The following is a 112931-nucleotide window of genomic DNA, read 5'->3' on the forward strand; positions in this document are numbered from 1 at the left end:
GAAGCACCAGTGCCCGATCGACATCCACCTCCATGAGGCAGGAGATCTCGGCGCCTTCACCATGGAACTGATGTTCGAGCGCATCCGCGTCAACGGCATGCAGGGCAAGGTTGCGATCAGCCACGCCTTTGCACTCGGCATGAACGACTATCTGCGCGTCGGCCAGCTGATCGAACAGATCGCCGAACTCGACGTGGCGATCCTGACCACGGGTGCGCCGTCGGCCACCGTGCCGTCGATCATGCGCCTCAAGCAGGCAGGCGTCCGCGTCGGCGCCGGCTGCGACGGCATCCGCGACACCTGGGGCCCCTGGGGCCAGCCCGACATGCTCGACCGCGCCAAGGTGGTCGGCATGAAGAACGGCCTGCGCTCGGACATCGAGCTGGCGCATGTGTTGCACGTCGTCTCGCAGGGCGGCGCGGATGTCATGCGCATCGAGGGCTACGGCCTCGCCGAAGGCTGCAACGCAGACCTGACCCTGCTGACCGGCGAGACGCTGGCCCACGCCGTGGTCGATGTCGCGCCGCGCCCGCTGGTCGTCAAGGGCGGTCGCGTCACCGCGCGCAACGGCCAGGCCACGGTGGAAATGCCATGACGAGACAGGTTCTCGACACGCTCGAACTCGGCAAGCGTCCCGAAGGGCGCACGCTCATCACCGCCGCCTGGGTGCTCGGTCACCGCGATGGTGGCCACCGGCTGATCCCCAATGGCCAGGTCGTCATCGGCGGTGGCGAGGTGATCTATGTCGGTACCGATTTTGCCGGCGAGGTCGCCCGCCGCATCGATTTCGGCAATGCACTTGTCAGCCCCGGCCTCATCGATCTCGATGCGCTGTCGGATCTCGACACGACCACCCTGGGCATCGACCACCATCCGGGTTGGGCCAAGGGCCGTGTCTGGCCGCGCCACTACGTCGAAGCCGGCCCCTACGAGATGTATTCGCAGGAGGAGTTGGCCTTCCAGAAGCGTTTTGCCTTCGGCCAGCTGCTGCTGAACGGTATCACCACGGCTGCGCCCATCGCCTCGCTGTTCTATCGCGAGTGGGGCGAGACGGTTGCCGAGTTCGACGCGGCGGCCGATGCGGCCGGAGAGCTTGGCCTGCGCGTCTATCTCAGCCCGGCCTATCGCGCCGGCGGCATGGTGCTTGAAGAACCGGGCCGCATGGAAGCGGTGTTCGACGAGAAGCGCGGCCTCGCCGGACTGCGCGACGCCGTCGACTTCATCGGGCGGCAGAACGGTCGCCATGGCGACCTGGTGCGCGGCCTGCTGGCGCCGGACCGTGTCGAGACCTGCACCGAGGAGCTGCTGCGCCAGACGCAAGCCGCGGCTGCAGAACTCGGTTGCAAGATCCGCCTGCACATGGCGCAGGGCTCGATGGAAGTCGACACCGTGCGCAAGCTGCATGGTGCGACAGCACCTGTCTGGCTGGCACGCGCCGGTCTGCTCAACGACCGTCTGATCGCGCCGCATGCCACCAACGCCACCGAGGAAGACCTCGGTCTCTATGCCGAGAACGGTGTGTCGATCGTGCATTGCCCGCTGGTTTCGGCCCGTGGCGGCAGCACGCTCAACTCGTTCTCCAAGTGCAAGGAAAGTGGCATCAACATCGCGATGGGCACCGACACGACGCCTGCCGACATGCTGATGAACCTGCTTGTCGGCCTGATCGCCTGCCGCATCAACGACCGGGCTCCGGACCGTGTCCGGAGTGCCGATCTGTTCGACGCAGCGACACTCGGCGGCGCCAAGGCGCTGGGCCGCGACGACCTCGGCAAGCTGATGTCAGGCGCGCGCGCCGACATCGCCGTGTTTGGCCTCGACGACGCGGTCATGGCGCCGTCTATCGATCCGATCACCACGCTGGTAACCGGCGGATCGGGCAAGGTCACCCAGGCCGTGTTCGTCGACGGGCGCCTGTCGATGCGCTTCGGCGAGGTTGCCGGCATCGACATGAAGGCCGCGCGCCAGCTTGCGCAGCGCCAGTTCGACGGTCTCATCGCCAAGTATCCGGAACGCAGCTGGGGCAACCCGCCTGTTTCGGAGATCTTCCCGCCCAGCTATCCGATAGAGGTCAACGACAATGGCTGAAGCCGAGAAGGCAGTGCTTGAAGTACGCAACCTCAAGGTCGAGTTTCCCGGCCGCCGCGGGGTTGCCACCGCGCTCTCCGACGTGAACCTGTCGATCCGACCCGGCGAGATCCTCGGCGTCGTCGGCGAGTCCGGTGCCGGCAAGTCGATGACGGGCCTGGCGATCCAGGGCCTGCTCGAGCGGCCGGGCCGCATCGCCGAAGGCGAGATATGGCTTGGCGATCGCCGCATCGACCAGCTCAACGACCGCGAGATGGAGACGATCCGCGGCCGCGAGATCGGTGCGATCTTCCAGGACCCGCTGACTTCGCTCAACCCGTTGTTCACCGTCGGTGCACAGCTGACCGAAACCATCCGTCAGCATCTCGGCATGGGCAAGGCCGAGGCCAGGGCACGGGCGATCTCGCTGCTCAAGGATGTCGGCATTCCTTCGCCGGAGGATCGCTTCGGCCAGTATCCGCACCAGTTTTCGGGCGGCATGCGACAGCGCGTGGTGATTGCGCTTGCGCTGGCCGCCTCGCCCAAGCTGATCATCGCCGATGAGCCGACCACCGCGCTCGACGTGTCCATCCAGGCGCAGATTACCTCGCTGCTGCGCAAGTTGTGCAAGGAGAAGCAGACGGCGGTGATGCTGGTGACGCACGACATGGGCGTCATTGCCGAGACCGCCGACCGCATTGCGGTGATGTATGCCGGTCGCCTCGTCGAGATCGGACCTGTCGCCGAGGTGCTGCATGCGCCCAAGCACCCCTACACGCGGGGGCTGATGGCTTCGATCCCCGCACTCGGCGCGCGCGTCAAGCAGCTGAATCAGATCGACGGCTCGATGCCGCGGCTCGATGCCATTCCCGATGGCTGCGCCTTCAACCCGCGCTGCAAGGACGCCGGGCCACGCTGCTCGCGTGAACGGCCGGGTCTTGTGACTGCGGGCAACGGGGCAAGCGCTTGCTGGATAAATGCAGGAGGAACCGCATGACCGCGATGACTTCACACAAGACCTCGGCGCTGAGCGTCAACGGGCTGGTCAAGACGTTCGACGTGTCGGCGCCGTGGCTGAACCGCGTGGTCGAGCGCAAGCCGCGCCAGTACCTGCAGGCGGTCAACGACATCAGCTTCGAGGTGCCGTTGGGCGGTTGCCTCAGCCTGGTCGGCGAAAGCGGTTGCGGCAAGTCGACGGTCGCCCGCCTGGTGACGGGCCTCTACCGGGCCAATGGCGGCGAGATGCGCTTCGCTCCCGGCGAGGACGGCAAGCCGCTGGCGGCCCAGATGATCTTCCAGGACCCCTACGCCTCGCTCAACCCGCGCTGGCGGGTGAAGAACATCATCGCCGAGCCGATCCGCGAGCTCAAGCTCAGGAACACGGCGGCGGAGATCGAAGAGCGCGTGGTGGAGCTGTTGATGACCGTCGGCCTATCGGCGTCGGACGGCGACAAGTTCCCGCACGAATTCTCCGGCGGCCAGCGCCAGCGTATCTCGATCGCGCGTGCGCTTGCCGGCGAGCCGCGCTTTCTGGTCTGCGACGAGCCGACATCGGCACTCGACGTCTCGGTGCAGGCGCAGGTGCTGAACCTCATGCGCAAGTTGCAGGACGAATTCGGCCTGACCTATTTGTTCATCAGCCACGACATGAGCGTGGTCAGGCACATGTCCGACCGCATTGCGGTCATGTATCTCGGCCGCATCGTCGAAGAGGGGGAGACGGAGGCACTGTTTGCCAAGCCGCGCCATCCCTACACGCAGCTGCTGCTCGAGACGATCCCGAACGTCAAGGATCCGCACCGGGATCGCGTCGTTGCAGGTGGCGAGGTGCCAAGCCCGCTCAAGCCACCGTCGGGCTGTCCGTTCCATCCGCGATGCCCGATGGCCACCGCGCGCTGCTCGTCCGAGCTCCCGGCGGTGCGCACGCTCGCGGGTGGAACGCGCGTGGCATGTCACCTCGTGACCGATGAATGACGATGAGGGATGCGGTTTACGCCAAGGCGGCCTTGAGGTCATGCGACATGTCGCGGACCTCCCTGAGGTCCAGCTCGGACTCGACATGGTCGAGATGATGTTGCATCAGCCGAGAGGCCTTTTCGACATCGCCGGCGGCAATGGCCTCGACGATTTCGTCATGTTCGTCCGGCCCGCAATTGAAGCGCGCGGTGTTGCGATACACGGCGGTGATCAGCGAGGTGCGCGAGATCAGGTCGCGCATCATGCCGAAGAGGAAGTCCGATCCGGAGAGCTCGGCGAGCAGGAGGTGAAAGCCACCGGACAGCTTGATGATGTCGGTGGTGGCGTCGTTGGCGTTTGCGACCCTTTCGCGCGCGACATGGCTGCGCAACCTGACGACGTCGGCCTTCGACCGCGACGTGCAGATACGCTCGATGACGCAGCGCTCAACCGATCGGCGCACGAAGAACACCTCCCGGGCCTCGTCGACGGATGGCTGGCACACGAAAGCGCCGCGATTGGGGATGATGGTGACAAGCCCTTCGCGCTCGAGCGCGGTCAATGCCTGGCGAATGCGCGCGCGGCTGACGTCGAAGATTTCGGCCAGTTGGCCTTCCTTGAGCTGGACGCCCGGACGCAGCCGCCGCTCGGCAATAGAAAGCCATACTTTTTCGACGATCTGCTGTGTCGAAACGCTTGCTTGTTCGGTCATGAAGCGCTGCCTCCTGCGATGGCCGACATTCGTCATGGACACTTAAAAGTCAACATTCCAATAAATTACCCGAACCCCACTTTGCGGACAATCCAGCATAAAATTGTGTACCAGGCGGTTCGGGTTTGAGAGGGCATATGGAGTTCGATTTCACAAGGCTGGAGATGGAAAGCCGCTATCGCCTGCTGACCAATTTCATTGGTCCGCGGCCGATTGCGCTCGTCACCACCCGCACGGCCACGGGGCGCAGCAATGCAGCCCCGATGAGCTTCTTCAACGTATTCTCGCATGAGCCGCCGATCGTCGTGCTGGGTATCCAGCCGCGTCTTTCCGGCGAGGACAAGGACACGGTGGTCAATATCAGGCGGAGCGGCGAGTTCGTGGTCAATATGGTCGACATGGCCCTGTCGCAGCAGATGCTCGTCTGCGGCCTGGGCTTCGAAAGCGATGTCGACGAACTTGAAATGGCAGGGCTGCCCACCGCTCGCGGCGCCCAGATCGACGTCGACTACGTGACCAACGCACCATGCGCATTCGAATGCCGCGTCGAGCGGCTGATCGAATATCCACGCCGCCTGCTCGTGCTGGGGGAAGTCGTGCACATGCATGTGCGCCGCGACTGCCTCGACGAGGCGGGACGGTATGTAAACCCCGAAGTCTACCAGCCGATCGCCCGGCTTCACGCAGACAACTACATCACCTCCGACCGCCAGTTCGTGCTGAAGGCACCGACGATCGCGGATGTGCTCAAGGCAAACGAACGCGGCGAGTAGGATCCAGCAAAGTGCATATCCGCCTGATCAATCCAAATTCGACCGCTTCCATGACCAACCAGGCGCTGGAAAGCGCGCTGCGTGTTGCCAATGCGGCGACGCATGTGAGCGCCGTCAACCCGACCAGGACGCCGGTCAGCATCGAAGGCAGCGCCGACGAGGCGCTGGCGGTGCCGGACATGCTGTCGGAAATCCGCAAGGGCGAGCGCGAGGGCGTCGACGCCTATGTGATCGCCTGCTTCGACGATCCGGGCCTGCATGCCGCCCGCGAAGTCGCCAAGGGGCCGGTCATCGGCATCTGCCAGGCAGCCGTGCAGGTGGCGATGACCATCAGCCGCCGCTTCTCCGTCGTCACCACGCTGCCGCGTTCGGTGCCGATCATCGAGGACATTGTCCAGGCCTACGGCGCCGGACATCATTGCCGCGCCGTGCATGCCATCGACCTGCCGGTGCTCGGGCTCGAGGAAGACCCTGAGACGGCCGAGCGGCTGCTGGTCGAGACGATCGAGCGGGCAAAGCTGTACGATCGCGCCGAGGCGATCATCCTCGGCTGCGCCGGCATGTCGAGCCTGTGCGATCGTCTGGCCAAGGCAACGGGCGTGCCGGTCATCGACGGCGTCACCGCCGCGCTGAAGATCGCAGAGGCGCTTGTCGGCGCCGGCTATGTCACGTCGAAGGTCAACGCCTATGATTTCCCGCGCCAGAAGGGACCGGCGCCTGCCGATGTCGATCTGCAGTTGAGAGCGGCGAACAGCTAGTACCGGAAACGACAAAGGGGCCGCCAGGCCCCTTTTGCGTTTGGCGGAGGATGGCTGCCTGCTTCGGCAGGCGGCCATGGATGCCTGCTTACAGAACCGGTGGCGCCGGTGGCACCACCGCTTCCTCGAAGGTGCGATAGAGCTTGCCCCAGGCGGGGTCGTGCATGTGTGCCTTAAGGCCTGCCCGTTCGACAAGAGCCTGCGCCTCGCGCTCGCCGAAATCGAGCGCCTGTTCCATGTCGGTGGTCAGCACCTTGCCGCCTTCCATCAGGATCTTGCCGTCGACGATGACGGTGTCGACGTCGCTGCCGAGAACCTGCTGGACCAGCCGGTGAACGACCATCCAGTTCGGCGTCAGATGCGGCTGGCGCATGTTGATGATGGCGATATCGGCCTTCTTGCCGACCTCCAGCGAGCCGATCTCGTGGTCCATGCCGAGTGCTCTCGCGGCGTCGATGGTGATCATCTCGAACATCTTGCCCGGCGGCAGCAAATAGCGGTCGTGATTGTGCAGCAGGTGCTGCGTGTACTGGGCAAGCCGCGCCATTTGGAACATGTCGAAGTGGCGGCTCGGCGAGACGCCATCGGAGGTGACGGCAACCGGCACACCCTTGGAGATCATGTCGAGGATCGGCGTCGAGCGGCCGGGTGGGGCGTGCGTGACGAAGGTGCCGGTCTCGGCAAGAATGTCGACCTCTTCATGTGATATGCCCCAGCAGTGCTGCAGGTGGACGTCGGGTCCGAGGATGGCGTTTTCCTTGTCCTGGAAGGCCATGCGGATCTGGCCGGCGAAGGCGTCGGAGTGGATACGAACGCCCCATTTGCGGGCGGTTTCGCGCACGCGGCGGGCCTGCATGCGGTCATTGTCGGTGAGCTTGACCGCCCGGTCCGGTGTGCTGGCGTTGGACGGATCGAGCGACGGCACGATGGTGAAGGGCGTCAGGAACACCTTGATGCGTCCATCGGCGCTGCCGTTCAGCTGCTGGATCGTTGCCTCTGCGCCCTCGATCATCTGCTCGAAGGAGATGTGTCGGCGTTCCGGCTTGCCGCTTTCCCAGCGTGTGACCGGATGCGGCCAGGGCAGGCCGGCCGGGCCGACGCAGATGATCTCGCGCAGGCCGATCTCGCCGTAGGCCTTGGCATGGTTGCTGGCAAAGACCGGATCGTCGCTACGCGGCATCGACGCGATGATGCTGACACCTGTCGTGACGCCGGCGCGCAGGCGCTCGAGGCCCGATACCAGGCCGTCGGCATACCAATAGTCGCGCGTCATGTAGTGGTAGTAGGTCGGGGTGACGATCTGCATCCACATCGAGTTTGTGTCTGCTGCGATGCTGCGGATCAGCACGTGTCCGGCATGGCCGTGGGCGTCGATGAGACCGGGGATGATCAGCTTGCCACGGCAGTCGACAGCCTTCTTGTCCTGATGCCGTGGTTCGAGCTCGCTCGCCGAACCAATGTCGACAATCCTGTCATCCCTGATCGCGATTGCGCCGTCTTCGATGATGCGTCGATCGGGGTCGACGGTGACGATGGTTCCGTGCAGCAACAGCAGATCGCTCATGCGGTTTTTCCTCCATTTCCGCTGGCCGCCGGCCTTCTGGCAGCCCCGTCGGCTGGCTCGACGCCGCATGGCGTCAGCGTCACCCGACGTAATTTTGCTACCGATTCAGCGAAATTGCGTCAACAAGATTGTTGACAATCCTGTCGATCAGATCGATGGTGGGTTCCAGTAAGCGCGATCCTTGGGAGGTAAAATGTCTCGCTTTAAGAAACTCATTCTCGGTGCCGTTGCAGCAATCGCCATCGCGGCACCGGCCAGTGCCGAAACCCTGCGTTGGGGCGGCCGCGCCGATATCTATTCGCTCGATCCTGATTCGATCGCGTCGACGTTCAACTTGTCGTTCCTCAACCACATCTATGAGGGCCTGGTTCGCTACGACGCCAACTTCAAGATCGAGCCGGCGCTGGCGACCAAGTGGGAGCTGATCGACAACAAGGTCTGGCGCTTCACCCTGCGCCAGGGCGTCAAGTTCCACAACGGTGCCGACTTCACCGCGGACGACGTGATCGCCTCGCTCAACCGCGTCACCGATCCGGCCTCGCCGCTACGCGGCAACATCCCGCTCTACGTCAGCAGCAAGAAGGTCGATGACCACACGGTCGACATCGAGGTCTCGGCGCCGACGTCGCTGTTCCTCAACGACATGACGAACATCTTCATGTTCAGCGGCAAGTGGCTGAAGGACAACAACACGGAGAAGCCGACCGCCGTCGACACCAAGACGGAAGGCTTCGCCACCCACAACACCAACGGCACGGGCCCCTTCAAGCTCGAAAGCCGCGTCGCCGACAGCAAGACCGTGCTGCTGGTCAACGATCTCTGGTGGGATGAGAAGAAGCACAATCTCGACCGCATCGAATACATGCCGATCGCCTCGCCGGCGACCCGTGTCGCAGCACTGCTGTCGGGCGAAGTCGACCTCGTCGACTCCGCGCCGATCCAGGATTTGCCGCGTCTCGAAAGCACGCCCGGCCTGACGGTGCTGAAGAAGCAGGAGTTCCGCACGGTCTTCCTCGGCTTCAACCGCAAGGAGAAGCTGGAAGACGGTCGTCCCAGCCCGTTTAACGACGTGCGTGTACGTCAGGCCGTCGAGGCTGCGATCGACCGCGACCTGATCAACGCCAAGGTGATGCGCGGCCTCGCCCGGCCGTCCGGCTCGCTGATCGCGCCTGAGATCGCAGGCTATGCCAAGTCGCTCGACACCTACAGCAAGGCCGATCCGGAACGCGCCAAGGCGCTGCTCAAGGAAGCCGGCCAGGAAGGCCTGAAGTTCACCTACATGTGCTCCAACGACGAGAGCATCAACGAGGAGGACTTCTGCGCCGGCATCGCCAATATGCTGAAGCGCGCCGGCTTCGACGTCTCGATCGACATTGCGCCGCGCGCCGTCCAATCGCCGAAGCGCACGCAGGGCAAGGCCGACATGTTCAACCTGAGCTGGGCCAACGAGCCGACGCTCGACGCCTACTCGATCCTAGCCCAAGTGCTGTCGACCAAGAACGACAAGGTCGGCGTCTCGAACTATGGCGGATGGTCGTATCCGGAGCTGGACAAGCTGGTTGCGCAGGCCGTGCAGGAACCTGATGTCGCCAAGCGCCTGGCGCTGGAAGAAGCAGCCCTCAAGATCGCCAAGGACGACACGATCCTCGTTCCGCTGCACCAGCAGCCGATCGCCTGGGCGACGCAGGCCAAGGTCAAGAGCGTCGACTTCCGCTCGGACAACAAGCCGCGCCACTGGCTGACGCAGATGGCCGGCGACTAAGCCCAGCCAAACCGTAACTCCCAAGAAGACCTGGGCGCTTCATCCTGAAAGGTGAAGCGCCCTTTCTTTGGCAGCGCCCGCTCGCCGGCAGGCGCGACGACTTCAGATTGGATTGGCGATGACACGTCCCGAAGAGCTGACCCTTGGCCAGCGGCCGGCCGGCCGTACCCTCATGACCGCCGACTGGCTGCTTGCCTATGACGGCGAAGGGCATCGCCTGGTGCCGCGCGGAGAGCTGGTGGTCGAAGGGGGCGAGGTCATCTTCGCCGGCCGCCGCTTCGATGGCGAGGTGGCGAGACGCATCGACTTCGGCGCAGCCCTGATCAGCCCCGGCCTGATCGACCTCGATGCGCTGTCCGACATCGACACCTATGTGCTCGTCCACGACAACCAGCCTGGATGGGCCAAGGGCCGCATCTGGCCGCGCTCCTATGTCGAGCGTGGACCCTACGAGATGTATTCGCCCGAGGAATTGGCCTTCCAGAAGAAGTTCGCCTTCGGCCTGTCCTTGCTCAACGGCGTCACGTCGGCAGCTCCTATTGCCTCGCTCTACTATCGCGAATGGGGCGAGACGGCAGCCGAATTCGATGCGGCAGCGGACGCGGCCGGTGACCTCGGTCTTCGCGTGTTTCTCAGCCCCGCCTACCGCTCGGGCGGCATGGTGCTGGAGGCGCCGGGCAAGATCGTGCCTGACTTCGACGAGGCACGAGGGCTGGCCGGTCTCGACGATGCGATAGCCTTCATCGAGCGCCAGCACGGCCGGTATGGCGGGCTGGTCAACGGCATGCTCGCGCCCGACCGGGTCGAGACCTGCACGCTCGAAGTCCTGCAGCGGACGATGGCTGCGGCGCGTGATCTCGATTGCCGGGTGCGGCTGCATATGGCCCAGGGCAAGCTCGAGCTCGACACCATGCACAAGCTGCATGGCGTGTCTGGGCCGCGCTGGATGGGCGATCATGGCCTGTTGAGCGAGCGACTGATCACCCCGCACGGCACCCATGCCTCGCTCGACGACCTGAAGCTCTATGCCGAAAACGGCGTCTCCATCGCGCACTCGCCACTGGTGTCGGCGCGCATGGGCAGCACGCTGAACTCCTTCGCCTCCTGCCGGAAGCTCGGCATCAACATCGGCATGGCAACCGACACGGCACCGCAGGACATCCTGATGAACCTGCTGATGGGACTTGTCGGATGCCGGATCAGCGAGAAGGCATCCGACGCCGTTCTCAGCAAGGATCTCTACGATGCCGCCACGCTGGGCGGCGCCAAGGCGCTGGGCCGAACCGATATCGGTCGGCTTGCCGCCGGCACCAAGGCCGACATCGCGATCTTCCGCCTCGACGACCCCTACATGACGCCAACTGTCGATCCGATCACCACACTGGTTCTCGGCGGCTCGGGCAAGGTCACGCAGGCGGTGTTCGTCGACGGACGCCTGTCGATGTTCGAGGGCAAGCTCGCAGGTTTCGATATACGTGCCGCCCGCGAACGCGCCCAGCAGCAGTTCGAAGGGCTGATCGCCAAGTATCCCGACAGAAGCTTTGAGCATCCGCCGGTGTCGGAGATCTTCGCGCCGAGCTATCCAATCCTGAATTGAGCAGGACGGGGCAGTCGGCTGATGCCCGCGCCAGGCGGCTTGCGAATTGTGCTGATCAGCCTTGGATGATGGCGTTGGTCGCGCTGGCGCGCAGGCCCAGCATGGCAGACATCCAGTCGACAAGTTCCTTGACCGGGCCGGTCTGCTCCCAGGAGTAAATGGAGACGGCAATCGGTGGTTCGGTGCCGAACGGCGCGTAAGTCTTGACCCGTCTTCCGGGGGTGGTTGCGACGGGTAGCAGGGTGATGCCAAAGCCAGCCTCGACAGCCACAAGAATGTTCAGAAGGCTGCTGCTCGAGAAGGCGACATACCAGCGGCGGCGTTCCCGTTCGATGCGCTCGAACATCTGGTCGCGGTACAGGCCGCCCGGTGAGAAGACCACCAGCGGCATTGGGTCCGGCCAGTCGCGATCGGAATCGACCGCCTCGAGCCACGCCATGGGCTCGGGGAAGGACGCGCGCGCATCCGCGCTCGGGGCGGGCTCCTTGACCACGGCGATGTCGAACTCGCCATCCCGGTAGCGCCGGGTCAGGTCGCGGCTCAGCCCTGATGTCACGTCCATCCTGATCTCGCGGCGTCCTTGCGCGAACTCCCGGAACAAGGCCGCCATCGGGCCGTCGAAGATGTCTTCTGCCAATCCAATGCGAATGGCCGTCAAGCCTGCAGGATCGCCCAGCGCGGCCTGAGCCTCCTGCTGAAGCGTGAGGATGCGGCGGGCATAGCCTTGCAGGCGCTCGCCCGAGGCGGTGGCGCTGATCGGTCTTGCTTCCCGATCAATCAGCGCATGGCCAACAGTCTCCTCCAGCCTGGCGAGCTGCTGGCTGATCGTCGATTGCGTCAGGTGCAGCTGCTCTGCGGCACGGGTGAAGCTGCCCGTGTCGAGGATGCCGATGAAGGCGCGGAGAAGGCGGGGATCGAGCACGTGCTGCCCATTCTCTTCGAATTGAATTTCCGAATGGATATCATCCATCTATTTAATTTTCAAATGCTCTAATTTGAAGCTACTGAGAATTGCTGACTGCTAACGCCTTAGCCATCTCGGACAGATTGGACTGCATGACCAGAGCACGCTCCGACACAGGTCATTTCCGGGTTCGCGCCACGCCTGCCCGCCGTGTCCCTAAGACCACTGCCGAGACCGTAAGCCGATCGTAGCGCAAACCCCTGACCGACGTGCGGCCGGAGGAGGCCCACGGTTTATCGGTTGCAACAGACGGAGGAGAAATAGCAATGTCATACCCTTGGAAGCATCGCGTCCGGATGGCCATCGGTGCAGCGGCAGCGAGCCTGACTCTGCTCGGTGGTGCCGCCTACAGCCCGGCTGGCGCCACGGAGGCCGGGTTCAAGCCGGACGCCCCGCTGGCCAAGCTTGTGCCTGAGAAGTATCGCGAAAAGGGCGTGTTGGTGATTGCCACCCAGCCCGACTTCGAGCCCGCGAACTTCACTCCGATCGGCGAGTCCGCCATCAAGGGCTACAATGTCGACCTCATGGAGGCGATGGCAGCAAAGCTCGGCCTGCCGGTCCAGTGGGACAAGGTGCCCTTCGACCAGATCCTTATCGGCATGCAGAGCAAGAAGTTCGATGCAGCGATCGCGGGCATGACCGACCGCAAGAACCGCCAGGAAAAGGTCGACTTCATCGACTACCAGCTGGCCGGCTCGGTGTTCATGATCGCCAAGGGCAATCCGAAGGGGATAACGGGTGCGGTAAACGGCGGCTGCGGCATCACGATCGGTGACGTCAAGGGCAGCGACGCGCAGCGTCTGGTCGACCTGATGGCCGCGGCATGCACTGCCGAAGGCAAGGAACCGACGAAGCTCGTCTCCTACCCCAACAGCAGCGACAAGAACCTTGCCCTCACCTCCGGCCGCATCGATGCGATGATCTGGCCTGACCTGGCCGTGTCCGTCTTGATGCGCGAGACCGGCGATGTGCTCGACTCCCTGCCGATCGAGTTCGAGCCGAAGGTCTATCTCGGGATGACCTTCAACAAGGAGGAGAGCGCGCTGCGTGACGGCTTCGTCGCGGCACTCAAGGCCATCCATGAAGACGGCACCTATGACAAGATCCTTGCCGACTGGAAGGTCGAAGTCATCAAACTCGAAGACTACGGGGTCAATCTGGCGAAGGACTGACTCTCATGTCGCACCTCAATTTCGAGGGCTCTGAGCAAAGCGAAGTCAGCCCGGTCGTCGCGCACTATGTGCGGCGGCCGGGCGAAGAGCCCGCAACGCAATCTGCGCCTGTGCGCGCCAAGCAACGCATGAAATACGGGCAGATCGTCTCCGCCCTGATTGTCGCGGCACTGCTGTCGATGTTCACGGTTTCCCAGGCCGGCAATCCGAACATGGAGTGGGGCGTGGCTGCTCAATTCATGTTCCATCCGGTCATTCTCGGCGGCGTCGGGGTGACGATCCAGCTGTCCGTGCTCGCGATGCTGATCTCCATCGTGCTCGCCTTTGTCATCGCCTTGATGATGCAGAGCCAGAACAAGGTCGCGAGCGTCATCGGGCGTGGGTATGTCTGGTTCTTCCGCGGCGTTCCGATGCTGGTGCAGGTGCTGCTCTGGTACAATCTCGCGGTGCTGTTCCCGACGATCTTCGGGTACAGCACGAACAGCCTCATCTCAGGATTTTCCGCCGGTCTGATCGCGCTGTCGCTGGCCGAGTCCGGCTACATGGCTGAGGTGATCCGCGGCGGCATGCTGTCGGTGCCGGCCGGACAGATCGATGCGGGAATGAGCCTCGGACTGACCCGCGGCGAGGCGCTTCGCAAGATCGTCCTGCCGCAGAGCATTCGCGTGATCATCCCGCCGACGGGCAACCAGTTCATCGGCATGCTCAAGGCGACGTCGCTGGTCTCCGTCATCGGCGGCAGCGACCTGCTCACCAGGGCACAACTAGTCTATGGCCAGAACTTCAAGATCCTGCCGCTGCTGATCGTCGCGGTGCTCTGGTACCTGCTCCTGGTCACCGTCGCCAGCATCGGCCAGCACTTCCTGGAAAAGCACTTCAATGTGAGCCAGCCGGGGTCGCGCCAGGCGCGCCGGAAGAAGCAACGTCCGACGACCACAAATGTGACCGTCGCCGTGAGCGGAGGGACGGCGTGATGGGTGCGACAAACACGATGCTCAAGGTCGAGGGCGTCAACAAGTGGCTCGGCGAAAACCATGTCCTGCGGGGCGTCGACATCCAGGTCCGCAAGGGCGAGATCGTCTGCGTCCTGGGGCCATCCGGCTCGGGCAAGAGCACGCTGCTGCGCTGCATCAACCACCTTGACCCTGTCGATGGTGGTCTGATCGAGGTGGCGGGCGAACGCATCGGCTACGAGCTTCGCGGCGGCGTGCTCTACGAACAGCATGAGCGCGCCGTCGCCAAGGCGCGCCAGCATATCGGCATGGTGTTCCAGCACTTCAATCTCTTCGGCAACATGACCGCCCTGGAGAATGTCGTCTACGGCCCGGTGCAGATCCTGAAGCGCCCGCGCAAGGAGAGCATCGACAAGGCCGAGAAGCTGCTTGCGCTTGTCGGGATGTCCGAGCGGGCCGATGCCTATCCGAGCCAGCTGTCGGGTGGCCAGCAGCAGCGCGTGGCCATCGCCCGGGCGCTGGCGATGGAACCGCGTCTGATGATGTTCGATGAACCGACCAGCGCACTCGACCCCGAGCTTGTAGGCGAGGTGCTCACCACCATGCGAAAGGTGGCCGAAGAAGGCATGACGATGCTGGTCGTCACGCACGAGATCGGCTTCGCCCGCGAGGTTGCCGACCGGGTGGTGTTCATGGACCAGGGCCGCGTTCTCGAGGACGGGCCGGCGCGCGATGTGCTCGACAACCCAAGGCATGAACGGACCGCGGCATTCCTGCGTCGCGTCCGCTGAGTTTCGGTCCGACCGCGACCGTATGACGACAATTCAAGGACCAACATGATGAAAGACAAGAGTTACGCGCTGTCCAACGTGCGCCCGTGGGGCGCCGAGCCGGTGGACATCCTGATCGAGGGTGACCGGATTGCCGGCATACGCCCGGCCTCGAAGGCGGAAGCCGGCGACGTCGACGGCAACGGCCTGCTTGCCATGCCTGGCTTCGTCAACACCCATGCTCATGTCGACAAGAGCTGGTGGGGCAAGCCCTGGGTCGGCTACACCTACTCCGACCGCCCGACCGTCGAAGGCTGGATCGCCAACGAGCGCGCCCAGCGCGACAAGTATGGCGTTCCGAATGCTGCGTCCTCGGCCGCCGTGCTGCGCCAGTTCGTGCGCAACGGCACGACGGCAACTCGCACGCATGTCGACGTCGACCTGGGCGTCGGGTTGCGTGGGCTGGAGTGCGTCGAGGCGGCAAAGGCCGAGCTCGGCGATGCCATCCAGGTCGAGACCGTCGCTTTCCCGCAGGACGGCGTGCTGCGCCGCCCCGGCGTGATGCAGCTGCTCGACGAGGCGGCAAAGGCGGGCGCGGACAATATTGGCGGCCTCGACCCTGGTACCATCGACGGCAATGTCGAGGCTGTGCTGGACGGGCTCTTCGACATCGCCGTGAAGCGCAACGTCGGGCTCGACTTCCACCTGCACGAGTTCGGCTCGCTCGGCGTCTACGAGTTTCGTCAGGTCATGCGTCGCACGATCGATGCCGGCCTGCAGGGTCGCGTCACCATCTCGCACGGCTTCGTGCTCGGCACGCTGCCCCAGAACGTCCAGGAGGAGATCGTCGAGAAGCTCGCGGAAGCGGGTGTTTCATGGACGACGGTTGCCATGGGCGGTACGGCGCCGCTTCCCTGGCAGCAGATGCGGCAACGTTCCGTGCCTCTCGGGCTAGGCACCGACGGCACCCGCGATTTGTGGTCGCCCTTCGGCGATGGCGACATGCTGCGCGTCGCGCATCAGTTCGCACGGTTGAGCGGTCTGCGCCATGACGACAAACTCCTTGCTGCCGTGGAACTGGCAACCAAGGGCGGCGCGCATTTTGTCGGACGCGACGTGCATGACCTGGTCGCGGGTTCGCGCGCCGATATCGTGCTGGTCGATGCCGAAAACGTCTCCGATGCGCTGATCCGTTGCCCCCCGCGCAAGCTGGTCATTTCGGGCGGACGCATCGTCGCCCGCGACGGCGACGTGCTGGTCTGAGCCCCTCGCACTCCGAAATGACCAGAACAGGCCGCGTCAGCTTCCCCAGAGGGCTGCGCGGCCTCGGCTCGTGAAAGTCCGGCAAGTCGGCAATGCCTTCTCGATGTAGGGGCATTGACACTGCCGGTACTTCGCGAATTACCTGCGCGAGCTGAACTTCTTTCGCCAGAGCTGGCACTGCCACGCCAAACAGGGAGCGAGCATCGTGCTTGAGCTACAGGCTGACATCATCCGGACCCTTGGCGTGGCTTCGGTCTTCGACGCCGATGCGGAGACTGAACGGCGCATCACGTTTCTGGCTGACTATCTCAGGGCATCCGCGATGCGCGCCTATGTCCTCGGGATCAGCGGCGGTGTCGACTCCCTGACTGCTGCGATGCTGGCGCAAGCCGCCGTCCGGCGCCTGCGCGACCACGGTCATGAGGCGCAATTCATCGCCGTTCGCCTGCCCTATGGCATCCAGGCTGATGAGGCCGATGCCCAGACTGCGCTCGATGCGATCGGCCCGGACCGCACGGTGACGATCAACATCAAGCCGGCGGCGGACGCCATGTTGGCGGACGTCCGTCGTGATTCAGGTGACCTCTTCGAGCCGGCCCGGCTGGACTTTCACCTGGGCAACATCAAGGCTCGCCAGCGCATGATTGCGCAATATGCACTGGCGGGTGCCGTGCGCGGCCTGGTGATCGGGACCGACCATGCGGCAGAGGCGCTGATGGGGTTCTTCACCAAGTTCGGCGACGGTGCTGCCGATATCACGCCACTTCAAGGTCTCACGAAGCGGCGCGTTCGGGCGATCGCCGCGCATCTTGGCGCACCGCAGACACTGATCGAAAAGGTGCCTACTGCAGACCTCGAAAACGATGCGCCGCTGCGGCCCGACGAAGAGGTGTATGGCGTGACATACGACAACATCGACGACTTTTTGGAAGGCAAATCGATTGCCGAACCGGCCCGCCACCGGATCCTCGCGATGCATCTGGCGACAGCGCACAAACGTGCCTTGCCGGTCGCGCCGGAATAAGCGCTTGCCGACCCCATTCTTTGTTGAATGCGCTGTTGGTGGTGCTTGTGGCTAGCGGCCAAAAGCATGCTGCAGATCCATCCTCCGAACCGTGCTTCCGGGCGTCACCGGAAGGCAATGCGCTGTCAAACTAGGCAGCCGCAGAGGGACTGGATCGATATGGTTCGATCGGCTCCATGACCTCGCCGTAACGGCTGGGATCGAAACGGAAATAGACGCGCGCGCTTGCGGTTACGAGCATGGCGTGCATGACCCAGCCGGTCGCGAAACTCCCAGTAAAACCATGCATCAGTGCCATGGCGTAAGGTCCCAGCGCCGCGATCAGGAACCCGCCCCCTTGCATGGCCGCGGCAAGTGCGCCCGCCTGATCTGGGCGGGGCAGATGGTCGAGGGCGGTTACCATGGCGAGCGCGAAGCTGCCGCCGAGGCCCACGCCACAGAGTGCGACCCATAACCAGGCGCAGGGTGCTGGAACACATGCCAGGCCCAGGAAGCCTATGATCTGGACGGCGGCCGTAAACAAGAGCCAGGGTCGCCGATCGTTTGCGCCGCGGGCCAGGAAAGGCAGGCCGAAGGCCGAGACCGCCTGGCACAGTGCCATGATGGCTACCAGGTTGCTGCTTTGCGAATTCGTCCAGCCCTGGGCCTGGTAGTAGGGTGCAAGCCAGGCCACCATCGACGAGTAGCCGCTGTTGACCAGCCCGAACGCCGCGATCAGTGCCCAGGTGCGCGGGCGCAGCAGAAGCAGCCTTGTCATCGGCCTGGCAGGTCCCGTCGCTTTCGCATTGGCGAGGACGCGGCAGGCGGCCAGCAACGCCACGAAAACGGGCGCCGCCAGCCAGGCGAGAGCCGCCCGCCAGCTGTATCCTGCATTTGCCAACGCAGGCATCAGCCGCGCGCCAACCGCGCCGCCGGCCATGATCATGGCCGAATACAGTCCGGTGACCGTCGGTACGCTTGCAGGGAAGCGAGCTTTGATGATCCCGGGAAACACGGCCTGGACGAAGGCGACGCCCGCACCGCACAGAATGGCCGTCAGGATCATCGTAGCGTCATTGAAGGCGACGAACCGCAGCAAGGACCCCGCCATCAGCAAGGCGAGTGCTGCCAGCAACCCTTGCCGTGTTCCGACCATGGCCTGAATGGCCGGCGCGACAAAGGCACCGATGCCCATGAGCGCCATCGGCAGCAAAGTGAGCAACGAGATGCCGGCATATCCCATGCCCGTGTCTTCGACGATGGACGGGAGCAGGGTGGCTGGTGCGGTGATGAAGGGTCGTAGATTGACGCCGATCATTACGACGAGGGCGAGCATCGTCCATCGTTGGTTTGTCCACGCAGTCTTGGTCTTGTCCATTTGCGTGGGCTATCCCTCGGCAGCCGAACGTGCCGTCCTGGAGCGGTAGAGGTCGTCGGCGTGTTGATCAGCATCTCGACGATCCTGGCATGCCGTTCGCTGCCACAGGATGATCGCCACATAGGCTGACGGTTAGCCGTTGTGCGCCGCATGCGCCAATTAGATGTTTTCATGGCCAACATGCGCACTCCCAATGGCAGGCATGACCACGCCGCACGACTGGAGCGGGACCATGGGGCGAGGAGATCGAACTTACGGGAAAATCCGCTGTGGTGTGCGGTTCGTTGCGAACGGGTCTCACTCGATGATCTCGCGGCCAGCGCCAAGTTCTCGTCGATTTTCCACGGCGAATTGTTGAGGCTATGCAGAAGTTTACGTTGTATTTGCTTACCAATATGAACAGGGATTTCGGGAACTTCGAAACCTGTGCAGGGGGCTGATGAGTCTGCGGCGGCGCTGCCTCCCGTAGCCGGTGACGGTTGACTTTGGCACCGAGGAGGAAGTCTCGTATGGCTTGTCCGACGCTGCTCGCCGGCGGCCGGGCACCGAGCACTCCTGCCGCCGCCACTGAGAAAGCAGCCTCTGCGGAGCCCGTACGGTATGGCCTAGCGCCGACACACTTTCTGAAGGTTTGTGACGGCCGATGGACCCACCGGCCGTCGGGGGGGCAGTTAGGCAAGCGGATGATGGATCGCGAAGTTCTTGACCTGCTGGTAGGCGCTAAGCGCCTCGAGACCCTTTTCACGGCCGAAGCCCGACAGCTTGAAGCCGCCAAAGGGAAATTCGACATCCAGGCCGACGCCGAAGGCGTTGATCCACACCTGGCCGACACGCAGCTTCTCGCCGACGCCGAGGGCCTTGTTGATGTTGGTGGTGTGGATGCCGGCGACAAGACCAAAGGGCGAGTCATTGGCACCGGCAACGGCTTCTTCAGCGGTGTCGAACGGAATGACGGTCAGGATCGGCCCGAAGATTTCCTCACGTGCGATCTGGGTGCTGTTGTTGGCTCCTATAACCAGGCCCGGCCTGACGAAGGCGCCCTCGGCGAGTGAAGCCGATTTCGGCAGGTCGGCGCCGAGCAGCAGTTCGCCGTCCTTGCGGGCGATGTCATAATAGCGCTCGACATCGCTCTTGTGCGCCCTGCTTATCAGCGGCCCCATGTCCGGATCGTCGACGCCGGCGCCGAGCGTCATCGCGCTGATGCGGGCATGCAGCTTGTCGACGACGCGGTCGTGGATCGAGCGCTCGACGAACAGCCGGGTTCCGGCGTTGCAGACCTGGCCGCAATGGGTAAGGAAGCCGCCGGCGACGATCGGCAGCGACTTGTCGAGATCGGCGTCGGCAAACAGGATCTGCGGTGACTTGCCGCCGAGTTCCATGTTGCAGGGGATGGCGTGCGAGGCGGCCGCGACCAGTACGCGCTCGCCGGTCGGCACGGAGCCGGTGAAGGTAATCTGGTCGACCCCTTTGTGGCGGGCGAGCAGGTCGCCGGCAACGGAACCGCGGCCGTTGACCAGATTGACCAGGCCCTCGGGCAGGCCGGCCTCCTGGCATATCTTCATGAACTCATAGGCCGTGACGGGCGTGTCGGCCGACGGCTTGATGATGACGGCACAGCCGGCGGCAAGCGCCGGCGCAACCCCGCGGGCGATGAGTTGGAAGGGGTAGTTCCACGGAATGATGTGGAGGCTGACGCCGATCGCCTCCTTGACTGTCCAGTCCGACCAGTCGGGCCCAAGCGGGATCGAGCTGCCATGCAGCTTGTCGGCGGCACCTCCATAGAATTCGAAGAAGCGGGCCGAGCAGTCGACCTCCCAATAGGAGTCGCGCAGGGGCTTGCCGCTGTCGATGCTTTCCTTGCGGGCGATCTCGTCGCGCCGCTGCAGCATCAACTCGCCGATGCGGTGCAGGATGCGACCACGCTCGAACGGACGCATGCGCCGCCAGGGTCCATTGTCGAATGCCGCGCGCGCCGCGGCGACTGCCATGTCGACTTCAACTGCTCCGGCACGTGCGAACTCGGCGACCAGCACGCCCGTTGCCGGGTCGAAAGACTGGCCGACGCCGTCGGAGCCTTCGTTGAGAACCTTATTGCCGACGACGATTGGAATGAAGGCGCGGTCAGTCACGTGAATCTCCATGGGTTGGGCATTCTGCTTGCTGCCGGATTGGCAACTTTTCCATCGTCGTTGTATGCAAAATAAAAAAGATTGTCTACAGTAATTGACAACGTGTTTACACGCTGGTAGCCAGAATTCATCGAAAGACGGGAGTGAGGGGCCAAATGGAGCTTGGTTTGAAAGGTAAGCGCGCGCTGGTTACAGCCGCTTCCCGCGGGCTTGGCAGAGCCTCTGCCCTGGCGCTGGCCGCCGAGGGTGCGTGGGTTGCCGTCGCGGGACGCAACACCGAAGCGATGCAGGATCTTGTGCGCGAACTGCTTGATGCGGGTGCAGCCGATGCAATTGCGGTCAAGATGGACCTGACGGACCGTACGACGCTCAAGCCGGCGGTCGACGAGGTGGTGGCCAATTTCGGTGGCCTCGACATTTTTGTCGGCAATACCGGCGGTCCTGCTGCCGGACCATTCCTCAGCGTTTCACGCGATGGATGGGAGCAGGCGCTGAACGAGAGCCTTCTGCCGCTTGTCGAGCTCTCTCACGCGGTGCTGCCGCACATGCAGGCCGGCGGCTGGGGCCGCATCATCTTCATTACGACGGTCGGCGTGAAGGTGGTCCAGCCCAACATGGTTCTGTCGGACTCGGTGCGCCTGGCTGTGGTCGGCCTGGCCAAGTCGCTGTCCATCGAGTTCGCCCATGAAGGCATCATGGTGAACTGCCTCTGTCCGGGGCCGTTTGCCACCGACCGCATGGAGTATCTGATCCAGTCGAGCATGGATCGAGACGGTCTGGACCGTAAGGCGGCGGAAGCGCTGTGGCTTGAAGAAGTGCCGGTCGGCAAGTTCGGCGACCCCAATGATTTCGGCGCGATTGTCGCCACGCTCGCCTCCGAGCGGGCCGGTTTCATTACCGGCACGGCCATCGCCCTCGACGGAGGAAAATCTCGTGCTTACTAAGAACCAGTCCGCCAAGAGCGCAACCATGGACGGCGGTGCAGCCGTCGTCGCCTGGCTCAAGGCCGTCGGCGTGCAGAACATCTTTTCCGTTTCGGGCGGGCCGATCAATTCGGTTTATCGTGCCTGTGCGCATCAGGGGCTTCCGCTCATCCATGCCCGCCACGAGGCCGCAGCCTGCTTTATGGCCGAGGCCCAGTCGCGGGTCACCGGCAAGGCCGGTGCTGCGGTCGTCACGCTCGGACCCGGCGTTACCAATGCGGTTACGCCAGGGCTCGTCGCCATGCTCGCCGGCACGCCGGTCATCATCGTCGGAGCCCAGGCCGGTACCAAGTCGGCCGAACGTGGCGCCGGAATGGCCTATGATGTCCTGCCGATCATGAAGGGGGTCACCAAATGGGCTGCGCGCTGCACCGATCCGAACCGGCTGCAGGAATATCTCGACATTGCCTGGCGCAAGATGTGGGCCGGTCGGCCCGGTCCTGTGTTCCTCGAGGTGCCGACAGACATTCTGTCGACTCCGCTGAGCACCGAGGTGGCGAGCGCCTGTCCGCCGATGCCCGGCATTGCCGGCGTGCCCGCACGTGATGCCGACGCAGCGCGCACCCTGCTGGCGCAGGCCAAGAGACCGCTGCTTGTCCTTGGCGATGAATTGTTCTGGGACCGCACCGATCGGATCACGGAAGTGGTCGAAAAGCACGGCCTCGCATTCGCCACGATGCGGCTTGCACGCGGCATCGTCGATGAGCGGCACCCCAGGTGGATGGGACCTGCCTACGCGCCTTGCAATGCAACGGTGCGAAGGGCGATGAAGGAAGCCGACTGCATTTTGCTGCTCGGCCATCATTTCGAATTCGATCTCGAATTCGGCGACACGGTTGGCCAGGACGCCCGCATCATTCAGGTCTGTTCCGACCAGGAACTGCTGCATCGCAACAAGCAGGCCGATATCGCCATTGCCGCATCGCCTGCAGCCTTTCTCGACGTCGTTGCCGAGATGTCACCTTTGCAGATCGATCGGCTCTGGAACGACGGCCTGGTCACGGCCTGGCAGAGCGAGCGCGAAAGCCAGTTGGGCGAGGGCGATGCCACAGGCATTCACCCGGTCGCTGCGATAGATGCGGTAAGTGCTGCTGCGCCCGACAATGCGATCTTCGTCACCTCGCATGGCAATATCGACTTCTGGGCGGATGCGCGGCTGCGTGTTCCGGCAGTGGGCCGTTATCTCCGCGCCGGCCAGTCCGGAGCCCTTGGGGCCGAGGTTCCCTATGGCGCGGGCGCGTGCTTTGCCGATCCGGATGCGCCGGTAATCGTGTTCGTCGGCGATGGTGGCGTTGGATTCCACATTTCGGAACTCGATACCGCCGAACGCTACGGTCGGGCATTCATCATTGTCGTGCTCGACGATGAGATGTGGGGGGCGATCGCCCTGCCACAGGAACAGAGCTTCGGTGAAACCTACGAGATGAACCTGCCGCGTCGCGACTGGGCAAAGGTTGCCGTGGGACTGGGCGGGCGAGGCTATTTTGCCCGCGATGCCGATGCCATCCAGAAGGCCCTTGCCGACGCCATTGCCAGCGGCAAGCCGGCGCTGATCCAGGTGCCGGTGCGCAGCGTCATCAGCCCTTACATGGCCTACATCTCGTAGCCGTTGTTCACGAAGATATCTGGAGAGACAGCATGAACATATGGAAGAACTCTGCGGCCACGGGCATCACCCCGCCCAATCACTTTGGTGGCCTCAATGTGCTCGACATCGTGCCCTTCAAAGGCAACAATTTCTGCATCCAGCTTTCGAAAGCTCCGAAGGGTGGCGGCGGCGATCTTCATCATCACGACGACTGGGCGCAGGCGTTCTACATGGTGAAGGGCGAGATGACCTTCGACACGGGCAAGGAACGTTTCACGCTCAAGCCGGGCGAGTCCGTCCTGTTCGAGCCGGGCGACCCGCACTACACGGTCAATGAGGCGGATGAGCAGGCGGAATACCTGGTCATCACAATTCAGCAGTAAGCCTGAGCGGGATCGGTGGCGGAAAGCTTGCATCGCGTCCGCCAAGGATGCATCTAACGTCAGATGCGGCAGGTCTGGGAGTAAACGGTGAGCGAAGTCATGGATGACGAGAGGGAAACCAGGCTGTCTGCGGATAACCTGATCCGCCTTCTTGAAGATGACATTCTCAACAGCGTGCTGAAGCCGGGCGACCGGCTGGACGAGCAGTCGCTTGCACGCCGCTTTGAGGTTTCGCGCACCCCGGTGCGGGAAGCGCTTCGACATCTCGCCTCAAGCGGCCTCGTCGACATCCGCAAGAACCAGGGTGCGACGGTCAAGCGGCTTACCACCGCCGAGCTGATCGAGATGTTCCAGATCATGGCGGAGTATGAGGGGCTTTCGGCCCGTCTTTCCGCCCGCCGGATGACGCGCGACGAGCTCACCGAAATGCGCAAATGGCACGACGAGTGCGCAGCGAGAGCCGAAAAGGAAGACCACGATGGCTTCTATGAAGCCAACAACCTCTTCCATGACACGATCTTCCGCGGTTCGCGCAACGTCTTCCTGCAGGTCGAGAGCCGCAAGCTGCGCAACCGGCTCAATGTCTATCGGCGTCACATCACGACGCCGCGCAAGATGGCGAAGTCCGTCATCGAGCATCGGGGTATCGTCGATGCGATCGTGGCGGGCGACGAAGAACTGGCACACAGCCTGATGCGCCAGCACGTCGATCTGCTGGCAGGCGCGGCTGCCGATGTGCTGCTCGCACTTGAGACCGAAAATCTAGAATAGACCCGGCCAAACCGGTTGGACGACGACGTCGCTTGCGGCGCGCGGAGACGCGCGCGCTGGCTCCTGGAGAGCATTGCCCAAAGGTCCGGCGCCAGATGTGCCCGGCAGAGCAAATGAGGTTCGCAATGAAGTTAGTCGAGAATCGCTCCGCCAAGCGGAACATGCCCCTCAGCGCAACGGAAGCTGCGATTGCTGGCGTTGGCGCTCCCGCGATCGTCCGTGAATTTCTTCCCGCCTTTCCCATCTATGCGCCGACACCGCTGGAGAGCCTTCCTGGTCTCGCTGCGACCCTGGGCATCGCATCTGTCGATCTCAAGGACGAAGGCCACCGCTATGGCCTGTACAGCTTCAAGGCGCTCGGCGGCGCCTATGCCGTCGCCCGCCTGGTTCGTGACCATGCAGCGCGGGTTCTCGGTCGTGATGTCGAACCGGCCGAGTTGCTCTCCGAAGCGGTCAAGCAGGTCGCAGCCGACCTCACCGTGTGTTGCGCCACCGATGGCAACCATGGCCGCTCCGTTGCGGCCGGCGCCCAGATGTTCGGCTGCCGGTGCGTAATCTTCCTGCACAGCGGGGTTTCCGTCGGGCGCGAAAAGGCCATTGCAGGCTTTGGAGCCGAGATCCGGCGGACCGATGGCAATTATGACCAGTCCGTCGCAGAAGCGAGCGAAACGGCGAACCGCGAAGGCTGGACGACGGTCTCCGATTTTGCCTGGGAGGGCTACACCGAAATCCCCGGCATGGTCATGCAGGGTTACACCTTGATGCTGGGCGAGATCTCCGCCCAGGCAAGGCAGCCTTACACGCACGTCTTCATTCAGGGGGGCGTCGGTGGTCTTGCAGCGGTCGTTGCCGGATATTTTCTGGACCGGGACGGGGCGTCGCGCCCGAAACTCATCGTCGTCGAGCCCGACAAGGCGGCCTGCCTGCAGATGAGTGCCGCCGCCGGCAAGCGGATGTCGATCGAAGCCGGTGACGCCACCGTGATGGCGATGCTCGAATGTTATGAGCCGTCGCTGACAGCCTGGGAAATTCTCGAAAAGAGTGCCGACTATTACCTCGATGTCGGTGATGGCGCGGCCGTCGATGCGTTGAGAAAGCTTGCCCGTCCCGTCGCCAACGACCCAGCGCTACGCATTGGCGAATCCGGCGTTGCAGGCCTTGCAGGACTGATCGCCGCTGCTGGCGACCCATCGATGCGTGCCACGCTCGGTCTCGACGCCGGCTCGCATATCCTTTTGATCGGCACCGAAGGTGCAACAGATCCGGAGCTCTATGAAGCGCTTCTGCATGGGGCGGCGACACCGGCATTTCACGCCCATGCTGCGGCCTTGTGAGGGACGTCGATGAGCGATCTGTTTGCAACTGATGTTGTTGACGCCGATGTGCGCGGCCGGGCTGCTGCCCGTTTCAGGCAAGCTGGCGTCAAGCTGCCGAAACTATCCGAACTGGCGCGGCCGGAGACCATCGACCCGACGGCTCTCGCTGCACTGGCCGGTATCGAACCGGATGCCGCCGACCCGCTCAACCTCTTTCGCGTTCACTGGCACAATGGGCCTGACCGGAGCGGACAGACTGAAACACCGTGCCATATCATATTGCCTGAAGCACTGACGGGCGTGCGCGCCAGGATCGTCGTTGCGGTCGGCGATCGCTTTCCGATGATTGCGGCACACAAGGTGCTGGCGGCATATGGCTGTCTGGTGCCTCGGTTGGTCACCGGACAATTCGATCTCGACAACCAGCGCGCGGTGTGGCCATCGACAGGCAATTATTGCCGCGGCGGGGTTGCGATATCGACGATCCTTGGGGCGCGCAGTGTTGCCGTGCTGCCGGAAGGAATGAGCCCCGAGCGGTTCCGCTGGTTGGAAAAATGGACCGCCGACCCGCGCGACATCCTGCGTACGCCAGGCAGCGAAAGCAACCTCAAGGAAATCTACGACGCCTGCCACGAACTGGCAAAGGATGCGCGCAACGTCATCCTCAACCAGTTCAGCGAATATGGGAACTACATCGCGCACCGCGCGGTGACCGGACTGGCGCTGGAGCGGGTCTTCAACGCCGTCAATACAAACGGCAAGCTCAGGGCGCGGGCGTTCGTCGCCGCGTCCGGCTCCTCCGGTACGCTTGCAGCAGGTGACCATCTCAAGGAACGCCTGGGCTGTCAGATCGCTGCCGTGGAAGCCACCGAGTGCCCAACGCTGCTCAACAATGGCTATGGCGAGCACAACATCCAGGGCATCGGCGACAAACATGTGCCGCTGATCCACAATGTCTTCAATACGGACTATGTCATCGGGGTATCCGAGCGTTCTCCCGATAGCCTCAACCTGCTTTTCAACCATCCGGCAGGGCGTGCGTATCTGCGCAATCACAAAGGTCTGTCGGACGAGACGATCGGCAGCTTCACCCATCTTGGCCTGTCATCGATCGCCAACATCGTGGCGGCAATCAAGCTGGCCAGATATCTGGATCTTGGTCCCGAAGACGTCGTCCTGACGGTCGCCACCGATGGTGCTGCGATGTACGAATCCCAGCTCGGCAAGGTCCTGGATGCTTCGTTCGGAGGCGTGTTCGATGCGCTGTCGGCAGCGGAAGTGTTCGGCGAGCATTTGGCGGGCGTGCGGACCGATGCAATGCTCGAGCTGACGCGGCTTGATCGCGAGCGCATCTTCAATCTCGGCTACTACACCTGGGTGGAACAGCAGGGCGTGTCGCTCGAAGATTTTTCTCGCCGGCGAAAACAGTCTTTCTGGGACGGCCTGATGGCCATGGTTCCGGTGTGGGACGGGCTCATCGCTGAGTTCAACGCCGCAGCTGCCTGAGGCTGCGGTCGAAGCTGAGTGAAGCGGAAAAGGCCGGCGGATTGCTCCGCCGGCCTTTTTGTTGGCCTCTACTTTGGCAGGGCGGCGGCCTCAGGCGCCCCCGCGAAGATGCTGCGAGAGCTTCCATATCGCATTGGTGTTCAGCGGTGTCGAAGAGACGCCGACGTCCAGCGCATTGGCCACCGCATTGGCGATGGCCGCCGCAGGGCCAATCGCTCCGCCTTCTCCCAGGCCCTTGGCACCCAGCGGTGTCAGCGGGGTAGGGGTCTCGATATGATGAACCTCGATGTTGGGGATTTCAGGCGCCAGCGGCATCAGGTAGTCGGCAAAGCTGGTGGTCAGGGGCTGGCATTCGGCATCGTAAATGAAATGCTCGAACATGGCCGAGCCGATGCCCTGGACAACGCCGCCACGTACCTGGCCGTCAACCACCAGCGGGTTGAGGATGGTGCCGCAGTCCTCGACCACGACAAACCGCCGCAACTTCATCTTGCCGGTCGCGATGTCGATTTCGACAACGGCGGCATGCACCGCATTCGAATAGGTGCCGTCCCTGGGGCCATCCTGGCGTTGCTCGGCTTCAAGACCCGGCTGCAAGCCCTCGGGAAGCTGATCGACGTTGCGCAGCGCTGCCCGCGCGAGCTTGCGGATGGCAATGAAACGTTGTTCGGCATCGCGGACATAGGCATTGCCGTTTGACAGTTCGATCTCATCCGGCTTGGCCTGAAGCAGGTGGGCGGCGATGGCTTTCAGCTTGGCGGCGAGCTTGAGCGAGGCAAGATGGACGGCACCGCCACCCAGAGCCCCACCGCGGCTACCCCAGGTGCCTACGGAATAGGGCGTGGTCAACGTGTCGCCGTGGCGGACATAGACGTTCTCCGGGTTCACCCCGAGCGCATCGGCGGCAACCTGGGCCATCGTCGTTTCGAGACCCTGACCATGGTTTTGCAGTCCGAGGTCGATCGTGACCTCGCCGTCTGGCGACATCTCGACCCGGGCAGCGATATAGCCGGTCTCGATCGGCACGCGGCGCCGGGTGAAATCGGGCGTGCCATGCGCCGTCTGCTCGATGAAGCAGGCGATGCCGACGCCCACGCGCTTGGTGCTGGAACCGCGCGACGTCGCAGCTTCGGTCACGTCCTCGGCCAACAGCGCCTGCATCTGCTCGAGCGATTGCGCGTAGGAGCCTTCGTCGTAGCTGAAGCCAAGCACGTTCTTGTAGGGAAACTGCCGGATGATGTTTTTTAGCCGGAAGGCAAATGGGTCCATGCCCAGTTCCTTGGCGATGTCGTCCATCAGGCGCTCCTGGGAGAACACCGCCGAGGGGCGTGCGACGCCGCGATAGGTGCCGATCGCGCATTTGTTGGTCGCGACCGCGCGGAATGTCGCCTCGTAGGCCTGGAAGTCATAAGGGCCAGGCAGGACCTTGCCGACCATACCGGGTTCGCCCGCAGAGGTGAACGGAAAGGTCGAATAGGCGCCGTTGTCTACAGTGATATCCGCCTTGAGGCCGAGCAGCCGGCCATCGACCGAGACATATGCCTCAAGTGTGTGTTGATGGTCGCGGGCATGGATGCTTGCAATCAGGTGTTCGCGGCGGTCTTCGATCCATTTGACCGGACGTCCGGTCTTCATGGCGAGCCAGGCGACCAGGACCTCGTCGCCGAACACCTGGCCCTTGACCCCGAAGCCACCGCCAACATCGGGCGCGACGACACGGATACGAGATTCCGGCAGGTCCAGTTCCTCGGAGATGTAGGTGCGTACCAGGTGCGGCATCTGGGTTGACGACCAGACTGTGAGCACGCGGTCGGCATGGTCGTAGCTGGCGACGACGCCCCGGCATTCCATCGGCACGCCAGCCTGGCGCTGGGTGCTGTAGGTGCGCTTGATGATGTGGGCGGCCGCGGCCCTTGCCGCTTCGAGATCGCCGCCCTTCATCTGCCGTTGGACGATGATGTTGCCGGCCCAGCCGTCGAACAGCGGCGGAAGCGAGGGGTCTTGCGCCTGTGCCATGGTGCCTATGACGGGCAGGGTCTGGTAATCGACGAAGACGAGTTCGGCTGCATCCTCGGCCTTGTAGGCATCCTCGGCCAGGACCACGGCGACCGGTTCGCCGACGAAACGCACCTTGCGCTCAGCCAGCAGGGGCTGCTCGGAATACTGCATTTCGGGATAGTCCTGGTGCGCCTTCATCGACAGCCCGGCGGTATCCTTGCCGGTAAACACCCAGGTCGCATAGTCGAGATCGGCCAGCGCCGAGGTATCTATCTCGACGATGTTGGCATGTGCCGTGTCTGCGCGAACGAATGAGAGGTGGAGCATGTCGGGCAAGCGGATGTCGTCGACGTAGCGCGCCGAGCCGGACAGCAGGCGTGTATCCTCGAAGCGCTGGACGCGGGCGCCGATATGTTTGGGACGATCAGCCATCATTTCACATTCCTCCGCCAAGGCCCAGATTGACCGCCTTGCGGACGGCCGCGACGATGCCGTGATACCCGGTGCAGCGGCAGATGTTGCCGCTCATGGCTTCGCGGATCTCTTCATCGCCGGGCAGGCGCTTCTGCTCGACCATCTCTTCGACGAACGGCACCAGCGTCATGATGAACCCAGGGGTACAGTAGCCACATTGCAGGCCGTGCTCGCTGCGGAAAGCCTGCTGAAGCGCGTGTTCCGCTGTCGGCCCGCCAATGCTCTCGACGGTCCGGATCGCTGAGCCGTCGCACTGAGCGGCGAAGGTGAGGCACGAAAGCCGCGGTGTCCCGTCGAGATGCACTGTGCAGCAGCCGCAGGCACCGTGGGCACAGCCAATATGGACGCCTGACAGGCCGAATTCCTGGCGCAGGACATCCGCAAGCAGGCGTCTGGGTTCGACGCTCAGCGTCTTGGTTTTTCCGTTCACTTCCAGGGTTATGTCGATCATGATTTGTCCAGCGCTCTGGTGCAGGCCGCCTCGATGGCGCGGTGCGTGAGTTCGGCGATCAGGCCACGGCGATAGTCTGCTGAGGCAATGTGGTCGTCGACCGGGTCGATCGAGGCGGCGAAGATGCGACCAGCCTCGGCAGCGGGCGGATCTGCGAGGGACTTGCCGACGAGGAAGTCTTCCACGTCCGGCGCCCGCATGGGGAACAGGTCCGCGCCACAGCAGACCATGGCTGCCCGAACGACCTTGCCGCCGCCATGCTCCAGCGAGATTCCGATCGATGCCGTTGCGAAGTCGCCGCTGCGTTCGCCCAGTTCGATGAAACTGCCGGTCGATGACGCCGGCGGAATCGGAAACTCTACCGCTACCACCATTTCACCCGGTTCGAGCGCGGTCACATAGGCGCTCAGGAAGAACTCCTGTGCCTTGATGCGTCGCTCGCCCGTGACCGAGCGAGCGACGATATCGGCATCGTAGAGCACCGAGACGGCCGGCAGCTCGGCGGTTGGGTCGGCATGGGAAATGCTGCCACCGATCGAACCGTTTCGCCGGATCGTCGGATGGCCGATGTAGTGGACTGCGTCGAGAAAGGCGGGAAAGTGCCGCGCGATCCAGGGATCGTCGAAATAGGCAATGTGCCGGGTCAACGCGCCTATCCGCAGGACGGGCCCGACGATTTCGATCGCATCGAGCGGCAGGCGATTGATGTCGACAAGATGGCCAGGCCGCGCCAACCGGAAATTCATCATCGGCACAAGGCTTTGGCCACCGGCGATCGGCCGACCGTTCTCGCCGAATTCGCCCAGCAACTCGAGCGCGTGCTCGAGTGAGGTCGCGCGGTGATACTCGAATGACGCTGGCCTCATCAGTTCCCTCTTAACAAAGGGGGAGAATCCTGACGGAGTCTCCACCCGAACCCATCAATACGGTCTCGGCCGCCTGTCAGCAAACTAAGCGAGGCCTCAGTTGTATGCAATGAAAAAAAGATTGTAGACAACTATGAGGATTCCGCATTATGCTGAGTCATCGCCGACTGGGAGGAAACCTGTGGGCGGCGAAGGTCGACGAGTTCAGCGCAGCCAGCGTCGAGCGCGAGCTGCCAAGGGAGGGAACACAATGTCTGCAATGCGAAGCTATGCGCCGAACTGGGGGAGCGTAGCAGCCCTTGGTTTTGCGCTGCTCGGCGGAACCGCCGCGCACGCCAATGAAACTGTCACCTTGAAGATGGTCGGCGCTTGGGCACCAGAAGTGTCGCCTTACGCAGCCGTTGGCCACAAGTTCAAGGATCTCGTCAATGAGCTGTCCGGCGGCAAGATTGTCGTTCAATACATGGGGGCGGAAGATGTCCTGCCGCCTTTCGACCAGCCTGAAGCGCTCGTAAACGGCGTATTCGACATCTGGTATGGCGCACCCAATTATTGGGCTGGCATCGTTCCCGGCGGCTATGTCACCGAGCTGTCGAAATTCCAGGTGGCCGACAAGGGGCCCGGCAGCGACCTCTATGACTTCATGGTCAAGATGTACGGCAACCACGGCGTCCGCTATCTCGGCCACGCGGCCGGTGATCCCGGTGTTGGCTCGCACTTCTTGATTGCGCAGAAAGAGATCGCTGGGCTCGACGATCTTGCCGGCATGAAGCTGCGCGTGCCGCCGCTGACCCGCTACTTCGTTCAGTCGGCCAAAGCTGAATCCATCACGCTGCCGCCATCAGAGATCTTTCTTGCCATGGATCGGGGCACTGTCAACGGCTTCACATGGCCGATCGCCGACGGGTTCGCAAATTACGGTTGGCAGAGCGTCAGTAAGTATCTCATTGAGCAGCCCATGTATCGCAGTGGTGTCGGCCTCGACATGAACCTCGACAAGTGGAACAGCCTATCGCCCGAGAACCAGGAGGTTGTGCTTAAGGCCGTGGCTGGCACCCAGGAATGGACGCGCGGCTGGTTCGCCGAGAAGCAGACCGAGCAGCTCGCCAAGATGAAGGAAGGCGGCATGACGCAGCTCGAGCTTCCCGCCGACAAGAAGGAAGCCTGGACCCACCTGGCCCAGGAATCGCTTTGGACCTACCTCCAAGGTGTGATGCCTGCGGAGGAATTCGCTGAGGCGGAAAAGCTTCTGGAACGCCAGAAGTAACGCATAACACGCAGCTCCGCGACAATCCCGCGGAACTGCGTTCACCTTGCCTGCGGCGAATCAGTTCGCACGGCTGTGCTGGCCGGGCACCATTTCCAGGCGCTATCTTCAGGCGCCATCGTCTGGACCCGCTAACAAGCCCTCGTCTGCGACGAGGCGCCGGCAACCGAGCCGGTACGAGAAAGGCAATCAGGACAAGGTTATGGGCAAGCTTGAACGCTCACTCGATTTCATACTCAATCTGTTCGGCTTCATTGCCAGCGCGCTATTGGTCCTGATGATGCTCGCTACCGTTCTTAAGGTGGTGCTCAGGGCGTTGTTCAATCATGGCATCCTCGGCATCGACCAGATCAGCGGCACGATGATGGTTTACATCACCTTCCTTGGCGCAGCCTGGGTGCTGCGCCGAGATGGCCATGTTGCGGTCGACATCGTCACCAGCAATCTGCGCCCCACCACCCAGCGGGTCGTGATGTTCGTGAGTTCGCTGATCGGCAGTGCCGTGTGCTTCGTCATCACCTACTTCGCGACCAAGGCCGTCATACTGTCGCTGCAACGTGGCATCGTCGTCGCGGCCGAACTGGAGATCCCGCGTGCGGTCAATCTCATCGTCATTCCCATCGGCTGTTTCCTTCTCGGCGTCGAGTTCCTCAGGCGCGCTGCCCGCTTCTACCGAGGCGAAGCCGTGTTTTCCGATACCCCGCGTCTGGAGGCCTGATCGCCATGATTTGGTGGCAATTTCTTCTGCTGTTCTTTGCCGGTCTAGGCGTGCTGATGGTCATCGGCCTGCCGGTCGCAATCGCCTTCCTGCTCGTTAACCTTGCCGGCGTCTTCTACCTCTGGGGCGGCGTCTCGGGCTTCAACCAGCTTATATTGAGCATTGATAGCTCCATCTCTACTTTTGTGCTCGTGCCCGTTCCCATGTTCATCCTGATGGGCTCGATCATGTTCCATTCAGGCATTGCTCAGCGGATGATCGAGGTTCTCGACCAATGGCTCGGCTTCGTAGCGGGCCGCCTTTCGGTCTTGGCCATCGCCGCCGGGGCGCTGCTCGGCACGCTGACGGGCATGGCCATGGGCTCGGTGGCGATGCTTGGTTCGACACTGACGCCCGAGATGGAGCGACGTGGCTACGCCAAGTCGATGTCGATCGGTCCGATCCTGGCCAGCGGCGGGCTGGCGATCCTCATCCCGCCCAGCACGCTTGCTATCATCCTGGCAAGCCTCGGCGGCTTCTCCGTAGCCAAGATCCTGATCGGCATCATCGTGCCGGGCATCCTGCTCGCCGTCCTGTGCATCGGATACATCGTCATCAGGGCAACGCTGCAGCCGGAGGTCGCCCCGTCCTACCAGGTGACGCGCGTGCCGATCACCCAGCGTCTCAACGATGCAGCCCTCTACCTGGTGCCGCCAATCTGCATTGTCTTCATGATCATCGGCCTGATCTTCTTCGGAACCGCGACGCCGACGGAAGCGGCGGCAATCGGCACCTTCCTCACCTTTGTCCTGGCGATGATTTACAGGAAGCTGAACTGGCAGGTGCTTGTTAAGGGCGTCAGCTCGGCGATGCAGCTTTCGGTGATGATTCTGATCATCCTTACGGGCTCAGCCGCGTTCAGCCAGCTCCTGAGCTTCTCCGGTGCTACGAGCGCCATCACCAATCTTGCCGGCGACATGCCCGTGCATCCGCTGCTGTTGCTTATCATGATGCAACTGATCGTGATGTTCCTCGGCATGTTCATCGAGCAGACTTCGATCGTCCTGGTGACCATCCCGATCTTTCTGCCGATCGTCCATCAGATGGGATGGGACCCGATCTGGTTCGGCATCATCATGATGGTCAATCTGGAGATGGCGACGATCACCCCGCCCTTTGGCCTGTCGCTCTTCGTCATGAAGGGGATTGCGCCGCGAAACACGACAATGGGCGACATCTACCGGGCCGCAATTCCATTCATCATCATCAACATGATCCTGATGGGACTGATGATCGCGATGCCCGACCTCGTTCTCTGGCTCCCCAATCAGATGAAATGACCGCTTGCCGCGCGGCGCCTCTGCGGCGTGCGGCTCCCCCTTTTTTGCCACAACCGACATTATTGGAGTTGAAATTGACCAGTCAACGACAGGCCATCCTGGACACGATCGACAAGAACCGTGACAAAGCCGTCCAGTTCCTCCAGAAAATGGTTGCGATCCCGAGCGTGACCGGTGACGAGGCCGCTATCCAGGCGTTCGTCGCCGACTACATGAACGGCATCGGCCTCGATGTCGACATGTGGGAGACCAACTGGGAAGAGCTGAAGAAACACCCCGGCTATCGGCCTGTCGATCGGGGCTATGAAGGCCGCCCCAACATCGTTGGCACGCGGAAGGGCAGTGGTGGTGGCCGTTCGTTGCTGCTCAACGGCCACACCGACGTTATCCCTGTCGGAAATGGCGAAGGCTGGAGCGACAATCCGTGGTCGGCGTCGATCAAGGATGGCCGCATCTATGGTCGCGGCTCCTGCGATATGAAAAGCGGCGTAGCGAGCCATATCCTCGCCGTCGAATTCCTGAAGGAGGCGGGTGTCGAACTCAAGGGTGACGTCTACATCAACGTCGTCATCGACGAGGAGGTCAGCGGTCACGGCACGCTCGATACCGTTATCCGAGGCTACAAGGCTGACGCCGGCATTTCAGGCGAGACGAGTGACCTCGCGGTTCAGCCTGCATGTATTGGCCGCATCTGGTTTCAGATCGACGTGCAGGGCAAGCCGGCGGGCATCCAGCAACGCTATCTCGGCATCAGTGCCATCGACCTCGGCAACAAGATCGTCAAGGCAGTTCAGGACCTCGAAGATCATCGCGTCGCGACCGTCAAGCATCCGCTCTATCCCAGCGCGATCGACTCGTTGCCTTGCATCATCGGCAGCTTCCAGGCGGGCAATTATCCGAGCGCCTTCCCGGCGAGTGCGGTGCTCAAAGGCAGCATCGGAACCGTACCGGGCGAGGATCATGAAGGTGTCAAGCAGAGCCTCGTCGACAAGATCGCCAAGGTAGCGGCGGAAGATGAGTGGATGCGCGAGCACCCGCCGGTCGTGCGTTTCGTCGGCTATGACGCCGAAGCCTCGGAAATCCCGAGAGATCACGCCATCGTCGACCTGGTGTCGAGGAACTTCACCGAGTTGACCGGTCGCAAGCCTGAAATCAGCGGACGCCAGGGGGCTGCCGATACCCGCTTCCTCAACAGCTATGGCGAGACGCCGACGGTGATCTTCGGGCCCGGCTCGACAGCGGTCATGCATGCCAATGACGAGTATGTCTCGATCGAAGACTACCTGACCGCCATCAAGGTGATGGCGCTCTGTATCTACGACTGGTGTGGCGCGCGCGACTGACGCCCCCGTGCCCGCGCCGATTTGCGGGCTTCAATGGATAGCTGATCCCGCAATGGGATCAGCCAGTCCCTCGGTTGGCGGTGTCGCGTCATCAGCGACCTTTTGCCCGCGTTGCGGGGGTGGGCTGGCGAAAGATTCCGCCCGGCGAAAATGCCTCGCGCAGATATTCGGCGAAGGCCTTCACGGCCGGACGCATCGTCTGCCGGCGAAGGCGCAGGCTCATCACATGGACGGGCGGCAGCGTCTCGCGGATCGGCACGACCGCGATCTTCGAACCGTCATAGCCGATCGTCGTGCCGGGCACGGCATTGTGGATGGTGAAGCCGTGGCCGTGACCGACCAGGCCTCTGATCAATTCGTAGGATCGCGAGCGGTAGACAACGCGCGGCTCGACCTTGCATGTCAGGAACAGGTTGAAGAAATACTCGCGCGAATGCGGCAGATCGAGCAGGATGAACGGCTCGGCGGCCAGTTCCTTGAGGCTTACGCTTTCACGCCCGGCCAGCGGATGGTCGCCCGCCACCAGCAGATAGGGTGGCAGCTCCGCCAAACGCTCGCCCAACACCTCGTCGGGCAGGGCGTAGGCGTAGGAAAGCGCGAGCTCCAGCCGACCCGAAAGCAGGCCGTCGACAATGTCCTGCTGGTTGCCTTCCTCGAGGTTGACGGCGATCCCCGGGAGGCGCTGGGAGAAGCCACTGAGCAGTGCCGGCATGAAGCGGGTAGCCAGGGTCATGAACGAGCCGATGGTGATTTCACCGGCTTCGCCATCGGCCAGCGATTGCATGCTGCGCTGAAAGTCGCGCGCATGGCTAAGCAACAGCCGAGCCTCGCTGACCAGCTTCCGTCCGGCGACTGTGAGCGTCATGCCGCGGGCGTGATGGCGCACGAATATCTGGGCACCGAGCTCAGCCTCCGCGTGGGCGATTGCGGCGGAAATCGTCGGCTGCGACACGTTCAGCCCCTTGGCAGCATCCGTGACACTACCGAGTTCGGCAGTGGCGACGATGTAGCCCAGATTGCGCAACGAGAAGTGCATAGGGAAAACCTATCTTGTTGGCCGATTAAAAGTATTATCTCTAATCGACCGAGCATGTTCAAGTCGTCGTCAGAAAGGTCGCGCCAAGGCGGACTGCTCGCAGAGGCAGCCGCAGGGGCCAAACGACGGGATGCATTCGCATCGCCCCTCAAGGGAACGGGGGCGACGAATTAGAAGCTGACAAACGCTGAGCGTTTTTCGCGGGAATCGCCGCGAATCCGTCCGCTGTCTTGCGGGGGCTTCGCGGTGTCCAAACAACAAATGGGAGAAAGACACATGATAAGGAAATTGAGCGTCGTCGCTGCAGCAGCGATTGCCGTCGTATTGGGATCCGGCTTGGCCGCCAGCGCGCAGACGAAGCTGCGCCTGGCGGTGGAAACGACGGGCCGCGACCCCACCAACGTCATGCTCGGGACGTTCCGCGATGAGCTCAAGGTGCTGGCCGGCGACGACGTTGCCATGGACTACTTCGAGGGCGGCGCGCTTGGCGACGAAGGAGCACTCGCCGAGTTGATCCGGGCCGGCCAGGTTGAGATCGTTTCCATGGGATCCGACATCGTGTCGCTCGACAGCAAGTTCGCCGTCTTCGACATGCCCTTCATGTTTCCCGACAAATCCAAGGCGCGAGCCGCGATGGATGGCGAGCTTGGGGAAATGCTCGCGACGTCGCTGCGCGAAACCACGGGCCTTCAAGTCATCGGCTACGGTGAACTCGGCTTCCGGGTGATCAGCAACAACGTTCGTCCGATCAACAAGCCGGAAGACCTGCGGGGGCTGAAGCTGCGAACCCCCAGCAATCAGGGACGCATCCTCGCTTTCCAGACGCTCGGCGCCGCGCCGACGCCCATGCCGCTCGGTGAAGCCTACGTCGCCTTGCGCCAGGGCGCGCTCGACGGACAGGAAAATCCGATGTCGGTCATCAAGGAGTTTTCGCTGTTCGAAGTGCAGAAGTACGTTTCGATCACCAACCATGTCTACACGCCGATCACCCTGACGATGAACGGGCGGGCCTGGGATGCGCTGACGCCGGAATTGCAGGCCAAGCTGAAGCAGGCTGCCAAGAAGGCAGGCGAGGCGACCCGCGTGCAATCGGACGAGAGTGACGCCAAACTCATCGACGAGTTTAAGGCGGCCGGAGTCGAGGTCAACATGGTCGACGCTGCAGCCTTCGCCGCAGCCGCGGCACCGATCGCTGAGAAGCTGGCTTCGGTCGTAACTCCTGAATTCATGGCCAAGGCGCTGGAGATGACGAAGTGAGCGTTGGAAGCGTGAAACCGAACGATCCCCGCCCGGCGTTCCGTTACGATGGTGACGGCTACAAGGCGCGGATCGGCCTGATCTTCATGGCCTCGAGCGTGGTCATGGAAGCTGAAATGTGGGCAATGGCAGCCGAAGGTGTCGCTGTCCACACCGCGCGCATCAAGCTCCCCAAAGTGACCGTCGAGGGCATCCAGGAGATGATGAACGCACCACAGCTCGAGGAGGCCGCGCGCCTCCTCGGTTCGGCGCCGATCGATGTTTTATGTTTTGGCGGAACCAGCGCATCCTTCCTCCATGGAACGGCCTATGACGTCGCGCTCAGCAGGAAGCTGGCCGCCTGGGCTCCTGGGCCGAAGATCACAACTGCCTCTACCGCGACGCTCGCCGCGCTGGCAGCGGTGAGGGCCGGAAAGGTGGCCCTGGTCACGCCATACGTGGATGGCGTCCACGCGCGTGCCATCCGCTTCCTCGAAGAAAACGGCCACAAGGTCGTGAGCAGCCGCAACCTAGGCATCGATAAGGACCAGGCGTTGGCCGAGGTTCCGTTGGAACAGATCTACGATCTCGTGCGCGAGACCGATCATCCCGACGCGACCGCCGTGTTCATCAGTTGCACCAACTTCCGCTCGGCGGGAGCTATCGAGGCACTGGAGACAGCCCTGGGCAAACCGGTCGTGTCGGCCGTGCAGGCGTCGTTCTGGCATTGCCTCGAGGTGCTCGACGTCAACGGTGCAAAGCCGGGATACGGATCGTTGTTCGCCCGCCGGATGGCCTCCCCGAAAGCATCAGGTGCTGCATGACCCCAGTTGCTCCTGCACAATTGGACCATGGAGAGATGGACGAGTTGCCGGCGTTTCGGAACAAGCTTGTCGCGGCCTTGAACTGGATGCTCGAAACGCTCGCCATGCTGGTGATGGCTGGACTGGCGTCTCTGGTGTTTCTCAATGCTTTCAGTCGATACGCGCTCTCGACACCGCTGCCCTGGGCAGAGGAAATCGCCATCAACCTGATGGTCTGGCTGACCGCCCTGGGCATCATGATGGCCGGCATGCGGCAGTCCCTGATCTGCTGCGACATCGTCACCGGTCGGCTGTCGACAGGTCGCTTGCGCTTGGTTGCCGGCTTCTGCGCGGTTCTGGGTTCGGCAGCCATGTTCTACTGTGCGTGGCTGGCCTGGCAGTACCTCATGATCTTCGGAAGCGATGCTTCGCCGGTGCTGCGCCTGCCGAAGGGTATCGTGATCGCGGGGCTGTTCTTCGCGCTGCTCGGACTGGCCACGACCCTTCTGGTCCCCCTATTCAAACGGAAGTGACCTTGTCATGCTTTTCCTTGCACTCGCAGTGATATTAACGCTTTGCGTCTTGGCGCTGATGGGCATGCCCATCATCGTCGCGCTCGCATCCTCCGTTATCGTCTTCCTGATGGTGAGTGGTGGCTGGGAGCTTTCCTTGCCCCAGCAAGTTCTGTCGGGCATCAGCGACTACGTGTTGATTACATTGCCGCTGTTCATCCTGGCCGGTGGCATAATGAATGCCAGCGGCATCGCCGACAGGCTATTCGACCTCGCCGCGGCGATTTTTGGTTGGATGCGTGGCGGCCTAGCCCATGTCGACATTGCAGTGAGCGTGATGTTCGGAGGCATGATCGGAACCTCGGTCGCCGATCTGGCAGGCAGCGCGTCCGTGATCATCCCGAAGATGAAGAAGAACGGCTATCCGGGTCCATTCGCGGCCGCGCTTTCGGCGACCTCATCGGGCATTGGAATCCTGGTCCCGCCCAGCTCGCCGATGATCCTCTATTCCGCCGTGACGGGGACTTCCTTGGGGGCACTGTTCCTTGCCGGTCTGGTGCCGGGCCTCGTGCTAGCAGGAACGCTGATGCTGACCGTGGCCATCCTTGCCCGCAAGAATGACTGGAAGCCGATGCAGTGCTTTGCCTGGCACGAAGTGATGCGAACGGGCAAGCGCGCCCTTTTGCCAATGGGACTTCCCGGACTGATCCTCGGCGGGTTGGTGTTCGGTATCCTGACGCCATCGGAAGCCGGTGCGTTCGCTGTCGCCTATGCCCTGCTCTTGTCCATGGCCGTCTACAAGACTTTGACGTTCAGGGACCTGCGCACTGTCCTGGTGGAGGCGACGGTGCTCACGGGTGAAGTCATGCTGGTCGTGGGCTTTTCGGTGGCGCTCGGCTGGGCTCTGTCAGAGGCGAGGGTACCCGTCGCTCTGGCCGACCTGATGCAGACGCTGTTCCCGTTTGAATCGACCGTTCCGCAGATCATGCTCATGCTGTTGCTGGCACTCATCGCGGGTATGGTCCTCGATCCGCTGATACCCATGATCATGCCTATCCTGTTGCCTTCGCTGATGGCTCTCGACATCGACCTCGTGCATTTCGGTGTTCTGATGGTGGTTACGGTGGTGCTTGGACAAGTGACACCACCAGTTGCCTTGGCGCTGATCGTGGCGGCCCGCATTGGCAAGGAAGACGTCATCGCGACGTTCAGGGCAAACACGCCCTTCTTGATCGCGATGTTCCTGTTCCTCCTGCTGCTGATCTTTGTCCCCTCGATCGCTACCTGGCTTCCCAACCTGGTGATGTAGCGCAAGTCTCCACCCGCCGGCGGGTCCGGCGGGTGCTCCTCTCCTCGAAACGCCAGGCTGCCGTGCCCGCTTGCGGGAACGTGAGCCTTGGCATCAGCAAAGACTGGTGAACTCATGTCCGCATCTACAATCGTCCAATCGACCGATTCCAAAGCGGGGCAGGACTTGGGCGCGCTTCTGTTCTATTCGGAGTTCGACGACCCGGTGGAATGGGCGCGAGTCCTCAAAGCCGAGCTACCGTCGCTGGATTTCCGCATCTATCCGGATGTCGGCAACCCAGACGAAATCCGCACTGTTCTGGCTTGGCAACCGTTTCCCGGGTTCTTCGAGCCATTCAACAACCTGTCGCTCGTCATCAATCTCGGCGCTGGCATCGACTCCCTTGCCGAGCGCTCAGACCTGCCCGATGTGCCGATCTCGCGGCTTTCGGATTCGGGCATGATGGCGCTCATGCGAAGCTATGTGCTGTTTTCTGTTATCCGTTACGCCCGCGATTTTCATGAGTTCGAAACCGCAAAGCGCCTCGGCGAATGGCGCTACATTCACCCACGGGCCTTACACCGCATCAAGGTTGGCGTGCTCGGGCTTGGGCATCTCGGTGCCGCTGTCGCTTCCGCGCTGGCTGACGCGGGCTTCGACGTGAGAGGCTGGGATCAGGCAGAGAAACAGATATCAGGGGTTACCTGCTACTCCGGCGCAGAGATGGCTTCATTCCTGGCCGAGGTCGAAATTCTGGTCAACATGTTGCCCCTTACCGGCTCGACCCGCCATCTGATCGGCAAGGCCGCTTTCGACGCCTTGCCAAGAGGCGCTAAGTTCATCAATGCCTCGCGCGGTTTGGTTGTCGATGAGCCGGCTCTGGTCGCTGCTCTCCAGTCCGGGCAGATTGGTGGTGCTACGCTCGATGTATTCTGGACCGAGCCGCTTCCGAAGCATCACCCGTTCTGGGCGATGGAGAATGTTCTGGTTACGCCGCACCTGGCGAGTATCACTGTGCCGGAGGCGGCCGCGCGCGATGTGGCCGAAAGCATCCGCCGCGTGGCGGCAGGGAGCAAGCCGCTGCATCTCACGAAGCCAGCCAGAGGCTACTAGTTAGCGATATGCGGTCAAGCGGACCACACGAGAGCGAGGGCAAATGGGAGAGGACGTCTCGCGCCGTCTTGGCGAAATGGGATGACGCCAGTGCCCTTGATACGGTCTCGGAAGCAGGTTGGCCGCACTAGAGGCGACGCTGCTGCTTTCACTGCATGTAGGCATTCTCATTTATGTTGTAGACAATGTGATTTGTATTGCATACATTCCTTCGGCGAGGTGCGGTGACCGTCTGTTGCCGTCTCTATCCAAATCATCGAAAAGGAGCCGACATGTCCCTCATTATTGAAGGCGAAGAGCGCATTCCCGCACCGATAGCCACGGTGTGGCGAGGCCTCAACGATCCCGAGATGCTGAAGGCATCGATTCCTGGCTGCGAAGCGCTGGAGAAGACATCAGACGATCGCATGAAGGCGACAGTCGTACTGAAGATCGGGCCTATCAAGGCGAGCTTCGCCGGCGAGGTGACGCTGTCCAACATCGATGCACCGAAGTTCTACACGATCTCCGGTGAAGGTAAGGGCGGTATCGCGGGTTTTGCCAAAGGCGGTGCGGACGTCACGTTGACCGAAGATGGTCCAGGCGTGACGCTGCTGACCTACAAGGCAAGCGCTGACGTCGGCGGCAAGGTAGCACAATTGGGCAGCCGGCTGATCGTCTCCACATCGAAGAAGCTAGCGGCGGAGTTCTTCTCGACATTCAACAAGTTGGTGTCGGGCGCAGCAGCAACTTAGTTCAGGTAGCTCCCTACTAAGATTGCATGGCGATCCGCCCGCGCAGCGCTTGCTCGGAGGGTTATGGGCAGCACCGAAGGGCGTCTTCCGGCTTATCCCTTCGTTCTTCCTTCTGAGCAGCGGTGCCGCGAACGAGCATGGATGCCGTGTTGGCCCTGAAGAGGCTGGTGGATGGAACCTTTTTTGTCGGCCAGTGCGCCAGCGGACGTCGAACTCACTCCGGCCCTGCTGATAGGCTTTGCGCAGCAGCTAAGTGTTTAGTCCCGGCATTTGATGGGTTGGATTAACCGGAAACCGTTTTGGCTCCTTTTCCCAGATTTTGCAGATGAACTCATAGGGTGTGAGGCCCTTGTGGGTCTTGAGCCTGCGCGCGAAGGTGTAGGCTGAGATGAAGTCGGCGAGGTGGCGACGCAGTTGATCGTGGTCGTCATAATGGAAGCGCTTGACGGTTGCCTCCTTGATGGTTCGGTTCATCCGCTCGACCTGGCCATTGGTCCAAGGATGGTTGATCTTTGTGAGCCGGTGCTTGATGCCATGCTTGTCGCAAATGTCATCGAAGACGTGCTGAGGGGCGTGCTGATCGCAGGTCCGATTGGTGAACTGGATGCCGTAGCACCTGCGGAAGGAAGATTGGGCTGTCGCCGAGACGTCGGTGCGCGCAGCTCTTCGCTGCAGGCGCGCACCGGCTGAGGCGGTCATGGCCGGTCAGAGTGTCTCTAGGATGTGTCTGTTCACAACCCATTCTGGAGCGACTGACCATGACCAAACTGGAATCTACACCCGCCGCTGCAGTGCTGGTAGCGATCGATATCGCCAAGGTGCGCAACGAAGTGCTCATCGAAGCCTCTGGTCACAGACGCCGGCGGCGGCTGACAGTTCTCAATTCCCGTTCAGAACATGACCGGCTCATAGAAGCCTTGCAGGCATATGGCCGTCCGGTGATCTGCGGCTTCGAAGCGACCGGCAACTACCATCGCCCGCTTGCATGGCGCCTCGGCGAGGCTGGCTTCGAGTTGCGTCTGGTGTCATCGCTGGCCCTCGCGCGGACACGCGAAGCACTGCACAACAGCTGGGACAAGAACGATCCGAAGGATGCGCAGGTGATCCTGCACATGCTCAGGCTCCACACAACACAAGCGTTCCATGATCCGCTGCGCGCGGGCATCAATGACATGCAGGAACTGTCGAAGACGCACGAGGCGGTGGCAAAAGCCAAAACCGAGATCCAGCACCGCATCCTGACGCATTACCTGCCGCTGTATTTTCCGGAGATCGATCGTTTCCGTGGGAACAGTCGCAGCGATTGGTTCTTTGCCTTCCTCGATGCCTTTCCGACGCCGGCCAGCGTCACGGGGCTGACAAAGGAGGAGTTCGTCGAGGCGGCTTGGGATGTCGTCGGCCGTAAGGTGAGCAAGACACAGCTCCTCATGGACATCTACGAGACAGCGCGGACCTCAATCGGTTTACCTCTACCCCTTGATGCCCCCGCCATTCGCATGTTCCGTATGGTCGTGGCCGAAGCGCGCAGCCTGATCAGGCAACGCAATGAGATCGAGATGCAGGCTGATGAACTGCTGCGGCACAGTCAGGATTACCAGCTCCTGCGGCAGATCCCTGGCATTGGCCCCATCAATGCGCTGACGATTATTGCCGAGGCTGGCGATCTGCGCCGCTTTCGGCACCATCGTCAGTTTCTGAAGTTCTGCGGGCTGGACCTGTCGACGCAGCAGTCCGGTCAATACCGTGGGCACACCCGGCTCTCGAAGTTTGGCAATGCTAGGCTGCGACGAACGCTCTGGATCGCCGGGCAAGTGGCCATCCGTCAGCGCGAGAATGGCTTCAGGCACAAGTTCGAACGCTACATCGCACGCGATCGCGACAATCCCGATCTGCGCCGCAAGGCGATGACCGCAATTACCGCCAAGATGGCGCGCGTCGTGCACGCCGTCATCAAGAGCGGTTCCGACTACCGGCCCTTCGTCGAGGGGCGGGTGCCAGGTGGAAGAACCTCTGTCAGCTAGGGCCGTGAGGGCATCTTTGCGATGACCCTGTAGATAATGTTCGGGTCTTCCACCTGGATCAGTAGCTCGTGTTGAGGACGGTGAGGGCCGCCGCCAGGCGTACCCTGTGTTTGCTATGGACGAGACCTTTTCCTTTGCCAGTGGAAGCCGCCTGGTTCGAACACCCAGCTTGACGAGCGCCATGCAGCAAGAGCATGCTGGCGCACAGAGAGACTTTGACTGTCCCCTTCAATTCCTTCCGCTCTTAGGACGTTGTCGGTTAGAACGATGTGGATGGCATAGGGCACGGCCGCAATCAGATCCTGAAGGAACTGGACCATCAACATCTTGCCCGCCGTCTCGTGCAATTGCGCATAGGCGAACTTGGACGTTCGATCTATGGCAACGAAGAGACGCAGCGGGGGGCAGGCGAGCACCTCGCCTCCTGAGGACGGGATTTTGGTGAATTCCGCTGGTGGAGCTGAGGAGGATCGAACTCCTGACCTCGTCATTGCGAACGACGCGCTCTCCCAGCTGAGCTACAGCCCCGTCCAGCGGATGGCCGCATTTATTGGCGCTCGAAGCCGTCTGTCAAGCGAGCAGTTGACGTAGGGGCGAAATCACATTCCGGCAGGTGCGGCAGTCGCGGAACGCACGGTCTGTCAGGCGGGACTTGCCGCTCAGGCGTGCAATGGCTAAATGTCGGCAATTCATTGGAGATCGGCATGCTCGCCCTCATTCAGACCATCGTTCTGGCCCTCGACCTCTACTGGTGGATCATCATCGCCTCGGCGATCTTCTCCTGGCTCTATGCTTTCAACGTGGTCAACCCGCGCAACCAGGTGGTCGGCACCATCGGCAATATGCTGTTCCGGCTGACCGAGCCGGCGCTACGGCCGATCCGTCGCCTGATGCCAGACCTTGGCGGCATCGACATTTCGCCGATCGTGCTTCTGCTTGCGCTGTTCTTCGTCAGGCAGTTCATCCTCACCACGGTGGCTCCGCTCGTCATCTGACCTTTGGTGGTGGCCAGCTTCTTCAAGGAGCGTGATGACGGCGTCGAGCTTTATGTCAGGCTGACGCCGCGTTCCTCGAAGGATGCTGTCGAAGGTGTTGAGCAGGCGGCCGACGAACGCTGCCATCTCGCGGCGCGGGTGCGCGCCGTGCCAGAAAAAGGCAAGGCCAACGCAGCGCTTGAGAAGCTGCTCGCAGCCGAGTTGGGCATTCCGAGAAACTCCATAAAAGTGGTCGCCGGCGCAACCTCGCGACTGAAGACCATTCGCGTGGCAGGCAACACAGGCGAACTGGCCAAGCTCATGATGGAGCTCGCCAGGCGCTGAGCCCGCGCTCTGGATAACGTGGCTCGGGCGCGACATACTCCGGTTGCATGCGCGCAGGATGTTGCGGGCATCGCAGGTTCGGAGGGGAGCGCGGAATGCGGAAGCTTGTATTTGCCTTGGCCCTTGCCATGCCGTTGCACCAGGCCGTGGCGGAAGAGATCTCGAGCGCCTATGTCGAGACCAACACCGAGGCGGACTGCGTGCTCTTCGACAAGGCCGGCGCAGATGACGGCGACTATGCCAACATGGTTTGTCCGGGATATCGCGGCTATCCGGTGCTGATGTTTTCAGCCGATCTCAGGGAATCGGTGTTCTACGGTTTCCCGCCCGCCGATTTCGTCGACATCCCGTGGCAGAGCTTCGAGACGTTCAACAGAAGTGCCGGCAAGGCCGAGTGGCGCATTTCGAGCCATGACGGCAAGGTGGTCCCGTTCGCCACCATCCGCCGCTGGTACGTCCAGGCGGAACCTGCCGAGGGCGACAAGGAAATCGAGGTGCTGGTGGTGGCGAAGGTCGGGCAGCCGGGCAAGGCCGATGGCTGCGTCGTTGGGCTGGTGTTGGCGACCGGTGAACCCAAGGCCAATGAGCTGGCGCGCAAGATCGCCGACGAACAGGCTCGCGATTTTGCCTGCGGCTCGGACGAGAGGGTGCTCGTCGGCGATCCGATGCCGGTGTTCTATTCTGAAGGCAAGACAAAGAATTGAGGCGCGGCCGGCACTGCCGAACCGCGCCCGGTATTCACTGACCTTGAAACAGAAGCCTCAGGCCTTCAGCGCCTTGGCGCGTTCGATCGCCTCGACGATCATCTTCTTGGCGTAGGCCGCATCGTGCCAGCCGCCGATCTTGACCCACTTGCCGGGCTCGAGATCCTTGTAATGGCCGAAGAAGTGCTCGATCTGCTGCAGCGTGATCTCGGGCAGGTCGGTGTGGTTGAAGACGTTCTCGTAGCGGCGGGTCAGCTTGGGCGACGGAACGGCGATAACCTTTTCGTCCTGGCCGGCATTGTCTTCCATGACCAGCACGCCGATCGGGCGCACGTTGATGACGCAGCCGGGAATGAGCTGGCGGGTGTTGCAGACCAGCACGTCGATCGGGTCGCCGTCGCCGGAAAGGGTGTGCGGCACGAAGCCGTAGTTACCCGGATAGTGCATCGGGGTGTAGAGGAAGCGGTCGACGACGAGCGTGCCGGCTTCCTTGTCCATCTCGTACTTGATCGGCTGGCCGCCGACAGGCACTTCGACGATCACGTTGACGTCTTCAGGCGGATTCTTGCCGATCGAAATCGCATCGATGCGCATGGGGAAGCTCCAGAATTAAAGGTGCCTCCCGATAAACGCCTTGGGCCGCGTGTGCAATGCAATATTGATGTCAGGAGACTGCGACGAAAGGCTTGCTTTCCGGATCACTCCCAGACGAAAGCGACCTTCTTCAGCGCCTTGTGGTCGAAAACCTCGACGCCCTCGGCGATGTCGCGGCCGCCGGCACCGGAATAGAAGGCGAGCGCGTTGTCGTTCTCCTCGAGCGCCCAGACCACCATGCCCTTGAGGCCGTGGTCGGCGAGGCGCTGGCGGGCGGCGGCGAAAAGGCGGCTGCCGAGGCCGATGCCCTGGCATTCGGGGCGGAGGTAGAGTTCGTAGATCTCGCCCTGCTGCTTGAGTTCACGGGCGCGGTTGCGGCCGAGCGTGGCATAACCGGCAATCTTGCCGCCGATCTCGATCACCAGAACGGTTGCGGCGCGGCGGATGGCGTTGGCCCACCATTCGCCGCCGCGGCGGTTGATCATGGTGGTCAGCGCACGATGCGGGATGATGCCTGAATAGGCGCCGCGCCAGGCCTCGTGATGCACCTCGGCGATGGCATCCGCGTCGCGGGGCTCGGCTTTCCTGATGTCGATCGTCAGCGTGTTCATAGTTTCTTAACCATAAACCGCGCCGCGACAGTTGCAAAGAGTCCGCACGCAGCCGGAATGGCGTTTCATATGATCCGGATCGAGGATCAGGTGCAGGTGTGTCCAAATGGACTCACCAGGGCTATGCGGTCAGATCTCGACGAGGTGGTCGTCGAGTTCGTTGACGTCGGCTGAGGACACCGGGAAATGCCGGGCTAGCAGGGTGCCGACCGTGGCGATGGCCGCAACGAAACCGTCGGCGAGACGGTTGGCACGCGCTTCCGCGGTGAGGTCGCGGACGATGCCGTCCCAGGCATCCTGCGGAACCTTGGCGTGGATGCCGGCGTCGGCGACGACCTCGACATAACGTTCGGCCAGCGACACGAAGATCAGCACGCCGGTGCGTGCGGTGGTGAGATGCACGTTGCGGGCAAAGAACTGCCTGAGCGCGTTGGCGTGGGCGGCGCGGTAGAGCAGGCCGCGCGGGATGAGCCGGATGCGCAGGCCAGGCAGCCACCACAACAGCGCGCAGGCAGCCGCCGCCGCCAGCAGCTGAACGATGACGAAATGCGGCAGCCGGACGGCGACCCACCAGTGTTCGAGCGCGAAGGCGGCGGCGAGGCTGACCAGCAGGATGCCCGTGATGACGGCGAAGGCCGCGGCAAAGAAGTAGCCATCGCTGCGGTGGGCGACGACGCAGTAGATCTCGCCCGAGGTCTGGGCTTCGGCGGCGCGGATGGCCGCGGCGATGCGTCCGTGATCGCTGGGGGGGAGCGTGGTCTGGGTCATGTCGTTCTACCAGCTCCCCGATGAACCGCCGCCGCCGGAGGACCCGCCCCCGCCGGAAAATCCGCCGCCACCGCCGCCCGACGACCAGCCTCCGCCGCCGCTACCCGAGGACCAGCCGCCGCCTGATGACGACGAGCCGGAGCGCTGGTTGTAATTGAAGGTCATGCCGAGCCACTCGTAGCGGCCGGGTCCGAGCCTGCGGCCATACATGCGCGGCAGGATGGCCATGGCCATGCCGCCAAAGAAAAGAGTCGCCCAAAGCGCTATGAAGACGAAAAAGATGATGTCGTCTTCGCTCCAGCCGGCAACGCCGGTCTGCTCATTGCGCTTGGCGCGTGCCTCGAGTTCGGCGCCATCGCCCTCGACGACCATGACGATGTCGTCGACCGCCTTGGAAATGCCGCCCGAAAAATCGCCGGCGCGGAAGGCCGGCACCATGGTGTTCTCGATGATCAGCTTGGTGTGCAGGTCGGTGAGCACACCTTCCAGGCCGTAACCCACTTCGATGCGCATGCGCCGGTCGTTGGGCGCCACGATCAGCAGCACGCCATTGTCCTCGCCGGCCTGGCCGAGCTTCCAGGCGCGGAACAGGCGGTTGGCATAGGGCTCGATCTCCTCGCCGTCGAGGCTGGGGATGGTGGCGACGACGATCTGGTCGGAGGATTTCTGCTCGAAGGCCGCGAGTTTCTGGACCAGCTCGGCTTCGGTGGCGGCGTCGATGATGCCGGCGTCGTCGACGACACGGCCGGTGAGGATGGGCAGTTCGGCGGCGAGGACGGGAGCCGCAAACAACAGCAGAAGCAATGCGAGAAGGGCAGGGACGTGCTTGTGCACCCGCCTCTGGCCTGCCGGCCATCTTCCCAGCAAGGGGGGAGATTGGCAGCGTCGGCCGGCATGCTGGACGTTCGATATGTGCAATGAGCGCAGCCTGCGCGGCCAGCTGATCTCCCCCCTTGTGGGGGAGATGGCCGGCAGGCCAGAGGGGGGGGTGCAGGCGCCTGCGCTCAAGGTCATTTCCGCCACTTCATTGGGCGCGTGACGCCGTCATTACCCGCCCTGGCCGGTGCCGAAATTCACCTTGGGCGCCTCGAGCTTATCTTCGGCGACGGTGAAGTTCTGGAACGGCTGGTTGCGGAACCAGAGCGTGTTCCAGATCATGGCGGGGAAGGTCTTGAGCGAGGTGTTGTAGATGCGAACGGTCTCGATGTAGTCGCGGCGGGCGACGGCGATGCGGTTTTCGGTGCCTTCGAGCTGGGCCTGCAAAGCGAGGAAGTTCTGGTTGGCCTTGAGGTCGGGGTAGTTCTCGACAACCGCGAGCAGGCGTGACAGCGCGCTGGTCAGGCCGGCCTGGTTGTCCTGGAAAGCCTTGAAGGCGTTGGGGTCGGTCAGCGTTTCCGGCGTCACCGTCACCTGGGTTGCCTTGGCGCGGGCCTCGACGACGCCTTCGAGCGTGTCCTTCTCATGCGAGGCATAACCCTTCACCGTCTCGACCAGGTTGGGGATGAGGTCGGCGCGGCGCTGGTACTGGTTCAGCACTTCGCTCCATGCCGCCTTCGCCTGCTCTTCCTGGGTCGGGATGGTGTTGTAGCCACAGGCCGACAGCAACGGCATGACGATCGCCAGAACAACGAAAGCCGGAAGCAGACGGAAAGCAGGAAGTGCCGGCGAAGCTTGCATGCGCATCTGTTTGTCCTCGACAAAGCAACTGATCCGACAGCATTATCACAAACGCGCCCGGAGAAAACCGGCGTTCGATTTGGCGATGATGCCAGGAGTTTTTGACGATGGCGTCACCGAGAGACAGCGACGGCGAGAAGGAATCGCGCCGCATTCTCGACCGCATAGCACGCGAGAGCGACCCTGGCGGCGCGTCGTTCGTGGCGCGCAAGGCCAGCGAAATGCGCAATCATCTCGGCGCCGCCGACGTCGACAAGGCCGATCCGATCGAGCACATCGGCACGCGCATCGGCCGCATCCTCGGTTTTCTCCTGACCATCGGCCTCGTTCTGTGGCTGATCAATTATCTGGTTCGAGGCGGATAGTGGTGACAGGCAGTGAGGATGAGGGGCCGGCGCAATCTCGCCGCATCCTCAAACGGCTGTCGCGTGAGAGCGACCATGGCGGACGTTCGTTTGTCGCACGCCACAGATATGCTGCGAAAGAAGAAGGCGAGACGCCCAATGGCCTCTACATGCTGCTGGGTGCTGTGTTGGCTATCGCGCTTTTCTTCTGGTTGTTGTCTTACATTGCACTGGTGAAAATCTGATGAGCACTGAACAGTCCGGAGCGCCACGCGCGGTCATCGTCGTGTCGAGCCATGTCGCGCGCGGGTCGGTGGGCAACCGCGCGGCGGTGTTTGCGCTGGAGACGCTCGGCCACCCGGTCTGGGCCGTACCGACGGTGATCTTGCCGTGGCATCCCGGCCATGGCCGCGCGACGCGCATCGTGCCGCCGACAGAACAATTCGCCGCCTTCATGGCCGATCTTGAACGGGCGCCATGGCTCGGCGAAGTCGCTGCGGTGCTGTCGGGTTATCTCGGCGAGCCAGGCCAGGTGGAAGCTGTGGCCTCGCTGGTCGAAACGGTGAAGGTGAGAAATCCGAAGGCGCTCTATGTTTGCGATCCCGTCATCGGCGACAAGGGTGGGCTCTATGTCGCCGAGACGCTGGCCGCGGGCATTCGCGACAGGTTGCTGCCCTTGGCCGATATCGCCACGCCCAATCGCTATGAGCTCGAATGGCTGGCGGGTGCCAAGGCCGACGACATGCGTTCGACAATGGCGACTGCCCTCGGGCTCGGGCCGGCAACGATGCTGGTCACCTCGGCGCCGGCGATGATGGCCAACGGCACGGGCAATTTGCTGGTCACCCAGACGCAGGCGCTGCTGGCCGAGCACCGCACGGTCGAGCGCCCGCCGAACGGGCTCGGCGACCTGAGTGCTGCCGTCTTTCTGGCGCGACTGCTGGCCGGGCACACGCCATCCAAGGCGCTGCAGTCGACCACGGCCGCCGTCTACGAGATCCTGGCGCGCACGTCGAAGCGCGGCGGCGACGAGCTGCAGCTCGAAACCGATGCGCAAAGCCTGTCGCATCCGATGGCGATGGTCGAGCTGCGCACGCTCATCCATCCCTCGCGGAGCCGGAAACCCGGCCAGGATTCTGGGGCGTGACGGTTGCCGGCGTCGACGGCTGCAAGGCCGGATGGGTCGCGGTGATCCGCGACGACGCCGGAACGAGAGCTCAGGTGTTCGGCAGCTTCGACGCGCTGTTGGCGGCAATTCCAGACGATGCGGTGGTGGCGGTCGACATGCCGATTGGCCTGCCTGACTTCACCACCAAGGGTGGTCGTGGTCCCGAGATGCTGGTGCGGCCTTTGCTCGGTCAGCGGCAATCGAGCGTGTTTTCGATCCCGTCGCGCGCGGCAGTCCATGCCGAGGCGGCCGAGTTCACCGACCTCGAGGCCTGGTACGCCGCGCATCGCCGGTCGAGCGAGGTCGCTATGAGGACCTCTGAGCCGCCACGCGGCGTCTCGATCCAGGCCTTCGGCATATTTTCCAAGATACGGGAGATCGACGCGCTGATGATCTCGAGGCCGGAGCTGCGTGAGCGCGTGATCGAATCCCATCCCGAAGTGGCGTTCTGGCGGCTGAATGGCGGGCAGGCGATGAGACTGCCGAAGAAGATCAAGGGTCGCGTCAATCCCGACGGCATGGCGGAGCGGAAAACGCTTCTGGCGCGCGTCGGCCATGGCCGCGGCTTTCTCGACCAGCCTGCGCCGCGCGGTGCGGCTGCTGACGACTTCCTCGATGCCTGCGCGATGATGCTGATCGCCGAGCGGCACCGTCGCGGCGAGACCATGAGCTTTCCGTCGCCGCCCGGGCGCGATATCAATGGCATTCCGGTCGCGATCTGGGTTTAATGCTCTCGTCCGACAATTCTCCTGTCCGACAGGGAGGCGTGCGATGTTGCCCGTTCGTACGATTGCAGCAGTCCTGGCGCTGCTGGTGGCTGCCGGCGCCGTGGCGCAGGAGAGCATCGTCGACCGTTGGTATCAGGCGCTGCTCAAGGCGGATGGTCCGACCTTGTCGCAACTGTTGGCCGACAATGCGACGATACGGCTCGACGATATTGGCGTGACCCAGAGCAAGGCGGAGTTCATCGCCTCGATGGATGAATGGCAGGTTGCCGTGAAAGGCGCCAAGATCCGCCACAAGATCGAAGCGGAAATGGGCGAAACGACCGTGGTGCGTACCTGCTACGACTTCCCCAACAATGACATGACGACGCGCGAGACATTTACCGCCAGGAACGGCCTCATCGTCGCCAACACGCAGATGACGATCGGCGAGAATTGCGACGGCTTCTAGGGCGTTTCCGCTTTTCGTCGGTTGCGGAAGCTCTCTGTCTCCATGTCCTGCGCAATTCCGGACGGAAAACTGCTGCTGCTCTAGCCCTGCTTCAGCCGTGCCATCAGCGACGGCTCCGGCAGACGGCGCCAGATCAGCCATGACAGGATGGCAAGGAGGCCCATGATCGGGATCACGGTGGCGAGCGCATTGACCGGGTCACCCATCAATGCCGCCGCTGCACCGCCAACCATTCCCGCGCCCATCTGGAAGAAGCCCATCATGGCGGATGCCGCCCCGGCATTTTCGGGGAAGGGCGCCATCGCCGCCGTCATCATCGCCGGCGAGATCATGGCGATGCCGAAGGCGTAGATGCCGACCGGAACCATGACCAGCAGGAAGCTGGGTTCATAGGTCCTGAGCAGGATGGCCATGGCGATCGATCCGATGGCAACGAAAACCAGGCCGACGGGCACCATCCTTGCTGCGCCGAAACGCTTCATGAAGATGCGCATGACGATCGCGCCGGCCATGAAATTGGCGGTCTGCATCAGCATGCCGACGCCGAACTGGGTGGGCGTGAGGCCGACACGCTCCATCAGAATGAAGGCCAGCACGGTCGCTTGGGTGTAGATCGCGCCGGTCGTGCCGGCGATGACCAGGCAGCAGAGCACGAAATAGGGGCTGCGGAAGAGCGAGCCGTAGGAGGCAACGAGGGCTTTCGGCCTGATGCGGCTGAGGTCGCGCGTCACCGTTTCGCGCAGGGCAAAGATCGCCACCAGCATGACGACGACGCCGAGCAGCACCATCACCACGAAGATGGCATGCCAGCCGAACAACTCCATGGTCAGGCCGCCGAGGGTTGGCGCGATGGCCGGGCCGAGGGCCAAAAGGATGCCGATCATGTTCATGATGCGGGCGGAGCGTTCGTGGGTGAAGACGTCGCGAACGACGGCACGCGCCACCGAAACACCGACGGCGGCGCCGACGCCCTGCAGGAAGCGCGCGACGACGAGCGTTTCGATGTTCGGCGCCATCAGCGCCAGAACGCTTGCGGCAAGATAGATCGCCATGAAGGCGAGCGTGATCGGGCGGCGGCCAAAACCGTCGGAGAGCGGGCCACAGACGAGCTGGGCAAAGGCAAAACCGCCGAAATAGAGCGACAGCGTCATCTTGACTGCAGCTTCGGTGGTGCCGAAGGCCTGGACGATCTCGGGCATGGCCGGCGTGAACAGCGCCAGCGAGATCGGGCCGATGGCAACCATCAGGCCGCCGATCAGCGACACCCGGCGCTCGCTCATGATCGGTGCGGTTTCCACAAGGTCCAGCGCCTGGCTGATATCGGTGCGCATGTTCATGCCGCCGTGTCCTCGCCCGATAGCGCTTCGGTGCGCGTGGCGAGCAGGTTGGTGCGGGCTGCCCGCAGTGAAACGAGAAGGCGCTGCCAGTCGTCCGGATCGATGCCAAGCGCTGCCTCGCTTCGGATCGCGGCGGCGATCGGCTCGATCTGCCTGACGACGGTGGACCCGGCTTCGGTGAGGGTGACCAGCTTGGCACGGCGATCGGCCGGATCGGGCTGGCGCTCGACGAAACCCTTGGCTTCTAGCCGGTCGACAAGACCGCTCAGGGTCATCGCTTCGACACCCAGCCGCTCGGCCAATGCCGTCTGCCTGATCGGACCGGTGCGGCTGACATTGAGCAGCGCCCGGCCCTCGCCGGTGGTCAGGCCGAGGCCGGCTTCAGTGGTGCGGCGGTCCATCTCGGCGCGGATGATGCGCGAGAGATCGTTGACGATGAAGCCGAAAGTGTCGGTTTCCGGACTGGCAGGCATTTTAGTAAGTAATCCTTATTATATGGGTTACTTAGTTTACGTGAGGCGACGAGTCAATGCGGTTGCGCAGTTACCGGTCCGGCCCTACATCGAGGCTGTCCGAACCGAATGCCAATCGAGGAAGCCATTCATGTCCGCCAGCCAGAACATCGATCTCGCGCGTCATCCGCTGACCCATTGGACCGGGCCGCTCGGCCTGCCGGATTTCACCAGGATCGAGGACAGCGATTTCGGGCCGGTGTTTGATGCAGCGCTTGCCGCGCACGCCGCCGAGATCGATGCGATTGCCGCCAATGCGGAACAAGCGACGGTCGCCAACACGCTTGAAGCAATGGAGCTCGCAGGTGATGCGCTCGACCGCGTGTCCTCGATCTTCTGGTGCCGCGCCGGTGCCCACACCAATGACGCGATCCAGGCGATGGAGCGTGAGATCTCGCCGAAGATGGCTCGCCATTTCTCGGCGATCTCGATGAACGAGAAGCTGTTTGCACGCATAGACGATCTCTACTCCCGCCGCGCTTCGCTCGGCCTAGACCCTGAGACGCTGAGGGTGCTGGAAAAAACCTGGAAAGGCTTCGTCCGTTCGGGTGCCAAGCTCGACCCGGTGGGCAAGAAGCGGCTTGCCGCTATCCAGGAAGAGCTTGCCTCGCTTGGCGCCAAGTTCGGCCAGAACGTTCTGGCCGACGAGAGGGAATGGGTGCTGTTTCTCGACGAAGGCGATCTCGACGGCCTGCCGGAATTTGTCCGTGGTGCGATGGGCCAGGCTGCCGAGGCGCGCGGCGAGACGGGTAAGTACGCCGTCACCTTGTCACGCTCGATCTATGAGCCGTTCACGACGTTCTCCGAGCGGCGTGACCTGCGCGAAAAGGCATTCAAGGCCTTTGCGGGACGCGGCGAAACAGGTGGCGAGACCGACAATGCCAGCATTGTGCGCGATACGCTCAGCCTGCGCGCCGAAAAGGCCAGGCTGCTCGGCTATGACAGCTATGCGGCGCTGAAGCTCGACGACACCATGGCAAAGACCCCCAAGGCGGTGATGGAGCTGCTCGAGCCGGTGTGGAACAAGGCGCGCGAGAAGGCCGCCGCCGACGAGACCGAACTGCAGCGCCTTGCAGCGGCCGCCGGCAGCAACGACAAGCTCGCCGCCTGGGACTGGCGCTTCTATCAGGAGAAGCTGCGGGCGGAGAAATACGCCTTCGACGAGGCCGAGCTGAAGCCCTACCTCCAGCTCGAGAACGTCATCAAGGCCTGCTTCGATGTCGCGACGCGGTTGTTCGGCATCACCTTCAAGGAAGTGCCCGATGTTGCCGCCTGGCATCCCGATGCCAGGGTGTTCGAGGTGTTCAACGCCGACGGCAGCACGCGCGGGCTCTTCCTCGCCGACTATTTTGCCCGCCAGTCGAAGCGTTCGGGTGCCTGGATGAGTGCGCTGCAGTCAGGCTACAGGCTGGGCAAGGGCTCGACGCCGATCATCTACAACATCATGAACTCCGCCAAGCCGAAGGCCGGCGAGCCGGCGCTGCTGTCGCTCGACGAGGCCAAGACGCTGTTCCATGAATTTGGCCACGCTTTGCATGGCATGCTGACCGATGTCACCTGGCCGTCAGTGGCGGGCACCTCGGTCAGCCGCGACTTCGTCGAATTGCCGTCGCAACTCTACGAACACTGGCTGACGGTGCCGGCGGTGCTGGAAAAGCATGCGCTGCACTACAAGACCGGCAAGCCGATGCCCAAGGCTCTGCTCGACAAGATGCTGGCTGCCAAGACTTTCGGCGCCGGCTTTGCCACCGTCGAGTTCGCTTCGTCGGCGCTTGTCGACATGGCCTATCATGCCCGGCCGGACGCACCGACGGAGCCCGCCGCCTTCGAAGCCGAGACACTGGAAAAGCTCGGCATGCCGGATGCGATCGTCATGCGTCACCGTACGCCGCATTTCCTGCATGTGTTCTCGGGCGAGGGCTATTCGGCCGGCTACTACTCCTACATGTGGTCGGAAGTGCTCGACGCCGACGCCTTCGCCGCCTTCGAGGAAACCGGCGACGCCTTCAATCCCGGCATGGCCGAGAAGCTGCGCAAGCACATCTATGCGGCAGGCGGTTCGGCCGATCCGGAAGAACTCTACAAGGCCTTCCGCGGCAAGTTGCCGTCGCCGGAGGCGATGATGGAAAAGCGCGGCCTCGTCTAGGCCGCGGACGGGCAGGCCGATGGAACTACCGGCAGCATTGCGGGCGGCGGTCGACCGGGCGCTGGAAGGCGTGCCGCTTGGCGAGTTGCAGCGGGCTGCCGACACCTTGTCGAGCCGCTATCGCGCCGAGTTGCGCGATGGAAAACTGCATCTGTCGGACGAGATGTTCGCCAACGCCTATCTGGCGACGCGGCTGCCGGCGACATTTGCGGCCGTCAGGGCGAGTCTCGAAAGTGCCGCCGAGCTGATGCCTGACTTTGCGCCGAAAAGCCTGCTCGACGTCGGTGCCGGTCCAGGCACGGCACTTTGGGCGGCTTCGGACTGCTGGCCGAGCATCGATTCCGCGACGATGCTCGAGGCAAGCCAGGCGATCCGTAAGGTTGGCCTTGCGTTGTCGGCGCATTCGGGCGTTGCGCATGTGGATTGGCGCGTGGCGGATGCCGCCAAGAGCTTCGAGGCCGACAAGGCCGATCTGGTGACGCTGGCCTATGTGCTGGACGAGTTGTCGCCGGCCGAGGGGCTCGCGTTGGTCGAGCGCCTGTGGGCTGCCACCGATGGCCTGCTTGTCGTGGTCGAGCCCGGCACGCCGGCCGGCTGGCAGCGCATGATGGCGGTGCGACAGCGCCTCATCGATCTCGGCGCACATCTGACTGCACCTTGTCCGCATGCCGACGCCTGCCCGATCGTCGAGCCCGACTGGTGCCATTTTTCGCGCCGCGTGGCGCGCTCGCGGCTGCATCGGCTGACCAAGCGTGGCGAGGTGCCGTGGGAAGACGAGAAGTACATTTTCCTGGCCGCGTCGCGCATGCCGGCTGAACCATTCCGCGCCCGGGTCTTGGCGCCGGCGCGCGGCGGATCGGGCAAGGTCCAGCTCAAACTGTGCCTGGAAAATGGCTCGATCGAGGAAAAGCTCTTGACCAAGCGCGATGGCGAGCTGTTCAGGTCGGCACGACGGGCCGACTGGGGCGACTTCTTGTAGGCTTACCGGCGGGCAGAAAATCGGCCGATTTGCCTGCCCCCCTTTCGCATTTGCGAAAAAAGCTGTATGAGCCCGGCCACACGAAACGCGGCGCGTCGACAGGCAGTGCCCGCAACGCTCCCGAGTAGACATATGAACCTCCGCAATATCGCGATCATCGCGCACGTCGACCATGGCAAGACCACGCTCGTCGACCAGCTTCTCAAGCAATCCGGCTCGTTCCGTGAAAACCAGCGCGTCGCCGAGCGCGCGATGGATTCGAACGATCTCGAAAAGGAACGCGGCATCACCATCCTGGCCAAGGCGACTTCGGTCGACTGGAAGGACACCCGCATCAACATCGTCGACACCCCTGGCCACGCCGATTTCGGCGGCGAGGTCGAACGCATCCTGTCGATGGTCGACAGCGCGATTGTTCTGGTCGACGCTGCCGAAGGCCCGATGCCGCAGACCAAGTTCGTGGTCGGCAAGGCGCTCAAGGTCGGCCTGAAGCCGATCGTCGTCATCAACAAGATCGACCGTCCTGATGGCCGCCATCAGGAAGTCATCAACGAGGTGTTCGACCTGTTCGCAGCCCTCGACGCCACCGACGAACAGCTCGACTTCCCGATCCTCTACGGTTCGGGCCGCGATGGCTGGGTTTCCGAGAATCCGGAAGGCCCGAAGGACCAGGGCCTGGCGCCGCTGTTCGACCTCGTGCTCAAGCACGTACCGGCACCGACGGTTCACCCCGGCCCGTTCCGCATGATCGGCACCATTCTCGAGGCGAACCCGTTCCTCGGTCGCATCATCACCGGCCGCATCGAATCCGGCACGCTGAAGTCCAACCAGCCGGTCAAGGTGCTGCACCATGACGGTTCGCTGCTGGAAACCGGCCGCGTCTCCAAGATCCTCGCCTTTCGTGGTCTCGAGCGTCAGCCGATCGAAGAAGCGCAGGCAGGCGACATCGTTGCCATCGCCGGCCTTTCCAAGGGAACCGTCGCCGACACCTTCTGCGACCCGGCCGTGACCGAGCCGCTGCATGCGCAGCCGATCGATCCGCCGACCGTCACCATGTCCTTCATCGTCAACGACTCGCCGCTGGCCGGCACCGAAGGTGACAAGGTCACCAGCCGCGTCATCCGCGACCGTCTGCTCAAGGAAGCCGAAGGCAACGTCGCCCTCAAGATCGAGGAATCGGCCGACAAGGATTCGTTCTACGTCTCCGGCCGTGGCGAATTGCAGCTGGCCGTGCTGATCGAAACGATGCGCCGCGAGGGCTTCGAGCTTGCCGTGTCGCGTCCGCGTGTCGTCATGCAGAAGGACGAGAACGGCGACCTGCTCGAGCCCGTCGAAGAAGTCGTCATCGACGTTGATGAAGAGCATGCCGGCGTCGTCGTCCAGAAGATGTCGGAGCGCAAGGCCGAGATGGTCGAGTTGCGTCCTTCAGGCGGCAACCGCCAGCGTCTGGTGTTCCATGCGCCGACGCGCGGCCTGATCGGCTACCAGTCGGAACTGCTCACCGATACGCGTGGCACGGCTGTCATGAACCGCCTGTTCCACTCCTACCAGGGCTACAAGGGCGAGCTGCCCGGTCGCACCAACGGCGTTCTGATCTCCAATGATCAGGGTGAGTCGGTTGCATTCGCCATGTGGAACCTGGAAGACCGCGGCCCGATGGTCATCGACGCCGGCGTGAAGGTCTACCAGGGCATGATCATCGGTATCCACAGCCGCGACAACGACCTCGAGGTCAACGTGCTGAAGGGCAAGAAGCTGACCAATATCCGCGCCGCCGGCAAGGATGAAGCAGTGCGCCTGACGCCGCCGATCCGCATGACGCTCGAGCGCGCGCTCGCCTGGATCCAGGACGACGAACTGGTCGAAGTGACGCCGAAGACCATCCGCCTGCGCAAGCTCTATCTCGACCCGAACGAGCGCAAGCGCTTCGAGAAGTCGTCGAAGACCGCCGGCGCGGCATAAGCCACGCGGCACAAATCAAGAGGGCGTCTCCAATGGAGGCGCCCTTTTTGCTTTGGGGCGTGGGTGCGACCCCGACTACATCTCGATGATGGGTGCGACTTCCACCGAACCACCGGCGTGGAGGATAGGGCAGCCCTTGGCGATGCGCGCGGCGTCGGCGGGATCCTTGGCGTCGAACACCGAATAGCCGCTGACCGGATTGGCGCCGCCGTCATTGGTAACAGCGCCGTTGGCGGCAACCGTCTGAGACTTGCCGACCGGATTGCCGCCATCGACGACGGCAGCGCCCAAGCCGGCAAACCAGTCCATCCAGGCCTTCATCACCTTGGCGCCTTCTTCCTCCGATTGCGGCATGGCGCCGCCGTGATAGACGAAGAGAAACTTGGCCATGACATCTCCTCCGTGGCGTGCCGAGGTGCCGGCCACCCGACATCGTGCCGGCGCGCGAGCTATTCATTTGCCTGTAGGCTGTCCTGGACAACCTGCTTTCCTGTCCGATCTCGCAAAGTTGATGGCATAGGCGCCTGGTTCGTCTGGCGGTTGCAAGTTGCGGCGCATGCCGTAAGGTTCCGCGACCAGCCATTCGGGGATGACGATGGAACCGACTTCGCTTCTGATCTTTGCCGGTGCTCTGCTTGTTGCCGCCGGTTCGCCCGGGCCTTCCATTGCAGCACTGGTGGCACGGGTCATCTCGAAGGGCTTTCGTGACGTGTTGCCGTTCCTGGCGGCGATGTGGATCGGCGAGGCGATCTGGCTTTCGCTGGCGGTGTTTGGCCTCGCCTTCGTGGCGCAGTCCTTTCACATGGCCTTCGTCGTGGTGAAGTGGGCTGGCGTCGCCTATCTCGTCTACCTCGCCTGGAAAATGTGGACGGCCCCCGTCGACACGCGCGAAGGCGAGATGCCGAGCCAGGATTCTCCGCTCAAGCTTTTCGCTGCCGGCATGGCCGTGACGCTCGGCAATCCCAAGATCATGATGTTCTATCTGGCGCTGTTGCCGACGATCATCGACCTGGCTTCGGTGAGCGTCGTCGGCTGGCTGGAACTGACGCTGACGATGGCGGCGGTGTTGATCGCCATCGACCTCGCCTGGGTGTTCGCAGCAGCACAGGCGCGCAAGCTTTTGCGGAGCAAGCGGGCGATGCAGATTGCGAATCGGGTGAGCGCCACGACCATGGCGGGTGCGGCCGCGGCGATTGCCGCGAGGTAAAAGGCCAAAGTTTTGTCAGGCCGGGTGCGCGACGAGCCTTGGGGACGCTGCGTCAGCCTATTTTGCAGGCAATTTCTGCCTGCCCGATAGGCGTTTTTGCCTACCTTCCGTCAAACCTTTGTCGCTAAAGGCAGGCCATCTGCTACGATAATCGCAAAAGCATGTGACGGGACGGGAGAAACTAGCGTCATGGCCGCATCTGTGAAGTCTAAGGCGAAATCCGCCAAGACTGCATCCGCCTCCAAATCCTCCAACAGACCTCCCCAGCTGCACGAATTGCTGCTCGCCCGAGCGCCGGCCGAGGACGTGGCCGATTACGAGCCGGGCATGCTGGAGCGCGCAGCACAGCTCGCCGAGCAGGCCGTGCTCAAGCACCGCAAAGGTTCTTCGGTCATCGACATCGAGACCGACGGCAGCGTCGTCCGTCATGACCGGCCGGTCACTGTCGTCACCGTCGTCAACGACAACATGCCGTTCCTGTTCGATTCGGTGCTCGGCGAGATCACCGAAGCCGCCGGCGAGCCGGTGCTTGTCACCCACCCGGTCATCCACGTGCGCCATGGCCGCACCGGCGTCGACGAGATCCTGAGCGATGGCGGCCACAAGGGCGAGGAGGCGGCCGACAAGGTCAGCGTCATTCACGTCCACATCCCGCCGCTCGGCAAGGATGCCGCCGAAGCGTTGCGCGAGCGGCTGAAGAAGCTGCTTGGACAGGTGCGCGCCGCCGTCACCGACTGGAAGCCGATGCTGGCCAGGCTCGACCAGGCGATCTCGGAATTCCGCTATGCGCCGATCCCGCTCGACAAGAACGCGGTGACCGAGGCGATCGCCTTCCTCGAATGGCTGCGCGACGACAATTTCACCTTCCTCGGCATGCGCGAATTCAAATATTCGGGCGGCGAAAAGAGTGGCGTACTGGAACGCTCCGACAAGCCGGGCCTCGGCATCCTCGCCGACCCCGACGTTCTGGTGCTGCGCCGCGACACCATCGACGCGACGTCGACGACACCCGAAATCCGCGCCTTTCTGCATGGCCCGGATCCGCTGATCGTCACCAAGGCCAATGCCAAGTCGGCGGTGCACCGCCGCGCCTATCTCGACTACATCGGCATCAAGACCTACGACGCCAAGGGGCAGCTGTCGGGCGAACTGCGCATCGTCGGCCTGTTCACCTCGACCGCCTACACGCGCTCGGTGATGAAGATTCCCTATCTGCGCTCCAAGGCCGAAACCGTGGTGCAGAAGTCGGGCTTCGACCCTGCCGACCATTCCGGCAAGGCGCTGATCAACGTGCTTGAATCCTATCCGCGCGACGAGCTGTTCCAGGTCGCCGTGCCGACACTGCGCAAGCATTCCGAGGCCATCCTCGGCCTGATCGAACGGCCGCGCGTGCGTGCGCTGGTGCGTGTCGACCAGTTCGATCGCTTTGTCTCGATCCTCGTCTTCGTGCCGCGCGACCGCTACGATTCGGTGGTGCGCGAGAAGATCGGCGCCTATCTCAAGTCCGTGTTCGAAGGCCGCCTGTCGGCCTATTACCCGGCCTTCCCCGAGGGCGGGCTAGCGCGCGTCCATTTCATCATCGGCCGCTCCGGCGGCAAGACGCCCAAGGTCGAGCAGACGGCCATCGAGGCGGCAATCCGCGATATGGTGCGGACCTGGGAGGACGGCTTGCGCGAGGCTTCAGCCGAGGCCGGCTCATCCGCATCTTTCGTCAGGCTCGCCAGCCACTTCCCGCAGGACTACCAGAACAGCTTCTCGCCGGCGGCAGCCCTCGTCGATGCCGAGCGCATCGCCTCGATCGGCGCATCCAACCCGATCGTCATCGACTGCTATCGCGACACCGGCCAGGCGCCCACACAGGCCTCGCTGAAGATCTATCACCACGGCGCGCCGGTGGCGCTGTCGCGGCGCGTGCCATTGCTCGAGAACATGGGCTTCCGCGTCATCAGCGAGCGCACATTCGAACTGGGCGAGAAGGGCGAAGACCAGATCTTCATCCATGACATGGAGCTGGAGAACGCCTACGGCCAGCCGATCGACCTCGCCGACAGTGGCGCGCTGTTCGAAGAGGTGTTCCTGTCGGTCTGGAACGGCGACGCCGACAATGACGGCTACAACGCGCTGGCGCAGACGGCAGGTCTCGGCTCCAACGAGATTCTTATCCTGCGTGCCTATGGCCGCTACCTGCAGCAGGCCGGCATTCCACAGAGCCAGGATTTCATCGCGGCAGCGCTGAACCGCTATCCCGATATCGCGCGCGGCCTGCACGCGCTTTTCCTCGCCCGGCTCGATCCGGCACAGGAACAGGACGGCCTGGTCACCGCCAAGCACCTCAAGGCCAAGATCAAGGACGCGCTCGAGGCGGTCCCCAATATTGACGACGACACCATCATCCGGCGCTACGTCAACCTGATCGAGGCGTCGCTCAGGACCAACCACTTCGTGGCGGGTAAGAAGGAACGTGGCCAATCGCTGGCGATCAAGCTCGACTCGCGCAGCGTCGAAGGCCTGGCAGAGCCGCGGCCGTGGCGCGAGATCTTCGTTTATGGTTCGGAGGTCGAGGGGCTGCATCTGCGCTTCGGCGCGGTGGCGCGCGGCGGCCTGCGCTGGTCTGACCGTGCCCAGGACTATCGCACCGAGGTGCTTGGCCTGGTCAAGGCGCAGCAGGTCAAGAATGCCGTCATCGTGCCTGTCGGCGCCAAGGGCGGCTTCTTCCCCAAGCGCCTGCCCGTGGGCGGCAGCCGCGACGCGGTGTTCGAGGCCGGCAAGGCTGCTTACGTCAATTTCGTCTCCAGCCTGCTGTCGATCACCGACAATCTCGACGGCGACAAGGTGGTGCCGCCGGTGGGTGTTGTCCGCCGCGATATGGACGATCCCTATTTCGTCGTTGCCGCCGACAAGGGCACGGCGACCTTCTCCGACACGGCCAACGGCATCAGCGAGAAGCACGGCTTCTGGCTCGACGACGCCTTCGCCTCGGGCGGCTCGGCCGGCTACGACCACAAGAAGATGGGCATCACGGCGCGTGGCGCCTGGGAAGCGGTCAAACGGCACTTCCGCGAGATGAACCGCGACATCCAGACGACGCCGTTCACCGTCGTCGGCGTCGGCGACATGTCGGGCGACGTCTTCGGCAACGGCATGCTGTTGTCCGAGCAAACGAAGCTGATCGCCGCCTTCGACCACCGCGACATCTTCATCGATCCCGAGCCCGATATGGCCGCGTCCTTTGCCGAGCGCAAGCGGATGTTCGACCTGCCGCGTTCGAGCTGGCAGGACTATGACAAGTCCAAGCTGTCGGCAGGCGGCGTGATCGTTTCGCGCGCCCAGAAGTCGGTGACGCTGCCGCATGCGGCGGCAACGGCGATCGGGCTCGCCAAGACGACGGCATCGCCGACCGAGATCATGAACGCCATCCTGCGGGCGCAGGTCGACCTGTTGTGGTTCGGCGGCATCGGCACCTATGTCAGGGCGACCGGCGAATCCAACCAGGAAGTCGGTGACCGCGCCAACGACGCGATCCGCGTCACCGCCACCGACCTCAGGGTCAAGGTGATCGGCGAGGGTGCCAATCTCGGCGCAACCCAACGGGCGCGCATCGAGTTCGGTCTCAAGGGCGGGCGCTGCAACTCGGACGCCATCGACAATTCGGGCGGCGTCAATTCGTCCGACGTCGAGGTCAACATCAAGATCGCGCTGGCTTCGGCGATGCGCAAGGGCACGCTGCAGCGACCGGCACGCAACAAGTTTCTCGCCGAAATGACCGAGGAGGTTGCCGGGCTGGTGCTGGCCAACAACTACGAGCAGACGCTGGCGCTGTCGGTCGCGGCCAAGCGCGGTATTCAGGACATCGCGCATCAGGGCCGCTTCATGAGCGCGCTCGAGGCGCGCGGACTGCTCGACCGCGCCGTCGAGAACCTGCCATGGCCGCCTGCTCTGGCCGAACGCCAGACGCGTGGCGAGCCGCTGACCCGGGCCGAGCTTGGCGTGCTGCTCGCCTATGCCAAGATCGTGCTGTTCTCCGACATCGTCGCCAGCGACGTGCCCGACGAAGCCCATTTCGAACGTGATCTGCTCGGCTACTTCCCCGAGCGCATGGCCAAGAAATATGCCGCCGAGATCGGTGGTCACCGGCTGCGCCGCGAGATCATCGCGCGTGTCGTCGCCAATGATCTCGTCAATCGTGGTGGGCCATCCTTCGTCAACCGGCTGCAGGAGGCCAGCGGCCGTTCGGCGGCCGATGTGGTGCGGGCTTTTGCCGTCGTGCGCGATGGCTTTGCTCTGCCGGCGCTCTATCGCGAGATCGACGCGCTCGACAATGTCGTCGACGGCACGCTGCAGCTCGACCTGTATCAGGCGGTCAGCCGGCTGATCTTCGGTACCAGCGGCTGGTATCTGCGCAACGAGCACAGCGACGCGCCATTGGCGAGCCGCATCGCCGAGCTGCAGGAAGCACGCGCAGCACTGGAGCCGAAGTTCTCAGGCATGCTGCCTGCCTTCACACGCGAGCGCATCGAAAACCGCAAGGCTGGCTTTGCCGCCGCCGGTGCGCCGGAGAAACTGGCCGAGCGGCTGTCGCTGCTCGAGGCAGGCGAACTGGTGCCCGACATCGCCCTGGTGGCCAAGACCGCCAAGGCCGACATCCTGGCAGCGGCGAAGGCGTTCTTCGGCGTCAGCGAGGCGTTCCGCATTCCGCGGATCGAGGATGCAACGCATGCGATCGCCACCTCCGACTATTATGAGGGGCTGGCGCTGTCGCGTGCATCCGACACCATCGGTGCAGCGCGACGCGGCATCGCGGTTGCGGCATTGACCGGTTTCGGCAAGGCTGCCGATCCGGTCGCGGCATGGCTCGACGCCGGCGGCGACAGGACCAACCGCACCCGCGACAGGCTGCAGGCCCTGACGGAGGGTGGCGACATCACCGTGTCGCGCCTGACGGTGGCGGCCGGCCTGATGAGCGACCTGTCGGGCCGCTGAGCCCAATGCGATGATGCCTGCCACTGAAATCGTGGCAGGCATTTTCCTCAAGGACCACGCAAGCGAACTGCGCTATAGCTCCAGACGACGCGCTGATGCGGCGCGCGCGGAGGGATGATGGCTGACACGATGGTGGTTCAACGCACGCCTCGGCGTGGCGTCTGGGGATGGATGTTTTTCGACTGGGCGGCGCAGCCGTTCTTCACCGTGGTCACCACCTTCATCTTCGGTCCCTATTTCGTCTCGCGCATGGCGACCGATCCGGCCATGGGCCAGGCAGCCTGGGGTTACGGCATCGCCGCAGCCGGTTTCGTCATCGCCATCCTGTCGCCGGTGCTTGGCTCGATCGCCGACCAGACCGGCCCGCGCAAGCCATGGATCGCATTCTTTGCCGCGATCAAGATCATCAGCCTGTGCCTGCTCTGGTATGCCGAGCCCGGATCGCCGCTGGTGCCGATCGTCCTGCTGTTTTCGCTCGCTTCGGTGGCGGCGGAGTTCTCGATCGTCTTCAACGATTCGATGATGCCTCGCCTTGTTTCGAAGGAGGAGATCGGCAAGATTTCCAACATCGCCTGGGGTCTTGGTTATCTCGGCGGCATGATCGTGCTGATCTTCGTCGTCGGTTTCCTGGCTGCGTCGCCCGAGAGCGGCAAGACCATCATCGGTGCGGCCCCGCTGTTCGGGCTGGACCCGGTGGCAGGCGAGGATGCTCGCGCCGCAGGCCCGATCTCAGCACTCTGGTACCTCGTCTTCATCCTGCCGATGTTTTTCTTCACGCCCGACAGCGGTAGGGGCATGGCCATTAGGCCTGCCGTCCGGGAAGGATTGTCTGAGCTTAGGTCGACGCTGGGCGAGGTGCGCCAGCGCACCGGCATCTTCCGCTTCCTCGTCGCCCGCATGATTTATCAGGATGGCGTCAATGCCTTGCTCGGCCTCGGCGGTGCATTCGCGGCCGCGATGTTCGGCTGGTCGATCACCGAGATCGGCATTTACGGCATCATACTCAATGTCGTCGCCATCTTCGGCTGTCTCGCCGCCAGCCGCCTCGACACCAGCTTCGGCTCCAAAGTGGTGGTGGTGTTTTCCCTGGTGCTGCTGACCATTGCCACCATCGGCATCGTCTCGACCGGACCGGGTTATACGCTGTTCGGCTTGTGGCAGATGCCTGGTGCCGATACCAACGGGCTGTTCGGCACGCCCGCCGAGAAGGCCTACATTGCCTTCGGCCTGCTGGTCGGCATTGCCTTCGGCCCGGTGCAGGCGTCGTCGCGCTCCTATATGGCGCGCAGTGTCTCGGCCGATGAGGCAGGGCGCTATTTCGGTCTGTATGCGCTGTCGGGCCGGGCGACCAGCTTCGTCGCGCCGTTCGTGGTCGCGACAGTCACCGCCCTGAGCGGCTCGCCACGGCTTGGCATGGCGATGATCATCATATTCTTCGTCGTCGGGCTGGCAGTGTTGTTGCGCACGCCCTATCCGGCTGACGAGGTGAAATAGCGGATATTATCTTCCCCCTGTGGGAGAAGCTGTCTCCGAAGACGACGGATAGCGGTGCTGGACGAGGCGGTGCGTCTCAAGGTTTCGGCGCTCGCCGCTTTTCTGGCACCACCTCACTCCGTCCAGAACCCCTCGTCCGGCTTTGCTCCGCTCACTACCTTCTCCCGCAACAGGAGAAGGTATCTGCCCCTCAGTGCTTGAAGTGTCTCACGCCGGTGAAGATCATGGCGATACCATGGGCATCTGCCGCGGCGATGACGTCGTCGTCGCGCATCGAGCCGCCTGGCTGGATGACAGCAGTGGCGCCCGCCTCGACGGCAGACAGCAGACCGTCAGCGAAGGGGAAGAAGGCATCGGAGGCAACCACCGACCCCTTGGTCAGCGGGTCGGCGAGGCCGGCGGCTTCCGCGGCATCCAGCGCCTTGCGGGCGGCGATGCGCGATGAATCGACCCGGCTCATCTGGCCGGCGCCGATACCCACCGTGGCAAGATCCTTTGCGTAGACGATGGCGTTCGACTTGACGTGCTTGGCGACACGGAAGGCGAATTTCAGGTCTTCGATCTCGCGTTGGGTCGGCTGTCGCCTGGTCACGACATTGAGGTCGAGCGTATCGACGACGGCGTTGTCGCGCGATTGGACAAGCAGGCCGCCTGCAACCGACTTGACCGAAAGGCCGGCGCGATCCGGATCGGGCAGGCCGCCTGTCACCAGAAGGCGCAGGTTCTTCTTGGCAGCGACGATGGCCTGGGCCTCCGGCGTAGCCTCCGGCGCAATGATGACTTCGGTGAAGATCTTGACGATCTCCTCGGCCGCCTCGGCGTCGAGAATGCGGTTAAGCGCAACGATGCCGCCGAAAGCCGAGACGGGGTCACAGGCGAGCGCCCGGGCATAGGCCTCGGTCAGCGTTGCACCCTCGGCGACACCGCACGGATTGGCGTGCTTGATGATGGCGACGGCGGCCGTGCGGACAGGGTCGAACTCGCCGGCCAGCTCGAAGGCGGCGTCGGTATCGTTGATGTTGTTGTAGGACAGCTGCTTGCCCTGGAGCTGGGTCGCGGTGGCGACGCCGGGACGCTTGTCGCCGGTCAGGTAGAAGCCGGCCGATTGATGCGGGTTCTCGCCATAGCGCATGACGCTCTGCAGCTTGCCGCCGAAAGCGCGCCAGTCGGGCGTCTCGATCTCGAGCGCCTCGGCAAACCAGCCCGAGATCGCCGCGTCATAGGCGGCGGTGCGGGCAAAGGCCTTGGCGGCGAGCTTCTTGCGGAACTCGTAGGTCAGGCAGCCATTGTTGGCGACGATGCTGTCGAGCACGTCCTTGTAGTCGGCCGGGTCGGTGACGATGGCGACATAGGCGTGGTTCTTGGCCGAGGCGCGGACCATGGCCGGGCCGCCAATGTCGATGTTCTCGACGATCGAGGCGTAGTGAGCGCCGGAATCGCGGACCTCCTCGAAGGGATAGAGATTGACCACCACGAGGTCGATCGGCTCGATGCCGTGCTCGGCCATGGCAGCGACGTGCTCGGGGTCGTCGCGGACGCCGAGCAATGCGCCATGCACCGACGGATGCAGCGTCTTGACGCGGCCGTCCATGATCTCGGGGAACTTGGTGAGTTCGGAAACGTCGCGGACGGCGATGCCCTCGGCCGAAATACTCTTGGCGGTGCCGCCGGTGGAGACCAGCTCGACACCGACATTGGTCAGGCACTTGGCAAATTCGATCAGCCCGGTCTTGTCGGAGACCGACAGCAAAGCGCGCCGGATCGGCACGAGGTCGGGTGCGGGGATCTTCTTGGAAACGACGGCCATGGGTGGCGGGCCCTTCAAAGTTGGGAGCGGAAACTTTGCTTGCGGGCGGCCTAGCACATGAGGCCCGGAAATCAAGGCGCGCGGCAGCGCGTGCAGGCTATTTCCCTGGGTAATGCCGTTCAGCCGCGCTAGCCGTCGAGCCGGTTGATGATGCGCGTGCGCGAGAACTGCCAGTGCACCTCGGAGATGTCGGAGGCCTTGAACGACAGCACGATCTGGCGCGAGCGGCGGGGGCCGCCGAGACCGGCGAAATAGATCGATTCCTCGACCTCGGCCGCGACATCCGGCGAGACGAAGACCCAGGTGTCGATGTCGGGGCCTGTCAGCACCAGCCGCTCCTTCTGGTCGCGGAACAGCTGGACGTCGGGGTGGACGTGAAAGCGGATGGTGACGAGGTCGCGGCCGTCGTTCTTGATCGGCGACTTGCCGGCGCGAAGGATACGGTCGCAGCCCGACAGGATGCTGCCGCCGGCCGACAGGCTCAGCTCGCGCTCGTGATGGAGGCCGAAGCGCTGGGCGTAGCCGTCATGGCGGGCGACGAAGCCATGGATGCCGGGTCTGTCCAAGCGCTGGGTCGGCACCGATTTCGGTCCGCCAAAAAGCGGGCTGCCGAGCACGCCGCTGACGCGTTGCGAGTGGGCGAAGCTGGCCGACGAGGTGTCGTTGATGGTGACGGTGGAGTGAGCCGCGGTGGCCCGCGCCAGCGGCCTGAGATCGGCTGCGCCATAGGTGTCGATGCCGGCGTTGACGATGTAGTGCTGGCGGCCCGACGACATCTCGAAGGCAAGGCAACCGGCATGGGCCTGGTTCGACACGTCGATCGGCGGTGCCGTGCCGGTGTCGGCAATCACCGTCGTGCCGCCCATGGCGAGGCGCTCGTAGCCGGAATGGGTGGCGTGCAGTGGCGGCGAGCCGGCGGTGTCGTCATGGCGCAGGATCGCCACGATGCGGTCATGGATGGTGGCGCCCATGCCGTTGAAGCGGGCGAGGCTGCCGTCCTGGTGGCGGAAGAAGCGCAGTGCCGGCAGCATGCGCTCGACGGCATTGATCAGCGCCAGCGGCGGCTGCTCGGCCTGGTTGGCATAGGTGTGGCGCAGCGGCAAAAGGTCGGCGAGAATTTCGAGAACCGCCATCGGATTGCGCGAGATGTGCCCGCCGTCGGGCAGGATCTGGCGGTCGAGCTCCTCGGCGAGGTTGCGCGTGGCCGAGCGCAGCGCCGAGACAGGCGCCGGCAGCGACAATGCGGCGAAGGCGAGCGCAACACGGGCGCGGAGCCTGTCCTTGCCGTCGGGCATGTCGGGTGACATCGACCGGAGATAACGGATCTGCATTGCCAGCGAACGCAGGAAAGACCGGTAGAAGGCGAACTCGGCGCCCTGCAGCACGACCGAGGAGTGCTGCAGCCAGGCGATGACGCGCTTGGCGGTGGTTGCCGGTTCCCAGGCGATGCCGGAAATCCGGCTGCCATGCAGCGCGATCCAGTCTGACACCAGGGCGCGGGCGTTGGCGGCGGCCAGCTCGGTGCCGGCGGCGCGCATATGGCGCAGCCAGCGGAAGCCATGCAGGCTGCGCTGCCAGCCGCGATTGGGCACGTCGATCAGGAAGGGCGACTGGCCGCCGGTCTCGACAAGATGGCCCGACAGCGGAAAGCGGCCATAGTAGATTTCGAGCGCGATCTGGGGATCGGCCAGGCGCAGATCCGGCGGCGCGATAAGTACGCGTTCGGGCGTGCGCCCGGAGTAGCGCCAGCTGTAGGCCGGCCCGGCGCGCAGGCGCCGGCGCGTCTTACGCCAGAACTCCTTGGCAACGAGAGCCCAAAGACGCGTCGTGTTGTCCGCCGCGATCGACAATACCCCTCCTGACGCAACCCCACGTCGTACACAAATTAGGTTGTTTCAATGGCGGGCGCGAGGGTGAATTTTTCGTAAACGCCGTGTTGATCAGGCGATGCGTCGGAACCTTGCTGCAAAGAAGCCATCCAGGCCGGAGATGGCGGGATTGCCGATGTCGAGGCCAGCGGGCGTGGTGCGCAAAAAGCCGGTGGCGGTGACGAAATCGTCGATGCCTGCGACCTCGCCTGTCCGAATCGGGTCAAGTTCGACCTTGGCCTTGTGATCGGCGAGGAAGCCGGCAACGAGCGCTTCGCCTTCCTCGGGATCAAGCGAGCAGTTGGAAAAGACAATTCTGCCGCCAGGTCTCACCAGCTTGACGGCGCGGTCGAGCAAAGCGCGCTGGACGCCGGCGAGCTTGGTGATGTCGGCGGGCGACTTGGTCCAGAGCACGTCCGGGTGGCGGCGCACCGTGCCGGTGGACGAGCAGGGCGCGTCGAGCAGGACGGCATCGAACAGCTCGGCCGGCTCGTAAGTGAGAATGTCGGCATTGACCTTGTCGGCGTCGAGGCCAAGGCGCTCCAGATTGCCGGCAAGACGGGCGAGGCGGTTCTTCGAGGCTTCGACCGCTGTGACCCTGGCGCCGGTGAGCACGAGCTGTGCCGTCTTGCCGCCGGGGGCAGCGCAGAGGTCGGCGACGCGCTGGCCGGTGACGTCGCCGAACAACTTTGCCGGCAATGCGGCGGCGGCGTCCTGGACCCACCAGGCGCCTTCGGTGAAGCCCGGGAGTTCGGCGACGGGGCCGGAGAGGCGTTCGATACGGATCGTTCCGGTGGGCAGCACGGTGCCGCCCAGTTGCTCCGCCCACATGGCCGGATCCGCCTTGGCGGTGAAATCGACCGGCGCCTCGATGCGATGCGCGGCGAGGATCAGCTTTGCCTGATCGGTGCCATAGGCGGCCGTCAAGCGCTCGACAAACCAGTCCGGCGCGTCACTTGTCGTTGCCAGCATTTCGGGCAGTTCGGCGTCCTTGGCACGCGCAAGGGTGCGCAGCACGCCATTGACCAGGCCGGAGAAGCGCACGGTGCGCGGGTCGGCCTTGGCGTGGGTGACGGCGAGGTCGACGGCGGCGCTGTCGGGAATGTCGAGGAACAGAATCTGGGCTGCCGCGACATGAAGGATGTGGGTGAGAACAGTCGCGTTGGCCGGCAACGGCTTTTCCAGCCGGCGCGCCAGCAATTTGGTGATGGTGACTCGATGACGAAGCGCGGTGGCCAGGATGGCGCGGACCAACCCGCGGTCACGCATGTCGAGCGCGCGGAACTGCGGGTGGCCGTGTTCGTGATCGGTCAGGCCGTCGAGTGGGGTCCCGGCGTCGATCGTCGCGGCAAGCAGGCGGGCGGCCGCCATGCGCGCAGCGATGCCGGGGACATCGGGAACGGTGGACCGGCGGCTGCCCTTGGCATTGCCTGAGCGTGCGCGGCTTCGCTTCTCGTCGCGCTGACCGCCGCTCACGACCTCGGGCCCTTCGGCCCGGTCGGATTGCGGCCCCATGGGCCGGACGGACGTGGCTGTTCGGGTGCCGGCTGCTCGGCCGGGCGACCGCCCCAGGGACCTTGCTGGCCGGAAGGTGCGCTGCGCTGCGCCGTCGGCTGGGGTGCCGTGCGCTGGGCTGGACGACCGACACCCTCGTTCGCCATCGCCTGCAGGGCGGCGATGCGGTTTTCTGTATTGGGGTGGGTCGAGAAAAGATTGTCCATGCGCTCGCCGGATAGAGGATTGATAATGAAGAGGGGAGCCATCGCAGGATTGCGCTCGGCTTCGGGGTTGTGGATGCGTTCGACGTTGCGGGCGATCTTGTCAAGGGCCGAGGCGAGCCAGAGCGGATTGCCGCAGATCTCGGCGCCGCGCCTGTCGGCCGAATATTCGCGGGTCCGGCTGATCGCCATCTGCACCAGCATGGCGGCAAACGGCGCCACGATCATCGCCACCAGAACGCCGACGAAGCCGAGCGGATTGTTGTTGTCGCGGTTGCCACCGAAGAAGAAGGCGAAGTTGCCGAGCATCGAGATCGCGCCGGCAAGGGTCGCGGTAACGGTCATGATCAGCGTGTCGCGGTTTTCGATATGGGCGAGCTCGTGCGCCATCACGGCGGCGACTTCCTCATGGCTGAGGCGCTGCAACAGGCCGGTGGAAGCGGCGACGGCGGCATTTTCGGGATTCCGGCCGGTGGCAAAGGCGTTGGGCTGCGGGCTGTCGATCAGATAGACCCTGGGCATCGGCAGGCCGGCATTGGCGGCAAGGCCACGCACGATGGCGTAATATTCAGGTGCGTTGCGCTCGTCGACCTCGATGGCATTGTTCATGCGCAGGACCAACTTGTCGGAATTCCAGTAGCTGAACAGGTTCATGCCTGCAGCGATCAGGAAGGCGATGGTCATGCCGCCGGAGCCGCCGATCAGATAGCCGACGCCCATGAACAGCGCCGTCATGGTCGCCAGAAGCATCGCCGTCCGCATCATGTTCATCGTTCACTCCGTCCTTTTCCGCGCGCGCCAGGGTCGATCACGGCTGTGCGCTTCGCTATATGATGGGAGAGACGAGGGTGCGTTTCAATCATTTCCGAGGAATCCCATGGACGACGCCAAGCCGCAGACCGATCTGGAAACGCCTGCGCCACGGCAGCTTTCGCCGGCGGCCAAGCGTGCGCTCGCCGAAGCGGAAGCGCGCCGCGAGGCCTACAAGGCCGAAGAAGCGAAGCTGCCGCGCGAGATCGGCGGCCGTGGCGGCAAGGAGCCCGGGCGCTATGGCGACTGGGAAATCAAGGGCCTGACCAGCGACTTCTGACGCGGCTGGGTCGGGTCTTCCTTGCACGACTGCGATGGAACCGAAATCGCGAGCCGGTCGTTCTCCAAGGGACCGTGCAAGGAGCTGCCATGACCAGGATGATTTCGGGACTCGCACTTGTTGTGCTGCTGGGTGCCGTGCCCGCGCAGGCGCAGACCAAGGAACCGGCGGTGCCGCCGCAGAATTCGCTCAAGCTGTCCGAGATCATCGCCAAGATCGAGCAGCGCGACCAGTTCCACTACATCTCCGAGATCGATTGGGAGAGCGAAGGCTATTACGACGTGACCTACTACACATCCGACAAGGCCAAGGTGGAGATCAAGGTCGATCCTGTCACCGGCGAGCCGAGGTTGTAGTTTCGCAACGCCTGCTCTCGGGCGTATTGCTCAATCAACGACATAGGAATAAATACCTTGAATGGATTCGAATCCGCTCAAGGTTATTTCGGTGCTGGTTTGTGTCGGCCTTGCCTCTCCCGTAGAAGCCAAACGGCGGGACAATTTCGCCGGGCCGGTCAGCGCGCGCGTCGTCGAGGTGATCGACGGCGACACGCTCCTGGCCGAGGCCGAGATCTGGCCCGGGCAGACGCTGCGGGTGAACATCCGCATTCGTGGCATCGACGCACCGGAGATGAAAAGCCGGTGCGTGGATGAACGAACCGCGGCACTGGCGGCACGAGCAGCCCTTGCCCGGCTTGTCGCTGAGGGTCCGATAAGTCTCTCCAATATCGGTGGCGCCAAATATTACCGCCGTGTGCTTGCCGACGTCAGCACCGGAGACGGTGAGGGGGTCGCCAAGGCAATGCTCGAAGACGGGCTGGTGCGCGCTTATGGCGGCGGCAAGCGGGACAGCTGGTGTAGGTGACCCGATCTGGCACAGGCTCTGTGTGCCGAAGTGAGGCGGCGCCAGCGGTGCTGCCGTCACCATGGTGAATGAGCGGTAAACAAGCCCGCCGGTTTCCAGGGGGGTTAACCCCACATTCACCATGTGGATCACTGATCTCAATGAAAATCAATGACTTGATGCGGTGATGCCGCCGTGCCCGGCTGAATGGGCGGCCGCGGCCGATTTCCTGCTTTGCCCTTGCCAGAGGCACACAGGCGGCGGGGCAGGACATGCGGAAATTTCAGGCACTGGCACGGGCGGCAAGGCGTTTCACCGGAGACAGCAGCGGCAACTTTGCCATTCTTGGCGGTATCACCATTTCCATTCTCGCCATGGCAGCCGGCTACGGCATCAACACCGCGCAGTTGTTCAACGTGAAGTCGGGTCTGTCGCAGGCGGTTGATGCCGCGGTGACGTCGACCGCCCGCGATCTGACGACCGGCAAGATCAAGCTCGAGGATGCGGACGAGACAGTCGCCGCGTTTGTCGAAGCCAATACTGACAGGCTGCTCGCCCCTGGCGAGAAGGTGGTGGTGGGCAAGACGCTCGTCGATCGTCTGGCGGGTACGGTCCAGGCGACCGCCTATATCGACGTCAAAGTGTTTTTCTCACTTTTCGGTAGTGCCAACAAGCGACGCATTTCGGCGACGACGGCGTCGCTTTACTCCGACAAAGACATCGAAGTTGCGATGATGCTCGACGTCACCGGGTCGATGAAAGGCCAGAAGATCAGGGATCTTAAGTCGGCGGCGGAGAATGCAGTCGAAAAGCTGCTTGAGAATCCGCGCACGCGCGTGGCGCTGGTGCCGTATGCAGAGTCTGTGAACGTCGGTGCGCTTGCGGAAAAGACGGTCTTCGTTGAAAAAGCGGGGGCACGCGACCTGCCTCCGCCTGATGATGCAACGCCCAGGGAAATATCTATCAACACAGGCAAGCAGTCGGACAATTGCGCGAGCGACCGCAAGACTCCGGCCCTTGAAGCGGACTTCACTGACGACGGACCGGCCACGAAACGCGTCGGGCCCGATGGACGGATTTACTCTGCGAAGGTCAACCTGGACGATCGGGTTTCAAGCTGCCCTGCTGCCAGTGTGGTGCCGCTTACCGCGGATGCTGACAAGCTCAACAAGGCAATTGACAAGTTTTCGGCGAATGGCGTGACAGCTGGAGCTATCGGCGTTCAGTGGGCCTACTACATGCTGTCCGACAAGTGGCGCGCCGCGATCAAGGACGCCAAGATGGGTGACGGTCCGGCGGACATGGATCCTGCCAAGGTCACAAAAGTGGCTATCCTTATGACCGACGGGCAGTTCAACAAGGCCTTTGCCGGTGTCAGGAACACCTCCGACGGGGCCGCTTCCAGGCGCTATGCCGAAAGCCTGTGCGCATCGATGAAGGAAAACGGCATCGAGATTTTCACTATCGGCTTCGACTTGAACGATCCAGCTATGTCAAAGACCGAAAGAGACCAGGCCAAGGCGGTGCTCAAGAATTGCTCGTCGCCAGACAAATCGCACATCAAGCACTACTACGAGGCATCGACAGGCACCGAGCTCGACGAGGCATACAAGGCAATCATTGACGCCACCGAACTACTCTATCTGACGATGTAAGTTCCAAGAAAAAAGGCCGCCCTTCTTGCGAAGAGGCGGCCTTTCCGTGTTTCCGTCCATGGCGCGGCTCAGGCTGTTACCAGCCGCGCATCTCGCGCCTTAACGGGAAGACTGCTTCCCGAAAGGGCAATCCGCTGAGGCCACGTTCTGGAAAACGAAATCACTCGACATCGGATCACCTCCTTTCAGTTCGTTGAACACTTGAAGAAGGTGGGGTCTTTCCATCGATTTGGCAAGTGCGACCATGGCACTAGACCATTGGTACGACATCATGCTGCGAGACAGTGCTTTTCCTGGAACACCTCGCGTGCGGCGAACAGGCCGTTGAGGGCCGCCGGAAAGCCGGCATAGACCGCCATCTGCATGATGGTCTCGACGATCTCGTCGCGGCTCAAACCGACATTCAGTCCCGCCTGGATATGCACCTTGAGCTGCGGCGCAGCATTGCCGAGCGCGGTCAGGGCGGCGATCGTTGCGATCTCGCGCGACCTCAAGTCGAGGCCGGGGCGTGAATAGATGTCGCCGAACGGAAACTCGATGATGTAGCGGGCGAAATCGGGGGCAATGTCGGCGAGAGAATCGACGACCTTCCGGCCGCCTTCGCCGTCGATGTCAGAGAGTGCGCGCGTGCCGCGCTCGAAGCGGCTTTCGTTGTTGTTGTCCATTGGTCTCGATCCTTTGTTCTGCATCGGCGTAGCCCGATATCTTGGCGTCGAGAACGAGGAGGTTGGCCTGAAGATCGGCGACATTGGCCAGGACCTTGTCGCGGTGCCTTTCCAGCAGGAGGCGACGCTCGGCTTCGCTAGCCTCACCCTGCTGGCGAAGCCGGGCATAACGCAGCATCTCGCGGATCGGCATGCCGGTGGACTTGAGCCGGCCGAGGAACTCGATCCAGGTGAGGATCGAGGCGTCATAGTCGCGTTGCCCCGAGGCGTCCTTGTCGGCCACGGGCAACAGCCCGATCTGCTCGTAGTAGCGGATCGTGTAAGCGGTCAAACCGCTGCGCCTGGCAAGCTCACCGATCTTCATCATCAACCTTGTCTCGTTACGACGCTCGCGATGCTAGGTGTTCGAGCGCACTCTAAGTCAAGGCCTGTCCTTCATGCCTGCCGGGCGCGGGCGCTTTGCCTGCTCAGTCGGCGCGTCCGGCGCGCGTGTCGAGCCCGCGACCCGGCCGCCAGACAGCGTCAGGCTTGGTCCACAGCACCGGGTCGACGATCAGCTTGGCGAGTTCGCGCGCCTGCAGATCAAGGAAGCGCTCGCCCTTCTCGGCCGTGCCCTTGGCCGGAACGCCCCATGTGCCGGTATTGGGCGCGCGCTCGGAGAACGAGTAGAAGCGATGGGCACCATGCGGCGCCTCGTTCTTGCCGGCCTCGTTGGTGAAGGCCAACTCGAATTTGTCCGGTTTCACCGTGTCGGGCGAGATCGCCAGCATCACTGACGCCTCGCCTTCGCAGGCATGCTTTGGACCGTTGTCGGTCTCGAACAATGCTGCCGTCTCCGCCGGCGCCAGCATCCAGGGCGTGGTGTAGACGATCGGCATGGCGAACTCGACGGCAAGCTCGCGTGTCGACATCGCCAGCGGGTCGATGTTGCCGCCATGGCCGTTGACGATCAGCAAGCGGGCAAAGCCGATAGCCTTCAGCGACCGGACGATCGATTTCAGCACATGGAAATAGGCGGTGTAGTCGAGGCTGATCGTGCCGCCGAACGGCAGATGGTGTTCGCTCATGCCAAGCCAGAGGCCGGGCAGCACGGCGAGAGGCACCTCATCGGCGACCAGGCGCGCGGCGCGCCGGGCGGCGGCCTCGGCGCTGGCCGTGTCGGTAATGACAGGCAGATGCGGGCCATGCTGCTCCAGTGAGCCGACCGGCAGGATCGCCATGGCGTTGCCGCTCGCGGCGATCTCGCGCAGGTCCGGCGCGGTCATGCGCGCCCACTCAACTTCTCGTGCCATCTGGCAGCTCCTCTCAGGAATTTTCGTATAGGAAAATTCTTTTTCTGATGCGAGGAGTTGTCAATAGGAGACTTCGAGCAGTCATTGGACCAGCGGTCCGTGCATCGCCGAAGCAAAAACCCCCGCATCGGTGATGCGGGGGTTGGAGGTTCATCAGGCCCGCTTGTTCTGGCGGTTGGCGACGAGGTCGTCGACGACGGCCGGATCGGCCAGCGTCGAGGTATCGCCGAGCGCGCCGAAATCGTCCTCGGCGATCTTGCGCAGGATGCGGCGCATGATCTTGCCCGAGCGGGTCTTGGGCAGGCCCGGCGCAAACTGGATCTTGTCGGGCGAAGCGATGGCGCCGATCTCCTTGCGGACATGGGCGACGAGCTCCTTGCGCAGGTCCTCGGTCGCCTCGATGCCCGACATCAGCGTGACATAGCTGTAGATGCCCTGGCCCTTGATATCGTGCGGGTAACCGACGACGGCGGCTTCCGAAACCTTGTCGTGGCTGACCAGCGCCGACTCGACCTCTGCGGTGCCCATGCGGTGACCCGAGACGTTGATGACGTCGTCGACTCGGCCGGTGATCCAGTAGTAGCCGTCGGCGTCACGGCGGCAGCCGTCACCGGTGAAATACTTGCCCTTGTAGGTGGCGAAATAGGTCTGGATGAAGCGTTCGTGGTCGCCATAGACGGTGCGCATCTGACCCGGCCAGGAATCGGTGATGCAGAGATTGCCGTCGGCGGCACCCTCGAGCACATTGCCTTCGTTGTCGACGAGCTCCGGCTTGACGCCGAAGAACGGCCGCGTCGCCGAGCCCGGCTTGAGGTCGGTTGCACCAGGCAGCGGCGTGATCAGGATGCCGCCGGTCTCGGTCTGCCACCAGGTGTCGACGATCGGCACCTTCTTGTCGCCGACGACGTTGTAATACCACTCCCAGGCTTCCGGATTGATCGGCTCGCCGACCGAACCCAGAACGCGCAGGCTCTTGCGCGAAGCCTTCTTCACATGCTCGTCGCCGGCGCCCATCAAAGCGCGGATGGCGGTGGGTGCGGTGTAGAAGATGTTGACCTTGTGCTTGTCGACGACGTCCCAGAAGCGCGAGGCGCTGGGGTAATTGGGCACGCCCTCGAACATCAGCGTGGTGGCGCCGTTGGCGAGCGGGCCATAGACGATGTAGCTGTGGCCGGTGACCCAGCCGACATCGGCCGTGCACCAGTAGATGTCGCCGTCATGGTAGTCGAAGACATATTGGTGGGTCATCGAGGCGTAGACGAGATAGCCGCCGGTGGTGTGCAGCACGCCCTTGGGCTTGCCGGTCGAACCCGAGGTGTAGAGGATGAACAACGGATCCTCGGCCTTCATCTTCTCGGGCTTGCATTCGGCTTTCACCGAGCGGACCTCGTCGTGGTACCAGTGGTCGCGGCCGGGCGCCCAGCCGACCTTGCCGCCGGTGCGGCGCACCACCAGCACGTCCTTGACCATGACATGATGCTTGGCGGCAATGTCGATTGCCTTGTCGGTGTTTTCCTTGAGCGGGATCGCCTTGCCGCCACGCAGGCCCTCATCAGCGGTGATGACGAAGGTCGATTCGCAGTCGACGATGCGTCCGGCCAGCGCATCGGGCGAGAAGCCGCCGAAGACAATCGAATGGATGGCGCCGATGCGGGTGCAGGCCAGCATCGCATAGGCAGCCTCGGGGATCATCGGCATGTAGATGGTGACGCGGTCGCCCTTCTTGACGCCGTGCTTCTTCATCACGTTGGCGAGGCGGCAGACATGCTCGTAGAGCTCGTTGTAGGTGATCTTCTTGTCGTCGTAAGGGTTGTCGCCTTCCCAGATGATGGCGGTCTGGTTGCCGCGCTTCTTCAGGTGGCGGTCGATGCAATTGTAGGAGACGTTGGTCAGGCCGTCCTCGAACCACTTGATCGACACCTTGCCGTCGAAGGAGGTGTTCTTGACCTTGGTGTAGGGCTTGAACCAGTCGATGCGCTTGCCGTGCTTGCCCCAGAACTTGTCGGGGTTCTTGACGCTCTCGCCATACCATTTCAGGTAGGTATCGTTGTCGATCAGCGCATTCTTCTTCCACGCCGGCTGAACGCGGTGGACACGGACTTCGGACATTTCTCTCCCTTCCTCCCGGAAACGATCCGACGGCTCCTTGCGGCCGGCGGACGGCGGCGTTGGAGCCGCGTTGGCGCGCATTATTAGCAATTCGCGCCGCCTCACAATATTAGACCTTGGATTTGGCTGTGGTCTTTCCGTAGCGGCAAATCGCCGCCGCTATATAGCTATCAGCAATGGCTGAGGTCGAGTGCTAAAGTGCTGATTTCTTGGAACTATCATATGCGCATTCCGTTGTTTTAGCAGACGGTTAACCATCGCGGCGCAGACTTTGGCCGTGGAGGAGCTGTTCGATACGGAAGGCCAGCATGCGCGACGCTTCTGAACTGGAACTGATGCTCAAGGGCTACGGCCTGACCACGGCCGAAATCCTCTATCACCTGCCCGACCACCCACATGTGCTGCAGACATTCATCTGGCAGGACTACGACCTGGCGCCGAAATTTCCCGTCCTGTTCGGCTTCATCGAGTTCTGGCGGACAAAGCTCGAAGGCCCGCTGCACTCGGTGCACTACACCCACCGCAAGCTGATCGCGCCCAACGAATGGCGCAAGGTCGACGGCGAGTTCGTGCTGCTGCACTGAGCCTTCCCGTCGGTTCGCCTATCTCATTGATCGACAGCGATTTTTCACGCGATGACGGTCGCCTGCGCAAGGTTCTGGCACAAATCAATTGCGGCTTTTGCGGCGCTGGGCCGATTGCAGGACGCTCCCCGGGCCGCTATCCCGCCCTCCAGAGTTCCCGTCGAATCCTTGAGATCGGCGGGTATAAGGGAGAACTACGATGAACATGAAGATCCTTGCGGGCGTCTCGCTCGCCGCGCTGATGGCCTTCGGCTCCACCGCGCATGCCGACATCACCATCGGCCTCGTCGCCCCGCTGACCGGTCCGGTCGCCGCCTATGGCGACCAGGTCAAGAACGGCGCCCAGGCTGCCGTCGATGTCATCAATGAAAAGGGTGGCATCCTCGGCGAGAAGATCGTGCTGAAGCTCGCCGACGATGCCGGCGATCCAAAGCAGGGCGTCTCGGCTGCCAACCTGCTGGTTGGCGAAGGCGTGAAATATGTCGTTGGCCCGGTGACTTCGGGCGTTGCGATCCCGGCTTCGGACGTTTTTGCCGAAAACGGCATCCTGATGGTGACGCCGACGGCAACCGCGCCGGACCTGACCGCACGCGGCCTGACCAACGTGCTGCGCACCTGCGGCCGTGACGACCAGCAGGCCGAAGTTGCCGCTGCCTACGTGCTCAAGAACATGAAGGACAAGCGCGTCGCCGTGATCGACGACAAGGGCACCTACGGCAAGGGCCTGGCCGAAGCCTTCAAGAAGGCGATCAATGCCGGCGGTCTGACCGAAGTGCAGCAGAACTCGCTCAACCCGGGCGAAAAGGACCTTTCGGCACTGATCACCCGTCTCAAGGCCGACAATGCCGAAGTCATCTACTTCGGCGGCTATCACCCCGAGGGTGGCCTTCTGGCGCGCCAGCTGAAGGACGGTGGCGTCAACGCCGTCATCATCGGCGGCGAAGGCCTGTCGAACACCGAGTTCTGGGCGATCGGCAACGAAGCCGCTGCCGGCACGCTGTTCACCAATGCGACCGACGCACTGAAGAACCCGGCCTCGGCCGAGGCGGTCAAGGTTCTGACCGACAAGGGCATTCCCGCCGAGGCGTTCACCCTCAACGCCTATGCTGCCGTCGAGGTGCTGAAGGCCGGCATCGAAAAGGCCGGCAAGGCCGACGACGCCGCAGCTGTTGCCGCCGCGCTCAAGTCGGGCGAGCCGATCTCCACCGCCATCGGCAATCTGACTTATGGCGAAACCGGCGACCTGACTTCGCCGAGCTTCTCGCTGTTCAAGTGGGAAGGCGGCAAGATCGTCGCCGCGGAGTAACTTCCGGGCTAAGGCTTGTTGAGATTCAGGATTCCCATATTGAGCGGATTGTGATTCACACTTTGGATGGATCGCTTTGTTTTGACGGACGCCCAATGGGCAAAGATGGAACCTCATTGTTTGGGCAAGCCGACGGACCCTGGGCGCAGTGGGAGCGACAACCGCCGCTTCATCGAAGCGGTGCTGTGGATCGCGCGAACGGGTAGCCCCTGGCGCGATCTTCCGGCCTTTTTCGGAAACTGGAACACGGCCTTCAAACGCTATCGGGATTGGTTGAAAGCTGATGTTTTCATCAGGCTCTTCGAGGTCTGCTCGGACGAACCGGATATGGAATATGCGATGGTCGATGCCACCATTGTGAAGGTCCATCGTCACGGCCAGGGTGCAAAAGGGGGACTACGCGGCAGGCCATAGGTCGATCCAAGGGGGGCATGACGACCAAGATCCTCGCCCTTACAGACGCGCTTGGCAATCTGGTCCGCTTCGAACTCATGCCCGGCCATCGCTTCGATACGGTCGGCGTGGCGCCGCTGATCGAGGGCATCAACTTTGGCGGGCTGATCGCCGACAAGGCCTTCGACAGCAATCACATAATCACCGATCTCAATGAGCGCGGCGCCAAGATCGTCGTCTCCCAGCACCCAAGGCGCACAAAGCCGCTGCCGCTCGACAAGGAACTCTACAAGTGGCGCCACCTCATCGAAAACTTCTTCTGCAAGCTCAAGGAATTCAAGCGCATCGCCATGCGCGCAGACAAAACCGACCAGAGCTTCGCCGCTATGATCTATCTCGTTGCCGCCGTCATCAACTCTCGATGAATCTCAACAAGCCTTAGGCAGAAACGAAAAGGCCGGGATGCAGCAGATCCCGGCCTTTTGTTTTCGTGGCTGCTGGCATCTCAGCGGGTGCCGAAGATCGCCGAGCCGACCCGCACGCTGGTGGCGCCGAATGCAATCGCAAGTTCGTAGTCGCCCGACATGCCCATCGAAAGCTTCGCGACATCGGCTTCGCGCGCCAGTTTTTCCAGTAGGGCAAAATGCGGGCCGGGGTTTTCGTCAGCCGGCGGGATGCACATCAGGCCTTCGATGGCGAGGTTGTGGACCTCGCGGCAGCGCTTGACGAAGGCGACCGCTTCGCGTGGCTCGATGCCGGCCTTTTGCGGTTCGGAGCCGGTGTTGACTTGGACGTAGAGGTTCGGCGACCGGCCCTGCTTCTCGATTTCCCGGGCGAGTTCGGCGGCAATCTTCTCGCGGTCGACAGTCTCGATGACGTCGAACAGGGCGACCGCCTCCTTGGCCTTGTTGGATTGCAGCGGGCCGATCAGATGAAGCTCGATGTCGGAAATCTCCGCCTTCAGCTGCGGCCACTTGCCTTGCGCTTCCTGGACGCGGTTTTCGCCGAAGACGCGCTGTCCGGCCTCGATGACGGGGCGGATGTGCTCGGCATCGAAGGTCTTGGAGACCGCCACCAGCACTGTCGAGCCCTCTGGCCTGTTGGCCTCGCGCTCGGCCGCACCTATCTTATGCTTCACCAGAGTGAGCTGTTCGACCGACTTTTCCATGCCGCTGGCCCTGCTGCTTTTTGCCCGCCCCCGGCTTGCCGGTGTTGACGGGTCCGGGAATCCATGATGAACACCCGGCAACGATTTCCTGAACCGCGGGTTTTCGCCCCGGTCCATGCACGCTTTTAAGTGAAAAACATCCGATGGCAACCGAACGATACAATCCGCGCGCGTCCGAACCCAAATGGCAGAAGGCCTGGGGCGAGGCAAAGCTCTTCGAGACCGAGAACGACGATCCCCGGCCGAAATACTACGTGCTGGAGATGTTCCCCTATCCGTCGGGGCGCATCCATGTCGGCCACGTTCGCAACTACGCGATGGGCGACGTCGTCGCGCGTTTCCGCCGCGCCATGGGCTACAACGTGCTGCATCCGATGGGCTGGGATGCTTTTGGCATGCCGGCGGAAAACGCTGCGATGAAGAACAAGGTCCATCCCAAGGATTGGACCTACCAGAACATCGCGACGATGCGGACGCAGCTGAAGTCGATGGGCCTGTCGCTCGACTGGAGCCGTGAGTTCGCCACCTGCGACGTCGACTATTACCACCGCCAGCAGATGCTGTTCATCGACTTCGTCGAGAAGGGCCTGGTGACGCGCAAATCCTCCAAGGTCAACTGGGACCCGGAGGACATGACCGTGCTCGCCAACGAGCAGGTCATCGACGGACGCGGCTGGCGTTCGGGCGCGCTGGTCGAACAGCGTGAGCTGACGCAGTGGTTCTTCAAGATCACCGACTTCGCGCAGGATCTGTCGGACGCGCTCGATGGCCTCGACGAGTGGCCCGAGAAGGTCAAGCTGATGCAGCGCAACTGGATCGGCCGCTCGGAAGGCCTGCTGATCCGCTGGCCGCTGGCGGCCGGTACGGCACCCGCCGGCGAGAACGAGCTTGAGGTCTACACGACGCGTCCGGACACGATCTTCGGCGCCTCCTTCATGGCGATCTCGGCCGACCATCCGCTGGCCAGGAAGGCCGCCGAGAGCAAGCCTGAGCTCGCCGCCTTCATGGACGACGTGCGCCGCATGGGTACGTCGGTTGCAGCGCTTGAAACGGCCGAGAAGAAGGGCATGGACACCGGCATCCGCGTCGTCCATCCGTTCGACCCGAGCTGGACGCTGCCGGTCTATGTCGCCAATTTCGTGCTGATGGACTACGGTACGGGCGCCATCTTCGGCTGCCCTTCGGGCGACCAGCGCGACCTCGATTTCGCCAACAAGTATGGCCTGCCGGTGGTTCCTGTCGTGATGCCGGAGGGCGGCGATGCCGCGACCTTCCAGATCACCGAGGAGGCCTATACCGACGATGGCGTGATGATCAATTCGCGCTTCCTCGACGGCATGAAGCCGGAGGCGGCGTTCAACGACGTTGCCACCCGTCTCGAGCAGATCTCGATCGGCAATCGCCCGATGGGCGAGCGCAAGGTGCAGTTCCGCCTGCGCGACTGGGGCATTTCGCGCCAGCGCTACTGGGGCTGCCCGATCCCGATGATCCACTGCGAGGATTGCGGTGTCGTGCCGGTGCCGAAGGCCGACCTGCCGGTCAGGCTGCCCGACGACGTCGAGTTCGACCGTCCGGGCAATCCGCTCGACCGTCACCCGACCTGGCGCCACGTCAACTGCCCGCAATGCGGCAAGGCGGCACGCCGCGAGACCGACACGATGGACACGTTTGTCGATTCGTCATGGTATTTCGCGCGCTTTACCGCACCTTGGGAAAACGAACCGACCGATCCGAAGGCCGCCAATGAGTGGCTGCCGGTCGATCAGTATATCGGCGGCATCGAGCATGCGATCCTGCACTTGCTCTATTCGCGCTTCTTCACCCGCGCGATGAGCAAGGCCGGCCACCTCGACCTGTCCGAACCGTTCAAGGGCCTGTTCACGCAAGGCATGGTCGTGCACGAGACCTACCGTCTCGGCAGCGGTCCCAACGGCGAATGGGTTTCGCCGAGCGACGTCAGGATCGAGGAGACCGACGGCAAGCGGCGCGCGACGCTGATTGCCACCGGCGAGCCGGTGGAGATCGGCTCGATCGAGAAGATGTCGAAGTCGAAGAAGAACGTTGTCGACCCCGACGACATCATCGCGAGCTATGGCGCCGACACTGCGCGCTGGTTCGTGCTCAGCGATTCGCCGCCCGAACGTGACGTGGTGTGGACCGAGGCCGGCGTCGAGGGCGCGCATCGTTTCGTGCAACGCGTCTGGCGCCTGGTGTCCGAATCGGCCGAGGCGTTGGCCAAGGCGGAAGCCAGGGCAGCCGGCGAAGGCGATGCGGCGGCCGTCTCGAAGGCGGCGCACAAGGCGCTGAAGTCGGTCGGCGAGGACATCGGCAAGCTCGCCTTCAACAAGGCCGTTGCGCGCATCTACGAGCTGACCAACACGCTGCAGGGGCCGCTTGCCGACGCTGCCGCCGGCAAGGCTTCGGCCGAGATGGTCTCGGCGCTGCGCGAGGCTGTCGACATCCTGATCGTGATGATCGCCCCGATGATGCCGCATCTGGCCGAAGAGTGCTGGGCAGCGCTGCAGGGCGAGGGCCTGGTTGCCGATCGTCCGTGGCCAAAGTTCGATGCAGCACTCGTCGTCGACAACGAAATCACCTATCCGGTCCAGATCAACGGCAAGAAAAGAGCTGATTTGACAATCGCCCGCGACGCAGATCAATTGACCGTCGAAAAAGCGGCGCTGGCACTGGAAGCAGTGCAGAAGGCGCTGGATGGGAAGTCGCCGCGCAAGGTGATTGTTGTGCCGCAGAGGATCGTCAATGTCGTTGCCTGAGGCGCGGAATTCTGCCCGTTCGTTGCGTGTTGCTGCGCGTCTGGCTTTGCTTGCCACGCTTGCACTGGCATCTGCCTGCACCGTGCGTCCGCTTTATTCGGACGGTCCGGCACAGGCGGGTGCCGAGGCCGGCACGGCGACACAACTGGCCTCGATCAACATCAAGCCGGTCAACACCCGCTACGGCCAGGAAGTCCGCAACCACCTGATCTTCATGTTCAATGGTGGTGCCGGGCAGCAGGCGGCAGCGCCTTACACGATGGACCTGGCGGTGACCGCGCTGAGCGAATCGGCGCTGCTCGCCGCCGTGACCACCAAGGACGACGAGCCCACCACCGGCACGATGACCCTGACCGGCACCTATATCATCACCGACATCAAGACCGGCAAGCGTATCGCTTCGGGCAAACGCAACGTCTCGGCGTCGTTCGACCGGCCGCGCCAGGAGTTCGCCACGCTGCGGGCGCAGCGTGATGCCGAAAACCGTGCGGCGCGCGAACTGGCCGAACTGCTCAGGCTGGCCATCGCCCAGGACATGTCCAAGGGCTGACGCCCGCTTCAAAGGGATCGGGCGATGCGGCTGACATCCTTTTCAGCCGCAGGCTATCGATCGCTGCGATCGATCCGGCTCGACATCGGCCAAGTCTCGATTTTCGTCGGCGAGAACGGTGTCGGCAAGTCCAACCTCTATCGGGCGCTGCAACTCATCAAGGCGTCGGCCGAGGGAACCCTCGCACGTGAAATCGCCGGCGAGGGTGGCATGAACTCAGCCCTATGGTCGGGCACTCGCCGCATCGGGCAGCCGGCCCGCGTGATCATCGACGCTCAATTCGTCGATGACGAGACGGCCGTGTGCTATGCCTACAAGGTCGAGATCGGTCTGCCGCCGCCGCTGTCGGCGGGTTTCGCCTTTGAACCGCACGTCAAGGAAGAGAGCCTGACCATCGAGGCAGGACGTCGACCGGTCGAGATGATGTCGCGCAAGGGGCAGGCCATTTTTGCCCGCGACGGAGACGGTCGCCGGGTCGAACACCCCGAACGTGTCCTGAACTCAGAGACCGCGCTGGCTCTGCTCGGCGGCGCTGGCCGCTATCCCGAGGTTGGCGACATGCGCGCCGCCGTTGCCGGTTGGCGATTCTATCACGGCTTCCGCACGGACGCAGATTCGCCGGTGCGGCGGGCAGCACTTGCAACGACGTCGCCCATGCTCGACGAGGACGGCGCCAATCTGGCGGCCGTCTTTGCAACGCTGAGGCATATCCGCGAGGACACCGTCGATCTCGACCGCTGTATCGCCGATGCGCTTGGCGGTGCACAACTCGACGTGCCCGTGCCGGGAGAAACCGCGACATTCGGGCTGGTGTTGCCCGAATTCCCGCAGCGTGTGTTCAGGCCGCAGGAACTGTCGGACGGCCAGACCCGCTTCCTGGCGCTGGCGGGTGCGCTTTTGTCCTACAGACTACCGAAACTCATTGCGCTCAACGAGCCCGAGTCGAGCCTGCATCCGCGCATGATGCCGGCACTCGCCGACATGGTCGCGCGGGCCGCCGAGTGCACGCAGGTGTGGGTGGTGACACATTCGCGCGAGCTTGCCGACCTGATCCGAGACCGCACCGGGTCGCGGGCGCTGACGGTGGTGCGCAATGAAGGTGCGACGACGATCGAAGGCATGCGCGCGACAGGGCAGATGCCCGACGACGATTGATGCCGGCTCAGGCACGCGCAACGCGCCGCTTCACCAACGTCCAGCCGAGCGTCATCCCGGCGGCGGCGATCAGGATCGCTGCGGCGCCGAGCAGCTGCAGCGGCTGCAGACGATGGCCAAAGGCCAGGAAGTCGGCCAGGATCGCAACGACTGGATAGATGAAGGACAGCGCCCCCACGAGGTTCGTCGGCAGCTTCTGGATCGCGCCGTAGAGCAGGATGTACATCACGCCGGTATGGACGACGCCGACCGCGACAAGCAGCGTCCAGGTCTTCGCGTCGACCGGAAGCGCGGCGAAGTTGGCGAAGGGCGCGAGCATGAGGATGCCGACGGTCACCTGGATCAGCGCGATCAGATGCGGCGGCACACCCTTGAGCTTCTTGGTGATGATCGCGGCGATGGCGTAGAAGAAGGCAGCACCCAGCGCCAACAGGATGCCGGAGAGATAGTCGGTGCCGACGGCGCCGGCGTCCGGCTTGGACTGGACGATCAAAAGCATGCCGCCAAAGGCGATGCCGAGCCAGCTCAGCTTGGTCAGCGTCAGCCGCTCGCCGAACAACGTTGCCCCGAGCGCCACCAGGATGAAGGGCTGGGTGTTGTAGATGGCGGTCGCGATCGAGATCGAGGCGCGCGGGAAGGCCGCGAACAGCAGGATCCAGTTCAAGACGATGGCGACACCGCCGGCCGCGGCCCAGGCAATCTGGCGGCGCGTCATCACCTCGGGCCGGAACAGGCCGAGTGCGGCGCAGACGATCAAAAGGGTGATGGCGCCGAAGGCGCAGCGCCAGAACACCACATCCATCACCGGCTGGCCGGACAGGACGACGAACAGCCCGATCGTTCCCGAAATCACCATGGCGGCGGTCATTTCGACGGTTCCGCGCATCTTGTCCGACATGTCCCTGCTCCTTGTTAGGCTGGGCACATTCTGCGCGGTAGCAGGGCGGAAAAACATGGCATTGAAGAGACGCTTTCTCGGTTTTCCCTGATAATGTAAGGTTGATAATTGATTTTGCCTTTGAGGTGAAAAATGCTTGATGACATCGACCGGCGCATGGTCGAAACCCTGGTCGAGGACGCCAGGATTTCCCTGAAGGAACTGGCCCAGAGGGTCGGGCTGTCGTCCCCGAGCGCATCGGAACGGCTGAAGCGGCTGGAGGAGCGTGGCGTCATCCGCGGCTTCACTGTCGATGTCGACCCGGCGGCGCTTGGCTACACGCTGCAGGCCATCGTCCGCATCCGGCCGCTGCCGGGCAAGCTGCACGTGGTGCAGGACCTGATCCAGCAGATCCCGCAATTCTCCGAATGCGACAAGGTGACTGGCGACGACTGCTTTGTCGGGCGGCTGCACATCCGCTCCATCGACGAGCTCGACACGATCCTTGACCGCATCGCCGACAAGGCGGAAACCAGCAGCTCGATCGTCAAGGCGCAGCCGGTCAAGCGCAGGCTGCCTCCGCTTCTCTGAGCAGCAGACACAAAAAAGCCGGCGCTGATGGCGCCGGCTTTGGTCGTTCTGGCTGGAAGATCAGCCGATCTTCTGGCCGGTCTTGGCCCAGTCGGCCAGGAACATCTCGAGGCCCTTGTCGGTCAGCGGGTGCTTGACCAGTGCCTTCAGCGTTGCCGGTGGGATGGTGGCGACGTCGGCGCCGATCAGGGCGGCGCGCTTGACGTGCTCCGTCGAGCGGATCGAAGCGGCCAGGATCTCGGTGTCGAAGCCGTAATTGTCATAGATGTGGCGGATCTCGGCGATCAGCTCCATGCCGTCGACGGCCATGTCGTCGAGACGGCCGATGAAGGGCGAAATGAAGGTGGCACCGGCCTTGGCGGCGAGCAGGGCCTGGTTGGCGGAGAAGCACAGCGTGACGTTGACCATGCGGCCCTCCGAGGTCAGCGCGCGGCAGGCCTTGAGCCCGTCCAGCGTCAGCGGCACCTTTATGCAGATGTTGTCGGCGATCTTCGACAGCACCGCCGCTTCCTTCATCATCTCGGCATATTCGGTGGCAGCGACTTCGGCCGAGACCGGGCCTTCGACGATGTCACAGATTTCCTTGGTCACTTCGGCGATGTTGCGGCCGGATTTGAGGATCAGCGACGGATTGGTGGTGACGCCGTCGAGAAGGCCGAGCTCGTTGAGCTCGCGGATGTCCTTCACGTCGGCGGTGTCGACGAAAAACTTCATAACTGTCTCCTTGGTGATGGAAGGGTGCCTCAGGCACACCGCACATGTCGGCCTTTGCTCTAAACCAAGTTCGGGGCAAGGTCACGCGTCATGACCGCCGATTCGCCAAGAACCAGGGCCGCCCCCGTGCTGGTGCCGATGCCGGCCGAGCGCGCCTACTCCTATGCCGTTCCCGACGGCATGCAGGTGGTGCCCGGCTCGATCGTGCGCGTGCCGCTCGGCCCGCGCGAGGTGGCAGGCATCGTCTGGGACGGACCGGTCGAAGCGGTCGATCCGAAGAAGCTCAGGCCGATTGCGCATGTCTTCGATTGTCCCCCCGTCAATGACGAGATGCGCCGGCTGGTCGACTGGATCGCCCACTACACCCTGTCGCCGCCCGGCATGGTGGCGCGAATGATCCTGCGCGCGCCCGAGGCCTTCGATCCGGAGCCCTGGACGGAAGGGCTCAAGCGCAGCGACGGCGAGCCCGACCGAATGACTGCGGCGCGCGCCCGTGTGCTCGAAATGGCCAATGACGGCATAGCCTGGACGCGCTCGGGCCTGGCGCATGCTGCCGGCGTTTCCTCCACCGTCATCGACGGGTTGAGGGCGCAAGGCGTATTCGAGACGGTGATGATCCCGCCGCGCCCGGTGGTGGCGCCGCCCGATACGTCCTACACCAGCGCAGAGCTCACCAATGACCAGGAGGCAACCGCGGCAAGCTTGCGCGCCCAGGTCGAGGCCGACAAATTCGCGGTCACGCTGATCGACGGCGTCACCGGCTCGGGCAAGACGGAAGTCTATTTCGAAGCGGTGGCGGCGGCGCTCGACAAAGGCAAGCAGGTGCTGATCCTGCTGCCTGAAATCGCGCTGACGCAGGCCTTCCTCGAGCGCTTCCAGAACCGATTTGGCACCAAGCCCGCCGAGTGGCATTCGGACCTGCCGCCGCGGATGCGCGAGCGCGTCTGGCGCCAGGTCGCCGAGGGTGGCGTGCGGGTGGTGGCTGGCGCCCGCTCGGCCCTGTTCCTGCCGTTCAACAATCTCGGGCTGATCGTCGTCGACGAAGAACATGACCCTGCTTACAAGCAGGAGGACCGCGTCTTCTACAATGCCCGCGACATGGCGGTGGTGCGGGGCCATATCGGCGGCTTTCCTGTCGTGCTGGCGTCAGCCACGCCGTCGGTTGAGAGCCGGGTCAACGCCGAGCAGGGCAAGTATGCGCGTTCGGTGCTTTCAGCCCGTTTCGCCGAGGCGGCGCTGCCACAGCTGGCGACGGTCGACATGCGGCGCTCGCCACCGGCGCGCGGCGGCTTCCTGTCGCCGGTGCTGCTCGGCAAGATGCGCGAAACCCTTGGCCGGCAGGAGCAGTCGCTGCTGTTCCTCAACCGGCGCGGTTATGCGCCGCTGACGCTCTGCCGGGTCTGCGGTCACCGCTTCGGCTGCCCGGTCTGTTCGGCCTGGCTGGTCGAGCATCGCTTTCGTGGCCAGTTGGTCTGCCACCATTGCGGCCACAACGAGAAGCGGCCCGAGGCCTGCCCGGAATGCGGCACCTTCGATCATCTCGTCGCCTGCGGGCCGGGCGTCGAACGCATTGCCGAGGAAGTGGTTTCGCATTTCCCCGACGCGCGCACCATCGTGCTGTCCTCGGACATGCTGGGCGGCGTGAAACGGCTCAGGCTGGAACTGGAGGCGATCGCCAATGGCGAAGCCGATATCGTCATCGGTACCCAGCTCGTCGCCAAGGGGCACAACTTTCCGAACATGACGCTGGTCGGCGTGGTCGACGCCGATCTTGGCCTCGCGAATGGCGACCCGCGTGCCGCCGAGAGGACCTATCAGCTGTTGTCGCAGGTGACCGGCCGGGCAGGGCGCACCGGCAAGAAGAGCCTTGGCCTGCTGCAGACCTTCCAGCCCGACCATCCGGTCATGCGGGCGATTGTCTCGGGCGATTCGGAGGCCTTCTACGATCGTGAGATCGCCGAGCGCGAGCGTTCCGCCCTGCCTCCCTACGGCCGGCTCGCCGGCATCATCGTCAGCGCGGCAACGCGGCCCGAGGCCGAGAGCCATGCGCGTGGTCTGCGCCGCGCAGCCCAGGTGGCGCAGGATGTCCATGTGCTCGGGCCAGCGGAGGCGCCGCTGGCGCTCATCGGCGGCCGCCATCGCTTCCGTTTGCTGGTCCAGGCCGACAGGAAGGCCGACATACAGGGCTACATCCGCGCGCTGCTTGCCGCCGGGCCCAAGCTGCGCGGATCGGTGCGCGTGCAGGTCGACATCGATCCGCAGAGTTTCCTGTGATCAGGCCATGGGCCGGGTGATCATGCCGAGCAGCGGCGGCGTCGCTGCAGGGCCGTACATGGTTTTTTCCAGCACATAGCCGCCCGCCTTGAGGCGCACCTCGATGGCGTGCGCGATAGCTGAGATCTGGCCGGCGCTTGGCGGCTCGAAGAACAGGTACAGTTTGCCCTCCGGGGCGAGCAGCGACCGGATCAGCTTGAGTTCGCGCGCCGCCTCCAGCCAGAACAGGTTGACGTTGATGGCGAAGATCTTGTCGAAGTGCCGACCGCCACCGCTCCAATCCGCGAGTGCCCCCTGCGCCAACGCTGCCTTGCCGGCCGATATCGCCGCGCGGTTTCTCTCGTCGGCGGAGCTTACGGCGCTGTCCGAGCGATCGAGCCCGATAATGTGACCATCGGTCAGCAGCGGCGTGATTTCAGCCATGGCGATGCCCCGCCCGCAGCCGATTTCCAGCAGCCTGTCGCTTGGCTGAATGCCGAGGTGACTGATCGCCCAGACTATTCGCGCCGGTATGGCCATGGTCCCCTCCATCAGGCCCGCCGACCGCAGCATACTTGTTTCGGCCGTTCACACCAGTTGCGCTCTGGCGCTCGACACACCGTCGGATATGATCCCTGTGGATTCGAGGCCTGACCGGAGGGGAAATATGGAGTTCGCATTTCCGTGGCCGGCGAGCCAGGGCGAGTGGCTGGCGTGGAGCTCGGCGGCGGTCACGCTGCTGTTCGGCGTCATCCTGTTCTTTGCCCCGAGAATCGCCTTCCGCCTGCTCAGGCTGCAGGCAAGGCCGGACAATCCGGAAGCCATCGCCCAGGGTCGCGCCACTATGGCAGGCTTCTTCCTCGGGGTTGGGCTGTGCGCGATTCTGCTAGCCCAGCCATTGCTTTACATGGCGCTCGGCGTGTCGTGGCTGTTCACGGCCTTCGGCCGGATCGTCGCCATGATGTCGGACGGTGCCAACACCCCATACAATTGGGTGGCGATCGTTGTCGAACTGGCGCTGGCGGCCCTACCCCTTGGGTTTGTTTTCGGCTTCTGGCCGTGAATCGCCGTCAAGCCACAGCTCCGATGCGCAAGATGCGACAATAGTGCCTCAAAAGCCTGTTAGAGGACGTGTTGCGGTCCTCAAAAGCCTGTGCTAGACGGCAATCGACTTTCGGCCGGGGGGATGCGGCTGTCGCGAGCTCCGGGGTCAAAAAACGCAGTAAGGTCAAAGATTTAGCTAGAGTCTCACACTCGCGCCAACAATCTTGCGGCCTGTCAGACAAGAGAAAAGACGGTCCGTGACCCAATCTTCCTCGCCAATCTCCGGTGTTGCTGAGCGCTATGCGGGATCGTTGTTCGATCTCGCACTCGAAGCAGGCGCTGTTGCAAAGGTAGAAGCCGACCTCGGTCGTTTCGCGGTGCTGCTTGACGGCAGTGCTGATCTGGATCGCCTGATCAAGAGCCCGGTGTTCTCCGGCGAAGATCAGGAAAGGGCCATCTCGGCGATCGCCGACAAGGCCAAGATCACCGGCCTGGCCGGCAATTTCCTCCGCCTCGTGGCGCGCAATCGCCGCCTGTTCGCACTGCCCGGCATGATCAAGGCGTTCCGCCAGATCGCCGCCGAGCATCGTGGCGAGACCTCGGCAGAGGTGACTTCGGCGCATGCGTTGACCGCGGCGCAGGAAACGGAACTCAAGTCGGCGCTGAAGAGTGTCGCCGGCAAGGACGTGGCGATCTCGGTCGCGGTCGATCCTTCGCTGCTCGGCGGCCTGATCGTGAAGATGGGCTCGCGCCAGATCGATACGTCGCTCAAAACCAAACTCAATTCGCTCAAGCTTGCACTGAAAGAGGTCGGCTGATGGACATCCGCGCCGCGGAAATTTCCGCAATTCTGAAAGACCAGATCAAGAATTTCGGCAAGGAAGCCGAAGTTACCGAAGTCGGTCAGGTTCTGTCGGTGGGTGACGGTATCGCCCGCGTCTACGGTCTCGACAACGTCCAGGCGGGCGAAATGGTCGAGTTCCCGGGCGGCATCCGCGGCATGGCGCTGAACCTTGAAAGCGACAACGTCGGCGTCGTCATCTTCGGTGCCGACCGCGACATCAAGGAAGGCGACACCGTCAAGCGTACCGGCGCGATCGTCGACGTCCCGGTCGGTCCGGAGCTGCTCGGCCGCGTCGTCGACGCGCTCGGCAACCCGATCGACGGCAAGGGCCCGATCAAGGCGAAGGAGCGTCGCCGCGTCGACGTCAAGGCGCCCGGCATCATCCCCCGCAAGTCGGTGCATGAGCCGATGTCGACCGGCCTCAAGGCCATCGACGCCCTGATCCCGGTCGGCCGCGGTCAGCGCGAACTGGTCATCGGTGACCGTCAGACCGGCAAGACCGCCATCATTCTCGACACCATCCTGAACCAGAAGGCGATCCACGTCGCTGGTCCGGAGAAGGAAAAGCTCTACTGCGTCTACGTCGCCGTCGGCCAGAAGCGCTCGACCGTCGCGCAGTTCGTGAAGGTGCTCGAAGAGCGCGGCGCGCTCGAATATTCGATCATCATCGCCGCCACCGCCTCCGATCCGGCCCCGATGCAGTTCCTGGCTCCGTTCGCCGGCTGCGCCATGGGCGAATACTTCCGCGACAACGGCAAGCATGCCCTGATCGCTTATGACGATCTGTCCAAGCAGGCCGTCGCCTATCGCCAGATGTCGCTGCTGCTGCGCCGCCCGCCGGGCCGTGAAGCTTACCCGGGCGACGTCTTCTACCTGCACTCGCGCCTGCTTGAGCGTTCGGCCAAGCTGAACGACGAAAACGGCGCCGGCTCGCTGACCGCTCTGCCGGTCATCGAAACGCAGGCCAACGACGTCTCGGCCTACATCCCGACCAACGTGATCTCGATCACCGACGGCCAGATCTTCCTCGAGACCAATCTGTTCTTCCAGGGCATCCGTCCTGCCGTGAACGTCGGTCTGTCGGTGTCGCGCGTCGGCTCGTCGGCCCAGATCAAGGCGATGAAGCAGGTTGCAGGCTCGATCAAGGGCGAGCTCGCGCAGTACCGCGAAATGGCTGCCTTCGCGCAGTTCGGTTCCGACCTCGACGCGGCCACCCAGCGTCTGCTCAACCGCGGTGCGCGCCTGACCGAGCTGCTCAAGCAGCCGCAGTTCTCGCCGCTCAAGACCGAAGAGCAGGTGGCGGTGATCTTCGCCGGCGTCAACGGCTATCTCGACAAGCTGGCCCTCAACCAGGTCGGCAAGTTCGAGCAGGGCCTGCTGGCTTACATGCGCTCGGAAGGCAAAGACGTTCTCGACGGCATCCGTACGGAGAAGGCGCTCAGCGACGATCTCCGCGGCAAGCTCAAGGGGCACATCGACGCTTTCGCGAAAAACTTCGCCTGACACTGACGGATAAGGCATGGCCTCGCTAAAAGACCTCCGCAACCGTATCGCCTCGGTCAAGGCGACGCAGAAGATCACCAAGGCGATGCAGATGGTCGCCGCGGCGAAGCTGCGTCGCGCCCAGGAAGCTGCGGAAGCCGCGCGTCCCTACTCGCAGCGCATGGGTGCGGTTCTCGCGAATATCGCCCAGGCTGTCGGTGGCGGTGGCGATGCTCCGGCGCTGATGACCGGCACCGGCAAGGACGACGTGCATCTGCTCGTCGTCTGCACGGCCGAGCGCGGCCTGTGCGGCGGCTTCAACAGCCAGATTTCGCGTCTGGCTCGCGACCATGTCCGCAAGCTCCAGGGCCAGGGCAAGACGGTCAAGATCATCACCGTCGGCAAGAAGGGCTACGATGTCCTGCGTCGCGACTTCGCCTCGCTGATCATCGACCGCGTCGAACTGCGCGACGCCAAGCAGGTTGGCTTCGTCCATGCCGACATGATCGCCAAGAAGGTGATCACCCTGTTCAACCAGGGCGGCTTCGATGTCTGCACGCTGTTCTACTCCGAGTTCAAGTCGGTGATCAGCCAGGTTCCGACCGCGCAGCAGGTCATTCCTGCCGCCGCTCCTTCGGCCGGCGCCGATGCCGCGACCAGCGGCGGTGCGGTCTACGAATACGAGCCGGAGCCGGGCGAAATCCTCGGCGATCTCATTCCGCGCAACATCTCGGTGCAGATTTTCCGGGCGCTGCTGGAAAATGCTGCCGGCGAGATGGGTGCCAAGATGAGCGCGATGGACAATGCCACGCGCAACGCAGGCGACATGATCAACAAGCTGACGATCACGTACAACCGCCAGCGTCAGGCCCAGATCACCAAGGAACTGATCGAGATTATTTCGGGCGCCGAAGCGCTCTAGCCACGTGATGGCTCGCCGCAAGGCGGGTCCGCGTGAAACAACGAACGGACACAGAGGTTAAACGATGGCTAAAGCAGCTACTCCGAAAGCCGCTCCGGCGGCGGAAAAGGCCCCCGCAGCAAAGAAGGCGGCGCCTGCCAAGGCGGCCGCTGCCAAGGTCGAAAAGTCGGCGGTCGTCGCCTCCGGCGCGGGCCGCGTCTCGCAGGTCATCGGCGCTGTCGTCGACGTGCAGTTCGACGGCGAACTGCCGCCGATCCTGAACGCGCTCGAGACGATGAACGGCGACAACCGCCTTATCCTCGAAGTGGCACAGCACCTGGGCGAAAACACCGTCCGCTGCATCGCCATGGACATTTCGGAAGGCCTCGTTCGTGGCCAGGCCGTCCGTGACACCGGTTCGCCGATCATGGTTCCGGTTGGCGACGAGACGCTCGGCCGCATCATGAACGTCATCGGCGAGCCGGTCGACGAAGCCGGCCCGGTCAAGACCAAGTCCAAGCGCGCCATCCACCAGGAAGCGCCTGCCTATGTCGACCAGTCGACCGAAGCACAGATCCTGGTCACCGGCATCAAGGTCGTCGATCTGCTGGCTCCTTATGCTCGCGGCGGCAAGATCGGCCTGTTCGGCGGCGCCGGCGTCGGCAAGACCGTTCTGATCCAGGAACTGATCAACAACGTCGCCAAGGCGCACGGTGGCTACTCGGTGTTCGCCGGCGTCGGCGAGCGCACCCGCGAAGGCAACGATCTGTATCACGAAATGATCGAGTCGGGCGTTAACAAGGACCCGCACGAGAACAACGGCTCGACCGAAGGTTCGAAGTGCGCCCTGGTGTTCGGCCAGATGAACGAGCCGCCCGGTGCGCGCGCCCGCGTCGCCCTGTCGGGCCTGACCATCGCCGAGCACTTCCGCGACCAGGGCCAGGACGTGCTGTTCTTCGTCGACAACATCTTCCGCTTCACCCAGGCGGGTTCGGAAGTGTCGGCTCTGCTCGGCCGTATTCCTTCGGCCGTGGGCTATCAGCCGACGCTGTCGACCGATATGGGTGCGATGCAGGAACGCATCACCACCACCAACAAGGGCTCGATCACTTCGGTGCAGGCGATTTACGTCCCCGCCGACGACTTGACCGATCCGGCGCCGGCAACCTCGTTCGCGCACCTTGACGCGACGACGGTTCTCAACCGCGCGATCTCGGAAAAGGGTATCTACCCGGCCGTGGATCCGCTCGACTCGACCTCGCGCATGCTCGATCCGCTGATCGTCGGCGAAGAGCACTATTCCGTCGCCCGTCGCGTCCAGGAAATCCTCCAGCGCTATAAGTCGCTGCAGGACATCATCGCCATCCTGGGCATGGACGAGCTGTCGGAAGAGGACAAGGTCACGGTCGCCCGCGCCCGCAAGATCGAGCGCTTCCTGTCGCAGCCGTTCTTCGTCGCTGAAGTGTTCACCGGCTCGCCCGGCCAGCTGGTTCCGCTCGAAGACACCATCAAGAGCTTCAAGGGCCTGGTTGACGGCGAGTACGATCACCTGCCGGAAGCTGCCTTCTACATGGTCGGCGGTATCGACATGGCGATCGAGAAGGCCCAGCGCCTGGCTGCGGAAGCGGCATAATCATAACGCCGCAGCGCGGGCCCATGGTCCGCGCTGTTGCACCGATGACTGCCCAGTTGCGGGCAGGTCTGCTCGGAACTCCGTCCAAGCATTTGTGAGACACCATGGCTGAAGCATTCAAATTCGAACTGGTCTCGCCCGAGCGTCTGCTCGTTTCGGAGCAGGTCGAGTCCGTCGTCATTCCCGGTGCGGAAGGCGAAATGACTGTCATGGCCAACCATGCGCCTGTCATGACCACGATCAAGCCGGGCGTCGTGACGGTGAAGGCCGTTGGCGGCAAGGAAGAGCGCTACGTCGTGTTCGGCGGTTTCGCCGACATCGTCCCGGCAGGCTGCACGCTGCTTGCCGAATCGGCGACGCCGGTGAAGGACATCGACCGCGCCGAACTGCTGCGGCGCATCCAGGACGCACGCGAGGACGTCGCCGACGCCAAGGAAGACCAGGCCCGCACCAAGGCGGAAGCCTATCTCAACCACCTTTCGACCCTGGAAGCCGCGATCTGAGGATTTCTCGCCGGGTCAGGCACGTTCGACAGAATTGCTCAAGCCGTCGGCTCCACCGGCGGCTTTTTGCATTTTGGGGGTCTGTCGGCTGGGGTGGAGAGCTCGCGAGCTGGAGTTAGCCGCTCCACGCCCTGACCGCCTCGGCCAGCGGCAGCACCTCTCGAGGTCGGGCGCGCGCCTCGGTCGGCGTGCCGGAAAAGCGCGGGGTCGGAGCTGGTTGTGTCAGCCCGTTCAGTTGAACAAAGCTTTTCCGGGCGATGAGATGAGGATGTTGCGCCGCCTCGTGAAGGTCGAGCACCGGTGAAACGCAGGCGTCGGAGTGTTCCAGCAGAGCCAGCCATTCGGAGCTTGGGCGTCTGATGATCAGCGCTGCGATCTCGTCTTTCAGTGCTGGCCAATTGCGCCGGTCGGCGCGCAGGGCGTGGGCGGTGTCGTCCAGCCCGATGGCCTGGCGGAACAGTTCGAAGAACTGCGGTTCGATCGGACCGATGGCGATATGCCTGCCGTCTGCGCATTCATAGGTGCAGTAGTAGGGCGCGCCGCCGTCGAGCAGATTGGCTGCGCGCTGGGGCTGCCACTGGCCGGCGGAGGCCAGGTCGTAAGCCATGGTCATCAGTTGGACGGTGCCGTCGCAAATGGCAGCATCGACGACTTGCCCGGTGCCTGTACGCTGCGCCGACAGCAGGGCCGCGAGCATGCCGGAGACGAGGAACATGGCGCCGCCGCCGAAGTCGCCGACGAGGTTGAGCGGCGGCACGGGATGGCCGGCGGGGCCTATCGCCGCGAGCGCGCCTGATATGGCAATATAGTTGATGTCGTGGCCCGCATGGGTTGCCAGCGGACCTGTCTGCCCCCACCCCGTCATGCGGCCGTAGACGAGACGCGGATTGCGTTCCAGCAGGACATCAGGTCCCAACCCCAGCCGTTCCATGACAGCCGGCCGGAACCCTTCGATAAGGGCGTCGGCACTGTCGCAGAGTGTGCGAACCATCTCGGCCTGGACGGGATCCTTGAGATCGGCCTCCACGGTTGGACGCCCGCGTCCCGAAATCGGATCGGGAATTTTTGGCGTGGCCTCCGGGCGCGCGATGCGGATGACGTCGGCCCCCATGTCCGCGAACTGCATGGCGGCGAAGGGTGCAGGTCCGAGACCGACGAATTCGACGACGCGAAGCCCGGCAAGCGGGCCGGTTGCCGGTTTGGTCATGGTCCGCACTCCTTGTGGCGAAAACGAGAGGCTGGCGGAGGGGCTTGTGAAACCTTCCGGCCGGATTGGGGTGAAGAGCCTAGGATTGGGACTGTGCAGCCTGCCACTCGGCGTAAAGATGCTGGTGGTCCCGCGGGCGCACCGGGAGATATGCGACCTTCATCGTCTGTTCGGTCGCTGGCCGCGCCAGGTCGGCATAGACAGCTGCCGTCGACAGGCCATAGGGCGCGCCGTCGTCATTCGAATATGCATATGCGACTTCGGTTATGCCGGCCATGCGCATCGCGCCCATGCACATCGGGCAAGGATGGCCGCTTGCATAGACTGTGCAACCGTCGAGCCGTGGCGAGGCCAGGGCCTGACTTGCCGCCCGGATGGCCGACATTTCGGCATGGGCAGTCGGATCATTGGACGAGAGCACTTCATTGACGCCACAGGCGACGACCTCTCCGTTCCTGACCACAACCGCTCCAAAAGGACGGCCACCTCTCGAAATGTTCGCGCGCGCCAGCTCGATTGCATGGCAAAGGAACTCACTCGACTTGTCCAATTCGGCCTCCTCAGCGGGCGCCGGCGGCAACCAGGACCTTCTCGATCTCGGTGAAGCCGTGCCTGCGTGCGTTCTGCAGCGGCGTTACGCCGTCGCCGTCGGCAAGGTTGACGTCAGCACCGGCGTCGACGAGCAACTTGACGATCGCGACGTGGCGGGGACCGCCATCGCCGAGTACGATCGCCTCCAGCAGAGCCGTCCAGTTGAGCTTGTTGACGTGGTCGACCTCGACACCGGCCTCGATCAGCGTGCGCACGGTTTCGACATGACCGCGTTCGGCGGCCGGGATCAGGGCGGTGCCGCCATAGCGGTTGATGCTCTTGAGATCGGCGCCGTGGGCCAGCGTCATCTTCAGGATCTCGAGGTGTCCGCGTGCGCCGGCATAAAGATACGGGCTGTCATTGATGGCATCCTTGGCGTTGACGTCGGCGCCTGCGTCGATCAGCACCCTGGCAGCTTCGATCTGGTTGCCGTGGGTGGCGAGCAGAAGTGCGGTGCGGCCGCTGTCGTCGCGTGCGTCGATGCTGGCGCCCTTTGCAAGCAGGTCGCGGACAGCTGTCGCGTCACCCTTGCTCGCGCTTGCATGCAATTCACGTTCGAGCATGTTTTCTCCTGCGGCTGGTGCAATCCATGCCATGGCGGCGAATGCCAGGACAGAGGCGATCTTGAGCAATAGGCGGTTCATGTTCCTAATCTTTCGATACGTGTGGCCGAGCGGCTGGATAGCGGGTTCCGCTCCGCAAGTTTTACCTTCTGAAACCAAATCTGTTCGTGATTGTGGCAGACGAAGTTGATGTCTTGTTTGTGCGTCCCATACGGTCTATTGCGGTTTGTCAGCCGGGACGGGGGTCAGAAGGCAACGACACCAGGGATGTACCGTGAAGGGAATTATACTTGCGGGCGGTAGTGGCACGCGACTCTACCCTGCAACACTTGCAGTATCGAAGCAGATACTTCCGATATATGATAAGCCGATGATCTATTATCCGCTCGGCGTTCTCATGCTGGCGGGTATTCAGGACATCCTTATCATCTCGACGCCGCGCGATCTGCCGCAGTTCCAGCAGTTGCTCGGCGACGGCTCGGCGTTTGGCGTGTCGTTTTCCTATGCCGTCCAACCTTCTCCCAACGGCTTGGCCGAAGCGTTCATCATCGGACGCGAGTTCATCGGCAACAGCCCGGTGGCGCTTATACTTGGCGACAACATCTTCTATGGCGACGGCCTGTCGGAGCGCTGTCGGGCAGCCGTTGCCCGCGAGAGCGGCGCTTCGGTCTTTGCCTACCATGTCGAGGATCCGCAGCGTTATGGCGTCGTGTCATTCGACCGGGAGACCCAGCGTGCCCTGTCGATCGAAGAAAAGCCTGCGCAGCCGCGCTCGAACTGGGCGGTGACAGGTCTCTATTTTTACGACAATTCGGTGGTCGACATTGCCTCGTCGATCAAGCCGTCGGCGCGTGGCGAACTGGAGATCACCGACGTCAACCGCACCTATCTCGAGCGCGATACGTTGCATGTCGTCCGCCTGGGCAGGGGCTACGCCTGGCTCGATACCGGCACTCATGACAGCCTCCACGAGGCGTCGTCCTTCGTGCGCACCATCGAGCATCGCCAGGGCATCAAGATCATGTGCCCGGAAGAGATCGGCTTCGAACTCGGCTGGGTCAGCGAAGAGGACGTGTTGCGCCGTGCCGCCGAGCTCGGCAAGACCGACTATGCCCGCTATCTCGAGCGCCGAGTCAGGGAAATCAGTCATGGTTGAGGTGAGCAAGCTCGGCCTGGACGGCGTTTGCGAAATACGCGTCCCCAGGTTCGATGACGCACGCGGTTTCTTTTCCGAGACCTGGAATGCCGGGAAGCTTGCCCAGGCAGGCATCGCCGTCGATTTCGTGCAGGACAATCACTCGCTGTCGCGGGAGCGCGGCGTGTTGCGGGGGCTGCATTTCCAGAAGCCGCCCTTTGCACAGGACAAGCTGGTGCGGGTCCTGCGCGGATCGATCTACGATGTCGCCATCGACATTCGCGTGGGCTCGCCGACCTTCGGCAAATGGGTGGGGCTGACGGTTTCCGCCAAAGAATGGAATCAGATATTGGTGCCCAAGGGCTTCGCGCATGGCTTTGTTACGCTCGAGCCCGACACCGAAGTTGCCTACAAGGTGTCGGCACCCTATTCGCAGCCGCATGACCGTTCGATCCGCTTCGATGACCCCGACATCGCGATCGACTGGCCGGTAGCCGCACAAGAGCTGATCCTGTCGGACAAGGATGCTGCCGCCCCCTTGCTGACTGATGTCGAAACCGGATTTGTCTACCCGTGAAAAACGTCCCTCAAACTGTGCTGGTCACCGGTGGCGCCGGTTTCATCGGCTCGGCCGTCTGCCGGCATCTGGTGGCAAGCGGCAAGTACCGCGTCGTTAACCTGGACAAACTGACCTATGCCGGCAACCTGACGTCGCTGCGTGATCTCGACGGCAATCCGAACTATGTCTTCCGGAAGGCCGACATCTGCGACACCGACAAGGTGCGCAAGATTCTCGCAGACGAAGCCGTCGATCTCGTCATGCACCTGGCGGCAGAAAGCCACGTCGACCGATCGATCGACGGGCCTATGGCCTTCGTCACCACCAATGTCGTCGGCACGGCGAGCCTGCTGCAGGCCGTGCTCGACCACTGGCGCAGCCTTGGGGAGGAGGCACGCAAGCGCTTCCGCTTCCATCACGTCTCGACCGACGAGGTGTTCGGCGACCTGCCTTTCGATTCCGGCGTCTTCACCGAGGACTCGCCCTACAAGCCGTCGTCGCCTTATTCGGCATCGAAGGCGGCGTCCGATCACTTCGTGCGCGCCTGGCACGAGACCTACGGATTGCCGGTTGTCCTTTCCAACTGTTCGAACAACTACGGGCCCTACCACTTCCCGGAAAAGCTGATCCCGCTGGTCATCGCCAACGCGTTGGATGAGCAGCCGCTGCCGGTCTATGGCAAAGGCGCAAACATCCGTGACTGGCTGTTCGTCGAGGATCACGCCAGGGCACTCGAAGCGGTCATGACCGGGGGCCGGATTGGTGAGAGCTACAACATCGGCGGACGTGCCGAACGCACCAATCTCGAAGTTGTCGAAGCCATCTGTGCCCTGCTTGATGCACGCCGCCCCCGCAATGGCGGCCGCTCGCATCTCGACCTCATCACCTATGTTACCGACCGGCCCGGACATGACCGGCGCTATGCCATCGATCCGACCAAGAGCGAGCAGGAACTGGGCTGGACGCCGCTGGAAACCTTTGAGACCGGCCTCGCCCGTACCGTCGACTGGTATCTCGCCAATGGCTGGTGGTGGCGCCCGATCCGCGAGCAGCGCTTCGACGGAACCCGCCAGGGACTGGTCGCTGCCAAGTGAAGATTCTGGTTACCGGAACATCCGGCCAATTGGCGCTCTCGCTTGCCGAGCGCGCCAAGGGAAAAGCAAATATCGTCCTTGTCGGTCGGCCTGACCTCGACCTTGAAGATCTCGCCACTTTTGCCCCGGTCCTGAAATCGGTCGCGCCTGATATGGTCATCAATGCCGCCGCGCACACCGGCGTCGATCAGCAGGAAGACGACCCCCAGCGCGCATTTCGCATCAATGCCGAGGCGCCGGCGGAATTGGCTCGACTGACCAGGCTTGCGGGCATCCCGATCGTCCAGGTTTCGACGGACTACGTGTTTGATGGCAAGGCGGCGCAGCCTTACTCAGAGACGGACATGCCCAACCCGCAGACGGTCTATGGCCGCAGCAAGCTGGCGGGCGAGGAAGCCGTCCGTGCCGGCAATCCGGACCACCTGGTGGTGCGCACGGCCTGGGTCGTCAGCCGCCATGCCCGCAACTTCGTCAAGACGATGCTCACGCTCGCGGCGACACGCGACAGGCTGCAGGTCGTGGCCGACCAGTTCGGCAATCCGACGGAGGCCCGTGATCTCGCCGACGGCTTGCTGGCGGCAGCTGCCTCGTGGCACAAGCGAGGCGGCTTTCCGCACGGTCTCTACCATCTCGCCGGCCAGGGCCGCGCCAATTGGTTTGAGCTGGCCACTCACGTCTTTACCGTCAGTGCGTCGCTCGGCGGACCATCCGCGCTTGCAGAACCTGTCGGCAGTGAGCAATGGCCAGCAAAGGCCGCGCGGCCGGCGAATTCGCAACTGAGCTCGGACGCCTTTGCCCGCGATTTCGGCTACCGTGCCGGCGAGTGGCGAGAGCGGGTCGCGGGCCTGGTCACGGAACTGGTCGGATCTGCAAACAGGTGAATCTGACCCTGAGCGCTTTCGAAAGCGAACGCCAGTTGCCCGTTGCCGGAAGGTTCCCGTTTGGTTGATCACCCGATTGCTACGGCGGAAAGAAGCTGTGATTGTACAAATGTTGTCCGGACAGCCGTTTCGCTGCATAGATGCGAGACGAGGAAAAGCTCACTGCTTTGGGTAGGAGTCGACATTTACGTTAAGTCAAGTTGATGCGGACGACTTTATGAAACCGGAAGTGGATCTGATCGTCGTTACCCACAACAGCGGCTCGGTCTTGCCAGTATTTTTGGCGACTGTTCCGAGTTGTGCAAACGTTGTTGTCGTCGACAACGCCAGCGTCGACGACTCCGTGACGCTTGCCAAGGCTGCCGGGGCGAAGGTCATCGAGATCGAGGAAAATGTCGGCTATGGCAGCGCCTGCAATGTCGGCGCGGCCGCCGGCAATGCGCCATTCCTGCTGCTTGCCAATCCTGACCTTCGCTTCGAGGCGGGCGCGATAGAGGCGCTTGTTGCTGCAGCCGCTGCCCATCCCGACGCCGCCTTCAATCCGCGTTTCTATTCGGGCTCGCGCCGGCGCTTCAGACGGTGGTCGCGACTGCTGCCGGCGTCCGACTTTTGGCACGGGGCGCCACCCAACCATGATTGCGCCATCCCGGTCCTGCATGGCGCCTGCATCTTCATCAGGCGCAAGCATTTCGAGCAGGTTGGCGGCTTCGACCAGAACATCTTCCTGTTCCACGAGGACGACGACCTCAGCGTGCGGCTGCTGCGGGTCGGTGTCGAGCTGCGGCTTGCTGCAGGTGCTGCCGTCGACCATGCGGAAGGCCGCTCCAGCGCGCGGTCGGTCGAGTCGGGCCGCGTCAAGGGTGAAGCGATGGGCCGGTCGCTGGTCTATGTCATGAACAAGCACCAGATGCCGCTTGACGTACCTGCCGAACGTTTCCGTACGTGGCTGAAGCTGCTGTGGCCGCATGTGCTGTTCTCCAGTGCGCGACGCTCCAAGCTTCTGGGATTTGCAAACGGATTGAATGGCGGCCCTATGGGCAGTTTCGGGAAGCGCCAGTGAACGCTCTGTCAGGCGCCCCGTGGCGTGAAAGGCCATCCTTCTTGCGCAGAGTCTGGGGAAAGTTGCGGCGGATCGCGCAGCCGTCCCGATGGCTGGCGAGGTCACAGCCGTCGGACCGGCTACACGAGACACAGGTCCGCAATCTCCTTGGCCATTATCCGGCCGGTGACTATAAGCCGATAGCAAGCGAAAAGCCGGCCGCGACCGACGTCCGCCTGGTGGCGTACTACCTGCCGCAGTTTCATCCGACGGCGGAGAACGACGAGTGGTGGGGGAGCGGCTTCACCGAATGGCGCAACGTTGCGCGCGCGTTCCCTGTCTTCGAAGGTCACTACCAGCCGCGGCTGCCGGGAGAACTGGGCTATTATGACCTCCGGTTGCCTGAAGTCATGCGCCGGCAGGTCGAACTGGCCAAGCTCTATGGCATCTCAGCCTTCTGCTTTCATTTCTACTGGTTTGGTGGTCGGCGTCTGCTGGAAGGTCCGCTGGACCATTACCTGGCAACCGCCGATCTCGACCTGCCATTCTCCCTGTGCTGGGCCAACGAAACCTGGTCGCGACGCTGGTCCGGGCGCGAGCAGGACGTGCTTCTGGCGCAGCGGCATTCGGCGGAGGACGACATCGCGGTCATTCGCGGCCTCGACAAATATTTCCGCGATCCCCGCTATCTGAAAATCGACGGCAAGCCGGTTTTCACCGTCTATCGCGCGAGCCTCTTCCCGGACATGAAAGCCACCATCGCACGCTGGCGCGCAGAGATGACCAGGCTCGGATATCCTGGGATCTACCTGATCGCGACGAATGCCTTTGATTTCAGTGCGCATCGCGACCACGGCTTCGATGCGCTGTCCGAGTTTCCGCCGCACAACATCCGCACGCCGAGTATCGAAAGCAGCTTGTCCGTCTCACGCTTCCGGGACAGCGGTCGTATTCGACGCTACGCCGACGTGGTGGCAGCGGAAAAGGTGAAGTCGGTCGAGGCAGGCGTCGTCCATCCCGGCGTCATGCCGTCATGGGACAACAGCGCGCGCCGTCCGACGTCTGCCCAGATCTACCATGGCTCGACGCCCGATCTCTTCGAGCAATGGCTCGGGGACGCGATGGAGCGCGCGCAGGCCAATCCTGCAAACGAGCGCCTTGTCTTCATCAATGCCTGGAACGAGTGGGGCGAGGGGGCGTATCTCGAACCCGACCTGAGATATGGTTACGCCTATCTCGAGGCCTGCGCGGAAGCCCTTCGGAACCATAAGTGACAGCGGCGCCGTCTCGCATAAGGCAATTTCCATCGGGGTGCTGGGCCTGTACAAGGCGCGCTGACATCTCACTTGCATTGGAGAGTACCTATGGCCGGTGGACAAGACCGCATCGTCTGGCTGAATGGCAGCTACCTGCCGGCCGCTGAGGCCAAACTGTCGATCTTCGATCGCGGCTTCCTGTTTGCCGACGGCATCTACGAGGTGACGGCGGTTCTTGACGGCAAGCTAGTCGACAGCGACCTGCACATGGCGCGTCTGGAGCGCTCGGCCTGTGAACTTGGCTTGCGCCTGCCCATCACCACCGCTGCCATCGAAGAGATCGAGCACGGTCTGATCGAGCGCAACGGTCTGCAGGAAGGGCTTGTCTACCTGCAACTGACGCGGGGCGCCGAAGAGCGGAACTTCCTGTTCGGCGAGGAGCTGGTGCCGACACTCCTGCTGTTGACGCAGCCGAAGGTGCTTGTCGATGTTGCCGCAGCAAGGACAGGCATTGCCGTCAAGACGCTGGCCGACCTGCGCTGGGCAAGGCGCGACATCAAGAGCGTGTCCCTGCTGCCGCAGGTGTTGGCCAAGCGCGACGCCAAGGCGGAAGGTTGCGACGAGGCGTGGATGGTCGAGGACGGTCATGTCTCCGAAGGTGCGTCGTCGACCGCCTATATCGTTACCCATGACGGCAAGATCGTCTCACCCGCCAACAGCCGGCGCACGCTGCCCGGCTGTACGCGACAGGCGCTTGTCCAGTTGGCCGAGGAGGGCGGCCTGACGCTCGAGCAACGCCGCTTTACCGTCGAGGAAGCCCAGGCTGCTGCCGAAGCCTTCATCACCAGCGCTTCGACCTTCGTCATGCCGGTGACCCGCATCGATGGCAAGCCGATCGGCGACGGCAAGCCGGGACCAGTCGTCACGCGGCTGCGCGAGATCTATATCGACCATGCGCGCGCGAGCGCACGCTGACGGGCAAGGGCTGACCCATCCGGGCCCGTAGCCAGCTGGGCCGGCAAACGCCGTCGCGGCTGCCGAAGATACACGACCATCTTCGGGTCCTGGTAGTCGTCCATGGTCGGCATGGCGTGCATGACGACGGCTAGAACCGCACCGCAAGGTTTGCCTTGAAGCTGTGATGCTGTGCGTCGGATGCCAATTGGCCATGATAGGCAAGGCCGACGCTTGCAGCCGCGGAGATGTCGAAGTCGAGCCGGCCTCGACAATGGCGCTGTCTCTGGCGATCGGTGCCCCCGCGACAGAGAAAGCGCTGGAGTAGCCAAAGGCATTGACTGACGAGGGAAACATGTTGCCGAAAGCGTGGCGCCAGCCGAGCATGCCGCGTGCCCTGGTTTCTATGCCGGCCACTGTAAATGCGGTCGAGGCGCGCAACCCGACGGTGGTGAAGGTGACGTCGGTCGAATCCCTTGCGACGGTGAGAGCCGCAGCGCCGCCCTGTTCGGCAAAGCCATCCGTGTGGAGATTGACGGAGGCGAGATTGGCGAAGGGTTTTGTCGATGGGCAAATCGCGCAACTTTCCGGCGCTGAGTACCTAACCTACGAATCTGCCGGTTGGTGGGAACACCAGGATCTTTATGTCATCCGCAAACCTTCCGCCGCTGCACACGCTGGGATCCAAATGAAGACAGCTGGAGAGTAATGTCGGTCGAGTAGATCTACAGCGGAGTGGTTAGCGGACATACAGATCAGGGCTATAAGGCGGTATCAGACTCTAATGCGGTCTCGCACGCTCATGAGCGCGAAGCCGAGCAAATTGTCGCCACGCCACAGGAGTGGATTGGCTGCTCGCTTGTCATCAGCGGCCAAGCCGATGCCCCACACGCGGTCCACCGGGCTTGCTTCAACTAGAATCTGATTGCCGGTAGACAGCAGAAATGCCCCGAGCGCCTTGTTTTGGGAGAACTTTGCGAAGCTTCCTTCAGTGACGATGCGGCGCTTCTCTCCATCCCAACGCGCCTCATCAAAACCGCGCACCTCGCGACCGATCTGCTTTGCCTGCTTGGGACTTCGCGCCTTAAGGACGTGCTGCACCGCTTCTTGGTCGCCAAACAGCCGTGCCTTCTCAGCCATCATCCAATGCTCAGCCGTGGGATAGCGGATGCTGGCCACCTCAAAGGCCGCAGACCACCACTGGCTGAAGCATGAGGCAGTTATCCGTCCATCTTTTGCAGGCTGGTGCCCCCAGAAGAAAAGGAACTTCAGGCGTGCCTTGGCACGGAACGCTGTCTCAAGGTGGGCGCGATCATGAACCATAGTCTGCACTCTGAAGCAGCAATGCCGAACATCGGCAATGAAGGCAGAAAGCTGCCGTTGCGGCCTCAAGATATTTAGGGCTTTAAGCGTAGAACCGGCGGTGTCTGGCGGAGAGGGAGGGATTCGAACCCCCGATGGGCTTGCACCCATGCCGCATTTCGAGTGCGGTGCATTCGACCACTCTGCCACCTCTCCGCGGTCGTGATCGGCCGTTGCCGGCGCGGCGCAGTAGATAACGGCTCATGGCCTGTCGCACAAGGCTAAATGTGACCGAGTTGGCGTATCTTTTTCATTGAGCCGATTTAGCCAGATGGACGCTGCGTCAGCCCGGTGGAAAATCTCGGTCAGAGAGACTGGCTTCACGGGCGTTTGGGTTATGCGGGCGTCGCCTCGGCAGTTGTTCGCTTGAGCTGAAGCCTGTATCCGGGACTGGACTGCGTGAGGCTCGCGTCGGCACGGGAGGCCTGGCCGGGCTCGAAAGCGCAGCTTTGCCAAGGTGTTCGCCTTGACTTCATGGCAACCTTCGGTTACGGGACCCCTGCAATCGGCGTGGAGGGTCCTCTGCGCCGTTTGTCATGAACCCGTATCGACTGACAAAAAGACGGCCAAAAAGGCCGACCGAACAGCGAAAGGCACAAAATGTTCGCAGTCATCAAAACGGGCGGTAAGCAGTATCGCGTTGCCGCCAATGATGTGATCAAGGTTGAGAAGCTCGTCGGCGCCGCCGGCGACACCGTGGAATTCGTCGAAGTGCTCGCCGTTGGCGAAGGTGAAAACGCCGAGATCGGCGCGCCCTTCGTCGCTGGCGCAGTGGTGACGGCTGAGGTGGTCGAGCACGGCCGCAACAAGACCGTCATCGCCTTCAAGAAGCGTCGCCGCCAGAACTCGCGTCGCGCCCGCGGTCACCGCCAGCACCACACCACTGTCCGGATCTCCGAGATCCTGACCGGCGGTGCGAAGCCTTCGAAGAAGGCGGCAGTGAAGGCCGAAGCCGCAGCTGATGCAGCTGCAGAAAAGCCCGCGAAGAAGGCAGCGCCGAAAAAGGCTGCAGCCGTCGCGGAATCAGAGTAATCAGAGCGCTGAAGGAGAACATCCATGGCACATAAAAAAGCTGGCGGTTCGTCGCGCAACGGTCGCGATTCAGAGTCGAAGCGCCTTGGCGTCAAGAAGTTCGGTAGCGAGTCCGTGATTCCGGGCAACATTATCGTTCGTCAACGCGGCACCACCTGGCATCCCGGCGTCAACGTCGGCATGGGCAAGGATCACACCCTTTTTGCGCTCGAAGCCGGCGCCGTGACCTTCAACAAAAAAGCCAATGGCCGAACCTACGTATCGGTGAATCCGATTCTCAAGGCCGCGGAGTAGCCGGTTCCGCACTACAACACCGGCGCCCCATCTCGGGAACCGGTGTCTGGCCAAGCCAGGAAAAGGATCAGGGGAGATGGGTTTCCATCTCCCCTTTTTCATTTTCCTGGAGGATTTCACATGGTTGCCGAGAAGGAAGACAGCGAAGACGAAAGGCTGTCGATCGACTGTCCGATATTGCTGACCGAGCGCCTGGTCCTGCGGCCACCGCACGAGGACGACATCCCCGAGCTGGTGCAGCTGGCCGACAACCGCCACATCGCCGAGATGTTGTCGCGGATGCCGCATCCCTACGGCGAGGCCGAGGCGCGGGCCTTCCTGTCGATGGCGCGCAGCAGGCGCGGCGGGGTGGTCTATGCCATCACCATCGCCGACACCGGTGCCTTCGTCGGTTCGGCCGGGCTAAACGTCACCGACCGTGGGCTAGAGCTCGGCTACTGGATCGGTGAACCCTACTGGAAGTCGGGCTATGCCACCGAGGCCGCGCATGCGCTCGTCGATCTCGCCTTCCGGGCGACCGATGTTGCCGTGCTCAACGTCTCGTGCCGGGTCATCAACCCGGCGTCGCGGCGGGTCATCCACAAGTGCGGCTTCCAGTATGCCGGCCAGGGCATGCTGAACTCGATCGTCGCCGGCCAGGTCCCTGTCGAGCGTTACCGGCTCGACCGCAAGACCTGGGCGAGCCTCAGGTCGTGGGCGCGGTTCTAGGCGGACGGCTCAGGCCAGCTCGACCCACACCGGCTGGTGGTCGGAACCTGCCGCATCGCTGTCGATGCGGACGGATTTGACCCTGGCGGCCATGTTGGCCTGAACGAAGACGTAGTCGATGAGGCGGGTTTTTTCCGGATGGGTCGTGTCGGTCCAGGAGACCGACCCATCCGGAACTCCGCCCGCCAGCGTATAGGCGTCGACAGGGTGATGGGCGACGATCTGCGGACCTTCCACCGGGTCGGGCACGCCGGTCATGACGAGATGTTCGGGCGAGCCCGGCACCATGTTGAAGTCGCCCATGAGAACGAATTCCTCGGGGCTGGGGAGCTCGGGGAAACCGTATTCGGCAGCACCGGTGAGGACGCCGCCTTCTGCGGCAAAGGCGTAGACCCGTTCCTTGAGGTGACGGATCTGGGCGATGCGCTCCTCCTGGCTGACGTGGTCGGTGTGTACGGAGTAGACACGCAGCGGACCCGACGGTGCCATAATAAGCGCTTCCAGCGCCGAGCGCTGCAGGTTGCCGCGGCTGAGGCGTTTGCTGCGCGGCAGGAGCAGGTTGCGCGACGCGACGATGGGCCAGCGCGACAGCACCATGTTGCCGAACTGCAGCCGCTTGTTGGCGGGCTTGCCGTCGGTGCCGAGCATGCCGAAGTCGATGTCCATGGCGACGCCGTAGACATGGAAGTAGTCGGGCAGCAGGCGGGCAAGGCCGTCGACCATGTCGGCCATGTCGTTGCGCATGAAGTTGCGGGTCACCTCCTGCAGCGACACGATGTCGGCGCCGTCGACGGCGCGGGCAATGCGGTCGAGGTCGTAGCGCGCGTCGCGGCCGACGCCATACTGGGTGTTGTAGGTGACCAGTTTCATCTACGTCCTTTCGATACGGGCTTCGCGGCCCAATCCGCTCTC

At 63.1% G+C, this 112931-nt stretch carries 104 protein-coding genes, 2 tRNA genes and 5 pseudogenes (1 of these 111 cut by a window edge); 72 read left to right on the plus strand and 39 right to left on the minus strand.

Going from position 1 to position 112931, the window contains the following annotated elements; genetic code table 11:
* The 4 genes in view from N7E70_RS05290 to N7E70_RS05305 are tightly spaced (each overlapping or abutting the next) and all read left to right on the plus strand, a layout consistent with a single transcriptional unit that may run on beyond the window.
* On the plus strand, positions 1-595 hold the 3' portion of the coding sequence (locus N7E70_RS05290) for an amidohydrolase family protein (protein ID WP_263005724.1). Its footprint begins 599 nt before the window's first position; 595 of the gene's 1194 nt are visible here — the last part of the coding sequence; its start codon lies beyond the left edge, outside the window; the stop codon is at positions 593-595.
* Positions 592-2088 (plus strand): amidohydrolase family protein, encoded by a 1497-nt coding sequence (locus N7E70_RS05295; RefSeq protein ID WP_263005725.1) that lies wholly within the window; start codon positions 592-594, stop codon positions 2086-2088. The genes N7E70_RS05290 and N7E70_RS05295 overlap by 4 nt, the downstream gene beginning before the upstream one ends.
* Positions 2081-3064, plus strand: coding sequence for an ABC transporter ATP-binding protein (locus N7E70_RS05300; RefSeq protein WP_263005726.1), 984 nt, complete (start codon positions 2081-2083; stop codon positions 3062-3064). The genes N7E70_RS05295 and N7E70_RS05300 overlap by 8 nt, the downstream gene beginning before the upstream one ends.
* Complete coding sequence (locus N7E70_RS05305; RefSeq protein ID WP_263005727.1) at positions 3061-4041, plus strand: ABC transporter ATP-binding protein; 981 nt, start codon at positions 3061-3063, stop codon at positions 4039-4041. Before N7E70_RS05300 ends, N7E70_RS05305 begins: the two co-directional genes overlap by 4 nt.
* Positions 4042-4057: 16 nt before the next feature.
* Here N7E70_RS05305 and N7E70_RS05310 read toward each other — a convergent pair whose 3' ends face one another.
* Complete coding sequence (locus N7E70_RS05310; RefSeq protein WP_192313353.1) at positions 4058-4735, minus strand: GntR family transcriptional regulator; 678 nt, start codon at positions 4733-4735, stop codon at positions 4058-4060.
* Between the two features lie 137 nt (positions 4736-4872).
* On the opposite strand from N7E70_RS05310, the gene N7E70_RS05315 reads away from it, so the two are divergent.
* Complete coding sequence (locus N7E70_RS05315; protein WP_192313355.1) at positions 4873-5508, plus strand: flavin reductase family protein; 636 nt, start codon at positions 4873-4875, stop codon at positions 5506-5508.
* An 11-nt stretch (positions 5509-5519) separates the two neighbouring features.
* Entirely contained in the window at positions 5520-6266 is a 747-nt protein-coding gene (locus N7E70_RS05320) for an aspartate/glutamate racemase family protein (protein WP_263005728.1), read from the plus strand.
* Between the two features lie 88 nt (positions 6267-6354).
* On the opposite strand, the gene N7E70_RS05325 is transcribed toward N7E70_RS05320, so the two are convergent.
* Complete coding sequence (locus tag N7E70_RS05325; protein WP_263005738.1) at positions 6355-7830, minus strand: amidohydrolase family protein; 1476 nt, start codon at positions 7828-7830, stop codon at positions 6355-6357.
* 193 nt (positions 7831-8023) lie between these two features.
* Between N7E70_RS05325 and N7E70_RS05330 the strand changes: the two genes are divergently transcribed.
* Positions 8024-9592 carry an ABC transporter substrate-binding protein gene (locus N7E70_RS05330; protein WP_263005740.1) on the plus strand — a complete coding sequence of 523 codons (1569 nt, stop codon included), beginning with the start codon at positions 8024-8026 and terminating at the stop codon, positions 9590-9592.
* A 118-nt stretch (positions 9593-9710) separates the two neighbouring features.
* A complete protein-coding gene (locus N7E70_RS05335) occupies positions 9711-11189 on the plus strand; it encodes an amidohydrolase family protein (RefSeq protein WP_263005741.1) in 1479 nt (492 codons plus the stop codon).
* A gap of 55 nt (positions 11190-11244) precedes the next feature.
* Here N7E70_RS05335 and N7E70_RS05340 read toward each other — a convergent pair whose 3' ends face one another.
* Positions 11245-12159: a LysR family transcriptional regulator gene (locus tag N7E70_RS05340; RefSeq protein WP_263005742.1), complete on the minus strand. Its 915-nt coding sequence runs from the start codon at positions 12157-12159 to the stop codon at positions 11245-11247.
* Positions 12160-12419: 260 nt separating this feature from the next.
* On the opposite strand from N7E70_RS05340, the gene N7E70_RS05345 reads away from it, so the two are divergent.
* The 5 genes from N7E70_RS05345 to nadE all read left to right on the plus strand — a co-directional run bounded on the left by N7E70_RS05345 (position 12420) and on the right by nadE (position 17335).
* Positions 12420-13325, plus strand: coding sequence for a transporter substrate-binding domain-containing protein (locus tag N7E70_RS05345; RefSeq protein ID WP_263005743.1), 906 nt, complete (start codon positions 12420-12422; stop codon positions 13323-13325).
* 5 nt (positions 13326-13330) lie between these two features.
* Positions 13331-14299: an amino acid ABC transporter permease gene (locus tag N7E70_RS05350; RefSeq protein ID WP_192313365.1), complete on the plus strand. Its 969-nt coding sequence runs from the start codon at positions 13331-13333 to the stop codon at positions 14297-14299.
* Positions 14299-15069 (plus strand): amino acid ABC transporter ATP-binding protein, encoded by a 771-nt coding sequence (locus tag N7E70_RS05355; RefSeq protein WP_371746464.1) that lies wholly within the window; start codon positions 14299-14301, stop codon positions 15067-15069. Before N7E70_RS05350 ends, N7E70_RS05355 begins: the two co-directional genes overlap by 1 nt.
* Positions 15070-15117: 48 nt before the next feature.
* The gene (locus tag N7E70_RS05360) at positions 15118-16311 is read left to right on the plus strand and encodes an amidohydrolase (protein ID WP_263005744.1); all 1194 of its coding nucleotides are present in this window, start codon (positions 15118-15120) and stop codon (positions 16309-16311) included.
* A 205-nt stretch (positions 16312-16516) separates the two neighbouring features.
* Complete coding sequence (nadE, locus tag N7E70_RS05365) at positions 16517-17335, plus strand: ammonia-dependent NAD(+) synthetase (protein ID WP_263005745.1); 819 nt, start codon at positions 16517-16519, stop codon at positions 17333-17335.
* A gap of 130 nt (positions 17336-17465) precedes the next feature.
* Here nadE and N7E70_RS05370 read toward each other — a convergent pair whose 3' ends face one another.
* Positions 17466-18692: a cyanate transporter gene (locus tag N7E70_RS05370; RefSeq protein ID WP_263005746.1), complete on the minus strand. Its 1227-nt coding sequence runs from the start codon at positions 18690-18692 to the stop codon at positions 17466-17468.
* A gap of 671 nt (positions 18693-19363) precedes the next feature.
* Complete coding sequence (locus tag N7E70_RS05375) at positions 19364-20821, minus strand: aldehyde dehydrogenase family protein (RefSeq protein ID WP_263005747.1); 1458 nt, start codon at positions 20819-20821, stop codon at positions 19364-19366.
* 167 nt (positions 20822-20988) lie between these two features.
* On the opposite strand from N7E70_RS05375, the gene N7E70_RS05380 reads away from it, so the two are divergent.
* The 6 genes from N7E70_RS05380 to N7E70_RS05405 all read left to right on the plus strand — a co-directional run bounded on the left by N7E70_RS05380 (position 20989) and on the right by N7E70_RS05405 (position 27368).
* Entirely contained in the window at positions 20989-21765 is a 777-nt protein-coding gene (locus tag N7E70_RS05380) for an SDR family oxidoreductase (RefSeq protein ID WP_158282797.1), read from the plus strand.
* Positions 21755-23410 (plus strand): thiamine pyrophosphate-binding protein, encoded by a 1656-nt coding sequence (locus N7E70_RS05385; protein WP_263005748.1) that lies wholly within the window; start codon positions 21755-21757, stop codon positions 23408-23410. Before N7E70_RS05380 ends, N7E70_RS05385 begins: the two co-directional genes overlap by 11 nt.
* A 32-nt stretch (positions 23411-23442) precedes the next feature.
* The gene (locus tag N7E70_RS05390) at positions 23443-23775 is read left to right on the plus strand and encodes a cupin domain-containing protein (protein WP_067956317.1); all 333 of its coding nucleotides are present in this window, start codon (positions 23443-23445) and stop codon (positions 23773-23775) included.
* Positions 23776-23862: 87 nt separating this feature from the next.
* Positions 23863-24546 carry a GntR family transcriptional regulator gene (locus tag N7E70_RS05395; protein ID WP_208993679.1) on the plus strand — a complete coding sequence of 228 codons (684 nt, stop codon included), beginning with the start codon at positions 23863-23865 and terminating at the stop codon, positions 24544-24546.
* Between the two features lie 125 nt (positions 24547-24671).
* Positions 24672-25880 carry a diaminopropionate ammonia-lyase gene (locus N7E70_RS05400; RefSeq protein ID WP_263005749.1) on the plus strand — a complete coding sequence of 403 codons (1209 nt, stop codon included), beginning with the start codon at positions 24672-24674 and terminating at the stop codon, positions 25878-25880.
* A gap of 9 nt (positions 25881-25889) precedes the next feature.
* Positions 25890-27368 (plus strand): pyridoxal-phosphate dependent enzyme, encoded by a 1479-nt coding sequence (locus N7E70_RS05405; RefSeq protein WP_263005750.1) that lies wholly within the window; start codon positions 25890-25892, stop codon positions 27366-27368.
* Positions 27369-27458: 90 nt separating this feature from the next.
* Here the strand turns inward: N7E70_RS05405 and N7E70_RS05410 are convergent, their stop codons facing one another.
* From N7E70_RS05410 to N7E70_RS05420, 3 genes are read right to left on the minus strand one after another with little or no spacing between them, the layout of a single operon-like run.
* Entirely contained in the window at positions 27459-29801 is a 2343-nt protein-coding gene (locus N7E70_RS05410) for a xanthine dehydrogenase family protein molybdopterin-binding subunit (RefSeq protein WP_263005751.1), read from the minus strand.
* Position 29802: 1 nt separating this feature from the next.
* Positions 29803-30291 (minus strand): (2Fe-2S)-binding protein, encoded by a 489-nt coding sequence (locus tag N7E70_RS05415; protein ID WP_067956321.1) that lies wholly within the window; start codon positions 30289-30291, stop codon positions 29803-29805.
* Entirely contained in the window at positions 30288-31157 is an 870-nt protein-coding gene (locus N7E70_RS05420; RefSeq protein ID WP_192313386.1) for an FAD binding domain-containing protein, read from the minus strand. Before N7E70_RS05420 ends, N7E70_RS05415 begins: the two co-directional genes overlap by 4 nt.
* A 181-nt stretch (positions 31158-31338) precedes the next feature.
* On the opposite strand from N7E70_RS05420, the gene dctP reads away from it, so the two are divergent.
* From dctP to N7E70_RS05440, 4 genes are all read left to right on the plus strand, one after another.
* Positions 31339-32424, plus strand: coding sequence for a TRAP transporter substrate-binding protein DctP (dctP, locus tag N7E70_RS05425; protein ID WP_263005752.1), 1086 nt, complete (start codon positions 31339-31341; stop codon positions 32422-32424).
* A gap of 202 nt (positions 32425-32626) precedes the next feature.
* The gene (locus N7E70_RS05430; RefSeq protein WP_067956325.1) at positions 32627-33142 is read left to right on the plus strand and encodes a TRAP transporter small permease; all 516 of its coding nucleotides are present in this window, start codon (positions 32627-32629) and stop codon (positions 33140-33142) included.
* A 5-nt stretch (positions 33143-33147) separates the two neighbouring features.
* Positions 33148-34461 carry a TRAP transporter large permease gene (locus N7E70_RS05435; RefSeq protein ID WP_154387369.1) on the plus strand — a complete coding sequence of 438 codons (1314 nt, stop codon included), beginning with the start codon at positions 33148-33150 and terminating at the stop codon, positions 34459-34461.
* 74 nt (positions 34462-34535) lie between these two features.
* On the plus strand, positions 34536-35804 hold the full coding sequence (locus N7E70_RS05440; RefSeq protein ID WP_269441445.1) for an ArgE/DapE family deacylase: 1269 nt from the start codon (positions 34536-34538) through the stop codon (positions 35802-35804).
* 91 nt (positions 35805-35895) lie between these two features.
* Here the strand turns inward: N7E70_RS05440 and N7E70_RS05445 are convergent, their stop codons facing one another.
* Positions 35896-36840 carry a LysR family transcriptional regulator gene (locus N7E70_RS05445; protein ID WP_067956329.1) on the minus strand — a complete coding sequence of 315 codons (945 nt, stop codon included), beginning with the start codon at positions 36838-36840 and terminating at the stop codon, positions 35896-35898.
* Between the two features lie 276 nt (positions 36841-37116).
* Between N7E70_RS05445 and N7E70_RS05450 the strand changes: the two genes are divergently transcribed.
* The 6 genes from N7E70_RS05450 to N7E70_RS05475 all read left to right on the plus strand — a co-directional run bounded on the left by N7E70_RS05450 (position 37117) and on the right by N7E70_RS05475 (position 42526).
* A complete protein-coding gene (locus N7E70_RS05450) occupies positions 37117-38097 on the plus strand; it encodes a TRAP transporter substrate-binding protein (protein ID WP_185910263.1) in 981 nt (326 codons plus the stop codon).
* The gene (locus N7E70_RS05455) at positions 38094-38900 is read left to right on the plus strand and encodes a maleate cis-trans isomerase family protein (RefSeq protein WP_246787022.1); all 807 of its coding nucleotides are present in this window, start codon (positions 38094-38096) and stop codon (positions 38898-38900) included. The genes N7E70_RS05450 and N7E70_RS05455 overlap by 4 nt, the downstream gene beginning before the upstream one ends.
* Before the next feature lie 35 nt (positions 38901-38935).
* Positions 38936-39412, plus strand: a complete 477-nt coding sequence (locus N7E70_RS05460; protein ID WP_067956331.1) for a TRAP transporter small permease — start codon at positions 38936-38938, stop codon at positions 39410-39412.
* Between the two features lie 64 nt (positions 39413-39476).
* Positions 39477-40700, plus strand: coding sequence for a TRAP transporter large permease (locus N7E70_RS05465; RefSeq protein WP_246670922.1), 1224 nt, complete (start codon positions 39477-39479; stop codon positions 40698-40700).
* Between the two features lie 87 nt (positions 40701-40787).
* Positions 40788-41792 carry a 2-hydroxyacid dehydrogenase gene (locus tag N7E70_RS05470; RefSeq protein WP_246765165.1) on the plus strand — a complete coding sequence of 335 codons (1005 nt, stop codon included), beginning with the start codon at positions 40788-40790 and terminating at the stop codon, positions 41790-41792.
* A gap of 272 nt (positions 41793-42064) precedes the next feature.
* A complete protein-coding gene (locus tag N7E70_RS05475; protein ID WP_067956337.1) occupies positions 42065-42526 on the plus strand; it encodes an SRPBCC family protein in 462 nt (153 codons plus the stop codon).
* Between the two features lie 249 nt (positions 42527-42775).
* Here the strand turns inward: N7E70_RS05475 and N7E70_RS05480 are convergent.
* Positions 42776-43135 (minus strand): annotated as a pseudogene (locus tag N7E70_RS05480) (integrase core domain-containing protein); the annotation flags it as partial.
* A 149-nt stretch (positions 43136-43284) separates the two neighbouring features.
* On the opposite strand from N7E70_RS05480, the pseudogene N7E70_RS05485 reads away from it, so the two are divergent.
* Positions 43285-44572: pseudogene (locus N7E70_RS05485) on the plus strand (IS110 family transposase).
* Between the two features lie 226 nt (positions 44573-44798).
* Here the strand turns inward: N7E70_RS05485 and N7E70_RS05490 are convergent.
* Both N7E70_RS05490 and N7E70_RS05495 read right to left on the minus strand, forming a co-directional pair.
* A pseudogene (locus N7E70_RS05490) lies at positions 44799-44945 on the minus strand (IS481 family transposase); the annotation flags it as partial.
* A 54-nt stretch (positions 44946-44999) separates the two neighbouring features.
* Positions 45000-45075 (minus strand) — tRNA-Ala (locus tag N7E70_RS05495).
* Between the two features lie 176 nt (positions 45076-45251).
* On the opposite strand from N7E70_RS05495, the gene N7E70_RS05500 reads away from it, so the two are divergent.
* The 3 genes from N7E70_RS05500 (at position 45252) to N7E70_RS05510 (ending at position 46570) form a co-directional block, all read left to right on the plus strand.
* Positions 45252-45542, plus strand: a complete 291-nt coding sequence (locus N7E70_RS05500) for a YggT family protein (protein ID WP_067966013.1) — start codon at positions 45252-45254, stop codon at positions 45540-45542.
* 9 nt (positions 45543-45551) lie between these two features.
* A complete protein-coding gene (locus N7E70_RS05505) occupies positions 45552-45866 on the plus strand; it encodes a DUF167 family protein (RefSeq protein ID WP_067956468.1) in 315 nt (104 codons plus the stop codon).
* Positions 45867-45961: 95 nt separating this feature from the next.
* Entirely contained in the window at positions 45962-46570 is a 609-nt protein-coding gene (locus N7E70_RS05510) for a hypothetical protein (RefSeq protein ID WP_067956470.1), read from the plus strand.
* A 57-nt stretch (positions 46571-46627) separates the two neighbouring features.
* On the opposite strand, the gene ppa is transcribed toward N7E70_RS05510, so the two are convergent.
* From ppa to N7E70_RS05535, 5 genes are all read right to left on the minus strand, one after another.
* Positions 46628-47164: an inorganic diphosphatase gene (gene ppa / locus N7E70_RS05515; RefSeq protein ID WP_067956472.1), complete on the minus strand. Its 537-nt coding sequence runs from the start codon at positions 47162-47164 to the stop codon at positions 46628-46630.
* A gap of 104 nt (positions 47165-47268) precedes the next feature.
* A complete protein-coding gene (locus tag N7E70_RS05520; RefSeq protein ID WP_067956474.1) occupies positions 47269-47775 on the minus strand; it encodes a GNAT family N-acetyltransferase in 507 nt (168 codons plus the stop codon).
* 129 nt (positions 47776-47904) lie between these two features.
* Entirely contained in the window at positions 47905-48543 is a 639-nt protein-coding gene (locus N7E70_RS05525) for a TPM domain-containing protein (protein ID WP_067956476.1), read from the minus strand.
* A gap of 6 nt (positions 48544-48549) precedes the next feature.
* Complete coding sequence (locus N7E70_RS05530) at positions 48550-49410, minus strand: TPM domain-containing protein (protein ID WP_067956478.1); 861 nt, start codon at positions 49408-49410, stop codon at positions 48550-48552.
* Between the two features lie 180 nt (positions 49411-49590).
* The gene (locus N7E70_RS05535; RefSeq protein WP_067956480.1) at positions 49591-50226 is read right to left on the minus strand and encodes a LemA family protein; all 636 of its coding nucleotides are present in this window, start codon (positions 50224-50226) and stop codon (positions 49591-49593) included.
* Between the two features lie 101 nt (positions 50227-50327).
* On the opposite strand from N7E70_RS05535, the gene N7E70_RS05540 reads away from it, so the two are divergent.
* Genes N7E70_RS05540 through N7E70_RS05560 form a run of 5 tightly spaced genes read left to right on the plus strand, consistent with a single transcriptional unit; the run spans position 50328 to position 52908 of the window.
* The gene (locus N7E70_RS05540) at positions 50328-50585 is read left to right on the plus strand and encodes a hypothetical protein (RefSeq protein WP_067956482.1); all 258 of its coding nucleotides are present in this window, start codon (positions 50328-50330) and stop codon (positions 50583-50585) included.
* Between the two features lie 2 nt (positions 50586-50587).
* Entirely contained in the window at positions 50588-50809 is a 222-nt protein-coding gene (locus N7E70_RS05545; protein ID WP_154386225.1) for a hypothetical protein, read from the plus strand.
* Positions 50809-51711, plus strand: coding sequence for a pyridoxal kinase PdxY (gene pdxY / locus N7E70_RS05550; RefSeq protein WP_067956485.1), 903 nt, complete (start codon positions 50809-50811; stop codon positions 51709-51711). Before N7E70_RS05545 ends, pdxY begins: the two co-directional genes overlap by 1 nt.
* Positions 51708-52460 carry a DUF429 domain-containing protein gene (locus N7E70_RS05555; RefSeq protein ID WP_067956488.1) on the plus strand — a complete coding sequence of 251 codons (753 nt, stop codon included), beginning with the start codon at positions 51708-51710 and terminating at the stop codon, positions 52458-52460. The genes pdxY and N7E70_RS05555 overlap by 4 nt, the downstream gene beginning before the upstream one ends.
* A 43-nt stretch (positions 52461-52503) precedes the next feature.
* Positions 52504-52908: a nuclear transport factor 2 family protein gene (locus N7E70_RS05560; protein WP_067956490.1), complete on the plus strand. Its 405-nt coding sequence runs from the start codon at positions 52504-52506 to the stop codon at positions 52906-52908.
* An 80-nt stretch (positions 52909-52988) separates the two neighbouring features.
* On the opposite strand, the gene N7E70_RS05565 is transcribed toward N7E70_RS05560, so the two are convergent.
* Together N7E70_RS05565 and N7E70_RS05570 are read right to left on the minus strand one after the other, a co-directional pair.
* Positions 52989-54245 carry a multidrug effflux MFS transporter gene (locus tag N7E70_RS05565; RefSeq protein WP_067956491.1) on the minus strand — a complete coding sequence of 419 codons (1257 nt, stop codon included), beginning with the start codon at positions 54243-54245 and terminating at the stop codon, positions 52989-52991.
* Positions 54242-54718 (minus strand): MarR family winged helix-turn-helix transcriptional regulator, encoded by a 477-nt coding sequence (locus N7E70_RS05570; protein ID WP_067956493.1) that lies wholly within the window; start codon positions 54716-54718, stop codon positions 54242-54244. Before N7E70_RS05570 ends, N7E70_RS05565 begins: the two co-directional genes overlap by 4 nt.
* A gap of 130 nt (positions 54719-54848) precedes the next feature.
* Between N7E70_RS05570 and N7E70_RS05575 the strand changes: the two genes are divergently transcribed.
* From N7E70_RS05575 to typA, 3 genes are all read left to right on the plus strand, one after another.
* Positions 54849-56903 carry a M3 family metallopeptidase gene (locus N7E70_RS05575; protein WP_154386224.1) on the plus strand — a complete coding sequence of 685 codons (2055 nt, stop codon included), beginning with the start codon at positions 54849-54851 and terminating at the stop codon, positions 56901-56903.
* Between the two features lie 19 nt (positions 56904-56922).
* The gene (locus tag N7E70_RS05580; protein ID WP_067956497.1) at positions 56923-57882 is read left to right on the plus strand and encodes a small ribosomal subunit Rsm22 family protein; all 960 of its coding nucleotides are present in this window, start codon (positions 56923-56925) and stop codon (positions 57880-57882) included.
* Positions 57883-58014: 132 nt separating this feature from the next.
* Entirely contained in the window at positions 58015-59844 is a 1830-nt protein-coding gene (gene typA, locus N7E70_RS05585) for a translational GTPase TypA (protein ID WP_067956499.1), read from the plus strand.
* A gap of 75 nt (positions 59845-59919) precedes the next feature.
* On the opposite strand, the gene N7E70_RS05590 is transcribed toward typA, so the two are convergent.
* Positions 59920-60234: a YciI family protein gene (locus tag N7E70_RS05590; protein ID WP_067956501.1), complete on the minus strand. Its 315-nt coding sequence runs from the start codon at positions 60232-60234 to the stop codon at positions 59920-59922.
* A gap of 205 nt (positions 60235-60439) precedes the next feature.
* On the opposite strand from N7E70_RS05590, the gene N7E70_RS05595 reads away from it, so the two are divergent.
* The 3 genes from N7E70_RS05595 to N7E70_RS05605 all read left to right on the plus strand — a co-directional run bounded on the left by N7E70_RS05595 (position 60440) and on the right by N7E70_RS05605 (position 67525).
* Complete coding sequence (locus tag N7E70_RS05595; RefSeq protein ID WP_067966014.1) at positions 60440-61051, plus strand: LysE family translocator; 612 nt, start codon at positions 60440-60442, stop codon at positions 61049-61051.
* Between the two features lie 189 nt (positions 61052-61240).
* On the plus strand, positions 61241-66031 hold the full coding sequence (locus N7E70_RS05600) for an NAD-glutamate dehydrogenase (RefSeq protein WP_263005756.1): 4791 nt from the start codon (positions 61241-61243) through the stop codon (positions 66029-66031).
* A 117-nt stretch (positions 66032-66148) separates the two neighbouring features.
* The gene (locus tag N7E70_RS05605) at positions 66149-67525 is read left to right on the plus strand and encodes an MFS transporter (RefSeq protein ID WP_442866495.1); all 1377 of its coding nucleotides are present in this window, start codon (positions 66149-66151) and stop codon (positions 67523-67525) included.
* Between the two features lie 190 nt (positions 67526-67715).
* Here N7E70_RS05605 and purH read toward each other — a convergent pair whose 3' ends face one another.
* From purH to htpX, 4 genes are all read right to left on the minus strand, one after another.
* Positions 67716-69332: a bifunctional phosphoribosylaminoimidazolecarboxamide formyltransferase/IMP cyclohydrolase gene (purH, locus tag N7E70_RS05610; protein WP_263005758.1), complete on the minus strand. Its 1617-nt coding sequence runs from the start codon at positions 69330-69332 to the stop codon at positions 67716-67718.
* A gap of 128 nt (positions 69333-69460) precedes the next feature.
* On the minus strand, positions 69461-71182 hold the full coding sequence (locus tag N7E70_RS05615; protein ID WP_263005759.1) for a heparinase II/III family protein: 1722 nt from the start codon (positions 71180-71182) through the stop codon (positions 69461-69463).
* A 90-nt stretch (positions 71183-71272) separates the two neighbouring features.
* Positions 71273-72676 (minus strand): RsmB/NOP family class I SAM-dependent RNA methyltransferase, encoded by a 1404-nt coding sequence (locus N7E70_RS05620; RefSeq protein ID WP_263005760.1) that lies wholly within the window; start codon positions 72674-72676, stop codon positions 71273-71275.
* Positions 72673-73689, minus strand: coding sequence for a zinc metalloprotease HtpX (gene htpX, locus N7E70_RS05625; RefSeq protein WP_263005761.1), 1017 nt, complete (start codon positions 73687-73689; stop codon positions 72673-72675). The genes N7E70_RS05620 and htpX overlap by 4 nt, the downstream gene beginning before the upstream one ends.
* 106 nt (positions 73690-73795) lie before the next feature.
* Between htpX and N7E70_RS05630 the strand changes: the two genes are divergently transcribed.
* The 4 genes from N7E70_RS05630 to N7E70_RS05645 all read left to right on the plus strand — a co-directional run bounded on the left by N7E70_RS05630 (position 73796) and on the right by N7E70_RS05645 (position 76506).
* Positions 73796-74008, plus strand: coding sequence for a DUF1674 domain-containing protein (locus tag N7E70_RS05630; RefSeq protein WP_263005762.1), 213 nt, complete (start codon positions 73796-73798; stop codon positions 74006-74008).
* An 89-nt stretch (positions 74009-74097) separates the two neighbouring features.
* Positions 74098-74364 carry a PepSY domain-containing protein gene (locus tag N7E70_RS05635; RefSeq protein WP_263005763.1) on the plus strand — a complete coding sequence of 89 codons (267 nt, stop codon included), beginning with the start codon at positions 74098-74100 and terminating at the stop codon, positions 74362-74364.
* Between the two features lie 61 nt (positions 74365-74425).
* Positions 74426-74872 (plus strand): thermonuclease family protein, encoded by a 447-nt coding sequence (locus N7E70_RS05640; RefSeq protein ID WP_263005764.1) that lies wholly within the window; start codon positions 74426-74428, stop codon positions 74870-74872.
* 353 nt (positions 74873-75225) lie between these two features.
* Entirely contained in the window at positions 75226-76506 is a 1281-nt protein-coding gene (locus tag N7E70_RS05645; RefSeq protein WP_263005765.1) for a VWA domain-containing protein, read from the plus strand.
* Between the two features lie 269 nt (positions 76507-76775).
* On the opposite strand, the gene N7E70_RS05650 is transcribed toward N7E70_RS05645, so the two are convergent.
* The 4 genes from N7E70_RS05650 to acs all read right to left on the minus strand — a co-directional run bounded on the left by N7E70_RS05650 (position 76776) and on the right by acs (position 80572).
* Positions 76776-77171, minus strand: coding sequence for a carboxymuconolactone decarboxylase family protein (locus N7E70_RS05650; RefSeq protein ID WP_263005766.1), 396 nt, complete (start codon positions 77169-77171; stop codon positions 76776-76778).
* Complete coding sequence (locus tag N7E70_RS05655; RefSeq protein ID WP_154386241.1) at positions 77119-77535, minus strand: MerR family transcriptional regulator; 417 nt, start codon at positions 77533-77535, stop codon at positions 77119-77121. The genes N7E70_RS05650 and N7E70_RS05655 overlap by 53 nt, the downstream gene beginning before the upstream one ends.
* Positions 77536-77638: 103 nt before the next feature.
* A complete protein-coding gene (locus N7E70_RS05660; RefSeq protein WP_263005767.1) occupies positions 77639-78463 on the minus strand; it encodes a creatininase family protein in 825 nt (274 codons plus the stop codon).
* A gap of 153 nt (positions 78464-78616) precedes the next feature.
* Positions 78617-80572, minus strand: a complete 1956-nt coding sequence (gene acs / locus N7E70_RS05665; protein ID WP_182576179.1) for an acetate--CoA ligase — start codon at positions 80570-80572, stop codon at positions 78617-78619.
* Between the two features lie 308 nt (positions 80573-80880).
* Between acs and N7E70_RS05670 the strand changes: the two genes are divergently transcribed.
* The 3 genes and pseudogenes from N7E70_RS05670 to N7E70_RS05680 all read left to right on the plus strand — a co-directional run bounded on the left by N7E70_RS05670 (position 80881) and on the right by N7E70_RS05680 (position 83280).
* Positions 80881-81156 (plus strand): usg protein, encoded by a 276-nt coding sequence (locus N7E70_RS05670; RefSeq protein ID WP_067956529.1) that lies wholly within the window; start codon positions 80881-80883, stop codon positions 81154-81156.
* A 205-nt stretch (positions 81157-81361) separates the two neighbouring features.
* Entirely contained in the window at positions 81362-82462 is a 1101-nt protein-coding gene (locus N7E70_RS05675; RefSeq protein ID WP_371746553.1) for a branched-chain amino acid ABC transporter substrate-binding protein, read from the plus strand.
* A gap of 105 nt (positions 82463-82567) precedes the next feature.
* Positions 82568-83280 (plus strand): annotated as a pseudogene (locus N7E70_RS05680) (IS5 family transposase).
* Positions 83281-83360: 80 nt separating this feature from the next.
* Here N7E70_RS05680 and N7E70_RS05685 read toward each other — a convergent pair.
* Positions 83361-84023: a YggS family pyridoxal phosphate-dependent enzyme gene (locus N7E70_RS05685; RefSeq protein WP_067956533.1), complete on the minus strand. Its 663-nt coding sequence runs from the start codon at positions 84021-84023 to the stop codon at positions 83361-83363.
* A 143-nt stretch (positions 84024-84166) separates the two neighbouring features.
* On the opposite strand from N7E70_RS05685, the gene leuS reads away from it, so the two are divergent.
* The 3 genes from leuS to N7E70_RS05700 are packed head-to-tail and all read left to right on the plus strand — an operon-like array spanning position 84167 to position 88502.
* A complete protein-coding gene (gene leuS, locus N7E70_RS05690; RefSeq protein WP_263005768.1) occupies positions 84167-86797 on the plus strand; it encodes a leucine--tRNA ligase in 2631 nt (876 codons plus the stop codon).
* On the plus strand, positions 86784-87347 hold the full coding sequence (gene lptE / locus N7E70_RS05695) for an LPS assembly lipoprotein LptE (protein WP_067956537.1): 564 nt from the start codon (positions 86784-86786) through the stop codon (positions 87345-87347). The genes leuS and lptE overlap by 14 nt, the downstream gene beginning before the upstream one ends.
* Before the next feature lie 24 nt (positions 87348-87371).
* Positions 87372-88502, plus strand: coding sequence for an AAA family ATPase (locus N7E70_RS05700; protein WP_263005769.1), 1131 nt, complete (start codon positions 87372-87374; stop codon positions 88500-88502).
* 7 nt (positions 88503-88509) lie between these two features.
* Here the strand turns inward: N7E70_RS05700 and N7E70_RS05705 are convergent, their stop codons facing one another.
* Positions 88510-89400 (minus strand): DMT family transporter, encoded by an 891-nt coding sequence (locus N7E70_RS05705; RefSeq protein ID WP_263005770.1) that lies wholly within the window; start codon positions 89398-89400, stop codon positions 88510-88512.
* Between the two features lie 132 nt (positions 89401-89532).
* Between N7E70_RS05705 and N7E70_RS05710 the strand changes: the two genes are divergently transcribed.
* Positions 89533-89970: an Lrp/AsnC family transcriptional regulator gene (locus N7E70_RS05710; protein ID WP_067956542.1), complete on the plus strand. Its 438-nt coding sequence runs from the start codon at positions 89533-89535 to the stop codon at positions 89968-89970.
* A gap of 60 nt (positions 89971-90030) precedes the next feature.
* Here N7E70_RS05710 and fsa read toward each other — a convergent pair whose 3' ends face one another.
* Positions 90031-90684, minus strand: a complete 654-nt coding sequence (gene fsa / locus N7E70_RS05715; protein ID WP_067956544.1) for a fructose-6-phosphate aldolase — start codon at positions 90682-90684, stop codon at positions 90031-90033.
* A gap of 90 nt (positions 90685-90774) precedes the next feature.
* Between fsa and N7E70_RS05720 the strand changes: the two genes are divergently transcribed.
* Positions 90775-92958 carry a primosomal protein N' gene (locus tag N7E70_RS05720; RefSeq protein WP_154386213.1) on the plus strand — a complete coding sequence of 728 codons (2184 nt, stop codon included), beginning with the start codon at positions 90775-90777 and terminating at the stop codon, positions 92956-92958.
* Here the strand turns inward: N7E70_RS05720 and N7E70_RS05725 are convergent, their stop codons facing one another.
* Complete coding sequence (locus N7E70_RS05725; RefSeq protein WP_169808305.1) at positions 92959-93477, minus strand: SAM-dependent methyltransferase; 519 nt, start codon at positions 93475-93477, stop codon at positions 92959-92961.
* 127 nt (positions 93478-93604) lie between these two features.
* On the opposite strand from N7E70_RS05725, the gene N7E70_RS05730 reads away from it, so the two are divergent.
* The 6 genes from N7E70_RS05730 (at position 93605) to N7E70_RS05755 (ending at position 99344) form a co-directional block, all read left to right on the plus strand.
* The gene (locus N7E70_RS05730) at positions 93605-94000 is read left to right on the plus strand and encodes an AGROH133_08824 family phage infection protein (protein ID WP_067956549.1); all 396 of its coding nucleotides are present in this window, start codon (positions 93605-93607) and stop codon (positions 93998-94000) included.
* A gap of 238 nt (positions 94001-94238) precedes the next feature.
* Complete coding sequence (locus tag N7E70_RS05735) at positions 94239-94799, plus strand: F0F1 ATP synthase subunit delta (protein ID WP_182574251.1); 561 nt, start codon at positions 94239-94241, stop codon at positions 94797-94799.
* Positions 94799-96328, plus strand: coding sequence for a F0F1 ATP synthase subunit alpha (gene atpA / locus N7E70_RS05740; RefSeq protein ID WP_067956554.1), 1530 nt, complete (start codon positions 94799-94801; stop codon positions 96326-96328). The genes N7E70_RS05735 and atpA overlap by 1 nt, the downstream gene beginning before the upstream one ends.
* 16 nt (positions 96329-96344) lie before the next feature.
* Positions 96345-97229 (plus strand): F0F1 ATP synthase subunit gamma, encoded by an 885-nt coding sequence (locus N7E70_RS05745; RefSeq protein WP_067956556.1) that lies wholly within the window; start codon positions 96345-96347, stop codon positions 97227-97229.
* Positions 97230-97293: 64 nt separating this feature from the next.
* Positions 97294-98841: a F0F1 ATP synthase subunit beta gene (gene atpD / locus N7E70_RS05750; protein ID WP_067956557.1), complete on the plus strand. Its 1548-nt coding sequence runs from the start codon at positions 97294-97296 to the stop codon at positions 98839-98841.
* Positions 98842-98945: 104 nt separating this feature from the next.
* On the plus strand, positions 98946-99344 hold the full coding sequence (locus tag N7E70_RS05755; RefSeq protein ID WP_067956560.1) for a F0F1 ATP synthase subunit epsilon: 399 nt from the start codon (positions 98946-98948) through the stop codon (positions 99342-99344).
* 115 nt (positions 99345-99459) lie between these two features.
* On the opposite strand, the gene N7E70_RS05760 is transcribed toward N7E70_RS05755, so the two are convergent.
* From N7E70_RS05760 to N7E70_RS05770, 3 genes are all read right to left on the minus strand, one after another.
* Entirely contained in the window at positions 99460-100551 is a 1092-nt protein-coding gene (locus N7E70_RS05760; protein WP_154386210.1) for a CaiB/BaiF CoA transferase family protein, read from the minus strand.
* 79 nt (positions 100552-100630) lie between these two features.
* On the minus strand, positions 100631-101101 hold the full coding sequence (locus tag N7E70_RS05765; RefSeq protein WP_182574252.1) for a nucleoside deaminase: 471 nt from the start codon (positions 101099-101101) through the stop codon (positions 100631-100633).
* A 10-nt stretch (positions 101102-101111) separates the two neighbouring features.
* Entirely contained in the window at positions 101112-101705 is a 594-nt protein-coding gene (locus tag N7E70_RS05770; RefSeq protein ID WP_210283768.1) for an ankyrin repeat domain-containing protein, read from the minus strand.
* A gap of 274 nt (positions 101706-101979) precedes the next feature.
* On the opposite strand from N7E70_RS05770, the gene rfbA reads away from it, so the two are divergent.
* The 7 genes from rfbA to N7E70_RS05805 all read left to right on the plus strand — a co-directional run bounded on the left by rfbA (position 101980) and on the right by N7E70_RS05805 (position 108644).
* Positions 101980-102861, plus strand: coding sequence for a glucose-1-phosphate thymidylyltransferase RfbA (rfbA, locus tag N7E70_RS05775; protein WP_067956564.1), 882 nt, complete (start codon positions 101980-101982; stop codon positions 102859-102861).
* Entirely contained in the window at positions 102854-103417 is a 564-nt protein-coding gene (gene rfbC / locus N7E70_RS05780) for a dTDP-4-dehydrorhamnose 3,5-epimerase (RefSeq protein WP_154386206.1), read from the plus strand. The genes rfbA and rfbC overlap by 8 nt, the downstream gene beginning before the upstream one ends.
* The gene (gene rfbB, locus N7E70_RS05785) at positions 103414-104493 is read left to right on the plus strand and encodes a dTDP-glucose 4,6-dehydratase (protein WP_246787030.1); all 1080 of its coding nucleotides are present in this window, start codon (positions 103414-103416) and stop codon (positions 104491-104493) included. The genes rfbC and rfbB overlap by 4 nt, the downstream gene beginning before the upstream one ends.
* Positions 104490-105374: a dTDP-4-dehydrorhamnose reductase gene (gene rfbD / locus N7E70_RS05790; protein WP_263005802.1), complete on the plus strand. Its 885-nt coding sequence runs from the start codon at positions 104490-104492 to the stop codon at positions 105372-105374. The genes rfbB and rfbD overlap by 4 nt, the downstream gene beginning before the upstream one ends.
* A gap of 217 nt (positions 105375-105591) precedes the next feature.
* A complete protein-coding gene (locus N7E70_RS05795; RefSeq protein WP_263005771.1) occupies positions 105592-106434 on the plus strand; it encodes a glycosyltransferase family 2 protein in 843 nt (280 codons plus the stop codon).
* Positions 106435-106496: 62 nt separating this feature from the next.
* Positions 106497-107687, plus strand: coding sequence for a glycosyltransferase WbsX family protein (locus N7E70_RS05800; RefSeq protein WP_067956573.1), 1191 nt, complete (start codon positions 106497-106499; stop codon positions 107685-107687).
* A 90-nt stretch (positions 107688-107777) separates the two neighbouring features.
* Positions 107778-108644, plus strand: a complete 867-nt coding sequence (locus N7E70_RS05805; RefSeq protein ID WP_263005772.1) for a D-amino-acid transaminase — start codon at positions 107778-107780, stop codon at positions 108642-108644.
* Positions 108645-108938: 294 nt separating this feature from the next.
* Here the strand turns inward: N7E70_RS05805 and N7E70_RS30885 are convergent.
* From N7E70_RS30885 to N7E70_RS05820, 3 genes and pseudogenes are all read right to left on the minus strand, one after another.
* Positions 108939-109199 (minus strand): annotated as a pseudogene (locus N7E70_RS30885) (autotransporter outer membrane beta-barrel domain-containing protein); the annotation flags it as partial.
* Between the two features lie 198 nt (positions 109200-109397).
* Positions 109398-109946, minus strand: a complete 549-nt coding sequence (locus N7E70_RS05815) for an NADAR family protein (protein ID WP_263005773.1) — start codon at positions 109944-109946, stop codon at positions 109398-109400.
* 105 nt (positions 109947-110051) lie between these two features.
* Positions 110052-110141 (minus strand) — tRNA-Ser (locus N7E70_RS05820).
* A gap of 444 nt (positions 110142-110585) precedes the next feature.
* Between N7E70_RS05820 and rplU the strand changes: the two genes are divergently transcribed.
* The 3 genes from rplU to N7E70_RS05835 all read left to right on the plus strand — a co-directional run bounded on the left by rplU (position 110586) and on the right by N7E70_RS05835 (position 112019).
* Positions 110586-111017, plus strand: coding sequence for a 50S ribosomal protein L21 (gene rplU / locus N7E70_RS05825; protein ID WP_067956584.1), 432 nt, complete (start codon positions 110586-110588; stop codon positions 111015-111017).
* Between the two features lie 24 nt (positions 111018-111041).
* Positions 111042-111311 (plus strand): 50S ribosomal protein L27, encoded by a 270-nt coding sequence (rpmA, locus tag N7E70_RS05830; RefSeq protein ID WP_055974797.1) that lies wholly within the window; start codon positions 111042-111044, stop codon positions 111309-111311.
* Between the two features lie 120 nt (positions 111312-111431).
* Complete coding sequence (locus N7E70_RS05835) at positions 111432-112019, plus strand: GNAT family N-acetyltransferase (protein WP_067956586.1); 588 nt, start codon at positions 111432-111434, stop codon at positions 112017-112019.
* 9 nt (positions 112020-112028) lie between these two features.
* On the opposite strand, the gene N7E70_RS05840 is transcribed toward N7E70_RS05835, so the two are convergent.
* Positions 112029-112889, minus strand: a complete 861-nt coding sequence (locus tag N7E70_RS05840) for an endonuclease/exonuclease/phosphatase family protein (RefSeq protein ID WP_192313670.1) — start codon at positions 112887-112889, stop codon at positions 112029-112031.
* Positions 112890-112931 lie beyond the last annotated feature (42 nt).

This window comes from Aminobacter sp. NyZ550 (assembly GCF_025628925.2).
Lineage (GTDB): Bacteria > Pseudomonadota > Alphaproteobacteria > Rhizobiales > Rhizobiaceae > Aminobacter > Aminobacter ciceronei.

What these genes read in the sequence shown, in the direction of transcription:
- N7E70_RS05295 (WP_263005725.1), top strand. Translation starts at nt 592, where the DNA reads ATGACGAGACAGGTTCTCGACACGCTCGAACTCGGCAAGCGTCCCGAA.
- N7E70_RS05300 (WP_263005726.1), top strand. Translation starts at nt 2,081, where the DNA reads ATGGCTGAAGCCGAGAAGGCAGTGCTTGAAGTACGCAACCTCAAGGTC.
- N7E70_RS05305 (WP_263005727.1), top strand. Translation starts at nt 3,061, where the DNA reads ATGACCGCGATGACTTCACACAAGACCTCGGCGCTGAGCGTCAACGGG.
- N7E70_RS05310 (WP_192313353.1), bottom strand. Translation starts at nt 4,735, where the DNA reads ATGACCGAACAAGCAAGCGTTTCGACACAGCAGATCGTCGAAAAAGTA.
- N7E70_RS05315 (WP_192313355.1), top strand. Translation starts at nt 4,873, where the DNA reads ATGGAGTTCGATTTCACAAGGCTGGAGATGGAAAGCCGCTATCGCCTG.
- N7E70_RS05325 (WP_263005738.1), bottom strand. Translation starts at nt 7,830, where the DNA reads ATGAGCGATCTGCTGTTGCTGCACGGAACCATCGTCACCGTCGACCCC.
- N7E70_RS05330 (WP_263005740.1), top strand. Translation starts at nt 8,024, where the DNA reads ATGTCTCGCTTTAAGAAACTCATTCTCGGTGCCGTTGCAGCAATCGCC.
- N7E70_RS05335 (WP_263005741.1), top strand. Translation starts at nt 9,711, where the DNA reads ATGACACGTCCCGAAGAGCTGACCCTTGGCCAGCGGCCGGCCGGCCGT.
- N7E70_RS05340 (WP_263005742.1), bottom strand. Translation starts at nt 12,159, where the DNA reads ATGGATGATATCCATTCGGAAATTCAATTCGAAGAGAATGGGCAGCAC.
- N7E70_RS05345 (WP_263005743.1), top strand. Translation starts at nt 12,420, where the DNA reads ATGTCATACCCTTGGAAGCATCGCGTCCGGATGGCCATCGGTGCAGCG.
- N7E70_RS05350 (WP_192313365.1), top strand. Translation starts at nt 13,331, where the DNA reads ATGTCGCACCTCAATTTCGAGGGCTCTGAGCAAAGCGAAGTCAGCCCG.
- N7E70_RS05355 (WP_371746464.1), top strand. Translation starts at nt 14,299, where the DNA reads ATGGGTGCGACAAACACGATGCTCAAGGTCGAGGGCGTCAACAAGTGG.
- N7E70_RS05360 (WP_263005744.1), top strand. Translation starts at nt 15,118, where the DNA reads ATGAAAGACAAGAGTTACGCGCTGTCCAACGTGCGCCCGTGGGGCGCC.
- N7E70_RS05370 (WP_263005746.1), bottom strand. Translation starts at nt 18,692, where the DNA reads ATGGACAAGACCAAGACTGCGTGGACAAACCAACGATGGACGATGCTC.
- N7E70_RS05390 (WP_067956317.1), top strand. Translation starts at nt 23,443, where the DNA reads ATGAACATATGGAAGAACTCTGCGGCCACGGGCATCACCCCGCCCAAT.
- N7E70_RS05400 (WP_263005749.1), top strand. Translation starts at nt 24,672, where the DNA reads ATGAAGTTAGTCGAGAATCGCTCCGCCAAGCGGAACATGCCCCTCAGC.
- N7E70_RS05405 (WP_263005750.1), top strand. Translation starts at nt 25,890, where the DNA reads ATGAGCGATCTGTTTGCAACTGATGTTGTTGACGCCGATGTGCGCGGC.
- N7E70_RS05410 (WP_263005751.1), bottom strand. Translation starts at nt 29,801, where the DNA reads ATGATGGCTGATCGTCCCAAACATATCGGCGCCCGCGTCCAGCGCTTC.
- N7E70_RS05415 (WP_067956321.1), bottom strand. Translation starts at nt 30,291, where the DNA reads ATGATCGACATAACCCTGGAAGTGAACGGAAAAACCAAGACGCTGAGC.
- N7E70_RS05420 (WP_192313386.1), bottom strand. Translation starts at nt 31,157, where the DNA reads ATGAGGCCAGCGTCATTCGAGTATCACCGCGCGACCTCACTCGAGCAC.
- N7E70_RS05430 (WP_067956325.1), top strand. Translation starts at nt 32,627, where the DNA reads ATGGGCAAGCTTGAACGCTCACTCGATTTCATACTCAATCTGTTCGGC.
- N7E70_RS05435 (WP_154387369.1), top strand. Translation starts at nt 33,148, where the DNA reads ATGATTTGGTGGCAATTTCTTCTGCTGTTCTTTGCCGGTCTAGGCGTG.
- N7E70_RS05445 (WP_067956329.1), bottom strand. Translation starts at nt 36,840, where the DNA reads ATGCACTTCTCGTTGCGCAATCTGGGCTACATCGTCGCCACTGCCGAA.
- N7E70_RS05450 (WP_185910263.1), top strand. Translation starts at nt 37,117, where the DNA reads ATGATAAGGAAATTGAGCGTCGTCGCTGCAGCAGCGATTGCCGTCGTA.
- N7E70_RS05460 (WP_067956331.1), top strand. Translation starts at nt 38,936, where the DNA reads ATGGACGAGTTGCCGGCGTTTCGGAACAAGCTTGTCGCGGCCTTGAAC.
- N7E70_RS05465 (WP_246670922.1), top strand. Translation starts at nt 39,477, where the DNA reads ATGCCCATCATCGTCGCGCTCGCATCCTCCGTTATCGTCTTCCTGATG.
- N7E70_RS05475 (WP_067956337.1), top strand. Translation starts at nt 42,065, where the DNA reads ATGTCCCTCATTATTGAAGGCGAAGAGCGCATTCCCGCACCGATAGCC.
- N7E70_RS05500 (WP_067966013.1), top strand. Translation starts at nt 45,252, where the DNA reads ATGCTCGCCCTCATTCAGACCATCGTTCTGGCCCTCGACCTCTACTGG.
- N7E70_RS05510 (WP_067956470.1), top strand. Translation starts at nt 45,962, where the DNA reads ATGCGGAAGCTTGTATTTGCCTTGGCCCTTGCCATGCCGTTGCACCAG.
- ppa (WP_067956472.1), bottom strand. Translation starts at nt 47,164, where the DNA reads ATGCGCATCGATGCGATTTCGATCGGCAAGAATCCGCCTGAAGACGTC.
- N7E70_RS05520 (WP_067956474.1), bottom strand. Translation starts at nt 47,775, where the DNA reads ATGAACACGCTGACGATCGACATCAGGAAAGCCGAGCCCCGCGACGCG.
- N7E70_RS05525 (WP_067956476.1), bottom strand. Translation starts at nt 48,543, where the DNA reads ATGACCCAGACCACGCTCCCCCCCAGCGATCACGGACGCATCGCCGCG.
- N7E70_RS05535 (WP_067956480.1), bottom strand. Translation starts at nt 50,226, where the DNA reads ATGCGCATGCAAGCTTCGCCGGCACTTCCTGCTTTCCGTCTGCTTCCG.
- N7E70_RS05540 (WP_067956482.1), top strand. Translation starts at nt 50,328, where the DNA reads ATGGCGTCACCGAGAGACAGCGACGGCGAGAAGGAATCGCGCCGCATT.
- pdxY (WP_067956485.1), top strand. Translation starts at nt 50,809, where the DNA reads ATGAGCACTGAACAGTCCGGAGCGCCACGCGCGGTCATCGTCGTGTCG.
- N7E70_RS05560 (WP_067956490.1), top strand. Translation starts at nt 52,504, where the DNA reads ATGTTGCCCGTTCGTACGATTGCAGCAGTCCTGGCGCTGCTGGTGGCT.
- N7E70_RS05565 (WP_067956491.1), bottom strand. Translation starts at nt 54,245, where the DNA reads ATGAACATGCGCACCGATATCAGCCAGGCGCTGGACCTTGTGGAAACC.
- N7E70_RS05570 (WP_067956493.1), bottom strand. Translation starts at nt 54,718, where the DNA reads ATGCCTGCCAGTCCGGAAACCGACACTTTCGGCTTCATCGTCAACGAT.
- N7E70_RS05575 (WP_154386224.1), top strand. Translation starts at nt 54,849, where the DNA reads ATGTCCGCCAGCCAGAACATCGATCTCGCGCGTCATCCGCTGACCCAT.
- N7E70_RS05580 (WP_067956497.1), top strand. Translation starts at nt 56,923, where the DNA reads ATGGAACTACCGGCAGCATTGCGGGCGGCGGTCGACCGGGCGCTGGAA.
- typA (WP_067956499.1), top strand. Translation starts at nt 58,015, where the DNA reads ATGAACCTCCGCAATATCGCGATCATCGCGCACGTCGACCATGGCAAG.
- N7E70_RS05590 (WP_067956501.1), bottom strand. Translation starts at nt 60,234, where the DNA reads ATGGCCAAGTTTCTCTTCGTCTATCACGGCGGCGCCATGCCGCAATCG.
- N7E70_RS05595 (WP_067966014.1), top strand. Translation starts at nt 60,440, where the DNA reads ATGGAACCGACTTCGCTTCTGATCTTTGCCGGTGCTCTGCTTGTTGCC.
- N7E70_RS05600 (WP_263005756.1), top strand. Translation starts at nt 61,241, where the DNA reads ATGGCCGCATCTGTGAAGTCTAAGGCGAAATCCGCCAAGACTGCATCC.
- N7E70_RS05605 (WP_442866495.1), top strand. Translation starts at nt 66,149, where the DNA reads ATGGCTGACACGATGGTGGTTCAACGCACGCCTCGGCGTGGCGTCTGG.
- purH (WP_263005758.1), bottom strand. Translation starts at nt 69,332, where the DNA reads ATGGCCGTCGTTTCCAAGAAGATCCCCGCACCCGACCTCGTGCCGATC.
- htpX (WP_263005761.1), bottom strand. Translation starts at nt 73,689, where the DNA reads ATGAACATGATGCGGACGGCGATGCTTCTGGCGACCATGACGGCGCTG.
- N7E70_RS05630 (WP_263005762.1), top strand. Translation starts at nt 73,796, where the DNA reads ATGGACGACGCCAAGCCGCAGACCGATCTGGAAACGCCTGCGCCACGG.
- N7E70_RS05635 (WP_263005763.1), top strand. Translation starts at nt 74,098, where the DNA reads ATGACCAGGATGATTTCGGGACTCGCACTTGTTGTGCTGCTGGGTGCC.
- N7E70_RS05640 (WP_263005764.1), top strand. Translation starts at nt 74,426, where the DNA reads ATGGATTCGAATCCGCTCAAGGTTATTTCGGTGCTGGTTTGTGTCGGC.
- N7E70_RS05645 (WP_263005765.1), top strand. Translation starts at nt 75,226, where the DNA reads ATGGCAGCCGGCTACGGCATCAACACCGCGCAGTTGTTCAACGTGAAG.
- N7E70_RS05650 (WP_263005766.1), bottom strand. Translation starts at nt 77,171, where the DNA reads ATGGACAACAACAACGAAAGCCGCTTCGAGCGCGGCACGCGCGCACTC.
- N7E70_RS05655 (WP_154386241.1), bottom strand. Translation starts at nt 77,535, where the DNA reads ATGAAGATCGGTGAGCTTGCCAGGCGCAGCGGTTTGACCGCTTACACG.
- N7E70_RS05660 (WP_263005767.1), bottom strand. Translation starts at nt 78,463, where the DNA reads ATGGCACGAGAAGTTGAGTGGGCGCGCATGACCGCGCCGGACCTGCGC.
- acs (WP_182576179.1), bottom strand. Translation starts at nt 80,572, where the DNA reads ATGTCCGAAGTCCGTGTCCACCGCGTTCAGCCGGCGTGGAAGAAGAAT.
- N7E70_RS05670 (WP_067956529.1), top strand. Translation starts at nt 80,881, where the DNA reads ATGCGCGACGCTTCTGAACTGGAACTGATGCTCAAGGGCTACGGCCTG.
- N7E70_RS05675 (WP_371746553.1), top strand. Translation starts at nt 81,362, where the DNA reads ATGAAGATCCTTGCGGGCGTCTCGCTCGCCGCGCTGATGGCCTTCGGC.
- N7E70_RS05685 (WP_067956533.1), bottom strand. Translation starts at nt 84,023, where the DNA reads ATGGAAAAGTCGGTCGAACAGCTCACTCTGGTGAAGCATAAGATAGGT.
- leuS (WP_263005768.1), top strand. Translation starts at nt 84,167, where the DNA reads ATGGCAACCGAACGATACAATCCGCGCGCGTCCGAACCCAAATGGCAG.
- lptE (WP_067956537.1), top strand. Translation starts at nt 86,784, where the DNA reads ATGTCGTTGCCTGAGGCGCGGAATTCTGCCCGTTCGTTGCGTGTTGCT.
- N7E70_RS05700 (WP_263005769.1), top strand. Translation starts at nt 87,372, where the DNA reads ATGCGGCTGACATCCTTTTCAGCCGCAGGCTATCGATCGCTGCGATCG.
- N7E70_RS05705 (WP_263005770.1), bottom strand. Translation starts at nt 89,400, where the DNA reads ATGTCGGACAAGATGCGCGGAACCGTCGAAATGACCGCCGCCATGGTG.
- N7E70_RS05710 (WP_067956542.1), top strand. Translation starts at nt 89,533, where the DNA reads ATGCTTGATGACATCGACCGGCGCATGGTCGAAACCCTGGTCGAGGAC.
- fsa (WP_067956544.1), bottom strand. Translation starts at nt 90,684, where the DNA reads ATGAAGTTTTTCGTCGACACCGCCGACGTGAAGGACATCCGCGAGCTC.
- N7E70_RS05720 (WP_154386213.1), top strand. Translation starts at nt 90,775, where the DNA reads ATGACCGCCGATTCGCCAAGAACCAGGGCCGCCCCCGTGCTGGTGCCG.
- N7E70_RS05725 (WP_169808305.1), bottom strand. Translation starts at nt 93,477, where the DNA reads ATGGCCATACCGGCGCGAATAGTCTGGGCGATCAGTCACCTCGGCATT.
- N7E70_RS05730 (WP_067956549.1), top strand. Translation starts at nt 93,605, where the DNA reads ATGGAGTTCGCATTTCCGTGGCCGGCGAGCCAGGGCGAGTGGCTGGCG.
- atpA (WP_067956554.1), top strand. Translation starts at nt 94,799, where the DNA reads ATGGACATCCGCGCCGCGGAAATTTCCGCAATTCTGAAAGACCAGATC.
- N7E70_RS05745 (WP_067956556.1), top strand. Translation starts at nt 96,345, where the DNA reads ATGGCCTCGCTAAAAGACCTCCGCAACCGTATCGCCTCGGTCAAGGCG.
- atpD (WP_067956557.1), top strand. Translation starts at nt 97,294, where the DNA reads ATGGCTAAAGCAGCTACTCCGAAAGCCGCTCCGGCGGCGGAAAAGGCC.
- N7E70_RS05755 (WP_067956560.1), top strand. Translation starts at nt 98,946, where the DNA reads ATGGCTGAAGCATTCAAATTCGAACTGGTCTCGCCCGAGCGTCTGCTC.
- N7E70_RS05760 (WP_154386210.1), bottom strand. Translation starts at nt 100,551, where the DNA reads ATGACCAAACCGGCAACCGGCCCGCTTGCCGGGCTTCGCGTCGTCGAA.
- N7E70_RS05770 (WP_210283768.1), bottom strand. Translation starts at nt 101,705, where the DNA reads ATGCTCGAACGTGAATTGCATGCAAGCGCGAGCAAGGGTGACGCGACA.
- rfbC (WP_154386206.1), top strand. Translation starts at nt 102,854, where the DNA reads ATGGTTGAGGTGAGCAAGCTCGGCCTGGACGGCGTTTGCGAAATACGC.
- N7E70_RS05795 (WP_263005771.1), top strand. Translation starts at nt 105,592, where the DNA reads ATGAAACCGGAAGTGGATCTGATCGTCGTTACCCACAACAGCGGCTCG.
- N7E70_RS05805 (WP_263005772.1), top strand. Translation starts at nt 107,778, where the DNA reads ATGGCCGGTGGACAAGACCGCATCGTCTGGCTGAATGGCAGCTACCTG.
- N7E70_RS05815 (WP_263005773.1), bottom strand. Translation starts at nt 109,946, where the DNA reads ATGGTTCATGATCGCGCCCACCTTGAGACAGCGTTCCGTGCCAAGGCA.
- rplU (WP_067956584.1), top strand. Translation starts at nt 110,586, where the DNA reads ATGTTCGCAGTCATCAAAACGGGCGGTAAGCAGTATCGCGTTGCCGCC.
- rpmA (WP_055974797.1), top strand. Translation starts at nt 111,042, where the DNA reads ATGGCACATAAAAAAGCTGGCGGTTCGTCGCGCAACGGTCGCGATTCA.
- N7E70_RS05835 (WP_067956586.1), top strand. Translation starts at nt 111,432, where the DNA reads ATGGTTGCCGAGAAGGAAGACAGCGAAGACGAAAGGCTGTCGATCGAC.
- N7E70_RS05840 (WP_192313670.1), bottom strand. Translation starts at nt 112,889, where the DNA reads ATGAAACTGGTCACCTACAACACCCAGTATGGCGTCGGCCGCGACGCG.